The following is a 115,343-nucleotide window of genomic DNA, read 5'->3' on the forward strand; positions in this document are numbered from 1 at the left end:
TTGATATAGCTGCTGGGCCTGCCGGCAAGCGATAAAAGCATTTTCAAGCAGTAGTCCTTTGTTCCCTCGAGCGATCCCCGCCTTGAGCTGAATATATAGCATAGGTTCATTGAGAATTGGCCGAGAGAAGGGAAATTCTGAAATTAGGTTGTTTAAATAGTGCTCTCCGTTTGGTGTATCACACAGCAATACCAACTTTGAGGTCGCTAACCGGTATACCTTGAATGGTGAGGTCAAATTTTGAAAATACCGCATGACATTTTGAATGACTTTGTCGCCTACGCCAGCGCCATAAAAGCTGATGATTTCTTCAAGTTCACAAATTGAAATGATGGCGAGACTAAGGTGTGGTCGCTTTGCCCTAGTTAAGTCTTGTTCAAGTGCCAAACGGTTAGCAAATCCTGTTCTGGCGTCAGTGGTTAGGGTGCGTCGATACACCAGCATATAGGTGCCCGCTACTAGCAGTGCGATGCAGAAAAAAAAGCTTGCAGACAACGCTGCTTGTGTCACATTTTCCTGCAATTGAGATTCTATATGTGCAATTGGGATATCAGCACCTGTTAGGTATATTTGGCCCTCAGGCGTAATGTGAGGCACAAATATGGTTTTAAAGTGGCCCCATTTATCTATTGATGTTTCAAACACCTCTGTGGTTGAACGAAAAGCTCCTTTATTAGTAGTCGTGGCTTCTTCGTAGATATCACGATATTGAGTAATATTTCCTTGAGTGACATCTTCAACCGTATAGCTTGACGCTGTAAAGCGGACATGGGGAGAGTCGTAAATCATGGTATAGACATACTGTACTCCGACAGCCTGTGCTAGCTTAGTAAGACGCTCACTCTGAGCTTTAAATTCTTGAGTTGATAATTTGTCTAGGCGGTCATGGTAATCAGCCCCGACAAATAGGTTTGCACTGTGCGCCGCGATACGCAGCTTTTCGTCAATATCACGCATAATGGTTGTTTTACTACTTTGATAGGTGTAATAAACGTAACCAACGAGCGAGACTACAAAAGTTAAAAAACCGACGAGTACCCAGGTTAAAGAAAGTGTACGGTGAGCAAAGTTCCATTTATTCATTGCAATTCCGGTTGCGAGGTGAGTTAGAAAATATTACAAATTTTATATCTTTGATGCTGAGTTTACAAAATTTTTAGTAAATTGAGTATGTTTTTTGTCCCCAAAAACTTTTATTTCCTCTGTTTATGAAGAAAATAGCAACCGAGTTTATTTTTTTGCTCTGCATTTGCAGACTTTCCTACAACTTTAAAGTAGAGTTAGTCATTTCGTAATAAATTAGTAAGGTGGATGTGTCTGTCAGCCGCGATGTTAGCGCTTGCACAATCTACTCTTTATTTGTGATTGGGAATAACAATGGGTCCAAAGCGTTGTGCAGTCGCTTCTGAAGAAAGCTTGATGCGAATCTTTACCGTACCGGAAGCCCCTGGCTCTACACTCAGTAAAATTGAACAAGAGATCTCTCATAATCTAGCGGGTTTTTTGAACGAAAATATTGCTGCGGTTGAAAAGCCTCTGCATGAGATAGAGAAAGACTTTCAGTCTGCGGCTATCCCAGAAGAACCGACTTTTGTGTCAGATTACGCTCAAGATATTATGGAGCAATTAGTTGCACACTCGGTTCATACAGCGTCACCTAGCTTTATTGGTCATATGACCTCTGCTTTGCCTCACTTTTTACTACCACTTTCTAAATTGATGGTGGGTCTTAACCAAAACTTGGTAAAAATTGAGACATCAAAAGCATTTACGCCATTAGAACGTCAAGTTTTAGGCATGATGCACCACCTGACTTACGGGCAAGGTGAAGAGTTTTATCAACAGTGGATGCACAGCGCTAAAAACGCGCTTGGGGCGTTTTGTTCTGGTGGAACAATAGCCAATATCACGGCTTTATGGATCGCACGTAACCGATTGTTGAAACCTGATGGTGATTTTAAAGGTATCTCCTCGCAAGGTATGTTTGCGGCAATGATGCATTATGGTTACAAAGGATTAGCAGTACTTGTGTCAGAACGCGGGCATTATTCATTGGGTAAAGCCGCCGATGTGTTGGGAATTGGCCGAGAAAACTTCATTGCTGTATGCACCAATTACGATAACAAAGTGGATATGGTTGCCATGCGAGAAAAAGCCCGAGAGCTTGAAGCGCAAGGGATCAAAGTTATGGCGATAGTTGGCGTTGCAGGCACGACTGAAACGGGCAGCATTGACCCGTTAAATGAGATGGCTGAGCTATGTAAAGAGCTTAATTGTCATTTTCATGTGGATGCTGCATGGGGTGGTGCGACATTGCTTTCAAATACATATCGCCACCTTTTATCTGGTATTGAAAAAGCAGATTCAGTGACTATTGATGCACACAAACAAATGTACGTGCCAATGGGCGCTGGCATCGTTTTATTTAAAGACCCGACGGCAACTGACGTAATCGAACATCACGCTGAATACATTTTGCGAAAAGGCTCCAAAGATTTAGGTAGTCATACTCTTGAAGGTAGCCGCCCGGGTATGGCGATGTTGGTACATGCGTGTCTTCAAGTGATAGGTCGTAAAGGTTACGAGATGCTGATTGATCACAGCATTGAAAAGGCACACTATTTTGCCAATCTAATTTCAGAGCAAGATGACTTTGAGTTGATATCACAGCCAGAACTGTGCTTGTTGACTTATCGCTACGTACCTAAAGAAGTAAAAGCGGTATTACAAGCTGCTGACGAACAAGAAAAGCTCGATATTTATGCTGCGTTAAACCGCCTAACGGCCAGTATGCAAAAACGCCAGCGTGAGACGGGCCGTTCATTTGTATCAAGAACACGTTTAACACCACCACAATATAGTAATCAGCCGACCGTTGTTTTCCGTGTTGTACTGGCTAACCCTCTGACGTCTTATCAAATGCTCGCTGATATATTAGAAGAACAAAGAGACATGGCGAAGGACGATCCCATCTTCAAGAAATATCTAAGTAAGTACACCGCATAATAAAAGGAGCTGACCAGCTCCTTTTATTTTGGCGCAAATTTGATACGCAGCGCTTATTCTGGGCTTCTATCGGTTTTTATTCCTATACAGGGTGCAGTTGAAATAATTTATCTCTCGACAAGTTCCTTTTATGGGATAAATTGAGTGCTTTTTTATCTTATAGGCGTATTATTAATGTAACAAGTAGCCGATGGTTTTGCCTTAACGCGTTATACCTAGTTGAGCTGTAGACCTAGAATAGTTGAGAAAATGAAGGCTACAAGCTAGAACAAGTGATCAGCACTTAAGGTCACACTGTGTATTAACTAGATGTATTTGGGTGAAAGCATTGGCTGTAAATGTGAAAGAGTACGATGGGAATGTGTCCAACAATCGGCACAATGAACTAACGCATGTCACACAGAGACTCAGAAGAGTTTTGTCAAAAGAGGTTGACGTATCTGTTGGCCATCAACAATTTTTGTCAGACATTATTTTAGAAGCAAAGGCGTTGCTTAACGTTAGCCGTGTATCGGTGTGGCTATTTGATGATGTGACTAACCCCGAGAAGTTAGTTAACTTTGCCAATACGGATTGGGAAGGCGTGATCACGGGACCTTTGCCTGAACTGACAGTATTAGATTACCCCAATTATTTTCGCGCGATTGTAAATGGCGAGACCATTTCTGCATGCGACGCAATAACAGATCCTAGAACAAAAGAGTTCACGGAAGGTTATTTAATTCCGCAGCAAATCTGTGCACTGCTAGACACAGCTATTTTTCAAAATGGCTTGGCAATTGGTGTGGTGTGTTGTGAAGGGCGATTTGAGCCAAGAGACTGGTTGCAATGGGAAGTCGTGGCTGCGGAATTGATCGCGGATTGTTGTAGCCGACGACTCTTAGTTCACGAGCTGTGGCAAATGCAGCAGCGCTTAACAGAAATGGCATTTCAGGATGTTCTTACCGGTCTAAAAAACCGTCGCTACTTAATGGACTATGCGAGAAGTGAGATGAGCCGACATCAGCGCTCAGATAGACCGCTAAGTCTTTTGATGATTGATTTAGACAGGTTTAAATTGATTAATGATGAGTATGGTCACGATGGTGGAGATGAAGTCCTCAAACAATTCGCCCGCTGTTGCAATGAACTAGTTCGCACTGAAGATTGCGTATGTAGATTGGGTGGTGAAGAGTTCATCATTTTATTGCCCGAAACTGAAGTAGCCAAGGCTATGAATGTGGCGCAACGTTTGCGAGAAGAGGCCGCTGGACTCACGGTGCAATATGAAGGCAAGGCGATCCGCTTTACAGTGAGCATAGGCGTTGCCGATGTTAATTTGCACATGCCATTTAGCCAATCATTAAAAGCGGCAGATCAAGCTGTTTATCAAGCCAAAGCTGCCGGGCGGGATCAAATTAAACTGGCGCTATAGCTGGTCATTGGGAATGATTTAGCAGAGCCTTGAGTTTTGCTGGTTTCAATGGCTTTGTTAGATAATGGATCTGATGTGCTTTTACCTGAGTTTTGAGAGCTTGATCTCGCACTGCGGTGATGAGCACGGCTGGAATATCATGTTGCCAGACCTCTCTAAGTGTTTTGATTAAAGTGACGCCATCGCAGTGCGAACCGAGCTGGTAGTCGATCAAAAGTATATCAGGTGCTCTATTATTTTTTGCGTAGTTCAAGGCTTCGTCAACTTGAGAAAACAGTGTGTGTTGCAGTTGCCATTTAACCAGTAAGCTGGACATGGCTGCTAAATTATTTGGATCATCATCTACGGCCATCACCGTTAGCTTTCGTTTATTGTCACTGTGCCTAACTGCATCAACTGTTTGTACTTGTTGTTGCTCACCAAGTGGCACTTCAATGAAGAAGCGACTGCCTTTAGTAAGCTTAGAGTGCATTGTAAGTGGAATACTCATCAAATCACATAAGCGTTTTACGACCCCTAGACCCAAACCGACACCGCGATTGTCACCCGCCTCAATACGGTAAAAATCATTAAAGATCTTTTCTTGTTCGTAAGGGGAAATACCCGGGCCGGTATCCCAAACTTCAATACGCAAGCTATGGCCGCGTTTTCTACAAGCGATCAATACCGCACCTAAGTCAGTATATTTAACTGCGTTAGAGACTAAGTTTTGAATGACACGGCGCAAGTAGGTGATATCGCCGTGTACAACGTGGTTGATATTACGCACTTTGAGTGTCAGCCCTTTATCTTGGCAGATCAGGGCATATTCGTTTGCAAGTGGGTTAAGGATGTCACTCAAATTAAAATGTTTAGGTGTCGGTTGCATGGCACCTTGTTCAAGTTTGGCGATATCAAGGAGCGACGACATTAAATGTACAGTCGAGTCCAAGCTGTCCCCAAGCTTGCTCAAATTGCTTTGTTCTGTTTCGGGAAGTTGTTGCTCGTTGATGGCTCCAAGGTATAGTCGTGCGGCATTGAGGGGTTGCAAGATATCGTGACTTGCGAGGGCTAAAAAGCGCGTTTTACTATCATTAGCGCGTTCCGCTTCTTTTTTGGCAGCAACTAAGTCTTGCTCTATTTTTTCTCGAGTGGCTATTTGTGCTTTCAAGTCTTGGTTGATAGCGCGTATCTCCAGCATTCTAGCCTCGATGCGATTTTCCAAGTCCATGTTAATTTCTTCAAGCGCATTTTGTGTTGCCATATGCATGGTAATGTCTGAAAAGCTGGTTACAAACCCACCTCCAGGCAAGGGGTTACCTGTCATTTCGAAAACCTGCCCATTTTCCCGATGGCGAATATAATGATGAGGGGTCCCATTTCTCAAGTGTTGAACGCGCTTTTCAACCAGCTTTTCAAGTGCACCTGGGCCACATTCACCTCGCTGGGCGTTATAGCGTATGATTTCTTCAATATCTTGACCAACTTGGAGGTAGCCCTGTGGGTATTCAAACATTTCATTGTAGCGCTTGTTCCATGCAACCAATTTGAGGTCCCGGTCGACAACGGAAATACCATGGCTGAGATTCTCCAAAGAGGTAAACAATAAATTTTGATTAAACTGCAAAGCTTGTGTGGTTTCGTCGAAAAAGGTGACGACTTCTTCGAATGCCATTTGTTTTCCGGAAGAAACAGCATGGATCAGTGCCTGAGCTGAGGATGCACCGAGAACCCCGGTTAAAGCGCGTTCACAAAAATTAATAAAATCAGGGGTTGGCGAGGCATTGTTTTCATCTATGTCCTCATTGAGCGCGTAGTGCCCAAGCAGTTGTTGACTTCTTTGAATGCCCAAAAATGTCTGTAGTAGCACTTTGAAATCATAGACTGTTGCTTTGACTTCTTTGTTTAGCTTTTTGGCTAGCGCCGCTTGCTCTTTGGGCCTGACAAATGCGGTTGCTTGGAGCTTATCAATCAGTCGCTCATGGGCTCCTAAAGAAAAGCTAATGTAGCAGCTGATGTTTGCCAGTAAAGCGAGCAAAGTACCTCTTGTGACAATAGTTTGTTGGGTTTGATAGTCGAGTAATTCGGGTGACGATACGATGGGCAATAACATAAACAACGCCCAACAGATAAGTCCGGCAAGTAAGCCTGCATAGACGCCATAAGCATGGCCCTTGCGCCAGTATAAACCGCCGACAATGGCTGGGAGTAATTGAGTAACAAGAGAGAATGCGACCAGCCCCATACTCGCCAGCGCTGCACCATGGCCAATCCATTGCTGATACAGATAAGCGAGCAATAAGATAGCGCCAATAATAAAGCGTCTTACCAATAAGATCTGGGACTTGTAGTTATTAGTTAATAGACTCTTTTTAAACCGTCTTTTTAGGAGTAAAGGTAAGACAATGTCATTAGATAACATGGTACTGAGTGTCAAAGTCGCAACAATTATCATGGCGGTGGCTGCGGAGAGTCCACCGATAAAAACAAAAGTCGACATTACAGGATAATCAAAGCTCAGTGGCAGGCCTAAGACAAAGCTATCAGCTGCAATATTTTGGCCTATTTGTGGATGGATCGCTGCACTGGCAATGGGAATGATCATCAGGGCGATCAGCATCAAATATAGAGGGAAAGCCCACCTAGCTGTATTGAGGTGGTTGCTATTTTGGTTGTCGACCACAGTGACGTGAAACTGTCTGGGTAGGCATATAATTGCAGCGCCAGCCATGAGCGTTTGACCGATAAAATTGAAATCCGCAAAATTAAACTCTTGCCAATGATGCCAAATTGATTGGGTCTGGGCTTGCATAAACAATGCTTGCAATGAAATGTACGCCACCGCAACTAGGGCCAAGAGTTTAATCAAAGATTCGAATGCGATGGCTAACATCAACCCAGAGCGATATTCCGTGACATCTACCTTTCTAGCACCGAAAAATATGGCGAATAGTGCCATCATTAAGGTGCCGATGAGTGCTAAAGTGGCTCCAGAAACATCGTCATTTTGACGCAGTAATTCAAAGCTATTTGCAAGTGCTTTCAGCTGCAAAGCAATATAGGGAATAGTCGCAAGCAGTGCGATAAGCGTAACCATAATTGCAGTCATTTGCCGCTTGCCATAGCGTGCGCTTATAAAGTCTGAGATTGTTGTAATATTTTGTTTTTTACTTACCAATATCATTTTACGTAAAAAGCCATGGCCGAATATAAATAGCAACATGGGTCCAAGTAAAATTGGAAAGAAGTGCCAACTACTGGCTGCGGCTGTGCCAACTGAACCATAATAAGTCCATGAGGTGCAGTAGATCCCTAAAGCTAGCGCATAAACAAAGGGGTGATGGCTAATCTTTTGTGCCAACGGCGTATGTTTATCTCCCCAATTGGCGAGCCAAAATAGTAGGCCAATATAACTTAGAGCGACCAGAATAAGCGCAGCTGTCATCGTAAGTCCTAGTTGATGTTATTGATAATATTATTAAATTCGATGAACGGTTTGAGGGGTAATCTTATCTGGCTTAGCAGGAATAAGCCAGAGCGCCCTTGCTGGAAATATAATACGCCGCATCGGTCTTAAAGCGCATACTTTATTGTGCTAATTAGACTAATGTCTTATGCCGTATGAATTGTTAATTATTCTAAATGCTCAGAAATATAATTTTATCTAACTGGCTGATTTTAAAGACTATTAATTTTCCTCAAGTTTCTTTTATTTGCAGTTTACGTAAACGTCAAAACGAGTTTACGACTAAGGTCTCAATTCAATCGTGACAAGCCGTTGCTAAAGTCAAAGGGTCAATTCATACCAACGCATTCATACTGCATGCGTTAAACGGGGAGTTAATCATGGCCTTTAAAAGTGAAGAACAAGCAAAAGCATATTGGTCAGAAAATCTAGCCTTGATGTTTAAGCTATTAGCTATTTGGTTTGTGGTGTCATTTGGGTGTGGCATCTTGTTTGTAGACGTATTAAATGAAGTACGTTTTTTTGGGTTTAAGTTGGGTTTTTGGTTTTCACAACAAGGCGCAATTTATACATTTGTTGCTTTGATTTTTGTCTACGTATCGAAAATGGATGCGCTTGATAAAAAATACGGCGTAGATGAGTAAGGAGCAGCATAATGGATGTTCAAACGTTTACATTTTTAATTGTTGGGCTGAGTTTTGCCCTCTATATCGGTATCGCTATTTGGGCTCGAGCGGGATCAACCAATGAATTCTACGTCGCCGGCGGTGGCGTACCACCGCTAGCCAATGGTATGGCGACGGCTGCCGATTGGATGAGTGCAGCATCGTTCATTTCAATGGCAGGTATCATTTCCTTCGCTGGGTATGATGGTGGTGTATACCTGATGGGGTGGACTGGAGGCTACGTGCTACTTGCATTATGTCTGGCACCTTATTTACGCAAATTCGGCAAATTCACGGTACCTGACTTTATTGGCGATAGATATTATTCGCAGGTCGCGCGTGTGGTCGCTATTTTATGTGCCATCTTTATCTGCTTTACCTACATTGCTGGGCAAATGCGTGGCGTTGGAGTTGTATTCTCGCGCTTTTTAGAAGTCGATATTGAAACGGGTGTTTATATTGGCATGGTGATTGTTTTCTTCTATGCCGTTTTAGGTGGTATGAAAGGGATCACCTATACACAGGTTGCGCAATATTGTGTGTTAGTTTTTGCCTATCTAGTGCCCGCAATTTTTATTTCTATGATGATGACAGGGCATTTACTACCACAAACTGGGTTTGGTGCGACATTAGCTGACGGCTCAAATACCTACCTACTCGACAAACTCGACGGGCTCAGTACTGAACTCGGCTTTGCGCAGTATACCGAAGGCTCGAAGAGCATGATTGATGTGTTTGCAATCACTGCAGCCCTGATGGTCGGTACGGCTGGTTTACCACACGTAATCGTACGCTTTTTTACTGTACCTAAAGTAAAAGATACACGTATTTCAGCAGCGTGGACCTTAGTGTTTATAGCGATAGTCTATACCACAGCACCAGCGGTTGCATCGTTTGCTCGAGTAAACATGATCGACACCATTAATGGTAAAGATGGCAGTGGTACAGCGTACGCTGAAGCGCCGCAGTGGGTTAAAAATTGGGAAAGAACAGGGCTTATCACATTCAATGATAAAAATGGCGATGGCAAGATGTTCTATTCAGCTGGTAAAATCGATGATCCAGCCAGTGCCAATGAAGTAAAAATTGACCGCGATATTATGGTACTTGCCAACCCTGAAATTGCCGATTTGCCAGCTTGGGTTATTGCACTCGTTGCCGCGGGTGGCATTGCTGCGGCACTGTCAACGACGGCGGGATTATTATTGGTCATTTCGACGTCAGTGTCTCACGATTTGCTCAAACGCACACTTAAACCGGATATCAGCGATAAACAAGAGCTAATGGCCGCACGTCTTGCTGCGATGGTGGCAATTGGGATCTCGGCTTACTTTGGAATAAATCCACCTGGATTTGTTGCCTCGGTGGTCGCGTTTGCCTTTGGCTTAGCTGCGGCGAGCTTCTTCCCTGCAATTATCATGGGGATCTTCTCAAAACGCATGAATAAGGAAGGTGCGATTGCTGGTATGATTTCAGGTATAGGCTTCACAGCGGCGTATATTATTTACTTTAAGTTTGTCAGTCCAGAGCTGAACGCTCCAGCAAATTGGCTATTTGGTATTTCTCCAGAGGGGATAGGTATCATTGGTATGCTGGTTAATTTTGGTGTAGCAGCTGTTGTTATGAAGCTTACAGCAGAGACACCAGATGAAGTAAAACGTATGGTCGATGGGATCCGTAACCCTAAAGGTTCTAGTGCGGCACACGCACACTAAAGTAATGAGGACAAACTAGCCCAGCATTTCGCTGGGCTAGTGTCTTTTGAAGGAGCAAAAATGACACATTCTCAGAGTGTTTCGCCTGTTGTAGATGTTTTGGACTTTGTGACAAAGCAATTGCCCTTCAGTGAGCTGCCCCCTGCATGCGCACATTTTTATGTAAATCACGCCAAGGTGGTTTATATCACGTCATTGAATCAATCAGAGTTGCTGGTACCCACTGATAAATATTTATACCTAATTCGCTCAGGTGTGTTTGATTTGGTCAATACCGCAGGTGAGGTGGTAACTCGGCTTGGGGAGGGGGATTATTTTGGTTATCCCTCACTGTTAACAGGTGAAGAGATAAAAAACCACCTTGAGGTGCAAACCAGTGGGTTGGTGTTTTTGTTGCCACAACAAGACTTTGATTTTTTGCGGAGAGAATATCTGAAGTTTGAACAACATTTTGTTCGAGCACACAAAAAGCGCTTGTTATCGAGCCACTATCAAGAACGAGGACGCGCTTGGCCTGAGCACAAAATATCTGCTTTGATGGGCAAATCGGCTGTGACCATTGAGCCCAGCGCGCGCATAGTAGATGCTGCTAAATTAATGCAAAATGCGGGTGTATCCTCAGTAATTGTCACTGAAAAAGGCGAGCTGTCAGGGATTATAACCGATCGCGATTTACGCAATCGAGTATTGGCAGCAGAACTAGCTCCGAGCGCCCGTGTTGCGCAAATCATGACTCCAAACCCCAAGTTTATCTTTGAGAACAATCGCGCATTCTCAGCGCTACATTTGATGCTCAAGCATAATATTCATCACCTCCCTGTACTCAATGAAGAACGAGTGCCGTTGGGGATGGTGACCAGTACAGATCTGCTGCGACAACAAAAGCATGATCCCGTGCAATTGATTGGGCAAATTTACAAGGCCCACAGTCATCAGGAAGTGATCCGTTTAGCGATGGAAATCCCTGCATTGTTACGCGGCTTTTCAAATACGGTTGAAGACATTTATTTTATTGGGACTTTGCTCAGTGGTTTAACTGATGCGTTGACGAGCCGCTTGACTGAGTTATTCATTCAACAAGCGGGTGAACCGCCATGCAGTTTTTGCTGGATCTGCTTTGGTTCACAAGCGCGAGAAGAGCAGACATTACATTCAGATCAGGATAATGGATTAGTTTTTTCCAATGCCATTTTAGACCATCAACGCGACTATTTTGCTCGTTTGGGTGCATACGTATCGGGGCACCTGATCAGCTGTGGTATCAAAGCCTGCCCTGGTGGCATTATGGCGAGCAATGCACAGTGTCGAGGAACGGTTGACGAATGGTTATTACGCTACGAACAGTGGGTGCATACACCGACTCCGCAGGCCATGTTAAATAGTAAAATATTTTTTGATAGACGTTTTATATATGGTGATCAAGCGTTGTACCAAAGCCTCAATGCGGGACTGAGTACACTGCGACAGCAAGAACTGTTTTTTGCGGCCATGGCGACGGATATCAGTACTAATAGTGTGCCTATCGGTTTGTTTATGCAGTTTAAGTTGGAGCGGGATAAACACAAACACCGATATTTGGATTTAAAAATCCGGGGTGTAGCAATCGTGAACGATCTAGTGCGTCTGTATGCCCTCAAGTGTGGTATCAACAAAGCGAATACTCAAATGCGCTTAGCCGCCCTAAAAGAATGTGGCGTGCTCAGCAAAGAGGACATCTACAATTTACAAGACTGCTGGCGATTTCTCACTCAGCTACGTTTTAAAGTTCAAATAGAGGCCCCTGAGCTGCCTCCAAATTGCATTAACCCAGAACTCTTAAGCTCACTTGAACGCCATCAATTAAAAGAAGCATTTCATTTGATCAAGCAAGCTCAGCAGGCGTGTGTATTTAAATTTGCGCGAGGGAGTTTATAGCGCAATGAAGTGGCGACTACCCCGATTTTTTCAACGCACTGAAAGTGCGCTGTGGCTGAATAGCGAACTTTTAGTTGTGGACTTAGAGCTCACCGGGCTTGACCCCAACTCACATGAAATTGTATCGATTGCTTGGGTGTTGATTAAGAATGGTCGAATTGAACTTGAGCAAGCGCAGCATAAATTAAATTGTGATGTAAAACAGCTTGCTCAAAGCCCTGTGTATCATGGTATAGGCGAGCATCAGTTGGTACAAAGCGGTGAACATCTCGAACGAATTATCAAATCATTTGGTGAGGAATTGGCATCCAAATCACTGGTGTGTCACAACGCTTCACTTGATTGGGGATTTTTACAGAAATATATGAATAAATTTGACGTGGCTGTAACGCCTGCACATATCATTGATACACTTAAAATCGAAAAAAACAAGTTGTTGCGCAGTCAAACATATCTGGCTCAAGATCAACTTACTTTAGCTGCATGCAGAAGTCGCTACGGTTTGCCGACTTATCAAAACCACAATGCGCTCAGTGACGCGCTTGCTACAGCGGAATTGTTATTGGCACACGTCAGTCATCTAGATCGGCAGGAGTCAATAAAACTGCGCAATTTGGTATATTGAGTAAGTAACCCACATCTGTTTTTTGGCAATTTACCTCATATAAAGAAAAATTTTTGCTTATCACTTACACATTTGTTCAAGGTCGATTACAATAGCGCCATCTTTACAAAGGAGTCTTAGTCACTTCTTTTTGCATTTAAAAATGGGTCTTCTAGTTAATGACAATCAAACTGGCAATCAATGGTTTTGGTCGCATAGGTCGCAATATTGTCCGAGCCCTCTTTGAGTCTGGGCGCCACAACGAATTTCAAATCGTCGCTATCAATGAGTTGGCAGATCCAGAAGGGATCGCACATTTAATGAAATATGACACATCACATGGTCGTTTTTCTTATCCCGTTACTCTTAATAAGCCCTATCTAGAAGTTGCCGAACAACAAATTCAAATTTTTAATGAGCAAGATCCGAGTCATTTACCTTGGCATGCACTAGATATTGATGTTGTGTTGGAGTGCACTGGTGTGCATCATTCGAGGCAACATGCAGAAGCACATTTGACCGCAGGGGCAAAAAAAGTACTATTTTCGCATCCAGCAGATGCCGATGTAGATGAAACGATTGTCTACGGCATTAACGAAGATAATTTACGTGCTGAGCATACAATTGTGTCAAATGGCTCATGTACAACAAACTGTATTGTTCCTGTCATTAAAGTATTAGATGATGCTTTTGGTATTGAGTCTGGTGCAATTACCACTATTCATGCGTCAATGCATGACCAGCAAGTGATTGACGCATATCATAAAGATTTGCGACGAACGCGTGCAGCCAGCCAGTCTATTATACCTGTAGATACCAAGCTAGCGCGTGGTATCGAGCGAATATTACCTAAATTTCATGGTCGCTTTGAAGCAATCGCTGTCAGAGTACCTACAATTAATGTGACTGCAATGGACTTAAGTGTGTCGTTGCAAAGCGATGTCACATTAGAACAAGTTAATCAAGTATTGGAACAAGCTGCTTCAGGCAGACTACATGGAATTCTAGATTATACCGAAGAGCCATTAGTTTCGGTTGATTTTAATCATGATCCACACTCCAGTATTATTGATGGCACCCAGACCCGAGTGAGCCATAAACGCTTGGTTAAGGTGTTAGTTTGGTGTGATAACGAGTGGGGTTTCGCAAACCGCATGCTCGACACCGCAATGGCAATGATCAAAGCCTCTTAATTTTAGTATCGTTCTTTTAAGGAGATGTCCATGTCAGTCATCAAGATGGCGGATTTAGATTTAAACGGCAAACGCGTGCTTATTCGTGAAGATTTGAACGTGCCAGTGAAAGACGGAAAAGTAACGTCTGACGCACGTATCAGAGCATCGTTGCCAACCATTAAATTGGCACTGGAAAAAGGCGCCAAAGTAATGGTTATGTCTCATCTAGGTCGCCCAACGGAAGGGGAATACGATGCTCAGTATTCACTTCAGCCAGTTGTTGATCATCTAAATGAAGCACTTGAACAAAACGTCAGATTAGTAACAGATTACCTAGATGGTGTTGAAGTTGCTGATAACGAAGTGGTTGTTTTTGAAAATGTACGCTTTAATAAAGGTGAAAAGAAAAACGACGAAGCACTTTCTAAGCAGTTAGCTGCACTGTGTGATATTTATGTAATGGACGCTTTTGGTACAGCTCACCGTGCGCAAGCGTCAACCCATGGTGTTGGCTTATTTGCTGATGTAGCATGTGCTGGACCACTACTGGCTGCAGAACTTGATGCACTTGGCAAAGCGCTTGATAATCCTGCTCGTCCACTGGTGGCAATTGTGGGTGGTTCTAAAGTGTCAACTAAACTAACAGTATTAGATTCACTGTCAACGGTTGTCGATCAACTTGTTACTGGTGGTGGTATTGCAAATACATTTATCGCGGCATCAGGTAGCCCTGTGGGCAAATCTTTGTACGAAGAAGAGTTAATTCCTGAAGCGCAAAAGCTAAGTGCGGCAGCTGAAGCGAACAATGGCGCAATTCCAGTGCCAACCGATGTAGTTGTTGGTAAAGAGTTCTCAGAAACGGCAGTTGCAGTGATCAAAGATGCGTCTGAAGTTGAAAGTGATGACATGATTTTTGATATTGGTCCAAATACGGCAATTGAGCTAGCGAAAATTATTGAGCAGGCTGGCACTGTGGTTTGGAATGGCCCAGTTGGTGTATTTGAGTTTGATCAATTTGGCAATGGTACAGAAGCCATTGCTCATGCGATTGCTAAGTCAAAAGCATTTTCAATTGCTGGTGGCGGTGACACGTTAGCTGCGATTGATAAATATGGTGTTGGCGATGAAATATCGTACATCTCAACAGGTGGTGGTGCGTTCTTAGAGTTTTTAGAAGGCAAAAAATTACCAGCGGTTGATATGCTAGAGCAAAGAGCAAAAGCATAAAAATTTATGGAGGCCTTTGGCCTCCAACTATTAATTTAAACACTCTCTCACTCTTTGTTTAGATTAATAGAGGTTGTTAGCCAACCAAACTAAATCTACCCCGTTCAAATAGATAGCCAAGAGCTATCAAAAATTGGAGAAAAGCAATATGGCTTTAATCAGTATGCGTCAACTTCTCGATCATGCGGCTGAGAATGGATACGGCGTTCCTGCCTTTAACGTGAATAACCAAGAGCAAATGCGCGCAATTATGGAAGCGGCTGATAAAACAAACAGCCCAGTAATTGTACAAGGTTCTGCGGGTGCAAGAGCCTATGCTGGTGCACCATTTATTCGCCATATGATTTTAGCTGCTGTTGAAGAGTGGCCACATATCCCTGTTGTTATGCACCAAGATCACGGTACATCTCCAGCGGTTTGTCAACGCTCTATTCAATTAGGTTTCTCATCAGTAATGATGGATGGTTCATTACTGGATGATGGTAAAACACCGTCAACGTATGAGTACAATGTTGATGTTACACGCCGCACAGTTGAAATGGCCCATGCATGTGGTGTATCTGTTGAAGGTGAGCTAGGTGTTTTAGGCTCGCTAGAAACTGGCGAGGCGGGTGAAGAAGATGGCATTGGTGCCGTTGGTAAATTGACGCAAGATCAACTTCTTACCGATCCTGAGGAAGCGGCTGATTTCGTCAAGAAAACGGGTGTTGATGCATTAGCTATTGCTTGTGGTACGTCACACGGTGCATACAAATTTACTCGTCCACCAACGGGCGATATCCTTGCAATCAACCGTATCAAAGAGATCCACGCTCGCATTCCTGATACACACTTGGTAATGCACGGCTCTTCATCTGTACCTCAAGAGTGGCTTGCTGTGATCAATGAGTTTGGCGGTGAAATCCCAGAAACTTACGGAGTACCAGTAGAGCAGATCGTTGAAGGGATCAAGCATGGTGTTCGCAAAGTAAATATCGACACAGATCTACGTTTGGCTGCAACTGGTGCTATCCGTCGTCATTTAGCACATAACCCAGCTAACTTTGATCCTCGTAAATACCTAGCGGAAGCGACTAAAGCAATGACTGAGATCTGTATTGCACGTTACGAAGCATTTGGTACAGCTGGCCAAGCATCTAAGATCAAGCCAATTTCACTGGATGACATGCATGTGAAATACCTATCTGGTGAGCTTGCTCCAAAAGTAAAATAAGATACTAATTTTAAATAACTAAGCCCCAATAGGGGCTTTTTTTATGGGTGTTTGTTAGATGCCCGTGGCCTTATTGAGCGTACTGTAGTGTAGTGCTATCTGTGATAATTGATAGATCGTTCACAGGGATCAGTTTTCTACCAAGTTACAGGGTGTCGGATCACAAGTTTACTAACGTCAGTGTTCAGAGATCAGATTTTTACTAGCAAGTGTGTGTTTAGATCGTAGTTTAGTAGGCGGTGTGATCAGAATATGAGGTGTGTGGATGAAAAGATCAATGACTTACATGTCTTTTATCGGGGAACATGCGATCATAGTAGGTATAATTGTGATCCCAAAACGATCTACTAAGTAAGATAGTGATCTCGCATACCGTTACTTAGAAAAATAATGATCCGGGCTGGATTACATGATCTTAATAATTTTTTAATTGAAATCGAGATTGTAAAGAAACCCCTTTATTCGATGCTAAATCACGCTAATTGCAGATAAATTAGGAACAAATTAGTTCTAACTCATTGAAACTGTGTTCTAGAGAAATGAATTAAGGTGATATTATCAGGTAACCTTTCATAAAACTGTCATACTTAGTCATAATAATGAAACCGACTTCGGTAACGTAAGAGATAAATGGGAATGTCACGTAGAGTACTAGTAGTTGATGACGAAGCGCCAATAAGAGAAATGTTGGTGTTTGTGTTAGAACAGAATGGCTTTCAAGCAATTGAAGCTGAAGACTATGATTCAGCGATTGCAGCCATGGTAGAGCCATACCCAGATATGGTGCTCCTGGATTGGATGTTACCTGGTGGTAGCGGTATCCAAATTGCGAAAAAGTTTAAGCAAAGTGAGTATACTCGTCAGATCCCTATCATCATGCTAACAGCGCGTGGTGAAGAGGAAGACAAGGTTAAAGGATTAGAAGTAGGTGCAGATGACTACGTGACTAAGCCTTTTTCACCAAAAGAGCTCATGGCAAGAATAAAAGCAGTGATGCGTCGAGTGTCGCCAACTTCTTTAGAAGAGGCGATAGAAGTTCACGGCTTAAGACTTGATCCTATTTCGCATCGTGTTACATCTGCGGGGAATGAGCTAGAAATGGGTCCAACCGAGTTTAGGTTGCTGCATTTCTTTATGACTCACCCAGAGCGTGTATATAGCCGTGAACAACTGCTTGACCACGTATGGGGCACAAACGTGTATGTTGAAGATCGTACGGTAGACGTACATATTCGACGTCTTAGAAAAGCGATTGCACCTCTTGGACATGACAGGCTAGTGCAAACTGTGCGTGGCGCAGGCTATCGTTTTTCTAGTAAAGTATAAAGCATTAATAAATGCGCTGTGGTAGCGTTATCCTAGCGCTTAATCTTTAGGATCATTTTATATGTATAGAGTGATTGATAAACAGGCGTTGTTAAAACGCCTGTTTTTGTATTTTCTGCCTCTTACCCTCATCGGTATTTTACTTGGTGCACCATTTGTATTGTTATTTTTGGGCGCCTCAGTATTGCTTTTTTGGCATTTTAAACAACTGTATAAACTGAGCGACTGGTTGATCAACCAGCGTAGTTTTAACCCGCCAGAAGGATCCGGTGCGTGGGAACAAATTTTTGAAGGGATCTATCATCTTCAACATCGCAATCGTAAAAAGCGCAATGAACTTGCTGCATTGATCCGCCGTTTTCGTGAAGGTGCAGAAGCGGTTCCCGATGCCGTTATCGTGATGCAGCAGGATCTCAGTATTATTTGGTGTAACCAGTTGGCACTTAAGATCTTGGGTTTGCAATGGCCGACAGATCATGGCCAACGTTTAGACAACTTGATCCGCGATCCTAAATTCGTTAAATACATGCAAGATCATGACTTCACCGATCCATTAGAACTTGAAAGTGGTCATAACGCAGAGCGCGTATTAGAGTTTCGTGTTATGCCGTATGCAGAGCAGTTGATGATGGTAGTGCGAGATATATCACGATTGAAAAAGCTAGAGCAAATGCGCAAAGACTTTGTTGCCAATGTATCTCATGAATTGCGTACACCACTCACTGTGGTAACTGGTTACCTCGAAATGATGGAAGGGGATCAGGTGCCACCTCCGGCGATCTGGCAAAAAGCACAGTTGACAATGATCGAGCAGTGTAAGCGTATGGACAGCTTAGTCAATCAGCTGTTATCTTTATCGAGAATTGAAGGAGATAGAGACCAAGCTAACGATAAAGCGGTTAATGTGCCAGGAATGCTGCAATTGATCCACACAGAAGCACGCTCGCTAAATCAAGATAAGCACCACGAGATTGAATTTAATGTTGATGAAACATTGGATATTAAGGGGTGTATTGATGAGCTGCGCAGTGCGTTTTCTAATTTGGTCTTTAATGCTATTCACTATACCAAGCCCAATGGCAAAATTGTGGTCACATGGGGCTTAGACGGTGAGCGTCCGGCATTTTCTGTTACTGACAACGGTGACGGTATAGCGTCAGAGCATATTAATCGTTTGACCGAACGTTTTTACCGTGTTGATAAGGCGCGCAGTCGCAAAACAGGCGGGTCAGGTCTAGGGCTTGCGATCACTAAACATGTGCTGAGTCGACATGACTCGAATTTGGAGATCTCAAGTAAACTGGGTGAAGGGTCGTGCTTTTCTTTCTCTTTTCCAAAGGAAAAACGCATTTTTATGACATCTTCCGAAAGTCATAAAAGTGTCATTTAATGGTAATTTTATTGTAATTTGCTGAGCGCACAATGAGCCTCAGTAATCAAATGGGAAGAACAATTGGAGTGACCCAAATGAAATTTAAAAGCTTAGTTGCCGCAATGGGTGTGGCTGTAACAACATTGGTATCAACGCAAGTTACTGCACTTGACAAACAACTACCAGAGTACAACAAAACCAGCGGTATCTCGGGTAACTTTTCATCTGTGGGTTCAGATACACTAGCGAACATGATGACGTTTTGGGCTGAAGAGTACAAGCGTATTTACCCTAACGTAAATATTCAGATCCAAGCTGCTGGTTCTTCAACTGCGCCTCCAGCTTTAACTGAAGCGACAGCAAACTTTGGCCCAATGAGCCGTAAAATGAAGTCGAAAGAGATTGAAGCATTTGAAAAGCGTTATGGTTACAAACCGACTGAAGTACGCGTTGCAATCGATGCCTTAGCTGTATTCGTACATAAAGACAACCCAATTAAAGGTCTTCGTATTGACCAAGTTGACTCTATTTTCTCTTCTACACGTAAGTGTGGTGGCGATAAGCAAGTTAATCGTTGGAGTGATGTTGGCCTAAATGGCGACTGGGCGGCAAAAGATATTCAGCTTTATGGCCGTAACTCTGTGTCAGGTACATATGGTTATTTCAAGAAAAAAGCACTGTGTAAAGGTGACTTCAGAAACAACGTAAACGAGCAGCCAGGTTCTGCATCTGTTGTACAGTCTATCTCTTCATCTGTGAATGCAATCGGTTACTCAGGTATCGGTTATAAGACGTCAGGTGTACGTACTGTACCACTGACTAAGAAAGGTGAAAACTTTGTAGATGCAACATTAGAAAACGTAGCAGCAGGTAGATATCCTCTATCTCGTTTCCTATACGTTTACGTGAATAAGCACCCAAATAAACCACTTTCTCCAATCGAAGCGGAATTCTTGAAGATGGTACTATCTAAAGAAGGTCAAAAAATTGTAGAAAAAGACGGTTATGTACCATTGACGAACAGAATGGCAAGCCGTGAGCTTAAGAAGCTAGGTCTTCTATAACTCATTTATAAAAATAAAAAAGCCGCTCATATGAGCGGCTTTTTTATTTTTACATATCTACAACTCAGGGCTGAGTTTCATTTAATACATCAGTATTGTGCGGTGCGAATTTTCGTTAGCTCTTCAACTTGCGCTTTGCAGTTATTATAACGTTCAATGCATTCACCGCTGCATATCTGTCTCGTCATGGTTTGTTCGGTAGAGCTAAGTGAGCAGTTTTGTTCACACTGAAAGTTTTGTTGAGCACATTGAGTGAGCTCAGGTGAGTTTTGTTGATTACTACAAGCGACTAAAGTAACCAAAAACAATGGCAGCGCAAATCTCATAGTCATTCCTATTATTCTGCAGATAGAGAGTAAAATGTATGATTTTAATGTTTTAGTACAATGTTAAACTTAGCATATATTTATAATGGACTGTGGGGAAAGGGCGGTATTATTATGGCTTTTCTTGATACTACACTGATAAAAAATACCCTTTGGGTACAAAAAACGCCCTCAACGGGCGCTTCTTTTAGCTCTCAGGTTAATTAACAACTTGAATGTTGTCTATCAACCTGACACTTCCTAAAAATGCAGCTGCTAATACGACAAAGGCTTCGTCGCTTTGCTGTGCTGGCTTGAGTGTATCTCTATGTGCAATCGAAAAGTAGTCAGGTTTGAGGCCTGCTTGCGCTAACTCAGATTTAGCTTCACTTTCCAAACTATCAAATTGTCGCTCGCCTGATTTCAGTGCGGTAGCGGTTTGTGACAATACTTTGTAAAGCACTTTAGCGACGTCTTTTTCTTGTTCAGATAGGTAGCCGTTACGCGAACTCATAGCCAGACCTGTCACTTCCCTTTGTGTTGGCACGCCTATAATTTCAATCGGCATAGACAAGTCGTGCACCATGGTTTTAATAACTTGCAACTGTTGGTAATCTTTTTCGCCAAAACAAGCAAAGTCCGGTTGAACCAAGTTAAACAGCTTAGTTACCACCGTAGCAACACCTCTAAAATGTCCTTCACGCGCACCACCACAATAACCTTCAGAAACACCGGGTACATCGACAAAGCTTTGTGTTGCTAGTCCATTTGGGTAAATTGTTTCAACACTGGGTGTGAAAACAATATCAGTGCCAAGCTCTGCAAGCCCTTGTTTGTCTTGAACAAGCGTTCTTGGGTAGCTATCTAAATCTTCATTTTTCCCAAATTGCATTGGGTTAACAAAAATACTGACTACGACTTTATCCGCCAGCGTCTTGGCCTTTTCAACTAAAGAAAAATGACCTTGGTGCAGGTTGCCCATTGTGGGCACAAAGGCAATACTGTGCCCTTGTTGACGCCAAGCTTTAATTTGACTGCGTAATGACTTTATTTCAGTGATTGATTGCATTAGTTAAACTCGTGTTCTGTACCTGGGAATGCGCCTGATTTAACATCGTCACAGAACTTTTTAACAGCGTCTTGCATATTGCCTGTTTCTGCTAAAAAGTTTTTAGAAAATTTAGGAATATAGCCAGCTGAAATACCAACTAGATCGTGCATAACGAGGATTTGACCATCCACTTCTTTACCTGCGCCAATGCCAATAACAGGAATATTGACCGCTTCAGTTATGCGCTTAGCTAGGTTAGAAGGGATACATTCAATGACCAACATCTGTGCACCAGCAGATTCAAGGGCTTGTGCATCTGCAATCATTTGCAATGCTTGTTGCTCTTCGCGACCTTGGATCTTAAAGCCGCCAAAGACGTGTACCGATTGTGGTGTAAGGCCTAAGTGACCACACACAGGGATCCCTTGCTGTGTAAGTAGTTTAATTGATTCCGTTAACCAAGTACCGCCTTCTAGCTTGACCATATTGGCACCACTACGCATAAGTGTTGCAGCATTTTCGCAGGCTTGTGCTGGGTTTGAATAACTCATAAATGGCATATCGGCTACGACAAACAGATCTCTACTGCCAGCTCTTACACTGCGAGTGTGATAGGCAATTTCTTCTGTGGTTACGCTGAGTGTATCATCAGCACCTTGCAATACCATACCTAATGAGTCACCAACTAAAACCACATCAACGCCATTGTCATAAAAAAGCTTCGCAAAGCTGGCATCGTATGCCGTTAATGCTGTGATTTTTTCACCTTGTTGTTTTTTCTTTGCCAAGGTTGAAACCGAAACTTTTGCCATTAATGTGTCTCCTTTGTATCTGTGTTAGGCAGCGCTGTTAAGCCATTTTTTGGCAACTTATCAGCCACACTTTTAAGTGTTGTTCCATCGGGTAATTGAAGTTGAGGTGCTATTTCCATCAAGGGGAATACCACGAACTCTCTTTCACATAGGCCATAATGAGGTACTGTTAAACGCTGAGTGGCAATGCTTTCTTCATTAAACAAGAGGATATCTAAATCCAGAGTTCTGGGGCCCCACCGTTCGTCTTTGCGCACTCTACCTTGGCGTAATTCAATCTCTTGAAGCTGGTCTAAAAGTGCTTCGGGTTTAAGTGATGTTGAAAACCTTGCGACGGCGTTAACATAGTCTGGTTGGTCCTGAGGGCCCATTGGTTTTGAACTATAAAAACTCGATACAACCAGATCGTTGAAATCTGGATGTGTTTTCAAGGCATTTACAGCCTGAGTTAACTGCGCTTGGGGGTCGACTAAATTCGCCCCAAGCCCGATATACACTATATTCATGAATCTTGCTTTGGTTTTCTACGAGGCTTATTACGATAACGGCGTTTTGGACGATCTTTTTGGCCAAGGTTTTTGACCATTTCTTTTTGCCCGCCGACATCTTGTTTAAGGTATTCTGTCCACCAATCAGCTAGCGCCTGTTGGTCGGATTCGCCACTTTCAACACGCAACAGTAAAAAGTCATACGAGGCCTTAAACTTAGGTTGAAGGCTCAGACGGTAAGCTCGTTGACCACTGCGTCTATCTAAACGTTGCTGAATATGCCAAATATCACGAGCGCCCAATGTAAACCGTTTTGGAACGGCAACACGTTGTGCATTTTCGCTTAGTACCTGACTGATGGCTTGCATGAACGCGTCGTATTCTGAAATGCCTTGTTGTTCTAACAATGCCGCGCGTTTGCGCAATGGGAACCACAGTAAGGCAGCGTAAATAAACGCAGGAGTTACCTTTTTGTTGTTATTTATACGGGCATCTGTGTTAGCAAACATTTGCTGGATAAAACGTTTTTCAAACTCACTGTCCTCTTGTGCCAAAATTTCTTCGAGTGTTGGAAACAGCTGTTTAAAGAGGCCTAACTCTCTGAGCATTAAAAAGTTGGCTTCTGCTTTACCACCTAAAAACAGCTTGAGGGTTTCTTCAAACAATCTTGCTGGTGGAATATTCCCAAGCAGCGGTGATAATTCAGTGATTGGAGTGAGCGTAGCTGGCGCAATTTCCATATCTAATTTGGTAGCAAAGCGAACCGCACGCAGCATACGGACAGGATCTTCACGATAACGGGTTTCTGGATCACCGATTAGCTCAATCCGTCTTGCCTTTATGGCTTCAATGCCGCCGGCAAAATCGCGAACACCAAAATCATTGACTGAGTAATATAAAGCGTTGATAGAGAAGTCTCTGCGCTGAGCATCTTCTTCAATGGTGCCATAGACATTATCGCGCAGTAATTGCCCCTGTTCACTTGCCTTACTTGTCGGATCATCTTCACCATTTGATAGGTGATGGCCGCGCATTGTCGCAACTTCGATAACTTCACGCCCGAATACAATGTGGGCAAGTCTGAAGCGACGACCGATAAGTCGGCAATTTCTAAATAGGCGTTTAACTTCCTCAGGTGTTGCGTTTGTGACAACGTCAAAGTCTTTTGGCTCAATCCCTAACAAAATATCCCGAATACAACCACCGACAAGGTAAGCGTCATAGCCGCCATCTTTTAATCGATATAACACTTTGATTGCATTGGGGCTAAATTGTTTTCGTGAGATATTGTGCTCACTACGCGGGATGATTTGAGGTGTTAATTTTGCCTCAACTATCCCTTTAGTTTGCTTGGCGCCAACAATTTGCCTACACAACTTGAATATTTTAGAAATAATAACCACTCTCCTACTACTTTGAGTCCCCACCCGCAGCATCATTTGTACAGATTTTTTTTGCTCGCACTATGCTTTATTTTTTCTAAAGTGTAGGCGAGATCATAAGGCTCGCTATCATATACTCAAATGTACTGAAATTGAAGTTTCAGACGTGAATTAGCGATTAAATTTTCAACCAAATAACGCGCTAAGAGTTGTAACATTGTCACGTCGAGTTATTTTCATAACATCAACAACCAATCTCAAGACATCCTCGCGACACTGGGCACTTTATTCAGTGTTTTATATGCCTGTAGTTTTAACTGAATAGTTAGAGCTACAGCGGCGTGAATTGGTAGTCTGTTGAACTGAGTTGTATGACCTGAATTTCTTTATTTTTGGGTAACTTTACATCATGGTATACAGCTGTAGCCCATGTGAGTAATTCGGTAACATCATCGATTTGATGTAGTTCAATTTTATCGAAGCCCAAAAATCCAAGTGCTGCTTTAAGTGCAGGTAAGGGGGCATTGTTGTCAATGGCTGGGGCATAGTTTTGCTTGGATAACTTGAATCCAGGCTGTGCGACAGCGAGCGGAACATGCATGTAGTGTGGTGGCTTTTTTGCAAGTTGTTGAAACAGACTAAGTTGTCTGGCAGTCGGTTCTAGCAGATCAGCACCGCGCACAACATGGCTGATTTGTTGTTCTATATCATCCACAACCACTACAAGTTGATAGGCGTACAGGCCATCTCGTCGCTTTACGATGTAGTCTTCTTGCGCGACTTGGTCTGGTATGACTACATGTCCCTGTAAAGCATCTTCAAATTGATAGATAGGGAAATTTTGTTTTAGGCGTAACGCGTTGTTTTCAAAAACATGGCTGGCCGTGCGACAATGGTTATCATAAAAACCTCCACGCTGTTTGATTTGCTTACGGGTGCAGGCACACGCGTAGACATCACCAGTTGAAGCGAGGGAGTGGAGCACCTCGTGATATAACTTGTGCCTTTGGCTTTGATAAATTACCTCACCATCCCAGTGTAACCCATAAGCTTCAAGGGTGGTTAAAATGGCATCTGCCGCACCACTAACAACACGTGGTGTGTCAATGTCTTCCATTCGAACTAGCCATTGCCCCTGGTTGGCTTTGGCATCAAGGTAACTGGTAAGTGCCGCAATTAACGACCCAAAATGTAGAGGTCCTGACGGGGAGGGCGCAAAGCGCCCACGATAAACAGAAGACGCACCCAGAGCATGTAAGCTATCCTGCTCTGGGTCTTTTTTTTGTGGGGTCTGCATAACTGGTGAGCTTAACCTATCGTTTTTACAGGTTTATACTCGGTTTTAACCTCGACCCTGCTGTTTTTCTTTGATTTCAGCAAGTGTTTTACAATCCACGCACAAATCTGCGGTAGGACGTGCTTCTAAGCGACGAATGCCAATCTCAATGCCACATGAATTACAGAAACCAAAGTCATCTTCTTCAATCAGCTGTAGTGTCTTTTCAATTTTCTTGATCAGCTTACGCTCTCGGTCACGTGTACGCAGTTCAAGAGAAAACTCTTCTTCTTGCGCTGCACGGTCGACAGGATCAGGGAAATTTGCCGCTTCATCTTGCATGTGGTTCATGGTGCGATCAACTTCATTACGAAGATCGTTACGCCACGCTTCTAATATTTTTTTGAAATGAGCTAGCTGCGCCTCGCCCATGTATTCTTCGCCCGGCTTTTCTTGGTAAGGTTCTAAACCGGCCTGAGCCAATAACCCTAGTTTTTTCTGGTCTGGCATAGCATTCTCCTAAATCCTTAATAAACAACCCCAGCTAACGCCGGCGGCTATAAATAGCAAAATCTTCAACCCTTAGCAAACACTTTTTGCTTCGTCCCTGTTCTAAAACAAGCCGTTGGAGTGAAGTTTTAACGGCAGATATATGAGGGTGAAGTTTTTTTTTTCAAGTATCTAGTACAGATACTTGTTTAATAACCTTGACCTCACTTGGGGTAACTTGTGCTTTATATGCATATATTTCAACCCCTTCGCTTTTAGCCTCAGCCAGTAATTGGGCATATTTTTTATCTATGTGCTCAGCTGCTTTGACTGATTCAATGCCGTTGTGCATAACAATAAATAATAGCACGGCGCGTTGGTGATTATTTTTTATATGTATCAACTCTCTGAGGTGTTTCTGCCCTCTAGTTGTTTCGGTATCAGGAAAGTAGCCTTGGTCACCTTCTAACAGAGTGACGGATTTGACCTCAACATAACAATTGGGCTGTTGAGGTGAAGAGAGTAATATATCAATGCGGCTATTTTCATTGCCATACTTTACTTCGCTGGCGATATTGTCATAGCCATTCAACTGTGAAATATCCCCGGCTTGAATCGCTTCATAGGCTACTTTATTCGCTATACCAGTATTGACACAAATGAGGTTGCCTTGACCATCTTCGGTTAACTCAAGTGAATGTGCATACTTGCGCTTTTTATTGTCGCTGGTGGAGTAATAGGCTTTAAAGCCACTGTCGGCACAACCTGTCATCTTGCCAGTGTTTGCACAATGTACGGTAAACGTTTCACCATCTTCTTTGTGCAAGTCGACTAAAAATCGTTTATAGCGTTTGAGCAAAGTAGCGCTTTGAAGTTGGGATGAAAATTTCATAGTTTAGTCGCATTCGTTTTGGGGCTCGGTGATTGCTAGTGTACACTGACTAGAATCTACAAGCGTAAGAGTGAAAACCTATATGTCTGATAAATTTATTGTTCGCTTAAGTGAACAAGCTCCTGCTGCACATTGGGGCAACAATGCATCACTGTCTTTTGACGAGCAAGGTGCAACCATTCATTTAACTGAGCAAGAAACCCTAAAGCATATTCAAAAAGCGGCTCGTAGCCTAGCACAACAGGGGATCCCTGCGGTAGCGTTAAGTGGTGAAGCTTGGTGTACAGAATCACAATGGGCTTTTTATCAGGGCTTTGTTAGTCCTAAACAGCTTGATCCAGTTGCTTTTGTTGAAAATGCACAATCAGATTTAAATGAGTTACAGGCGTTGAAGCAATCAGCAACTTGGATGCGCCAAATGATCAATGGTACAGCTGAAGATATTTACCCAGAAAGTTTAGCGGGTAAGGCCGCTGAGTTTATTCAGTCTTTAGCACCAGAGCACGTCAGCTATCAAATAATCAAAGGCGATGCATTACTAGAACATCAATGGATTGGGATCCATGAAGTAGGCCGTGGTAGTGAAAGAGCACCAGTACTACTTGAGTTAGACTTTAACCCGACAGGTGACGAAGATGCGCCAGTTAGCGCAGCGCTTGTTGGTAAAGGCATTACTTTTGACTCGGGTGGTTATTCAATCAAGCCGAGCGAAGGGATGTTGACCATGAAATGCGACATGGGCGGTGCTGCAACAGTCACTGCTGGTCTTGCATTGGCAATCCAACGTGGTATTGATAAGCGTATTAAATTGTTCTTGTGTTGTGCGGAAAACCTTATTTCAGGTCATGCATATAAACTAGGCGATATTTTAACGTATAAAAATGGCACGACAGTTGAAATCGTGAATACGGATGCCGAAGGTCGCCTTGTACTTGCTGATGGTCTAATGGCGGCTGGTGAAACTGGTGCGCCTTTGATCATTGATGCTGCAACACTAACTGGTGCTGCATTAATGGCGGTAGGTCAAGAGTACAATGCTTTATTTGGTCTTGATAAAGAGCTAGTTGGTGAGGTTCAGCAGTTTGCAAGTGAAGAGTTCGAAGCTGCTTGGCCATTACCTCTTGAAAAATGGCACCAAAATAATTGTCCTTCTGCTTACGCAGACACTGCAAATAGCCGAGCTCAAAAGGGTGGTGGTTTTGGCGGTGCATCTAATGCCGCTGGTTTCTTATCGCGCTTTGTGCCAAATGAAGGACAAGGTTGGGTGCACATAGACCTAGCTGGTTGCTTCCAAAATAATGCGGGTGCTCAGTGGGCGTCAGGTGCGACGACAATGGGTATGCGAACAGTTGCTCGTACACTAATTGCAAAAGTGTAACCCATAAAGAAAAGCCTCTTTCGAGAGGCTTTTAACTCGTCTGCGGGTAATTTAAGAAAGCAAAGCTGCTGCGAGGCGAACAAAATCAGATGAGGTTAATATCCCCAGTAATTTATTGTTTTCGTCAACCACAGGCATGCAGCCATGACGGTTTTCGACAAAGTAAGTAACAACTTCATGTAAGCTCTGCTGCGGTGTTACGCTGGCAAAGTCCTGCGCCATGGCATCACTGACTTTTTCCTGCTTTTCTTTTCGCTCTAATGCCAAGTTACCGTAAGTAGATAAAATACTCATCACTTTGGCTATCATGATTTTTTGGGTCAACATGCCCACCAAATGACCTTCTTCATCGATCACGGGAATATGACGAATATTTTTTTCGCGCATTAAGTTGTGTGCATCGTGCAGGGTATGTGACGACTTAACAGCGAGTGGATCTGGGGTCATCAACTGTTCAACAGTATGCAGCATAATATTTTCCTGTAAGTGAACCTTACTAGTAGGTATAACTGAAAATGGCTTAATTTTCCTGTGGCTAGATCAACAAAATTTATATCAGAATGCGATTTTTATGGACTCAATGCTGATGTGTTTTGCAGTGCAGCTAGACGAATATATTTATTCTCTACTAGGGTAGAGAGCGGCACAAGTTCGAAGCCTTGATCTTGCAAATCTCGCAGGGCATCACGTAAAAACCGTTGAGTTTTTGGATAAGGATGAGCAATACCTATCGCATATCCCTGTTGTGTGGCAATCGTTTTGAGTTGATTGAGCTGTAATTCTAACTGCTTACTTTCAAGTTCGTTGTCCAAGAATACATGTCTGGCGATATTGTTGACTCCATAGATGTTCGCTACTGTTTGCGCCTGACTATAGGGTGTGGTGCGGCTGTCCAAAAAGTACAGAGACCGCTTTTTGAGAATTTCCATTGTCCATTTCATGGGCTCATCATGTTGTGTCAGCGCTGAACCCATATGATTATTTACACCTTTCACATGAGGCAAGCTAGAAAGAGCATGTCCAAGTGTTTTTTGTAATTGCCACTTTTGCATGTCCAAAGTCAGCCCGCCTGGTCCTAATGTTTTATTATCTAAAGACTGCATGGGAATATGTAGGATCAGCTCTTTGTTTTTTAATGCAGCTTGGTAAGCAAAATGCTGGGAGAATGGCGTATGGGGTAAAAGCGCATAAGTTAGCTCACCCGGTAAATTTAGAAATTCCAGATCTCGTTGGTGGTTGCCAATATCGTCTATCACAATCGCAATTTGTTTGGCATCACAAACAAATGCTACTAGACAAATAAATGTCGTAACTAATTGTATTAAGCGCACAAAATTAAATCACAGTTCTATTGTTATGTTTTATGTTGGTCGATACATTATGTTCGACGCTTTTATCATCTAACCTAGCATGTTTTTTATACCGATAAAAGCGTCTAATTTTTCATTAGTTTACTGTAGGTTGCTGTTTTGTCACTAGTTGACGGGCAGCATGCCAGTGTTGCTCAAGCCGCGAGTACAGGTCTCTGTTGGCTTTGTCATTGCTCATTATAGCCGTTTTATTTAGGCTCGATAGGGTGTTTTTACTGTATTCAATATCAGGTTTTATCCCTGTGCCTTCAATCGATTGTCCCGATGGCGTGTAGTAGCGAGCGGTGGTTAGTTTTAGGGCGCTGGTACCATTACCTATGGGGATCAAAGACTGCACCGAGCCCTTACCGAATGACCCCTGTCCTAATATCAAAGCGCGTTTATTGTCTTGTAAAGCGCCGGCTAAAATCTCAGCTGCCGAGGCGGACTGTTTGTTAATTAATACCAAGATGGGGGCACCGTTTAAAATATCGCCTTGCACAGCATAAAACTTTTGATTTGCATCGAAAAATCGCCCTTTGGTTGTGACAATTATACCGCTTTGTAAAAACAGATCAGATATCGCGACCGCGCTGTTGAGCGTGCCACCTGGGTTGTCACGTAGATCAATGATTAGACCTTTTAAAGAAAGGCCATTGTGCGCGAACAGCATGTTGATATGTCTGGCAACATCATGGTAGCTGTGATTATTAAATGAAGAGATAGAGATATAACCAATGTCTCCGTTGAGCAGTTTGCTGGTGACACTCTCCAAGGTTATCTCTTGACGCCGCAGCGCTAAGGTAACATGTGCTTCAGCGCGCTCGACCGTGATATGAATGATCGATAGTTTTGCTTCTCTTAGTAACTTTGAGACTTCTGAAATACTTTTATTGGTGACATCATGTGTGTTAACCGCAACTAATTTATCCCCCCCCTCAATGCCAGCTTGCTCCGCAGGCGAACCGGGTAACGTATCGACAATAACAATGCGGTTTTCAATCTCTTCTACTTCAATGCCTATCCCGGTATAGCGGCCATTGGTCGCACTAAAAAGAGTTTCTAGCTCGTGTTCATTTAAATATTTAGAATAGGGGTCTAGCTGCTCGAAAAGCTCGTTGAAGTTGTGTTGTTTAATGTGTGAAGTGGGAACTTCTTCAACGTAGTAAGTTTGAATATGGTATAAAATTTCTTCCATATGGGCATGGCTAATTTGCTTGGCCTGCACATTGGATAATAAAAAGGAAAGTAGTATCGCGCATAAAACTAAAAGCGCTCGTTTTTGAAAATCGGGCGGGGAAATAGAGACGAAGTATTTCATATGCTGCTCCTAGTGACGGGGCAGCATAGGTTATTCATTTAACTTGATCTGCACCACTTAACTGGATTCACAGCGCTTCCTTTATGCCGTATCTCGAAGTATAGTCCAGGATTTTGTTGTCCGCCGCTTTGTCCGACTAATGCGATAGGATCTCCCGGGTTGACGTGATCACCCACATCTCTTAGTAGGGTTTGGGCGTGCCCATATAGGCTCATAAATCCTTTGCCGTGATCAAGCACTATGACCCAGCCGAAGCCGTTGAGCCAGTCAGCATAGACCACATGCCCCGGCGCAACGCTGTTTACTTCAGTGCCTGTTTGGCCCGCAATTACGACGCCTTTCCAGTTCATTCCTACATGTTTTCGCTGGCCAAATCGTTTCTTGAGTTTGCCCGACAGTGGCCAAGCTAGCTTGCCTTTTAGGCGCTGCAAGCCATCTAGCTGGGCAATAAAAACTTCTTCTGACGGCGCTTGTACTTCAGCTAATGCTTCCAGCGTGGTTTTTAGTGTGGATTCATTTTCTTCTAAGTAGGCAATCGCAGACTGGGTTTTGGACAATTTGTCGTTGAGCTTGCGCAAGTGTGTTTGGCGCTGCTGTTGTGCAAGCTGTAAATCATTTTGTCTGATCTGTTGTTGCTCAAGCAGTGCGACCAACTGTTGTTGTGATTTGGTCAATGCCTGTTGGTTTTTTTCTAGTTCAATAAAGACAGTCTTAAGGTCTTCTAATTGGTTTATTCGCGCTTTATTGAAATAGTCGTAGTAGCTAATTGTACGTTCCAGTGCTGATGTTTTTTGCTGGTTGAGCAACATCTTGGAGTAATCATGGCTACCTGTAACATAAGCACTTTTAAGTTGGGCTGCTAGCAGTTTTTGCAGCTTATGCTTGCGACGATTTAACTGTGAGCCTTCTCGTTCGAGTGCATATTGCTGTTGTTTGTTCTCGCTGATCCCCTGTTGTGTTAAGGTCAGGGCTTTTGCGCTGCGTGCTATTTCAAGCTCAAAAGATTGCAAACGTTGTTTAAGCGCACTGAAGGACGCTTTTTGCTCTTGATAGGCCGCTTGACTTTTTTTTAGTTCAGCCTGAACGGCAGCCAAATCTGCTTTGGTTTGTGACTCATTGGCCTCGACATGTGTCGAAGCCAATGAAATCAACAGTGCAAAGCCGGTAAGTGCGCCTCGTACCATATTTACTTAAGACGCATAATTGGCGAGCCTGTCATCTCTGCTGGCTGCTCTAAACCCATTAGGTGTAGCATTGTTGGTGCTACGTCACTTAACGTTTTGTTTGCCTGAGGTTCTGCGTCACGACCAACATAAATAAACGGAACTGGCTCGCTAGTATGTGCTGTGTGTGCTTGGCCTGAGTTAGGGTCTTGCATTTGCTCTGCATTACCGTGGTCAGCTGTTATAAGCGCTTCACCGCCATGCTCTTTCAATGCTGCGACAACGCGACCAATACAATTATCAACAGCTTCACACGCTTTAACCGCTGCTTCAAAAACACCCGAGTGGCCAACCATATCGCCGTTTGGATAATTACAAATAATGGCGTCAAATTCACCGCTTTGAATGGCGTCAATTAGCTTGTCGGTAAGCATCTCTGAGTTCATTTCAGGCTGTAGATCGTATGTGGCAACTTGAGGTGAAGGAATAAGCTCTCGCTTTTCACCATCGAATAAGTCTTCGCGTCCGCCGCTGAAGAAAAAGGTAACGTGTGCGTATTTTTCGGTTTCAGAGATACGTAGTTGAGTTTTATTGTGTTTGGCAAGCCACTCACCTAAAACGTTATTTAGTTTTTCAGGTGCAAAAGCTATGGGTGCATCAATGTCAGCTGCGTACTCGGTCATCATTACAAAGCTGCTAAGCTCAGGAGCCTTCTTTTTCTCAAAGCCGTTAAATTCGGCATCAACAAACGCGCGGGTCATTTGTCTTGCTCGGTCGGCTCTGAAGTTTAAGAACAAAATCGCATCGCCGTCGTTGATTTGTGCTGCTTGTTGGCCCGTAGGTACAATCGTTGTGGCTTTGACAAACTCGTCATTTTCATCTCGCTGATAAGCGGCTTCAAGGGCTTCAACCCCATCAGCAAAGGTAAACTCTGCTTCACCACAGACCATTAGATTGTATGCCTGCTCGACACGTTCCCAACGGTTATCTCTGTCCATAGCGTAGTAGCGACCTACAATAGAGGCTAATCGGCCAGTACCGAGTGTTTTAAACAAATCTTGAATGCGCTCAATGGATGCTTGGGCACTGCGTGGCGGTGTATCACGGCCGTCCAAGAATGCGTGGAAATAAACCTCTTTGGCACCGCGTTGCGCAGCAAGTTCGATACTTGCGACAATGTGGTCTTCATGACTGTGTACACCACCTGGGCTCAATAAGCCCATTAAGTGCACTGCTTTATTGTGTGCTATAGCATCGTCAATGCTTTTTACCAGCGTGGGGTTATGTGCAAATTCACCATCGTCGATGGCTTTGGTAATACGTGTAAAGTCTTGATAGACGATACGACCAGCACCCAAATTAACATGTCCTACTTCAGAGTTCCCCATTTGACCATCAGGCAAACCGACATCTAATCCAGACCCAGAAATAAGCGTCTTTGGTTGTGATTGCCACAGCTCATCAAGTACAGGCGTATTAGCTGCGAGGATAGCGTTACTTTGTGTTTCTTCTCTATATCCCCAGCCATCTAAAATCATAAGTACCAGTGGTTTTTTCTTCGTAGTCATTTGGGCTCCTGAAAAATGCACGATAGATGGCGCATAGAATACCTTGTTTAGCGCGAAAATTCAGCCCTGTGCTGGTGATTTATGTTCAAGATTGATTAATCTAATGGTAACACCTTTCATATAAAGGCTTCATCAGTGCGCGTGCTCGGTCTCTGATTTGGGCATTGAGCGTGTAGTGGTGTGCACTGATAACAATAGGTTTGTACCAAGACCCGTAAAAAAGTATACTCGCTGCACTGTAAGTTTTATCTGCTAACTAAGTGGCAAGGTCCATGGAACAATATATTACTTTTTTCACCAATCACCCTGTATTAAGCATTATCTGGGTCGTCCTAGCAATCATGTTAGTACACAGCTGGTATAAAAGCCGTTTTTCGTCAATCCGCCCGATTAACCCACAACAACTGACTCTGTTGATCAATCGTGAAGATGCACAAGTACTCGATATGCGTGGCAAAAAAGAGTTTACGGCGGGTCGTATTGCCGGTGCAGAGATGATGAATGTCGACAAAGCCAAACAAAATGACTTTGGTGGACTTGAAAAGTACAAAACAAAGCCCATTATACTTGTGTGTAATACAGGTATGACGGCCAATAACATTGCTGAAAGAATGCACCAACAGGGCTACGAAAAGCTTTATGTGCTTTCAGGTGGCATGAGTTCGTGGCAAAGTGCTGGACTACCAACGACAACTGGAAAGTAATTGGAGTAATAAATGAGTAACGATGTAATTATTTACACTAAAGATTATTGTCCTTTTTGTCATCGTGCGAAGGCGCTATTGGATAGTAAAGGCGTCACATATACAGAATATGATATTGCTGTACAGCCTGAACTTCGTGAAGAGATGATCGAAAAAGCAAATGGCGGATATACCGTGCCACAAATTTTTATCAACGGTCAGCACATCGGTGGCTGCGATGATATGATGGCGCTTGAGGCTCAAGGTAAACTAACTCAATTATTGGCTTAGTCGAGCGAAATTAAACATTTCTAGCATTGTATTGATAAGACAAATGCTGTTTATATAAAAATTTATAGGAATAATAATGACTGAACAAAATCAAAATGTTGCAGCGGAGCAGCAAGAAGGCCCACAATTTAACATCCAACGTATCTATACTAAAGATGTATCTTTCGAGACGCCAAACTCACCAACAATTTTCCAAAAAGAGTGGACGCCTGAAGTTAAACTAGATATGGATACACGTTCAGCTAAATTGGATGAAGGCGTATTTGAAGTTGTTTTAGCATTAACTGTGACTGCGACAATCGGCGAAGAGACAGCTTTCCTATGTGAAATTCAGCAAGCTGGTATTTTCTCTGTAGGTGAGTTGGAAGAGCTACAACTTGCTCATATGCTTGGCGCATTCTGCCCGAACCTTCTTTTCCCATATGCTCGTGAAGCAGTAGCAAGCCTAGTAAACCGTGGTACTTTCCCACAGCTTAACCTGGCACCTGTAAACTTTGACGCACTATTTGCACAGTACATGCAGCAACGTGCAGGTCAAGAGCAAACAGCTGACGCATAATTTATGAATACATCACAGTCTGCTGTGACCGTATTAGGGGCGGGGTCGTATGGCACCGCCCTTGCTATTTGTTTTGCTCGCAACGGTCACCGAGTTACTTTATGGGGGCGCAACCAAGCTGATATCGAACAGCTTGCAGATGAGCGTCAAAACCAACGTTATCTTCCTGATATTAAGTTTCCAGATTCACTGACGCTGGAAGTTGATCTTGCGCGTGCCGTTAAGGCAAGTCAGATTATATTGGTGGTGGTTCCCAGCCATGCATTTGCACAAACACTTAAGCAAATTCAGCCCCATTTACAAGATGGTGCGCAAGTGGCGTGGGCGACTAAAGGGCTTGAGCCTAATACTGGGCGCTTGCTAGAAGAGGTTGCAAAAGAAGTACTGGGTGAATCGATTGCATTAGCCGTATTATCTGGACCTACTTTTGCTAAAGAAATGGCCGCGGGGTTACCTACTGCAATTTCTGTGTCAGCGAGAGATGAAGCACTGCGCACTGAGCTAGCCAGTTTATTGCACTGTAGTCGTTCATTTCGAGTATACAGTAATGATGACTTTATCGGTATTCAACTCGGTGGTGCGGTGAAAAATGTGATCGCCATCGGAGCGGGTATGTCTGATGGTTTTGGCTTTGGTGCCAATACACGCACAATGTTGATCACAAGAGGTCTTGCTGAACTGTGTCGGCTAGGCTGTGCACTGGGCGCTAAAACGGAAACTTTTATGGGTATGGCAGGACTTGGCGACTTGATCTTAACATGCACGGATAACCAATCTAGAAACAGACGCTTTGGATTGGCGCTGGGGCAGGGGAAAAGTGTTGACGATGCGATGAGTAGTATTGGTCAAGTTGTTGAAGGTTATCGCAATACCAAAGAAGTTTTTTTGCTGGCCAAGCGCAGCGGCATTGAAATGCCAATCACAGAACAAATTTATCAAGTTCTGTATGAGAAAAAAGATGTTAAAGAGGCTGCGATGGCGCTTTTAGGCAGAGAGCAAAAGTCAGAGTAAGATGTAAAAAAACCACCATAAGGTGGTTTTTTTATTTGGCCTTCTGGGAGAATTAGAAGGCGTATTTCACTGAAAGCTGCAGTCTATCTAAATCACCTTCTGCACCGCTTTGTACTTCTCTATTAGCGACTTTATATTCAGCCCCAAAGGTGAGCTTTTTAACAGGAGAATACAGAATATTGGCACTATAGCTGGTGGTCATGTCCGTAGGGTCCCCGGTGATATTTAGCAGGTTCGTATCGTTATCGGCGCTGAAATACGAATAGAGGAAAGTTGAACGCCACTGCGAATTCCAATAGTGTTGATAGGCTATGAATCCGGATGTTGAGTCAATTGCGTGGAGATCTTTCCCGTCATACACTGCGCCATGTGCCACATTTAACCCAACGTAACGGCCCAAACCTTGTCCATGAGTGAGCATAAATTTGATATTGTTTTTGCCAAAATTTACGCGACCAGAAGCACTTATGCCATACGAGCTTTCTGTTTCATCAGCTGCACCAAGTTTATAAGTCAACTGTCTAGCAAGCGCGGCTACAGTAAAGTGACCCCAATCGGCTTTGTAATTATAACGCGCCGTAAAATCAGGCATTTGCGCATCATCGGTGATTTTTCTCTCACCACCTTCCGTTGTTACTGTACTCTCTGGGTTTTCTGCTGAGAACGACCAGTTACCAATGGTATACTTTGCCATCGCTTGACGCACGAATACTGTGCCTTCAGCTGGGCCAACAAAATCTAAGGTTTCTGGCAGTGCGCTAACATTTTGGAAATTGGACCAAGCCTGCCCAAATAGCCACCCCTTATAGGTGACAAAAGCCTGTCTAATTCGTGGCGAATATGAATTGCTCACGCGCTCATTTCCGCCTGTTGAAGCGATAAAATCTAATTCAATTTTCGTTTTTATGGTGCTGCCATCATCCAGTTTTGAGGCGGTGCCAAAATTAAACCGAGATTGGCGGGCGTGCATATCGAAGACGGCATCCTCTCCTGTGCTCGGTACTACTGGAGTAGTGCCTGGAACATAAAAATCTCGTCCAATATGTTGTGACCCTAGTGTGCCATCCGAAAAGTCACTCCAGATAGCGTCGAGTTTGATATATCCCCCGTAACTTACTTCAGTATTCCCGATGTTAGCAGCGAGAGCTTGGCTGGAAAGTAAGCTAGACACTGCAACCGCAGTTAGTTTTTTATTTATATTAATTTTAGTTGTCATAATGGAGTTCCTATAATACTGCCTCTTAGTTGCAATGCAGAGAATTATTTCGTCATTCACTGTTGATGATGGGTGGTCTTAACTCAATTACCCATTGGTCTATGAGACTAAGGTTGAATAACGGAGGTCGGCTCTAAAATTGCCTTTGGCAATAATTAATTACACTTATACTTATGTTGTTGTCATGTGCTCTCTGGTTTTAGCTTGAGAGAGCCAGTATGCTGATGCTCGTTAATGTATAGTTAAATAATTCTGATTTGGATAAACTTAAAGCAACAATTACAACTAAGGTCTAATACTTAATCGAGTGGTTGTAAGTGATCCTTGAGTGAAGCCGTAAAAGGCAAGTAATTAATATGGAGATGAGTATGTCACAGAGCATTTATCCGGTACCTGAAGCGATCAAGCAGGCTGCACTTGTAGATAATGAACAATATCAAGCACTGTATCAGCAGTCTATTGACGACCCTGCGGGGTTTTGGGCTGAACATGGTAAACGCCTCGACTGGTTCACACCTTTTAATAAAGTAAAAAATACCTCGTTTGATAAAGGCCATATCAGCATCAAGTGGTTTGAAGATGGCGTACTTAATGCCTCTTACAACTGTATCGATCGCCACCTTGAAAAAAATGCCAACAAAGTAGCCATGATATGGGAAGGTGATAACCCTGAGCAAAGCGAAAATATCACGTTTCAGACACTACATGATGAAGTAGCGAAGCTGGCAAATGGCTTGAAAAAGTTAGGTGTCGAGAAGGGCGACCGTGTTGCTATTTATATGCCTATGACGCCCCAAGCAATTTATGCTATGCAGGCATGTGCGCGTATTGGTGCAATTCACTCGGTAGTTTTTGGTGGATTCTCACCATCAGCGATTGCGGATCGTATCAAGGATTCTGGTGCTAAAGTAGTGATCACGTCAGATGAAGGTCGTCGTGGTGGCAACTCTGTACCGCTTAAGGCTAATGTTGACGAAGCGGTTGCACAAGATTCAGTAACGACCATTGAACATGTTGTCGTACACCAACTTACAGGTGGTGAAGTTGAATGGAATGCCCATGATGTGTGGTGGCATGAGTTAGTTGCTGATGTACCTGCGCAATGTGAACCAGAGCCAATGAATGCGGAAGATCCACTATTCATTTTATATACCTCTGGTTCGACAGGTCAACCAAAGGGGGTAGTACACACCACAGGTGGATATTTGGTATACGCTTCAATGACACATGAGTATGTATTCGACCTTAAAGAAGATGATGTCTTTTGGTGTACAGCTGATGTGGGTTGGATCACAGGACACAGCTACATGGCATACGGCCCATTGGTAAATGGCTGTACCCAAGTGATTTTTGAAGGGGTTCCTACTTACCCGAGTTCTGGCCGTATTGGTGAAGTGGTTGATAAGCACCAAGTAACTATCCTTTATACAGCCCCGACAGCAATTCGTGCTCTAATGGCAAAAGGCGATGAGCCAACAGCCAGTTCTAAGCGTACAAGTCTACGTATTATGGGATCTGTTGGTGAGCCAATTAACCCTGAAGCTTGGGCATGGTACTACGAGCAAATTGGTAATAGTGAGTGCCCAATTGTCGATACTTGGTGGCAGACTGAAACTGGTGGCATTATGATCACGCCTTTACCTGGGGCTACAGATATGAAACCAGGCTCGGCGACTCGTCCATTCTTTGGCATTGCGCCAGCATTGTTTGATGCAGAAGGCAATACGCTAGAGGGGGCAACAGAGGGCAATTTGGTTATTCTTGATAGTTGGCCATCACAAGCTCGCACAGTTTACGGTGATCATGAGCGTTTTGAACAAACTTACTTCTCTGCTTATCCCGGTGTGTATTTCACTGGTGATGGTTGCCGTCGTGATGAAGATGACTACTACTGGATTACTGGTCGTGTTGATGACGTACTAAATGTATCTGGCCACAGATTGGGCACGGCTGAAATCGAAAGTGCATTGGTTGCTCATGAAGCAGTTGCGGAAGCTGCGGTTGTTGGTTACCCGCATGATATCAAAGGCCAAGGGATCTATGTGTACGTTACACCAAACGAGGGGGTTGTGGTTACGGATGACTTGACGAAAGAAGTCAGAAGCTGGGTACGTAAAGAGCTGAGTCCAATTGCATCACCAGATATGATCCAGTGGTCCCCGGGCTTGCCTAAAACTCGCTCGGGTAAAATTATGCGTCGTATCTTGCGTAAAATCGCGGCTAACGAGTATCAGCAACTCGGTGATACATCGACGCTTGCAGACCCAAGTGTAGTCGATGAATTAATTGAAAATCGTTTAAACCGTTAATTGAGCGTTAAAAACTTGAAATTTAGCGAATTCTAAACGTACTATATCGGCTGTCTTAATACCAAAGACAGCCGATTTTTTAGGAGCTATGCATGAATCAGTTTTTAATTGCGGATGATCACCCCCTGTTTAGAGAAGCATTAAAGGGGGCTTTGCAAAATCAGTTTGAAGGCCTTGAAGTTATTGAATCAGAAAACTTTGAGCAAACATTAGAGCGGTTGTCGCAGTATGATGACTTAGACTTGCTACTGTTAGATTTGCACATGCCGGGCAATGGCGACTTATACGGCCTGATCCGGATCCGCGAAGACCATCCATCATTACCTATTGTTGTGGTGTCTGGCAGTGAAGATCTCAATGTTATTTCTAAAGTAATGGGTTATGGTGCGATGGGGTTTATTCCAAAAGCATCTTCATCTCAGGATATTGTCAGTGCGCTACAACAGGTGCTAGATGGTGAAAACTGGCTACCGGCGGATATCAAGGAAAAAATAAATGATCTTGACGGCGAGGACCGGGAGCTTGCGCAGCAAATTGCTTCGTTGACACCGCAGCAGTATAAAGTACTGCAGTACCTACACGAAGGCTTGTTGAATAAACAAATCGCTTATGAGTTAAATATCTCCGAGGCAACGGTCAAAGCACACATTACGGCAATATTTCGTAAACTGGGTGTTTATAACCGCACACAGGCAGTTTTAATCGCTTCAAAACTACAATTAGAACCAATCGAGGCGGCAAAGTAGCACACTGCTACTTTTGCACCTTGCTAAAAACTGAGCACTTATTTAAATACCACCGTTTTTGTTCCATTGATAAAGAGCTTGTGCTCTGAAGCTAATTGCAGAGCTTTGCAAAAAACGGTTTTTTCTATATCTTTCCCTATTTTGGCCATCGCCTCTGCGTTATTTGCATGCGTAACCTGAGTCACATCCTGTACTATGATAGGTCCTTCATCGAGTTCATTGTTGACGAAGTGTGCAGTTGCACCAATTATTTTGACACCTCGTTCAAACGCTTGATGGTATGGCTTTGCACCGATGAACGCTGGTAAAAATGAATGGTGTATATTAATGATCTTATCTTTAAAACGGGCAACAAACTCGGGGCTTAAAATCCGCATATATTTTGCGAGCCCGACTAAATCAGGCTGATAGTTGGCGATTAGGTCACCGACTTGCTGATCATGTTCTGTACGACTCAGCCCCTCATGAGATACGCAGTGGAATGGGACATTGAATGCCTCAGCGAGTGGTTTTAAGTCTGGGTAATTGGCAATGACAGCTTGTATTTCAATATTGAGCGCATTTTCATATTGTTTGAGCAATACACCACCTAGACAGTGTGCTTCTTTCGTCGCGAGTAAAACGACTTTTACTTTGGTCGGACTGTGTAGTTTGACTTGTGCATCATCAGGCAAATTCGATTGTAGCTGAGAAAGAAATAGGCTTGTTGGTGAGCCCGTTACCTCAGTGCGCATAAAAAAGCGTTTACCTTCACGGTCTACAAATTCATTGTTGCGAACAATATTTAAATTATGCTCATGACATAAACTGGTGATTTTTGCTATTAATCCAATTTCATCACTACATTGCGTTGTTAGTATATAACTCATGGTCCTCATTCCATTTACTAAGCGGTTGTTCAGATTACCGTAGTGAAAAAAAATTGTAATGCTTTAGATGAATTATTTATTCAAAAATGAGTAAATTTCAATCGCAAAAAAATTACACTATTCTCAGCCATGTTTATTTTACCTGTTACATTGCCAACTTCCGACGAATACGGCTAAGGGCAATTGGCGTAATACCTATGTGTGATGCCACCATTTTTAATGGAACGCGTTCACTGAGTTCTGGGTTTTTGTCAATAAAATTCAAATACCGCTGTTCGGCACTGTGGTGTACAAATGCGTACTCGCGTTCTTCTTTTTTGATAAATAAGTTTTCAAGTAGACGAGTATAGGCTTCTAAAAAGCCGGGGTGCGTTTTCATGGTATTGAAAAAATTGTGCCATTCAAACTCAAGACAAAGTACATCATCAAGAGCTTCAATGCTAAACAGAGCCGGTGTGTTTTGTGTCATGGCACGTGTAGAGCCTGCAATACAGGGGGCACAGGCGAAAGCTTGGGTAAACTCTTTGCCTTCTGCGGACACATTAAAGTAGCGCACATCGCCTTGCGTGATAAAAAATAAATTTGGTGCTGGGCTGCCTTGAACCATCAACAAAGCATTTTTAGGGTAGTGTTTGAGTTTTCCCTGTAAACCAAAATTTTGAAAATCTTCTGCGCAAAGCGGTTTCTCGTCTGCACTGAAAAAAGAGACGAAGTCAGCGAGCTTGGGTTGTATGTTCAAACGGCATTCCTTGATAATCCGACTTTATAGGAACATGTTATGGTGCCCGAGATATCAAGTAAAGTGCAAAAGATGCAACTAATAGCGCAGGTATACTGAGTAAGAACTGAAATATTCCGCCCTGAAAAAATAATACAAAGGCAGGCACCAAATAAGTCATGGCTAAAAAGGTATTTGGGCTGACTTGCTTCAAAAGGTGTTGCTGTAAAAAGAAAGTGCCAAGAGTTGTAAACAAGGTTAAATAGATAAGCCATGTCCAAAATGTATAGCTTTGCCACACCAAATTGGTCAGATCACCATAGAGCAACATCACCGGTACTAGTAACACGCTACCAAGTGTCACAATATAAAATGTGCTGATCAGTGCAGGCAGTGCAGTCGCCCACTTTTTTATCAGTAACACATGCATTGCAAGGCAAAAGCAAGCGATTAAAAATATGCTGTCTCCATATTGCCAAGCGCTTAAAATCATTAGGTCTTTTTGGCCGTTTACTAACATCCAGATAGCGCTCGCAGTGCCAATTAAAAAGCCGAATAATTGACTTATTCGGGTTTTAATACCAATAAAAACAAAGCTCAATATCACACTCATTGGCGGCAATAAGGTATAAATGACCGCAGTTTTTTCTGCCGAGGTGGTTTTCAATGATTCAAACAAGCCGACAAAAAATGCCACTAAAAAGCTACTTATCAGCGTATATTGTACGACTTGTTTTGCCGTTAAGCGGGCGATCCCTGAACGCCATATTAGTGGCGCGAGGCATAAGCTTGTCAGTATAAATCGCAGGCATGTGGCTGTAATGGGACTTGCATAGGGCAATAACTTACCTGACACGACAAAAGAAGAAGATAGCAAGCCGACCCATACCAACATTAGTATGGGCTGAGTAACTGAGTGATTCATGATTTTCTCGCTTAGGTAATTTTGGTTAGCTTGCCTGTGTAGGTTGCGAAAACTTGCTAAATAAATAAGCGCAGACTGCTTCATCCAAATTTAACGAAAACTGAACTTGGAGTAATTGGTGTAACTGCTCAGCACTCACTATTTTTGTGATCTCTGTTTGTGAGGGAGTAATATGGTGATATTCGCCATTTCTCAAAGAGTGGGTTTCATCAAGGGTCTTTCGGCTGACAACTAGGTTATTCACAAACGCAGCATTGGGGTGCTTATGTGAATAAAAGTGGCTCAGTTCGCAGTCAGCTTCGCTGTAATAGTTGAGATCAAATGTATATAGTGTGAAAAACTCGCCGTTCTTCAATACCTGAAAACAGTAATCTTGCGCCTGATTTTGAGTGATTCGATAAGTCATATAACCTTGAGGTTGCGGCACATCCAACATCAACTTGAGAGGGTATATTGCCCCTTGGGGGCCAAATCCAACATCGAATAAATACTGTTCACCTTGATAGGTAACTAATGTGGCTCTGTGCGTTCTCGGCACCTCAACATCTCTGTTGTAAACAACCTTAGCGAGCAGTAGCTTGACGTCAAAGCCGAGGTGTTTTAAGACATGGAAGGCCAGCTTGTTATGTTCAAAGCAGTATCCACCAAATTGCTTTTTGGTGATCTTAGTGAGTAGGTGTGCAATATCTAAAGGCAAAGGCTGCTTTAACACCGCAGATACGCTGTTGAAGGTGTGCTTGGCAACATGCCTGCTTTGCAGTTGTGCTAAAAAAGACTCGTCAAGTGGGTGGTTAGAAAGCCCTAAATCGGTTAAATATTCGTTCACAATTTGCAGGTCAGTCATCGCTTTAATTCCTTGTCATTTAGATAAGTACCCAGCTTAATCGCGATTGGGCATGCTGTAATGAACCTAGGTTTATTTTGAGGTTCTTTTTATTTTTTTACGAAATTCTGGTTGCACTAAACCTGGGTTAATTTCTTAACTCTTACGAGAGGTTAAATTGAAAGTGTTGTTAACGCAAAATAACTTAAAGGAGAAGCAGATGCGTATCACAGTATTCGGTGCAACAGGTAATGTGGGTCAAGCGGTTGTGGCTGAGGCTATCCATCGTGGTCATCAAGTAACTGCGGTAACACGGGATCAACGTAAAGTCGCAGCGCTACCTACGCAGGCATATGCGCAAGTAGGTGACGTTAACGATATCAGCGATGTGATCCGCCTCAGTGAAGGACAAGATTTAGTGATCAGTGCAACACGCCCGACAGTAGGACATGAGAAGCAGCTTATCAATATTGCTGAAGCCTTATTAACCGGGCTAAGAGAAACTCATACACGGCTATTATTAGTCGGTGGGGCGGCCTGTTTAACGGTTCCTAACTCTGATGGTAAGCTGGTACTTGATGATGAATCCTTAGTCCCCGCTGGTTGGAAAGACATAGCACAAGCCTGTTTTGAGCAATATCAGCTTTGTGTCGCCCACCACAATCAAAATTGGAGCTACGCTAGCCCATCTGCTTTGATAGGAGTTGGTGAGCGCACAGGGCAATATAGAGTGAGTGAAGGCGAGTTGTTGGTGGACAAAACAGGTAAATCACATATTTCTTGGCAAGACTTTGCGTGTGCATTAATCGATGAGGCAGAGACAGCTCAATTTGTGGGTAAAGCGTTTACAGCCGGGTACTAGTAATACGGATTTATAGGTTTGAGGCAAGGGTCAGCTTGCGGTATTGATTAGGTGTTTGTTTAAATAGTTTTTTGAATGCACATATATAGGCTGAGTCAGATGTATAGCCTAATGTCAGTGCGATGTCATGTACACTGCGCTCACTTTGCAGCAGGCGCAGTGACAAAACGAGGCGGATATGTTGACGCCAAGCGCTAAATGATTGCTGAAATTCCTTTGCAATTAACCTGCTTAATGTTCGCTCTGATGCGCCGACTTGTTGAGCCCACTGTGCGAGGGTATAAGGTGTATCTGGTGCATCGATTAGCGTCGTGAAGATTGCATTCAAACGTCTATCCTTTGGCGTAAGCAGCGGGATAGTATACGCTTGTGCTGTGGCTAGCTGGTCGCCCAGTACTTGCAAAAGATGATGTATTATCTGCGCTGTTGCATTTTCAATCTGGCCGACTATTTCCAAAATAAGGGCTTTTAAAAAAGGGGTTACTAAACAAGTTTGAGCATGTGCTGGAAACCCGACTTCTATACTAGGATTGATATACACAGCTAAGAATTGGGTATCACAGATAGCCTCAGAGGCGTGCCAGGTGTTGGCGGGCACAAAAAGCAACGCGTTATGGGGCAGCACTACCTGGTTGCCATCGCTTTGTGATTGTATTAACCCCGAGCGCGGAAATATCACCTGATGCCATGGATGTCGGTGCCATTTATCTATGAAGCCAGCAGGCATAGCGAGGTGCTTTGAGAGTGCTGCTTGGTTTGAGTTTTGTGCTATGAGCTGATTGGCATCCATACTTTTGGCGGTTTTTCGATGTTTTATGTCTTTTAGTTTAAATTAAGCCATGGCAAATTGTTATAGGATAATCGCATCAAGCAATGACAGGAGCAAAGCGATGCGGATCCACTTTATTGTACACGAATATTTTGAAGCGCCGGGCGCATTTGAAGATTGGAGTAATTCAATCGGCGCGAAGAACAGTTACTCTCGCCTCTACGAAGGACAAGCACTGCCACAGTGTATTGATGATATAGATATGTTGGTGGTTATGGGTGGGCCGCAAAGCCCTGCTACCAGCGCCTTGGATTGCCCTCATTTTGATGCACAAGCAGAGCAGGCGGTTATCGCCCGTGCAATCAAAGAAAACAAAATGGTCATCGGTGTTTGCTTAGGTGCGCAATTGATTGGTGAAGCGCTAGGCGCAAAATTTGAATCTAGTCCAGAGCGAGAGGTTGGTAAGTTTCCTATCATTTTGAATGATGAAGGTTGCTGTCATCCCTTGTTCAGTCATTTTTCGCCACGTATTGAGGTTGGGCATTGGCACAATGATATGCCAGGCTTAACTGCATCCGCAAAGGTGCTAGCAAGTAGCAGTGGGTGCCCGAGGCAAATAGTTGAGTATCAACCATTGGTATATGGATTTCAGTGTCACTTGGAGTTCACCACTGAAGTGGTCGGTATGTTGATAGAGAATGAGGATTTCAGTCGCGCAGGTATTGACCGTTATGTCGAGCTACCTGAGCGCATTATCGCTCATGACTACACGCATATGAACAAGATACTAGCATTGTTCTTAGACAAACTAGTGGCGCGCTATCTAAGCGTTTCGTGAGTCAGAGTTTGCAGTGCTTAATTATTGTGGTTCAGCGGGTTTAATCGGATTATACTGCTGCTGTTGGTATTTATCGGTAGCGTTACTAAATGGAAAAGTACGAAGAACTATTAGTCTCAATAAGAAAGGTTATCCGTGCCATTGACTTGCACTCCAAACAGCTCAATAAGTCATCGGGGTTAACGGGGCCTCAACTACTTATTATGCAAGAAATAGCGCGTGTTAAAGGTGTGACGGCAAGCCAAATTGCCAAGAATGTTAACCTCAGTGCCGCGACAGTGACGAATATACTTGACCGCTTAGAGAGTCGAAATATCGTGGAGCGAGTGCGTAGCTCTTTGGATAAACGTCGTGTGAGTTTATTTTTATCCCAGCAGGGAAAAAGTTTATTAATTGATGCACCGCAACCATTGCAAGAGCATTTTATTCAAAATTTTTGTGAACTAGAAGAGTGGGAACAATCTTTGTTGTTGTCTTCCATGCAGCGCATCGCAACTATGATGGATGCCAATGAGCTTGACGCTGCACCGGTGCTTGAAATCGCACCGATGAGCCAAACCGAATCGGGTAAATAAATAGAAGTGCTACTCTCGTAGCACATTCAAAAAGTGAAGGTGCTTTTGGTACTGTGCTAGCACATCATTGATAATTGCACTTTCTGACCAGCCCATAATGTCATAGTTTTGGCCGCCTTCACTTAAATACACTTCAGCCCGATAGTATGAGTCGCTTTCAGTGATATCATTTTGGGTAAAGTCCGGTTGCAGTGCTTCACTTTTGTATACGCCATAGACAAAGTCATGTTCATCACCATGATGCACAGTCAGGATCACCGCGGCATTGTTCACCTTAACCTCGGCATCCACTTGGTTATTATCAAATTCATCACGGACTTTTTTCAGAGCAGGTTTTACGTCTTTTAAAATAAATTTGTCGACCTTGCCTTTAGCTGGTGTGGCGATGAGCAGGGCTAAACTTTCTTGCCACGTTTGTTCATCGTTTACTTGGTTGTCAAAAGTCATGGGCATAGTATGTGTACTGCGCTTGGCGTCATCAATACGCAGTGCGCGGATCAGTCCGTAACAAGCAACCAGTAATACCAGTGAAAAGGGGAGAGCGCTGACAATCGTCAACGTTTGTAGTGCATCTAGGCCACCTGCAAGGCTCAACGCAGCTGCAACAACACCAACGCCGATAGACCAGAACAAGCGTTGCCACAGCGGCGTATTGTTATTACCGTTTGAACACAGCATATCAATGACCATAGCCCCCGAATCACATGACGTAACAAAAAATACTACAATCATAATGATAGATAGACCGATCAAAAACTCCGACATTGGGAAGTTTTCTAAAAATACAAACAGCGCCACAGCGGAGTTGTTACTCACCATGTCAGAGATACTCGTTTTACTCTGCTCATAAATCATTGCCAGTGCCGAATTGCCAAAAATAGTCATCCACAACAAGGTAAACGCAGTTGGAATACAGGTTACACCAATGACAAACTCTCGAATGGTTCTGCCTTTGGAGATGCGTGCAATAAACAACCCGACAAAAGGTGCCCATGCTAGCCACCAACCCCAATAGAATATTGTCCAGCCGCCTATCCAATCTTTCTTTTCATAGGCATAAAGGTTAAAAGTGGTAGACACGATGTCGGATAAATACTCTCCTACGTTTTGTACGTAAGCTTGGAGTAAAAATACACTCGGGCCGATAAAGAAAATAAGTGCCAGCAATACCACGGCCAATATCATATTGGTTTGCGATAAAATTTTAATTCCTTTATCTAACCCAGTTGCAACAGACACGGATGCCAGTGCAGTGATGGTGATCATAATGATGACTTGATTCTGTACCGAGACATCAAATGAGAACAGGTAGGCGAGTCCCGCATTGACTTGTGCCGCGCCTAGACCCAGTGAAGTAGCAACCCCAAACACGGTACCAACCACCGCAAAAATATCCACAGTGTGACCAATTCCGCCATAGATCCTGTCTCCAATGATAGGGTACAGCGCTGAACGCAATGTCAGTGGTAATTTGTGACGATAGCTAAAGTAGGCCAAAATCATCGCCACGATGGCATAGATAGCCCAAGCGTGAAAACCCCAATGGAAAAAGGTTATTTTCATGGCTTCTTTGATGGCTTCGAGCGAACCACTATCTTGCGTTGGTGGTGAAACAAAGTGCATTACCGGTTCGGCGACACCAAAAAACATCAGACCTATCCCCATACCGGCGGCAAATAACATAGCTAACCAAGTTGAGAAACTGTAGTCGGGGTCTGAGTGATCCGGCCCGAGTTTAATCTCACCAAATCGAGACATACTTAAATACGCAACCAAGCCTAAAATGATGGCGACAGTCAACACGTAAAACCAACTGCCATTTTGGGTAATAGCTGACTGAGTAATGGAAAACAATGAGGAAGCCGCTGATGGGCTTAAAACGGCAAAAATCACCAGCGCTAGTACAACTGCTGAGGAGGTGTAAAAAACGGGGAGATTGAGTAAGGAGTTGTCTTTTTTCATAGTGAAACTCTATTAATTAGACTACAAATTATTTTGCTAGGTTAAAGGTGAAAATAACTATGTAAGCATTGGACTAAATGCGTTCAATTGGCCGCATTTAGATGTTTTGACCAAATATTCACAGATTGAAACTGGTCTTTGATAACAAGTTGATTTGCTAAGCGCCCACCAAAATTAAATTCGTGGCGAGCCATCACTTTATTCATGGCGTAATCTCCTGAAAGGCAGTGACAGTGTATTTTTGTGGTGTTTGTGTGGCGCAGTTGCATAAGCGCAAAGTCCACGAGTGTTGTGGCCATTCTTTGATTTTTTACAAAGTTTGCTACAACCAGTTCTTGAATGAAGGCACTGTGTGTCGATTTATCGAGCTTGATGTGAACGACTGCCACAATATTGTTTAAATACTCAATCACAAAGTAGATGTGTTTAGCACTGATGTTTGCCATCACAGCGGCTTCATCATGTTGTTTATTCGAATATGCAGCTCTATTGTTGGCGAATAACTTTGCGATGTTTCTAGCATCCGCGCTATTAGCTTGGCGTGCCAAAGAGATGTTTTGCTCTTCGTTGCTCCGCCTGTCAGTGCTGGCAATCACTTGATCCAATACGTCGTCATATACTTCCCCTTGAGGTTCAATTTGACGCTGGGTTTCTAAGAATTTCGCGACGTATATCGCGTCTTCTTTATTGTAATACTTGGGGATTGTCGCTTCTATTTGATAACCATTAGACAATAAAGGCAAAGAGTTGGACTCTTGTATTTTCAGTAGAATCTTAGTTGCGCCGTGCTCACTGGCTGTGTGATCTATGTGGCTGAGTGTTTTATCACAAATATGCTGGGCGAGTACCTCTAATGCCAACACTTTGTGTTGATTGTCATTTGGCAATAGTGGCGTTGCTTTGCAAGTATTCATATGACCCTCATTGCCTGTTTAGTAGGTAGAAACTCTTTTAATTAGAGTTCTAATAATTTGTATTGTAACTTTTTAGTGTTCACAATTAAAGGCGTATTAAATTGCATTGCGAGTGACAGGCTTGCAGTACCCTATCTTTCTGTATTTTTAATTATTCAAAGTAATATTTAATTTCGTTTAATCTCTCGTAAGTTAATTTGTTTATCTTTATAAAACGTGTTTTTTATTTTTAGCTGTAATTAATATGGGGCCAGTAAAATACGTACCAGACAGAGGGAGTAGGCTTGTAACCCGTGGCGAACTAGTGTGTTTAACTGTGGAAAAATCATTCTGATGTTCGGGCTACTTTTGTTCTCCTTGGATTGCTCAAAGGAAATACAAGTCAGTTATTTTTTTAGTTGTAGTTGTAGTTGTAGTTGTAGTTGTAGTTGTAGTTGTAGTTGTAGTTGTAGTTGTAGTTGTAGTTGTAGTTGTAGTTGTAGTTGTAGTTGTAGTTGTAGTTGTAGTTGTAGTTGTGGCTTTATAGAGACTAAACAGTGGTATAAGTAGGTCAGCCTTGAATTCAGGCTGACCATGAAGCAAAGCGAGAGCCCGTTTTATTTTATATAAAAGGCGCCTTGTACAGTCGGCGCGCTGGTAGAGCCTGCATCAATAGCATGTAGTGCTGGAAAACGCTCGCTTTCAAATGTGATCCCGTTGCCGCACTGGGTTACTTGATCACTTTTGCCAACATAAGTGAGGTTTGTGGTCCACGTTGTTAAACGTGTTGGGTATTGAACTAGGCCATCAATTGAATAATTGTGCCAATTTGATTGTGCGATATCTCGACAGGCAAATTTGTCGCCAACTTTTACTGTGGCAAATGGGTCTCCGCCATCCACTCTTTTGATCACTGTATCGTCAAAGGTGCTTTTTGCTCTAAACAGGGCGTCGCTTCTTCCATCTACGAGCGCAATAATGGCATTGTGATTTAACTTGGCACTTTGGGTTAGCCCTGCATGTGACATACCTTCAAGGTTACAGGCGTTAAAGTCTGGATAGCTACACTGACCGCCAATACCTGAATACTTTGAGATCAGGGTCCAACCGCCGCCTTCTGTGGCCATATCGCAGTACACATCAAAGTGTGCTTCACCATCACTGCCATCTGGATCTATGGTATAGGTGCCACTTTTGCTTGAAGGTTTATTTTGTTTTATCTCTAAACACGATTTTGGATACTGGCCGTTTTCTTCTCTGGTACTTACAAACTCTAATGCAATCCAGCTCTCACCTGGATTTGAGAGTGCTTCATTGAGGTTGTCTGACGAGGCCGTGTGGATAAGCTCAATGTAATCGCCAGCATTTAACTCAAGCAAAAAATTGCCTTGGTTAGTGGCGTTTTCAGCGTAGTTTTCAATTCGTGCGTACTCGTAAGACGTCGCGGAGATATCTGTACCATTGGTCAGTATGTAAGTTTTAACTTGGCGCCTTGCAGATGCGCCGACACCCGATGTACGCCAACTTAGCGAATAATTGACTCGATAAATCCCGGCGTCTTCGACATAGAACTTACTTCCTTGCTGAGTGATTTTGACGGAGTCAATATCTGTATGGTTGAACACATAAGGTGTCGCAGATGGTGTGTTGATATTGGTATTGCCTTGATTATCAATGAACTGTGCAATATTGGTAGTAGCGTAACTGCTATAGGAAACGATAGCGCAGGCGAGTGCCGCAACAAGCGGTTTTACATTCATAGTGTGTCCTTTGAGATTTCTGGGATTATGTAATTTTTATGAAGGATATAAAAATACTTCGTAATACAGTATCAGTAGATGGTTGGATATTCGAGATAGCAACGGATTTTATGAAAAAGATAATAATATTATATGGTTAATCTTTCGCTTGAGGGCCATGATAACGCGATTGTAAGCAATATTTGTCATGTAGTGCTTTCATGATTCAGGCCACAGTCTGTATGTGTCAGTACCGAAATAAGCAGTAATAGCTATTAGTCAAATGTGGGGTTTTGACATGCTTAATACGAGACAATAATTGTCGAAAGGTCGATAACCTATTACAGGCTGGTTATCGACCACTTTTCTAGCGCGTGCGGCATACACTTATCGCCGTACAAAAGTGGGTATAGCCCGTATCTCTTGGCTTACCACCTGCTACTTCTGGGGTAATTTCGGCAGGTACAAACTGGGCATCATTAGTTAGGCGCTTTAGATCTTTTTTGATTAATTGAATTTTCATTTTCATTTCCTTGTTTAATTAATGGCAGTAAAAAGTCACCCAAGTATGGGTGTTGCATTGACCTTTAGTATCGCAAAAATGGCTTGCTGGCGGCAGAGCACCACCGATCTGTGGTGTCACCTTGTCAGAAATAACCACATTGTTTTTTGTAAGGTCTTTGAGTTTGTTTTTCTTAATTGTGAGTTTCATTGTAGAACTTTCCTTATTTTATGTTTCACTGTGAAAAATTGAACCAAGTATGGTTCTGTTATGTGTCCTGTATAAAATTTGTACCTGATGATTTCGAATTAGTCAAATGTCAACTTTAAGGCAAGGTGCTAAGGCAATATGTCAAGGTGGTTTATTGCCAATTTAGGTATGACATTCAAGTTTTATCTTGGGCTCTGACTCAAAGCTAAATATCTCAAAACTATTATCAGAGCCCCGTTTTTAAGTTCATGGATACAACTTATCTGCACAACGCCAAATAGCGCAGTGGCAGCCTTATGAACATAGGCTAACAGTGGTGGACTTCTTTAAGTCTAGCGAGTAATCGCAAGCTTATAACATGGCTGTTAAAGCGCTAATCTATCTATTTACATCAAACAGGTAGACTCAGCGTTAGGCCAATCAGCCTAGGGCTATTGCTTGTCCTATTTGCTCGTTGGTCATCGCGGTACCATTGAAGTTCCATGATCCATCCACTGCGTGTACAACATTAATGTAGATGTTTTCTTTGGGCTGCTTATACCCAGAAAGTTGATGAATGACCTCGGTTACTTCTTTGCCAAAGCCGATTTGAACTGCCCGTTCGGTGAATGCAAATGAGGGCACTTTCCACTCGACCCATACGCCTAAAAACTCTTCTGCACCTGAAAACGTTGAGTTTTTAGGTAATGTTTGCACGATGGCTGTGATATTGGGCTTCATCACTTTGTTATCCGTGAGTTCATGCCATTTCAGCATTGAATCTGTAATTTTGGCGACAGCCAGCTTTAGTGTTCCTTCAGGCAAAGCGCCTTCTGTGAGTGTCAGTGTAAGTGGCATATATTTTCTCCAATTGATTAGGGTTAGTTTTAAATATAGTGATCACTATATAAAACCTTAATATAGCGATCGCTATATTGTCAAACAGTTTTATAGTGACCGTTATATTTCAATTGATATAATGATAATTACGCTAAGTAGAGGGTGATTACGTGATGAGTAAAAAAGAGCAAACGCACCAGCGCATTTTGGAATCAATGCATAAAACTTTTCGCCAATATGGCTACGATGGTGCCGGAGTCAACGGGCTTGCAAGCGGTGCAGGTGTGACATCTGGTGCTTTTTATGCGCACTTTGGTTCTAAGCCCAAGGCATTTCGCGAGGTGGTGATTGGTGGGGTTCGTCAAACAGAGCAGGCAATTCAACACTTTCAAGATATACATACACAGCAGTGGCTTGATGAATTTGTTGCATTTTATTTAGGGGAAAAAAGATGCAGTGAGCTTAGCGACAGCTGCGCACTACAAAGCCTGACCCCTGAAGTGGTGCGTTCGGGTGAAGAGACACGGGAAGTGTTTCAAAATGAATTAACAAAAGTTGTGGAGACCTTTAATCAAGGCAAAGATGTGCTGGATGGCGATAATGACACGAATGCTTGGGCAACACTTGCTATGTTGATAGGTGGTGTGACTTTGGCTAGAGCCGTTAAAGACCCCGCGCTTGCAGATGAAATTGCCAATGCAGTTCAGCAAGCTGTTAAAAAAGTATAATTAGACTCGCAGCTTGTTAGTTGAGTGCGTCGATCACGCACTCAAAATATTAGTTTCAATGAGTGAACGGCTTTTTACAGAGTCGCCGTAGGTCGCCGTTTAATTCCGTATCGACAATAGGTAGCATGTCAATTCAGCGCAGACTCCGATGATACTTTTAACCCTCTCCCGCAAATAAACATGGCTAAATTAGCTTGAGTAACCTATCCCGATTAATCACAGTTTAAAAATTGCGACATATTAATGTCACACATGCCCCATACACTGTCCCTAAAAATCTGGTCTAGACCAATAAATATTAAACTCACTTTCTCGGGGTAAACATGAACAAACTAACATCTATTGCAGCGGGTGTATTGGCGATGAGCAGTTTTTCTGCGCTAGCTGATGGTTCGATAACAGGTTTAGTGACTGATGCGTCAGGCATTTTATCAGGAGCAAAAATTTCAGTTGTCGGCACAAAATCGAAAACGTCGACAGATCATCAAGGGCAATTTAACTTATCGCGTTTGCCTGCTGGTAAGTACACATTGCGTGTTGAATATTTAGGTTATCCGTCGTCTGACTTTGATATTACAGTCGTTGATGGCGAAATTTTGGATTTAGGTAGTTTAAGTTTAAATATCAATGAAGCCACCATGGAGGAAGTGGTGGCAGTTGGTCACATGCGTCGTGGTGCCATGATGGCAACTAACATGCAAAAAGAGTCGGACAACATTAAAAATGTGATGTCTGCTGATGGCATCGGAAAATTACCAGACCGTAATGCCGCCGAAGCTGTACAGCGTATGCCTGGTGTGTCGATTGAGCGCGACCAAGGCGAGGGGCGTTTTGTTGCGATACGCGGTTTACCTTCACAGTGGAATTCGACCTCAATGAACGGCGACCGTCTACCTACCGCAGAAGAAGAAACCACAAGTCGTGCCGTGGCTTTTGATTTTTTCCCTACTGATATGATTGAGTTGGTTGAGGTCTCAAAAGCGATCACGCCCGATATGGAAGGGGACGCGATTGGCGGTAACATCAACTTCGTTACGCGCCGTGCACCAGATGAGCGCATGTTATCGGTGAACGTGGGGGTTGGTGGTGCTGAAAAAGCAGAAGGGGGCAGTTATTCATTTAACATGCTATATGGCGACCGCTCTGAGGACGATAAATTTGGCTTTTTGATCAACGCCACGGCGTGGGAGCGTGATTGGGCAACCGACAATTATGAACCTCGCAGAGCAATCGATGATGACGGCATTGCAGGTGTGCATCGTTTAGAGCTGCGCGACTACACTGGAACACGTAAAACCTACGGCTTAAATATGTCTGGTGAGTACCTACTGGACAATGGCTTAGTGTATGCGTCGGCCATGTATGGCACCTTGTCAGATGAAGAAACTCACTATAAACATCGTGTTCGCTACAACAAAAACCGCGTAGAGCTTCAGCATATTTACGATGAATTGATCACCGAAATGAAAGGGTTTGAGCTTGGTGGTGAATACGATATTGATTTCAACACCCGAGTAGAGTGGAAGTTAAGCACCTATGACAATCAGTTTGAATACGGTGATATTCCCAATGGTGAAGACAATGCTTACTACGTCGTAAAGTTTAAGCAAGGTGTTGAATTTGATAACCAAGTTGGTGTGCGAAATGGCCAAGATGTAGGTAGCAATTTAGTATACAACACCATTGATGGCGGTACTGATCCTGCCCGTGGTATTGGCATGCACTTGCCGAGTGACTGGGTGATGGACCCTGACAAAGCGGTGTTAGCAGATGTCGAGCTGTACGGTATTGATATTCAAGAAAGGGATAAAATCGTTGCTCAACTAGATCTTATTCATACATATTCAGATCAACTTGAGCTGAAAACGGGTTTTAAATATCGTGACAAAGAACGCAACGCCAATTTTTACGACAAGTTTTATGGCTGGAATGAAGAGCAGTTTGGCCCCACTCCGACACTCTCTCAAGTGGCCAAAGACTTAGGTGTGAGTTTGGTTGACCAGCCAGGTCGCGGTGAATTTCTGGATAACTTTTCCCATGATTATCAAAAGCACTTTTCACAAGTGATCCCGGTAAACGATTTAAAGCGCTGGTGGGGTGATAATAAACACAAGTTGAACTTCTTAGATGGTGACTCTGAAGTCGTGGCAAATGGTGGCGGCTTGAGTCGAAACTTTGACTTAGAAGAAAGCCATTTATCCCTATATGGTATGTCGACTTATAAGCCATCTGAATACTGGACTGTTGTAGGTGGGGTGCGCGCGACACAAACTAAAACCGATGTATATGGTTATGTCGCGGTCGAAAATGATCAAGGCACTAGCGTGGAACCTGAACAAGGTGGCAAAGATTATTGGTCTGTGTTGCCATCGGTTCACGTTACCTACCATCAAGATGATATGACCAATGTGCGATTCGCATTAACGCGTACCTTTGCTCGTCCTGACTTTGGTCAATTATCACCCGGTGCAACTTACTTGGAAATGGAAAACCAGTTACGCGCAGGTAACCCTGAGTTAGACCCAACCTATTCAAATAATGTCGACTTGATGTACGAGCACTACTTTGATGATGCCGGGGTTATTGCTGTTGGTTACTTCTACAAACAGATCATTGACCCGGTATTTTCGCAGAGTTATCAAGGCAGTTACCGCGGTAACTCGGTAACTGTAAAAAGCCCGTTAAATGGTGATGATGCTTGGCTACATGGCGTTGAGTTTACCGCCAACTCAAGCTTGGCATTTATCAATGAGTCACTCGATGACTTTGGCATGAGCTTTAACTTTACTTTGATGGACTCTGAGATGGAGATCCCAAACCGTAGCGATAAAGTGAAAATATCTCGTCAGGCCGATGAGTTATACAACGTTGCTTTGTATTACGATGATGGCAACTTTGCCGCTCGTATCGCAGTAAACCACAAAGGTGAGTACATTGAAGATCACGGTAGTAATACCATGTTAGATACTTACTATGGTGACTATACCAGTGTGGATGCCACCGCTTCTTACTACATCAATGACAATGCCATGATCTACATTGAGCTCAATAATCTCACCGATGAGCCACTGCAATACTTCACTGGCTCAGAACGTCGTCCAAACCAAATTGAATACTACGGGATCCGTGGTCAAGTTGGCTTCAAATACGACTTCTTTTAATCGCGCTGTCAACTGGGAAGGCTAACCTTCCCAGCTTCTCTCAATGTTAGGTAAGTGATCAATGTCTCTAATTAGTAACTTTCTTCAGCGCAGTAACACGGTTGTGTTTGTAATTTATGCTTCGTCAGCGGCATTTATGACTTACTTTTGCATGTATGCGTTTCGCAAGCCTTTTTCAGTCGGCAAGTTTGAGCAAGTTGATGCTTTTATGGGGGTACTCGATTTCAAAATTGCCTTGGTACTTGCGCAAGTGTTTGGCTATTTATTGTCAAAATTCATTGGTATCAAAGTAGTGTCTGAACTTACGGCCAATCGCAGAGCGGCGGCCCTAGTGTCGTTGGTGTTAGTGGCGCAATTCGCCTTGGTACTGTTTGCTTTGGTGCCTGAGCCGTTCAAACCGCTGATGATGTTTTTAAACGGTGTTCCGCTGGGTATGATTTGGGGCATAGTTTTTAGCTTTCTGGAAGGCAGAAAAACTTCTGAAATTCTCGGGGCTTTTTTAAGTGTCACGTTTATAGTTGCCTCTGGCTTAGTGCGTACCGTCGGACAGTGGCTGATCCTTGAACTCAATGTCACTGAATATTGGATGCCAGCAGCCACAGGTGCAATTTTCGCCGTTCCACTGTTTTTGTCTGTGTACTTTTTGGCGCAAACACCACCGCCTTCACCGAGCGATAAAGCAGCGCGTCAAGCGCGGGCGCCGATGAATGGACAGCAGCGTTTGGCATTTTTTTTACGTTATGCCCCCGGCATATTGCTCCTTATCACCAGTTTTTTACTGTTTACTGGCCTACGAGATTTCCGCGATAACTTTTCAGCGGAGATATGGCAAGCATTGGGACACGGTGAAGAGCCTGCGATATTTGCCTACGCTGGGATTCGTATTGCCGGGGTTGTGTTGTTTGTATTAGCTGCCATGGTGATGATCAAAAACAATACCAACGCCTTTTTAAGTAACCATGGCTTTATCTTACTGGGTTGTGCACTTTTAGGCGGTACAACCTACGCCTTTGAGCAACAGTGGATCGATGGCAAAACTTGGATGGTGTGGTTAGGCGCTGGCCTATATATAGCTTACATACCTTACAACTGCTTTTTATTTGACCGCATGATCTCAGCGGTTGGCTCTACTGCCAATGCGGGCTTTTTAATTTATCTCGCTGACTCCGCAGGCTACCTAGGTAGTGTCAGTATGCTGCTATACAGAACGTTTGCATCGCCGGATATCAGCTGGCTCGAATTCTTTATCCATCTTTGTTACTTGGTCGCAATCTTAGGGGGCGTGCTGGTGATGGCGTCAATGGGGTATTTTAGTATTCGATTACTGCGAAATAAGCCAGCCTCACAAACACCGTGCCCAGAAGGTAACACGAGACCTTTGGCTTCAAAACCCAAAGAAGAACTATCAACTAGTACTCGCCAACTTATTTATAAGGAAAACACATGAATCACATCGAAGCCGTTATTTTAGATTGGGCAGGCACAGTCGTTGACTATGGCTCTGTTGCCCCGACAACCATTTTTGTTGAAGCGTTTAAACAGGCCTATGATTTTGATATTTCCCTTGCCGAGGCGCGTGTGCCGATGGGAATGGGCAAATGGGATCACATCAAAACACTGGGTCAATTGCCATCAGTAGATAAACGCTGGCAAGCTAAGTTTGGTCAAGCAATGACAGACGGTATTGTCGATGAAATTTATCAAACGTTTATGCCGCTGCAAAAAGCCAAAGTTGCACAACACGCAACACCTATCAACGGAGCGTTAGACACCATCAGTTGGTTAAAGGCGCAGCAAATAAAAGTGGGTTCTTGTTCTGGTTATCCACGGGAAGTGATGGAAATCTTAGTGCCAGAAGCGGCCAAACAAGGGTATACGCCGGATTATTGGGTGGCCAGTGATGACACTATAGGTTCAAGGCCGGGCCCTTGGATGGCATTGGAAAACGTACAAAAGTTAGGGATCAATGACGTTGCAAACTGCATTAAGTTTGATGATTCAGCTCCAGGTATTACAGAGGGGCTGCGTGCAGGCATGTGGACAGTGGGCCTTGCAGTAACTGGCAATGCAATTGGTTTGACCGAGGCTGAGTGGCGAGACTTATCAGCACAGCAACAGAGCCTGTTAAGAGAAAAGGCATACAGTGAGCTGTTTCAAGCGGGTGCCCACTTTGTGGTTGATTCACTGGCTGACGCAATTCCTGTGATCCAACAGATTATGGCAAAAAGAGCGAGACACTTACGTCCATGAGTCACACGCCACCTTTTTGGTTTAAACAGGCATTAACACTGACTGATGATCAAGCAATGCCGCCATTAACCGCCAATATCAATACCGATGTGTGTATTGTTGGTGGCGGTTATACCGGTCTTTGGACTGCCATCAAGATAAAGAAGCAGTCACCCAACACCGATGTCACTGTGCTAGAAAAGGGGCATTGCGGGCAAGGCGCATCAGGGCGCAATGGTGGCTGTATGTTAACCTTTGCGACAAAACTCAACACCTTGATCAGATTGTTTGGTGTGAGTGAAGCTGTAGAGCTTGTTCAAGCATCAGAGCAAGCGGTATTTGCGATTCAGCAATTTTGCGAGCATTACAAAATAAATGCCGATGTGCGTGTTGACGGTGCAATTTATACTGCGACAAATGATGCGCAAGTGCGCAACTTGTACCAACCACTTTCCTTGTTGGCGCAGTACGGCATTAATCGCTGGGAGCAGTTAACGTCAAATGAAGCCGTTGAACTCTCTGGTAGCGCTCAAACTTTGGCTGCAATATCGACCGATGCAGCCGGGAGTTTACATCCGGGGAAGTTGGTACTTGGACTGAAAAAAGTGGCTTTGGCTTTGGGCGTAAATATTTACGAAAATACCCCTATGGAGCGCTTGCATGAAACCGTTACCCCGAGGGTGGAAAGCAAACGGGGCAGTGTGAAAGCCAAAAAAGTCGTCATGGCGATCAACGGCTGGATGGGACAGATGTTTCCGCGCTTTAATCGCCACTATGTGTTGGTGTCTTCGGACATGGTGATCACAAAGCCACAGCACGAGGCGTTGGCGGACATTGGTTTATCCCATGGAAAAGCAGTCGCGGACTCACGAATATTTGTTCACTACTACAGAACCAGCGCTGATGGCAGGTTGATGTTAGGTAAGGGCGGCAATTTGTTTGCTTATTCAAACAGAATGTTGCCTGCATTTGAGCAACAAAGTGCGTTTGAACCCATGCTGCGCAATAGCTTTCGACGTTTATTTCCTGCATTAGATGCTGACTTTGAAACCAGTTGGACGGGAGCTTCAGATCGCTCGGCGACGGGCTTACCGTTTTTTGGTCGGCTCAATGACAATCCAAATATATTTTATGGTTTGGGTTATTCGGGTAATGGCGTAGTGCAAAGTTATTTAGGCGGTGAGATATTGTCGTCATTAGTGCTGGGCGAAAGCAATTTTTGGTCTCAGTGTGGTTTGGCAAAAGGGCCTTTGGGGGCGTTTCCGCCTGAACCAATCCGGTATCTTGGCGCTCAGTTAGTCAAACGTTCTGTGCAGCGAAAAGAGCGTTTTGAAGATGCAAACAAAGCGCCGTGGTGGATTGATAGCCAAATGGCAAAGTTGGCAGCAGCGGCAGGAAAAGCAGACAAATGATCGACAGTGCCATTACAGACATCGTACACTTGTTTAAGCAATTTGGTGATAAAACCTACGGCGAAGCGTGCGACCAACTTACGCACGCCATCAGTAGTGCTTGGCATGCACAACAACAAAATGCGCCACAAACCATGGTATGTGCCGCTTTTTTACATGACATTGGGCATTTTATTGCGGATAAAAACCAGATAGCGGGGCTAGATCAGTGGGGCCATATCGACCACGACATCTTGGCAAGTGATTGGTTACAACAAAAGGGCTTTGCCGCTAGCGTTTATCTACCAATTCGCTATCATATCGAGGCAAAACGGTATGCCGCGCGGCGCAGCGGGACAGACGCATTGTCAAATGCGAGCCGGCAAACCTTGCAACAGCAAGGCGGACCAATGACAGACAGTGAAGCACGTGATTTTGAACAGCTCGCTTGCTTTTCACAGGCGATGGAACTGAGGCGCTACGATGATTTAGGCAAACCTCATCAGGCCATCGATACGTCACTTTCACCATGGTTAGCGATAACAAAACAAGTGTTAACAGGAAATTAGGGACCTATGCTGCTCTATCAAGAAATTCGGCAATATTTATTTGCACTGATTGCGGAACATCCCGAGCTTAAAAAGCTCCCCTCTGAACGCGAGTTGTTGGAAAAATTTAACTCGACACGTATTACGGTGAGAGAGGCACTCACTCGGCTCGAAGCAGAGGGCATTATCTATCGACAAAATCGCAAGGGCTGGTTTATTTGCCCGCCAAGATTAAAGTGGGATCCAGTTAAAAAGGTCAACTTTTATCAATTGGCCCAAGAGCAACACTTTACGCCGTTAACTCAGCTGGTTTCATTTGAAACTACGGCCGCAAGTGAGGTGATCAATGATGCTTTTGAACTTGGTCCACCGGGTGAGTTTCATAGGATAAGTCGTGTGCGTTCATTGGATGAGCGGCCCGTGATGGTAGAAGAAATATACTGCCTTGCATCCCAATTTGATGACTTACAACATAAGCCGCTAGAGGGCTCAATTACCACCATATTTGAGCAAGATTATGGGGTTAATGTGACCCATGAACGCAGTAGCTTGATTGTGACCGCAATACCGGATGACAAAGCTGAGCTCCTCAATGTCAATAAAGGGGCACTGTGTTTGAAGATCATTCGTCAGCGCTTTAATCAACTGGATAAACTAATAGATTATAATTTGGAATACTGGGTGCACAGTACGATAGAAATTGAAGTGGATAGTAAATAACAGTCAGTAAATTTTACCAAACACTAAGATTGAAAGAGGCCGCAACTGCGGCCTTTTTTGATGTGCTACCAATACTTTGCCTGCGCAATAGCCGACAACAATCGGGCAATATCTTCAGGGTATACTTCCCCGATATTGCCAATGCGAAAGCAATCTGCATCGGAGACTTTGCCAGGGTAGATCACAAACCCAAGCGCTTTGAGGGCCTGATAAAAGCGTTTAAAATCATACTCAGGCTCGGTCGGTGAATAAAATGATGTAATGATGGGCGAGTGCATGTCGGTCGGCAGTAAAGCTTTAAAGCCAAGTTCTTGCATGCCGTGGCACAAAAGCTGTTGGTTTTGTGTATAACGGGCTTGTCGAGCTGATACGCCACCTTCCTCTTCCAGTTCCATCAGCGCCTGCGCAAAGGCTCTTACAACGTGGGTTGGAGAAGTAAAACGCCATTTTCCATTGGCATGTTCCATGGTATGCCATTGATCGTATAAATCGAGACTGAGCGACTTTGCATTCCCTTTACAGCGCGTTATTGCAGCTTGTTTAGCAATCACAAAACCAAACCCTGGGACGCCTTGAATACACTTGTTGGCTGAGCTTATTAAAAACTCGATATTGAGCGCAGCTACGTCCATGTCAATCCCGCCAAAGCTCGACATGGCATCGAGAATAAAACGCACTTGATGTTGGTTACACAGCTTAGCAACCTGCTCAAGTGGGTTTAGCATGCCTGTGGTAGTTTCGCAGTGCACCATGGCTAAATGGCTAAACTGCCCATGCGCCAAAGTGTCAGCGATAAGTGCTAAGTCAGGTGCCTGTGTTTCTTTAAATGACAATACCTCATGGTTCAACCTGAGAACTTGGCAGATCTCTGCTATACGTTTGCCATAGGCACCGTTATTGATCACCAGTAGTTTGTCATCAGGCAATATCGCACTGCCTAATACAGACTCGACGGATGCTGTACCACTGCCTTGCATCAATACACTAGAGTAATCGTTTGAAGGTGTTGCCAGAGCAACTAAGGTCTGGCGAATTTTTTGTACAACATCAAGGTTGTAGTCATCATCCCAAGTACACCAATCTTTTAACATGGCTTTTTTTACTGATTCTGATGTAGTCAAAGGGCCCGGCGTTAACAATAAGTAGTGATTCATAATTTTAGCTTGCTTTGTTTTTGGTCTAGACCAGATTGTAGGGTGAGTAACTCATTTAGACAATATGCTGCTGTGACTTTTAATAGAAATGTCATATAGAGGAGTGGAGTTGCGAGGGGGGGGGGCGATGAGGTGATTGCAGAGAGGCGTGAGCTGTGACAGTTAACAATGTTTATGTTAAGTAGGTTGAATAGCGGTTGATAAAGTGTTTTAAAGCTGTGTCATTGAGTATCAAGCGCGGCACTTGGCGTCCGCGCTTTGTAGTTTGGCTGTGGGAGTTATCTCATAGTAACAAACTCTTCCGAGCCTGTTGGGTGGATAGCCACAACTGAATCAAAGTCGGCTTTGGTTGCGCCCATCTTCATGGCAACGCCAAAGCCTTGGATCATTTCATCAACGGCAAAGCCGATGCCGTGTAAGCCGATGATCTTTTCTTCAGGGCCCGCGCAAACTAACTTCATGCGGCATGGCTGGCGGTGCTGTGTAACCGCTGTATACATAGCTGCAAAGGTGGAGTTATAAACCTTGATGTTGTCTTCACCGTACTGAGCGATTGCCTCAGGCTCTGTTAGGCCAATGGTGCCAATCGGTGGGTGGCTGAATACAACGGTAGGTACTAGGTTGTAGTCCATTTTAGCATTTGGTAATTCTGGGTTGAACAGGCGCTCTGCCAGCATTCGACCAGCTTTAACCGCCACAGGCGTTAACTCAATACCACCTTCCATAATGTCACCCAGCGCATAAATGCCAGACACAGAGGTGTTTTGCCACTCATCGACTTTGACATACCCTTTTTCTGTGATTTCTACATCAGTCGCGCCAAGGTTAATGAGATCTGTCACAGGCTCTCGGCCAATTGCCCAAATAACTTGATCAACGGTGTGCGACTCGCCGTTTTCAAGTTGCAGTGTGACTGAGCCATCTGATTCTTTTACTAATGCTTTTGGTGTGGCGTTGGTGTGCAGTGTTGCGCCTTCTTTATCCATCACCTCGGTGAGGGTTTCAACGATCATGGGATCAAAGTTACGCAGTGGGGCATGTTTTCGGACAAATAAGTGGGTTTCAGTCCCCAAGCTATGCAACACACCAGCCAATTCAACTGCGATGTAACCTGCGCCTATGACGGCAACGCGGCGAGGTTGTTCATTGAGTTCAAAGAAGCCATTTGAGTCGATGCCGTGCTCTGCGCCCGGAATATTTGGAATGCTTGGACGACCGCCAACGGCAATACAAATATGATCGGCGGTATATTGTTCGCCGTTGACTTCAATGGTGTTGTTGTCGATAAACTTGGCAAAGCCGTTGATCACGGTTACGCCATTGCTGGCAAGGTACTTGTTGTAGCCTTGGTGAATACGACCAATATACGCTTCACGGCTTTCGACTAACTTGGCCCAATCAAAGTTTTTTAGCTCAACGTCAAAGCCATAATCTGGTGCATACAGTTTAATGGCTTCGGCAACTTGTGCGCCATGCCACATTACTTTTTTAGGGACGCAGCCGACATTCACACAGGTGCCACCCATGTGTTTTGCTTCGACAAGGGCGACCTTCGCGCCGCGCATTGCCGCTCGGTTTGCTGATGCAATACCACCGCTACCACCGCCAATAGCAATGTAGTCAAAATGTTGAGCCATAATCTTTCCTCTTCTGAATTCGCTGAACTAGTCTTGATATGACAGCTTATATACGTCATAACTTTCAACTAGATTAGTAAGTTTTACTTGTATTTGCGCTATTAGCCCTTATTTCAAGTTTATTCAGGAAATAAAAAATTAAGAGAGACACTATGAGCAACCCGTTAATTGGCCTTGAAGGATTACCGCCATTTTCAAAAATAAAGCCTGAGCACGTTGTACCAGCCCTAAAAGCGGCGATTGAGCACTGTCGTGAAACCATTGATAAGGTGCTTGAACAACCACAATGTACGTGGCAAAACTTTGTTCAGCCTCTTGAAGAAGCAGATGATAAGTTGTCTAAAATGTGGTCCCCTGTGTCTCACATGCACTCCGTTGTAAATAATGAAGAACTAAGAAAAGCATACGATGAGTGTTTGCCTCTAATCTCTGAGTACTCGACCTATGTCGGTCAGCACCAAGGTTTATACAAAGCTTATCTCTCGCTACAACAAAGCGATGATTTTGCAGACTTAAGCACTGCGCAGCAAAAAACCATTACCAACGCACTGCGTGATTTTAAATTGTCGGGTATTGCACTCGATGATGCGGGTCAAAAACGTTACGGTGAAATTAGTGCAAAGCTGTCTGAGCTAGGTGCTAAGTTTGGTAACAATGTTATGGATGCAACTCAAGCATGGCACCTGCATGTTACTGACGAAGCAGATCTAGGCGGCTTACCTGAGTCAGCATTGGCACTTGCCGCACACACCGCACAAGCCAAAGAGCTAGAAGGTTGGGTATTCACGTTGGATATTCCATCTTATTTACCAATTATGACTTATGCGGATAACCGCTCGCTGAGAGAGCAAATGTATCGCGCATTTGTGACACGTGCATCTGATCAAGGCCCTAACGCCAATGAGTTTGATAACTCTGAGATCATGAGTGAGGCGCTTGCACTGCGTCATGAGCTGGCGCAACTTCTCGGCTTTGAGAGCTATGCCAATAAATCACTGGCGACTAAAATGGCTGAAACACCAGCGCAAGTATTTGAGTTTTTAAATGATTTAGCTAAAAAGTCTAAACCTCAAGCACAGCAAGAAGTAGATGAGCTAAGAGCATTTGCGCAAAAAGAGCATCAAGTTGAGCAATTAGAAGCGTGGGATTATGGCTACTATGGCGAGAAATTAAAACAAGCTAAGTACGCAATTTCAGATGAGCTACTGCGCCCATACTTCCCTGCGGACCGTGTTTTAAGTGGCTTATTTGAAACCGTCAATCGTTTATTTGGCATTAAAGTTTCAGAAGTAAACAATTTTGATAGCTACCATGAGGATGTACGCTTTTTTGCTATTCATGATAAAACGGGTGAGCTGCGAGGCCACTTTTATTTAGACCTATATGCGCGCGAGCATAAACGTGGCGGTGCGTGGATGGATGACTGCATGGGGCGTCGTACATTGACTGACGGCACGTTGCAAACTCCTGTTGCTTACTTGGTCTGTAATTTCAACAAAGCGGTAGGTGATAAACCAGCATTATTCACCCACAATGAAGTCACCACTTTGTTCCACGAATTTGGTCATGGTATTCACCACATGCTTACGCAAATTGATGCTCCAGCGGTTGCAGGCATTAACGGTGTTGCGTGGGATGCTGTTGAATTGCCAAGTCAATTCCTCGAAAACTGGTGTTATGAAGAAGAGGCATTGAGCTTTATTTCTGGGCATTACGACACTGGTGAGCCGCTACCTAAAGAGCTACTAGATAAATTACTGGCGGCAAAAAATTATCAGTCAGCCATGCAAATGTTAAGACAAATTGAGTTTTCGCTATTTGATTTCCATATTCATGCTGATTACCAGCAGGGTGAAGCGTGTCAAATCCAAGCTAGACTGGATCAAGTAAGAGCGCAAATCGCTATCATTAAAGCGCCTGAGTTTAATCGTTTTCAGCACAGCTTTAGCCACATATTTGCTGGTGGTTACAGCGCGGGTTACTACTCGTATAAATGGGCTGAAGTATTGTCTGCGGATGCTTACTCACGTTTTGAAGAAGAGGGGATCTTTAACTCACAAACGGGCAGAGAGTTTATGGAAAACATCCTCGAAATGGGTGGCTCTGAAGAGCCAATGGTGTTGTTCCAACGTTTTAGAGGCCGAGCACCACAGGTAGATGCCTTGTTGCGCCACAGTGGTATAGGTCAAGCAGCCTAAGCCTTAGCATTTTAGTTAATCACAACAAAGCGCCTGATTGGGCGCTTTGTTATTTTTGCACTCGCAAAATAAGCAGTTCCGTCTATGCTTTGGTAAAGACCTGATCTTGTAGGGAAAGCCATATGACAAATTTAGTGCTTGCCATTGACGATGACAAGCTCATTCACCATGTTATCGAGCAGTCACTGTCGCAACACTGCAAATTGATCCACGCTAAAAATGGCGAGCAAGGCTTAAGGTTAGCAATAAAATATCAGCCAGATATTATTCTGCTTGATGTGGAAATGCCGGGAATGTCGGGATTTGAAGTGTGCGAACGCTTAAAAACGGGCGAGCACACCGCAGATATCCCCGTCATGTTCTTATCTTCCAAGTCTGATATCAGTGAGCGTATGCGAGGGTACAATGCGGGGGCTGCTGATTATATTGTGAAACCGTTTGAAGGCTCCGAGCTACTTGCGCGGATCAAAGTCCTTGATGATTACCGCCGGCAATCTGTGGCGTTAAAACAAGACATGCAGCGTGCGCAGATCACCGCAGAAATTGCCATGACTGACTCTGGTGATATGGGGCGTATTATGCGGTATGTCGGCCAGTCTTATCACGCTCACGACCTCAATACTTTATCCGAATATTTTCTAGAGTTTTTTACCCCTTTGCATTTAGAGGTGGCGCTGGCGTTTTGGTATCACAATCAAGCGGTGTTTTTCTCGCAAGAGGGGGCCATTCAGCCCATTGAGCAGGAATTATTAGAAACCAATAAAGATGGCAGTCGATTTGTTGATTTTGGCAGGCGTACCATTATCAATTACCCAAAGGTTTCTTTGTTAATTAAAAATATGCCCACCGACGACCCCGCACTTTATGGCCGGTTTAAAGATTTACTGCCACATATATTAGAGGCGACAAACGCCAAGATTAAAGATATGGAAGTCAGTGAAGTGGCCCTTAATAAAGTGGAGGAGATTGGTCTGGCATTTTCCCAGCTTAGTGAGCAACTCAGTGGGATAGGTGAGGTATACGGCGGCAAGATTACTGAGTTGGAAGCATTTGTAAAAGATGAAGCTGTAAAATCGGCATTGACCGAAGAGCACCGCAACTCCCTTGAGCGTTTATGTGAGCACTTTTTATTTGTGAATGATGAGTTTTCTATTATCCGTTATAAGCTTGGGGAGATCACGCAAGTGCGGCAAGAGTTGATCCAAAGCTTAAATCAAATGGCTAAACCCTGGGGCGAAGATGACGTGCCCGCACAAACCGATATTGAGTTGTTTTAAGTAGATAACAACACAGAGTATCTACCGCATTCTTTTTTACTTAATTAAACGATATAATCTGCAGGCTTAAACGACAGGAGCCTGCAGTTGCATATTCACACGCCATTTATCGAAAACCGTCCTTATTTAGATGATCTAACAAAACGCTTTGAGCTAGATAAACATAAAGCACTCGAAGAGGAGTTTCGATTGGTTTATGACGAAGAAGGCCTTGCGTTGTTTAAAAAAGACGAGCCCAAACTAGGCGCCATCCGAGTTGACTTTGTCACTGGGGCCAGTGCCCATAGGCGTAAATTCGGTGGTGGTAAAGGACAGGCGATTGCAAAAGCGGTAGGGCTTAATAAAGGGGTTACACCCAAAGTGCTAGATGCCACAGCCGGTCTTGGCCGAGATGCCTTTGTGTTGGCATCACTGGGCTGCAAAGTGTTGATGCATGAAAGGCACCCAGTGGTTGCTGCGCTGTTATATGATGGTTTACAGCGTGCGTATCAAGACTCCGAGATAGGCACTTGGATGCAGGAAAATATGCACATTGCATATGGTTCAAGTCATGAATTGCTAGAGCACGCAATGCAAAATGAAGAAAGTAAGCCGGATGTGGTGTATTTGGACCCGATGTTTCCACATCGTGAAAAGTCGGCGCAAGTAAAAAAGGAAATGCGCGTATTTCAGTCATTGGTTGGAGCTGATAACGATGCTGACGCGTTACTGCCTTTTGCGATGCAGCTAGCGACCAAGCGAGTGGTCGTCAAACGTCCTGATTATGCGCCGTTTTTAAATAAGCATACGCCTAGTATGCAAATTACCACCAAGAAAAACCGCTTTGATGTCTATGTAAATGCGGCTATGAAATAACCCCTTCCACTTAATTCAAAACTTAAGCATGAAATTTTGTACACAAAAAGCATACTAAAAAAGTATGCTTTTACGTTAGATTGAGTGATTAGTATACAAGTTACATCAAATTGTCATAAAAGGTTAATACTCTGAGCCCGAAATTCACTTTTTGGGGTTTGTAGTACATATGCGTGTTTCATCTTTTACCCGGCTGCTGGCGGTTTTGTTGGCTATTGCCAGTATTATTCTTGCGGCGACCTTATTTTGGGCGAGTCAGGTTTTTAGTAAGCTAGATCAGCAAGATAGCGCATATACTCAGCTTAAAAATACGGTTTTGATTGACTTGGCAGGCACCATTGAGGACTACCTGAGTTCAGGTGATAGCCTGTATTTAAACCAAGCCAGTGAACATATCAACACGATTAAAAACCAGCACTTGGCAACCATGTCCAGTGATGTGATGACGGATATGGAAGAGCAGCTCGATGCGCTTAACAGCGACATTCAGGGTAAATATCGTGCACTTGGTAAGCTATCAGGCAATGAACTGGCGCTATTAGATAATGCGCTGAGACAAATGGCAGGCTCTGCATCGTCATTGATGAATTATGTTGCACAGGCTCAAGGTCATTCGCTTGGTGAGCAATACTACTCGCTGGCGTCTGACTATTATTTTGAGACCACCAATTTAAGTATTTATACCTATCAGTTGGTTTTACATTACGACAAAGCCACCCAACAAAGTTTGCACCAATCTCTCAATCGATTACAAAGTTTAGCCGCTAAGATAGAGCGTTTAGATGATCTCGGCGTAATGGCTGAGGTGGACGAGGACGAATTATTTTTAGGGGAAGAGCCTGAGGACCTTGGTCAAGAGATTAAATCCGAGCTGACCAGTTGGCCGAACCGATTTAGCCGCGACTTAGAAAACACCTTACGCCAAGCGCAGCAGAGACAGCAGGGAATATCCGCTTTACGAGATGACATCAAACGACTGTCTACTTTAATGCTGGCGGCTGGTGAGCAGCTAAAACATCGCCAGACAGAGCTCAAATCACAAGTCTTTACCATCTTTGGTGCAGCGATAGGCTTGTTAGTGCTTCTAGCGGTAGGTGTTTACTGGGTACAGTTTAGCCAAGTGCTTACGCCACTGCGCAACTTAAGAGATGGGTTTGCGTTCTTGATTGAGAGCAATGAGCTTAAGCAGATCAAATGTAAGCGCGCCAATACCGAAGTAGGTGAAATTGCACAGTACTTTAATCAGTTGATTGAAAGACAGCGTATTGAGGCCCAAGAGCGTGAGCAAATGTTGCAAGTGATCAACGACTTTATGCAAGATATGAACAGCAACTTGGCCAGCATTAGTCAGCAATCAGAACATACTTATGAGCAGGTTGAGCACAACCAACTGCAACTTGATGAAATTAAATCGATAGGTTTTGAGGCCAGCAATATCAACCAGCAAGTTGCTGATAATGCCAGTGATACCTATAACGCAATGACTCAAAGTGTGGGTTTTGCTGAGTCGATGCTCAAAGCCAGCTCAAGTACGCAAGATCGTGTTGACCAAGGGTTGATCAGTCTAAATGAACTCTTAGTTGGAGTTGAAGATGTGGGTAAAGTTATCGAAATGATCCACACCATTGCGGAGCAAACAAACTTACTAGCGCTTAATGCCGCGATTGAGTCAGCACGTGCTGGTGAGCATGGTCGAGGGTTTGCAGTGGTTGCCGATGAAGTGAGAAAGCTTGCCAGACAAACACAAGATTCACTGACGGATATCAATGCGCAATTGAATATATTAAGTGATAACTCCAGCAAGGTATCTAACCAGATCAGCGCGCTGGCATCAGAGGCGCAGCAGCAAACCAATCATGCTCAAGAGCTAAAACGCAATTCTGAAGGGGTTGCTGAGCGTGCACAGGGGGCAAGCCAAGTTGCGGCAGATGCCATGGCATTGACTAATCAACAAACTGAACTGGTCGATAGTTTTAGCAGTTCAATGGCATCTATGAAACAGCAAGTAAGTGGCTCAAACCAACAAATAAGCCAAATACAACAAAGTTTGGAACAGCAAATGGCACAGATAAGAGCAAGCTTGGGCTTATAGTAAGATTAGTTTGACTATTAACGTGAGAGTAAGCAAAAAGCCAAACATATGTTTGGCTTTTTTATGGCAAGCTTTCGAGTCATAGTGCGGATATAAAAAGATGACGTGAAGTCCGGATTTGTGTTGTAAGTTAAGCACTAAGAATGATCTGTACAGTGTCTCTAGTGTAACTACAGAATAGGTAGGGTAAGTATGAATAAATGTGGTAGAGATAGCTTTAGTTGGTAAACAGTGTCAATAAAGCTGTATGTAAGTAAATTGGCAATTGTTTGGAACACACAAATGGGACAGGCTACAGCCTACGTAGTTTGATAACTTAACCGATCTAACTACTAAAGCAAAAAGCCAAACGGATGTTTGGCTTTTTTTATGCCTCAATACTGAGGCATAACGCGGATGTATAAAAAGCCGGTACGAGTCCGGCTTTGTGTTGTTACTTAAGTACTAGGGATTATTTGTACTGTGCGTCTAGTGTTACACCAGAGAAAGTACGGTAAGCGCGAATACCAAAGTGCCACTCACCAGCTGCTGGGTTTGTGATAGTACAAGTTTCTACGTTACCACTTTCGTAAGGGCGACACTGGTAAGTTGAAGTAGAAGGTGCGCTGCCTGGGTTTACATATAGGTCCGCATCACCAGAACCACCTGAGATTTTAACCGTTAGGCTTGTCATGCCAGCAGGAACAGTCACTTGGTGACGACTCCAGTTGCCAGTTGAAGCAGATAGGTTAGTCTCTGTGATACCGCCAGGTTGAGTACCTGAGCTTTCTGTATTAGCTACTAAGCTTACACCGTTGTATGCAGCATAACCGCGCATCATCACATGATATGTGCCAGATGGGTTGTCAATTGTACATACTTCGTTGTTACCACTTTCGTAAGGACGACAGTCATAAGTGCTTGTTGTAGGCTTTGAACCCGCTCTTACATATAGGTCAGCATCACCTGTGCCACCACTCATTGTGAAAGTCACTTTGCTTGCGCCTGCTGGTGTTTCGAAAGTAAAGAAAGCTTCAGCATTCTTTGCACCACTTAGGCCTGTTTTAGCTTCGCCGTCTACAAGTACGTTGTCACCTGGGTTTGTGTTGTCGTTACCAAGCGCTTTATCAACAGCTGCGTTTGCATCAACGATACCTGTACCACAGTTTGTACAAGTTGCAGGGAAGCTACGCGTTGTATCTTTTAGGATAGACTCGATTTCATCTGGTGTAGCAGTTGGTTTAGCTTGTTTGATTAGTGCCGCAATACCTGCAACGTGAGGTGCAGCCATTGAAGTACCTTGTGAGTAGCTGTAGCTATCGCTCACAGGTGTGTTGCTACCAGAGTTATAAGTTGAAAGGATACCTTCTGGGTCGTTTGCAAAACTTTGTGCGCCACCTGGTGCTGCAACGTCGATAGAAGTACCGTAGTTAGAGTAGTATGCACGACCACCGTTACGGCCAACAGATGCAACGTTTACTACGCCAGAACAGTTACCTGGGTTGTAGTTGTTTGCATTATCGTTGTCGTTACCTGCTGCGATAACAACCACTGTGCCGTTTGCACGAGCTTGGTTGATTGCACTTTGTGTTGTAGAGCTACATGCACCGCTGCCACCTAAACTCATGTTGATAACATCAGCAGGGTTTGCGTTTGCAGGTACGCCAGAAACTGAACCACCTGATGCCCAGATGATACCGTCAGCAATATCAGACGTTAAACCACCACACTTACCAAGTACACGAACAGGAACAACTTTTGAGTCATAAGCAACACCAGCAACGCCTTCGCCGTTGTTAGTCACTGCTGCAACAGTACCTGCAACGTGAGTACCGTGCCAGCTTGAATTACGTGCGCTGTGTGTGTAACCACATTCGTTTGCAGTAACCGCATCGCCCGGGTCACGAGCATCGCTATCACGACCGCCGCCATCGTTTGCAACTGACAGGTTAGAGATCATGTCATAACCTTGCAGGATATTTGGGTTTAAGTCAGCGTGTGGACGGTAACCAGTATCTAGTACTGCAACTACTACGCCGCTACCTGTTGCTTTATCCCAAGCCGCCGGAGCATTGATACCGCCCGCAGCTTCGAAGTAGTGCCATTGTGAGCTGTAGCTAGGATCGTTTGGAACAGCGAATGGCTGTAGCATTTGGTCAACTTCGATGTGCTCAACGTTACCAGATGCAATCATGTCCTGCATGAATTTTTGTGTTTCTGCTGCACTTAGCTTTTTGTCTGCACGCATTACGTGGTGGTTCGACAATGCCATAGGGCGAACGTATTGTGCTTTAGCAGCTGCACGCTTGCTGTTGAAGCCTGATACGAAACTGCGAGCGCGAGTGTTCATCATTGCTGGTGATGCATCAGCACTTGATAGTGACATGATGTCATTGTTGTTGTTTTTATATTTGATGATGAACTGCGTACCGAAACCGCTTTGTGATTCTAGTTTTTGTGCGATTTGAGCCTGACTTGGCACTACTGGTCCGAATGACTCAACTTGTGTGTTAACACCTTCTGGCATAGCCATTGCTGCGTTTGCTGAAAGTAATCCCGTCACAGCCATTGAAAGTGCTGCTAATTTAAAATTTCCTGTTGTCATTTTTTTACCCTTGTTTTACTTGTTGTTTTTCTTGGCAACCTCTCCATGCCAAGTGGTTAACAAACGTAAACTTGTTGTGATTTGTGTGAAAGTATTGTTTTGTTATTTACACTATTAATTTGGTTATAAGCGGATGGATAAAAGGCTTCTTTATTACAGTATCATTATGTTTTTATTAAAATTTTTCATAATATTCTTGGTTAAAGAATAATCTATTTTCCAATGTAAAAAAATGTAAATGATTTATCTCATATTCTAAAAAGTGATAAAAATATGTCTTTTTGGTTGTGTTTTGAACTATAAACTCCCATCTAAGCTTAAAAAAAGTTATAATTGCGACATAAGTTTTTCGTTTCAGAGTATACAATGTTGCAATTTGACGTGGTGATTATTGGTGCGGGCGCCGCAGGATTAATGTGTGCGGCACAATCTGGTTACAGAGGCCGCAAGGTCGCTATTGTTGATATGGGTAAAAAAGTGGGAAGAAAAATTCTCATAAGTGGTGGTGGACGTTGCAATTTTACCAATGAAAATGCCGCACCAGAAAACTACCTCTGTGCCAATCCTCACTTCGTAAAATCCAGTTTGAGCCGTTATAGCCAGCATGATTTTATTGAGCTGGTGGACCGTCATGGCTTAAATTATCACCATAAAACACTGGGCCAACTATTTTGCGATAACAGTGCACAAGACATTGTTGATATTTTGAAGACTGAGTGTGAATGGGCCGGCGTAGAAATCTTTTTGCGCAATGAAGTGCTTAATGTTGAGCGCGATGAACAAGGCCTATATATAGTAACAACATCAGAGCAAACATTTAGTTGTACATCTTTAGTGGTGGCATCGGGCGGGTTAACTATGCCTAAACTCGGCGCAACTCCCATTGGATATAAAATCGCAGAACAGTTTGGTTTAAAGCTTCTGCCAACAACTGCGGCTTTGGTGCCATTTACTTTACACGATCACGACAAAGCACGTTTTGAAGGTTTGTCTGGGATCAGTGTCGACAGCCTAGTAACCAGTGAAGATGGCACCCAATTCAGAGAAAATATCCTCTTTACTCATCGAGGGTTATCCGGCCCAGCAATTTTACAGATCTCGTCATTTTGGCAAGCAGGGCAGGCGGTCAGTATCAACTTATTACCAGATACAAATGTGACGGAGCTGCTCCATGATTGGCGTCAAAACCAAGGTCAAAAGTCGGTTAAAAACCTACTTGGGCAGCTTTTACCTAAACGTTTTGTTGAAGCGCTAATCAGTGAAAACAGCGTGCCAGATAAACCGGCAAATCAGCTAACTCACGGTGAGATTGATACGATTGCGAACACATTAAGTGCATGGCAAATCAAGCCCAATGGCACAGAAGGTTATCGCACTGCTGAGGTGACCTTAGGCGGTGTCGACAGTGATGAGCTAAGCTCTAAAACGTTTGAAGCGAAAAAAGCCAAAGGCCTGTACTTTATCGGCGAAGTGACCGAAGTCACCGGTTGGCTCGGCGGCTATAACTTCCAATACGCATGGTCAAGCGGCTGGGCGTGCGGGCAGGTGTGTTAGTTCATCGCTACTTTAACAACCAAACGGGACATGTTTACAATTAGTGCCCGTTTGGTTTTTCCTTAATATTCCTCTCTAAAGCCTTGTTTAAGTGTACTGGCTTACTTTTGTACTTCCTGACTTAGATAATGTCGATTTGTGCACATTGCAACTCATCATCATTGGGCTTGCCATAATAAATATTCGCTTTGATGGACAAGCTATTGTCTTTTTCCTCAATATCAACCACGAGGAAGTTGTTTTTCCCGGCCATTTCAAACACGTTTTCCACCTCTATATGGGTCGAACGGTACATACTTTTGCTGCCTTCAATGGCGACAGAGGCCATCGCAGGAGGTGGTTTGCGTGAGATAGCACTTGAGGTGATGTTCATCACTTTGGCGTTGGTATAGTTAGGCGACTTTAAATTAAATGCCGATGAGCAGTGTACGTCACCACTTAAGAAAGTAATGGGGATCTGATTGGCGTGTGAGGCTTTAAATACTTGCTCTAACAGGTTGTTTCGCTCAGTAATATTGGTTTCATTACCCCACTCATCAATGGCATCATCCATCGCGCCAAAAATTTTTAACAGTAAATCCATGTTGTTCATAACAGTGTCATTCCAATGCACAACTGGCACGGCGGTGACAATAAACAGGGCTTTTACGCCGCTCGCTGCGGTGGTGTTAAGCCATTGTAAAAAGCGCGTCATTTGCTCAGGCCCTAACAAACGTGCACCGTCGGCTTGGTGTTCAACATCATGATGAGAGCGTGTATCAAGCATATAAACGCCAATGGGGCCTTTGATAAAGCCATAATCCCACTGTTGCTGTTTGTCTACGATATCGTATTGCCTATTCGATACGTTGGTATCTGGGTTATGTAAATGTTGGTAGTCCAAATACGCTCTTTTTGCGGCTTGATAAGCCAATCTAGCGATTTTTGAATTAATGTGATCTTCATCGTCTTGCCAGAAGCTGCTTAATTTATCTATTCTCTGATCCCTTGTCAGCGACCCCCAGCCATCCATAATCTCATGGTCGTCCCACATCATGTATTGCGGATAAGAACAGTAAACGGTTCTGAGCGAATCGAAATTCCAATACACTCGATAATAAATACGATAGAGCTTTGCAAGATAGTCGATCACGCCTTCAGTGTTGAGTTCCTCACCTTCCATATAGGCATTGTATAAGTCATTTTTATGCTTGCTTAACCAAACCCAGAGATCTTCTATGATTGGCTTTTGCTTTTTGGCCTGCCGACGTGAGCGTTTACCATGGGTATCGCAATATACTTGGTCGCCCCCGCCAATGACAAAGCGGGTGTTTTTGTCTTCTAGTACTTCCCCAAAGTCTGGCCAAAGCCCATCTGATATAGAGCGGTGACCAAAAGGATCGTGACAGCTGTAAAAGCCAAAACTAAAGTTTTGCCAATTTGGGTTTGCTTCATCGGTGCAAAATGCGTGCTCGATGGCCATACCACGCTCTATTTTTCGCGGCAGTTGGTCATATGTATCCCCATAGGCGAACAGGTAATAATAGTAACGGGTATTTGGCGTTAGGTTTTCGATTGTTACACACTCACAGTTATCATACTTTTCATCTGTGTTTAATGTGGCTTTGACTATGCCTGATGCAGAAAAGCAAGCGTCATTTGGATGAGAAGTAAATGCATTCAGCGTGCCTTTAACTTGCTGAATATTTGCGTCATTCACCAGTACTAAGCACCACTGACCTGGTTGAAATGTCCTAACCCAAATTTTTGTGGTGGTGTCTGTTGTGTGCCCAACTATACACATTGACTTAAGTTTGGGCAGGGATGATTCATATTGATTGGGGGATGGTAGATGAGTCATAGTTATTCCTTTGTTGTTATGCAAAGTAACCTGATACTTTGCAAAAAACTACATTGCCGAGTGACTTAATTTGATAGCGCAGCTGTATCGTTGATGGCACTGTTTTGAAGTACAGAGTGTTGTTTTTGAGACAGCTCTATAGCGCTACGTATTACTTGCATAAAAATTATAGTCACTTTTTCTCATACATGGATGCAAACAGGTATTCAGACTGTGTCGTTGGCAAGCGTTAGCTCAATTGATTCACTTCGAGGTTCAAGCTTCTCCCCTGGAAAGCTAAGAGTTAAGTTAATGGCCGGGTAATCATCTGTAATACCTTTTCCACGCCAATTGTAGATATAGTCATAAGCCTATTCACAGGAGCCTTGATACACCGTTATCTACTTTGTGATGCAAATTGAACTTGGCAAAACTTAGTAAGTTAAGCTGAGTATAATTTGCTTTTTTGATAAAAAATGGACTTTCTGGGTCGTCCTAGGTTGTATATTTGCAACTTTTTAATCAATGATGGCGTGTTTCAGCTTCTTGTTTAAGTTTTTTGATCGAGAATATAGCAACCTAAGTTATTAAAGTATTCATAGTTAATTGTGGTTATATGAACTATATGGCATCCAATTGTAGGTATGTTATGATCCGCCAACGCAATAAAAATAGTTTGAGATACGATGTTTAGTAGTAGAGATGATCTGATTTTAGCCACTTTGAGTAATAGCCAAAAACTTCACAGTGAGAGTTTTGAGTATAAATCTCTATTTTTAAATTTAATCACCCCAGACGAAACCAATGCGCGGTTTTTACCCTGCGTATTTATCGAGAATGAGCACGCAAGGTTGTTCGTCGAAAGAAGGTTGTCTAAAAACCAATTGGTCGAAATTTACGAAGCAGATGGTAAGGTGATCATAGGGAAAGACTGCATTATTAACTGCCTAAAGTATGGAACGAGTGATTGGCGCAAAGCAAACCAATCTATTGAGTCGATTATAGAGCTAGGTGAAAACATTTCCGTATCTGAAATTATCCAAGTCCCTACCGTTTATCCTCTTGAAGACAACCAGTACCAAATTTTAACAGGACACAGGCGCTTCTTTGCTTTGATTTACACATACGGCCTTGACCATGCCGCACAGTTCAAAGTGTATGACTCCAAGCCTTTACTTTATAAAGTTAAACAATTTCAAGAAAACGCCAGTCGTGAAGATTTACCACAATACGGTAAGTTACAAGCTTTCTTGTCTGCAATGCTAGAAATTGAAGGCATTGATCAGGCAAGGTTAAAGATTGGCGAAAAGAAATTGACCGTCAGAGAAAAAGCGAAAAACCTGGGCGTTTCGATGGGCGCGTTTGACAACTACAATGTACTGACTCGCTACCCAGAAGTAATTCAGGCTTATGAGGACGGCTTAAGCGCTTCATTTGTCAAAGTTAAAAAAATTATTTTGGAGTGTGAGCAAGAATACAAAGCGCTGCACGATAAAAAAATGTTGGGTGCTGGTGACAAGCGAGAAATTGGAGAGCAAATAGCTGCTCGGTTACTTGGTAAAAAGCCTACTAGCGCAAAAGTGAAGTCATATAACGTTAAAAAGATCACACAAGTAGATGTGCTGAAAAAGCTGCTTTTTGTGGATGTATCTACACTCGATACCAACATTGATTGGGGGGTGTTGGACTGGGACGACCACGAGCAAGTGAATAAAGCACTTGAAGGTTTGCTGGAAAAGCTCAGCTGATTTCACTTTTTATCCAAAATGAAAAAGCGGCAGCCATCACCTGCTGCTTTTTTAATTGTAATTGTTTAGTTAGACATCTAGGTGAACCTTCTTCTCGCGGCTGTATATCAAACATAAACACTGTGTGGGACATTGAGGTTTCGATGCCTTTTGGGCTCCTGATCATCTGAGGGCCTCACTCATTGCATTGAAAACATATAACTAGAATTTTAAAGCGCTGGGTACTTTAGGTGTTATTTGATCTTCTATGAGCAAGGTGTCCCATCGTTAATAAAGTTGTATTGGCGGCTTTGCAACTTAATTGTTTACATTACTTTTTCTGTGTACTCGGTCTCATGCGTGAGTGCAAAAATACGATCTATTCGATGCTCTGGGCCAATCTAAATTCTTCCTTCGCGCTTTACATAAAATTTCCAGTTAAAATGGTGGTGACTGTCTATACTTTGATCAATGGTCTAACTGAATAGGGTGTTTATCAAGGATGCATTTATGAGTAGTAGGTATGTGGTTCTTGTAACTGTGTGTTTACTTGCCATAGTGCTGGTACTTGCCATGCAGTTAAAAGCATCCCAGCAGCAACACCAGTGGCAAAAAGAAGTCGAAATACTGTCAACTGGCGTCACTTATTTAGAGCGCAAAGTTGAGGCGCCGATCCAGCCGCTCCCTGTGGTCGAACAATACGATATTGCTTGGGCAAGATTGGGTAAGGCGTTGTTTAAAAGTCCACTATTATCAGCCGATAACACGGTATCTTGTGCATCTTGTCATGATTTATATAACGGCGGAGATGACGGTTTTTCAGTTTCTGTGGGAATAAAGCAGCAATTGGGCGAAAGAAATTCTCCAACAGTATTCAATTCGGTTTTGAATTTCCGCCAATTTTGGGATGGTCGCAGTCCCAACTTAGAAGCGCAAACGCCAGAACCTATCCACAATCCGATTGAGATGGGCAGCAATTGGCAAGAAATCATAGAAAAACTCAAAGCACAGCCTGGTTTTGTCAAAAGTTTTAACGCGGTATCAGAAGAGGGGGTAACGACCGAAAATATCATCAAAGCCATTGTGGCGTTTGAAGCCTCACTCATTTCACAAAATAGTCCTATTGATGCCTTTTTGCTTGGGAATGCCAGTGCCTTGACACCTCAGCAGCAGCGCGGTTACGAAAAATTTATAGGCTATGGCTGTGTGACTTGTCATCAAGGGCGAAATATTGGCGGCAATTTGTATCAAAAAGTTGGTCGGTTGGACCGGGTGCCTAATCACTTGTTAGATGATGTTGGCCGTTTTGCGCTGACTCAAAACCCACAGGACAAGTTTGTATTCAAGGTTCCAAGTCTGCGTAATGTTGCACTGACTGCACCCTATTTTCACAATGGCTCTGTGGATAATTTATCTGATGCCATCCGGATCATGGCAAAGGGTCAGTTGGGTTTGGATCTCAGTGACGAAGATGTGGCAGATATTGAAGCCTTATTACAGGCCTTTACTGGAGAATTGCCGAGGTCATTAGCGGAGTGAAATATTTAATTGAAGGGTGCCTTTTACTGTTAATTTGGTTTTTTGGCTCTCAAGCCATAGATGCTTATTTCCTATCAAAAAACCTGCAACAAGAACTGCTGCTCAAAAGACAGCTTCAGGGGATGGCGACAGAGCTGTCACTAGAGACTTTATCTGCGATGGACCGAAATGTATACCACTTTGATAGGCATGCCCAAAAGCAACTGGAGTTTGAACGTTTGATCAATGAGCTGGAGTTGAATACACGTTTAAACTCTGAGATTAAGCAGTCTTTAGATGAGTTCAAAAACACCATCGATACCTATATGCAGTTGGCATCTATGCTCAAAACTTCTTATCGCTATATAGCCAAATTAGAGTTGTCTAAGGCCGAATTTAATCAAGAGGCGCAAGTGTTGATCAGTCGCAGTATTGCACTTGTCTCCAATTTACATGTTACCAATTCAATTCCTGTTATTGAGACGGTTAATAACCAATTAGTTTTGTTGGTGCCTGAGCTCAAGCAGCTTGAATCACAAGCGCCCAGATTGAGAGTATTGCGCTTGCATATCGAATTTGTTTTGGACAATGCATTGAAAGCGTCGAATTTACTAGTGCCCATCCAAGAAAGTGAAGTGGTGAAAACGATTTTGCACACTGTTCACGATGTCTCAGAGTCAATTGAAGCGGCAAAATGGCTGATGGTGCGTGCTGTTTTTATGCTGATCTGCGCGATATTCTTATTGATTATTATCGCGCTATCTAGGTTGTTAGTGGACCTGAAAAAAGCCAATATACTGGCTAACCAAGCGGCTGAAACTAAATCTCTATTTGTTTCAAATATGTCCCATGAAATAAGAACCCCGATGAATGGAATCTTGGGGCTAACGGATATTTTACTCTCGACGGAATTAACGAGCGTTCAGCGTAACTACTTGGAAAAAGTGCGGTTTTCAGCCAATGCCTTGACCACCATCATCAATGATATTCTAGACTTCTCAAAGATCGAATCGAAGAAACTACATATTGAACATATTCCATTTCAGTTTGAAGATCTGCTTGATAATTTACGTTCTCTGATCACACCATTAGCCAATACTAAGGACGTTAAACTGATTTTTGACTTGGCCCCAAATATCAGCAAACAGTATATTGGCGATCCAGTCAGAATTAATCAAATTATGCTGAATTTTGCCTCAAATGCTGTCAAGTTTACAGAACATGGCTCGATTACTTTGAGTGTGAAGCAAGAGGAGTATGAAGATGACAAAGTATGGGTGGTAATTTCCATCGCTGATACAGGGATCGGTATTGCCCAGGAGAGTGTCGACCAGTTATTTGAGCGCTTTACTCAAGCAGAGTCATCGACAACGCGAAAGTATGGCGGAACCGGCTTAGGACTGACAATTTGTAAATTGCTTACTGAATTGATGAGTGGCGAAATACAGGTTGAAAGTGAGTTGGGCAAAGGGTCAAAATTCACTGTGCGGCTGCCTCTGGCGTTAGTCACAGAACAAGATGTGGTCGAGCCCACATCAATCTCAGGTTCAATGCTGATAGTGGAAGATGACCCCATCTATTTGGAGATCAGTCAAAATATATCTCGCTCTATCGGACTACAGGTCTCGGGTGTGACCAATGGCCGCGATGCGCAAACTACACTCGCTAATCAAACGTTTGACATTCTCTTGGTTGATTGGGTACTACCAGACTGCCAAGCAAATGAACTTCTTAAAATACTGCAAGCTCAAGGGAGTTTACCGCAACGCGTAGTCATATATACCGCTCACACACAAGAGAGTATCGACACCGAATCCGGTTTCCCTATTTTATACAAGCCGTTGTTGAAACGAGATTTAATAGACGCTTTAAGCTCAAAAAATCCGGTTCAGTTATCAGCTTCGGTAGCGCAAGGTGGGACAATCAATATACCCGTAGAGAGTAACGCCCCAGCGCAGCAAAGCGAAAATATCTTAGGAGGAATTGATTTACGCGTATTGCTGGTTGAAGACAATGATATCAATCGAATTGTCGCTTTGAAATTACTTGATCGGATCCCTGGGATAGATGTGCAAGTGGCTGAAAATGGAAAGATTGCAGTAGATAAAATTAATCAGGCGCAAGGGAAGTTTGACATTGTATTTATGGATATTCAAATGCCGGTGATGGATGGTGTTGAAGCCACGAAGTTGATCCGTGAAGCGTTTTCTCCAGAGCAGTTGAAAATAGTGGCACTTACAGCGAATGTTATGCAAAGTGAAGTAGACAAATACCTAGAGGTTGGTATGAATGGGCACTTAGGCAAACCTTTTAAAATGGATGAGCTCGAAGCGGTTTTCAAGCAACATATGGCTGAACTGAATTTAGAGTAATACCAAGCAACCCAAAGGTGGCTTGGTATACTTCCGCTTTTGTTATTGTTTAAGTGTAAGAAGGTGCTCCATATCATATAATGCGTAAATATGTTGCATAGCCGCTTCTGTTGCGCGGTTAACGGTTTCTATGGTCTGGTTTAATCCTGTGCCATCTACTGTGGTCCTAAATGGACGCTGGGTTGCAGGGGTTTGTAAAAGAGTCAGTATAGCGTCCGCCACCATTTGTGGATCAGGCGCATTGTCAGCATCGTGGCCAGCCTCTGTTCCAGCCCACATCGTTTCAGGGGCAGTGGCAAACTCACCATAACTTTCTGTGACGCTTGAATCACTTGAGCGCAGCAGGTTGGCGCCAAAATCAGTACCAAACCCACCTGGCTGAACGATCAGAGACTGTATACCAAATTGAGACAGTTCTACGCGATAATTCTCCGCCAAGCCCTCTACGGCGTGTTTGGTTGCATTGTAAGAGCCTAAAAATGGCAGTACAAACTGACCAAGAATACTAGAAATTTGGATCAGTGTGCCACTTCCTCGTTGCTTCATATGCGGTAAAATCGCGCGGGTTATACGCTGAACACCAAACACGTTGATATCGAATACCTTTTGGAAATCATCAATGTTGAAGCTTTCCTGCCAACCAAGTGTCCCAACGCCTGCGTTATTAATTACTACGTCTATGTCACCTACGCTTTCAATTGCTAAGGCGATACCATTGGCAACACTGCTGTCATCAGTGACATCAATATCGATGACGATAATACCATTTGCCTTCATCTCATTTGCTATCGAAGCGTTACGGCCTTGTGGGTCGCGCATTGTACCTATAACTTTGTAACCTTGACGTACTAATGTATTTGCAATTAGGTAGCCAAAGCCGCTATTTGAACCAGTTACTAAAACAGATTGTGTCATGTATATTCTCCAAATTCGGGTATCTGTTGAGTTACACATAGCTTATTCTGCGCTTGGCTATTAATGAAATTAATTGCTTTCATTTTACTATTAGCAAAATTAATTTAGTTTATTGTTAATCTTGATTGGTACTGGCGTGATTACAAAAATTAAAGAGTGAAATAGCTGTTGGCGGCGCCAGAACCTGGCATAGATAAAGGTAGGGTACAAACGAGTATTTAAGGGGTTGAGAACGAGAGGGTTTTGGCGGTTATATACGGCAGGTGCGATCAAAAAAAGCGTGCAATCGCACGCTGATAAAAGAATGTGAGAATAGCTTATTTGTTAAGCTTATCTAAAAGCGCCTGAGCAACGCCAACAGAGGACTTATTGTTCTGTCCTGTTATCAGTTCGCGGTCGACAACAATATGAGGTTGCCAGTCTTGCTCACTTCGGTCGTACTTGCCGCCAGCTTCAGTTAACGCATCCTGTGGCCAGTAAAATAGCTCATCCCCACCAAGATAGTACTGTGTCGCAACAGCTTCTTCTGAGTTACTGAAAGTGGTCATTTTATACCCTTCATATATCCAGCCCTTTGTAGATGTCGGTTCTTTGCCTAGCTTCATTTGTGTCTCAAACGCTTTTGCATCAGGCAACGCAGATAAAAGTGCAACAGGACCGTGGCAGACTAACCCTGTCGGTTTTTGTGTTGCATTGAAGTGTTTTAAAAAAGCACCTAATTTAGGGTTGGCGACTAAATCCCCGAGAGGAGCATGACCCCCTGGAACAAATACGGCGTCAAATTTGTCGATACCTATTTGTTCGATACGTGAAAAACTGACTACAGGGCTATGCGTTTTATCATCAATCATAAGTTGATTAAACAGCGCCTTATGCGAGTTATAATAGGCTTTGCTGGTATCTAAAAAGTGGTCTGGTGTATCTGACACTGGATCTAACCTAGGGGCCATGCCTTTTGGTGACGCAAAGGTAAGGGTGTGACCAGCTTCTAAAAATAGCTTTACGGGCTCCATCAACTCATTGAGATACACGCCGGTTTTATATTCTGTGCCATTTTTTAAAGTCATTTTATGCGTATCAGACATAACCACTAATATTTCGTCTGCAAGAGCTAGTGGACTTAATGTCAAAGCGCCCAGCGCGATTAAGGTATTTAATTTCATCGTATTTCCTATGCTTTATCTGTAGGTGATTGCGATATAAAACAGCATATAAACTCCCCCTTCATTATTGAAATTAATTGATTTAATATAATCATGAATATGATTAATGGTTGAGGTGGCCAGATGGCAAATATCTCGGATATTGAACTAAACCAACTTAGGTTGTTGCAGATTATCTTTGAAACAAAAAACTTAACACGGGCAGGAGAACGCGCAGGGTTAACGCAATCTGCGGTCAGTCATACGCTAAAAAAACTCCGCCACAGCTTCAACGATTCACTGGTAATTCGACAGGGCAACCAGTTGGTCATGACACCGCGTGCCGAGACATTAAAGCCGCAGTTAAATAGGTGGCTGAACGACTTTGAAAAAAACATTCTTTTCCAAGAGCAGTTTGAACCAAAAACGTCTACTCGAACATTTTTTATTGCTACCAGTGATTTAGTTGAGCAGGCGTTATCAGCGCCGCTAATCACACATCTAGCCGATATTGCGCCACAGATCAGAGTGGTGTTTTGTAAGCTGGATAAGCGAGGGTTGGCTAGTCAAATTGAAAGTGGTGAAGTTGATTTTTCTATCAGTGTTATGGAGTCGAGTCACCCAAGCTTAATGGTAACAACCCTATACAAAGATGACTTTGTTTCAATTGCCAGAAATGGGCACCCAGTCTTGGAGAGCCCTCAAGACATGAAAGCATTTTGTCATTATCCACATGTATTAGCTGGAACGGGTAAGGATACGCGAGGTATGGTGGATGATGCGTTAAATGCTCTGGGGTTATCTCGGACAGTTCAGTACAAGGTCGCAAACTTTTCCAGCGCGCCCTATATCGTAGAGCAAACGGATGCGATTTTTACTGCACCGAGGAAGTTCATCAAAGCGATTGGTCATCAGTTCCAAGTATCAAAATTTGAGACCCCTATTGCTGTAGATGCGTATGCAATGAAGTTGTATTGGCACATAAAGAACAATGATGAACAAGCCATCAAGTGGTTTCGTGAGCAGCTAATTATTGTCGCGCGAGGTGAGCTCTGAGTGCATTTGATCGAGTCCATATCGTGACTAAACGCAATTGCCTGTTAAAACGAAGCGGTTGAATTATCATCATCGCAGAGAATGAATAAGGAGAGCTGAATGCGTGTAGTTTCTTTTTTAAGTGGGTTGTTGTTAGTTGGGTGCACAAGTACGCAGTCCCCAGTAAAATTTAATGAGGATCACTGGCGATATGCGACCGACCCGCACGGTAGCCAAGTGTTACTCGATGAACCTCTGGTGCAAAATAACCGCGTTAAAATAGGCTTTGATCGTGTACCTAGGGTAGATAAGCAAAATAACTCTTGGGTAGAATTAATTTATGATATTCCCAGTGGAAACTTGAATGGCTTAGATAGTATCGAATTGACCTATCAAAGTGATCAACCGCTTGTGATTAAATTATCACAGCAAGAATATGGCGGTCAGGGAGATAAAAGTTATGCGCACTATCAAGTGGTGTTACCACGAGCGCTCACACCTCAAACTCAGCGAGTAACCTTACAGCAATTTACTCGACCTGACTGGACACCTGTGTGGTCTAAGGATAGAGGGATCATCAAATCTTCGGTTTCTGCGTTATATTTTGTTCCTGACTTAACAGACAAAACGGGTGGTCGAGCATCCATGACAATTCATCAATTAAGCTTGCAATAACGTCAGAGCAAAGACGACTGTCTAAAAGCACACTTCTGGGTGTGCTGTCGTTCACACGATTGCGTTCATACGACTAACCATTACCCCAATCCGCATCGTCGCGCACAATGCGTTTGATCACTGCACTGTACAATTTTTAGATGTCATCAATTTCCTCCACTCATAGCGATGCAAAGAGGGAGTTGCAGGATTAATTTGAAAAATTAGCGTTTTTGACAATGATTAAGTAAATGCATAAGTGGTTAGATGAAATATGAGTTCTAGTCAATTACAACGTGCCGAATTATTGGGTTGGGTATCACAAGAGTGCGTATGGGCGTAAAGTATCGTACAACCCCGTGGTTTGTCCCTGCAATTTCGGCAATACTGGTGTTGTCAGTATTGCTTTATTTCAGCATGTTAGAACAGTCAAAATTGATCAACAAAGAACTTGATGAAATCAAAGAGCAGCGGGCTTGGCAAGCGGGGTTTATCGCCGAGCAGATTGAGCAAAGGTTGCAGTATGCGTCTGAGTCATCTGGGCGCTTAGCAAGAGCTTTGCAATTACGCTTAGAGCAAGGTTATCCAACTTTAGGTAAGCAACTGTCGGAGCTTATCCAACCGTATCCTGATGGTTCACAGCGGACGCGCAAAAGTGGGTTTGATGGTTTTCACCAAGCTGGTATTTATTTACCACCAGGTAGCGAGTTGTCAGCAAAACAATCTCAAAGGTTATTAACGGCAAAACAAATTGTTGAAACCTTTGGTCAAGGAGCTTTGTCGAATCAATTTTCAGATACTTGGTTTATGAATCGAACCGGAGGCATTGTCATTTATTGGCCCGAGGTGCCTGAATTCGTATTCAAAGCGCAAGCTGGATTTAGCTATAAGGGGACGCCATGGTTGGTGCCAAACGCTGCTCCTGGTACTTATTGGACCCCCTTGGTGGAAGATCCAATTCCTCAATTATTGATGTTGTCTGCTGTAACGCCAGTTTATATCGAAGATAAATGGTACGGCACAGTTGGGCATGACATTACCTTACAGAGCCTGCTAGATAACGCAAAGTTGCTAAAAGGGGAGCAATATAGTGCTTTTATTTTACTAAACGAAAAAAGCGAAATCGTTGCATCTGATATTGAAAGCTTGATGCAAGCCGGGGGCGCGGAAGACTTTAAAACATTTGAGCACGGCGTGTGGTATGAGGCGTATCAAAAACTATGGGCGCACAGTGAGTCATATCTAGCCTATAAATCGCGACTGTTTACAATGTCAGTTATTGATTCTCAAGGGTGGGTTTTACTCACCTCAATGCCGCTTAAACCCGCCACAGATAAAATTGAACAAGCTTTTACCGCGCTGCAAACAATGGCGTTCATTAGTATTGCAGTTGAGGTCATTATATTGACTGTGTTGTTTGCGTTTTTCCACCGCCGCAATAGAGCTTACGTCAGGCACCTCAAAGACATTTCGCAAACCCTTGCGCAGGAAAAGCAACGCTATCAAGCACTGGTAGATAAAATCCCGTCAATCGTTTATCGCTGCAAGAATGATAAATATTGGACGATGTTGTACTTAAATGGAGCCATAGAAGCCGTTACTGGCTACCTCGCCGAAGACTTTATCGACAATAAAGCGCTGGCGTTTGCCGATATTATTTATCCAGATGATCAAGGTATGGTGTGGCAAGTGATCCAAGATGAGCTAGAGACAACAGGTAAGTTTAAGGTGATCTACAGAGTAATTCATCGCGCCGGAGGGATTAGATGGATGATAGAACGAGGAGGTTATAGTGATAATCGGCAGAACATTGAGGGCGTGATCACCGATATTACAGAACTCAAAGAAACAGAGCAAAAGCTGAAAATATCAAATATGACTTTAGATGAAAAGGTGGCATTAAAAACAGCAGAATTGCAAGTTGCTAATCAAGAGCTGACCGATCAAACAACTAAATTGCAGGCCTCTCTAATAGCGCTGCAACAAACTCAGAATGAGCTGGTGGAAGCGGAAAAAATGGCTTCAATGACCAATATGGTGGTAGGTATGGCTCATGAGATCAATACGCCGATTGGCAATATTGCAATTGCAGAGTCGGTTATGAAATCGAAAATTGAGGCTTTACTGTCTGCTATTGATCATGATCAGCTGAAAAAGGCTAGCCTGCTAGAAACACTCGATGTGATTCAAATGAGTTTGCAGTCAAATAGTGCGAGCGTAGACAAGTTGGTGGCATTAAGTGAGAAGTTTCAAGGTCTAGGTTATCGGCATGAAACAGACGCGCCGCACAATGCTTTTTCATTGTCTCAACTTGGCACACAAGTAATTGAAAAATTTGCGGTACGCTTTGCAGACAACAGAGTGACTTATGCATTGAATATCGATCCAAATATATCTTTACATGGCTCTGCGGAAGCGATGGATGAAGTGCTGAGTAAATTGATAGACAACTCGATTAAGCATGGCTTTACCGTGGCGCAAACAGGACATATTGAAATAAGTGCAAATATCATAGATGCGGGGCGTATGGTTCAGCTTATTTATTGTGATAATGGCTGTGGGATTGAGCAAACAATGGCGAAGAACATTTTTGTTCCTTTTGCAGCACATGCATTAGGCAAGGGCAGTGGCGGCTTAGGGCTTGGCCGTTTATACAATATCATCAAAAATGAATTCAATGGCAAAATTGAATTGCAGTCGCAAAACGGGCGCTCAGGCACATGCTTTATTATATTGTGCCCATTGACCAATAGCTTATAAGTGCTGCGACGGGCGGCACAGTGTTGCGCCACTTCAACCCTCCATCCATGAATAAATAAAAATTGTCACAGTTTATTTATCCACCGGGACTTTATCTATAGCAACCATTCAAAAGGAAAACATATGTTAAAGTCGGTAAATCAATATGCTGTTTCACCGTGGCTAGCGAGGAGGTAAGGGAATGAACGTAGATACACAACTGGAAAAATTAGTTGAGGCTGCAAAGTCAGGGGATCAAAAAGCGTTTTCCACACTGATTGATCAGCTCTCGAACGTGGTCAGTAGCATTGCATTGGCGATCACTAAAGATGTGAATCACAGTGAGGACGTCAGCCAAAAAGTATTTATTAAGGTTTGGCAAAAGCTAGGGGAGCTCAAGAATAATGCCAGTATACTGCCTTGGATCAGGCAGCTTACACGCTATACGGCGATAAACCACCTAAGAGATTTGGGGGCTGTAGAGCAGCACCAAGTGAGTTCAGCTTGTGCAGAGCAACAATTAAATCAGCTCTTTGATGGCAGTATGCCCCTAGACTCATTACTTGCTCAGCAACAACAAAACCAAGTCCTTTATCACTTTGTAGATTCGTTGCCTGATGAAAGTCGGGAAGTGGTTTTGCTGTACTATCGAGAAGAGCAAAGCACGCATGCTGTCAGCGTATTACTTGGGCTTAATGAAGCGGTTGTAAGAAAGCGCCTTGAGCGGGTACGTCGGCAGCTTAAAAGTCAAATTTTGGCAAAATATGGCAAAGTGATTTTGACAACGGCACCTGTGGGGTTGTCATCCATGGTAATGTCCCTAGCGGTGACAGCACCACCGGCAGCTGCAATGACGGTAAGTACAGTGGTGTCAGGTTATCAAACGTCGTGGTTTTGGCAGCTGATTAGTCTATTCGGAGGCGCCGTCACCGGGGGGATATTGGCATTACTGGCCAATGACCTAAGTGCAAAACGTGCTCTCAAACATTTTGATGATATAGCGGTCGTCGCGCAATTACATCGCGCGAGAAAGATCACCAACCTGTGGATCATCGCAAGTGTTATTATCATGATGGTGTGCTATGAAATTAGTTCGGGCTGGCTGTTGCCCTTGTTGAGTTTTGTATTTCTGTTGATAGGCGTGACGCGCTTCACTTTATTGATGGCCGTCGCCAATAAGCGTCGTTTGTTACAGCAAGCAGAGCTTGATCAGAGCGCTTATCAGCGCCTCGCAAGACAACAAAAATATGGCATGTTTGGTTGGTGTTTAGGCGTAATAGGTGGCTCAGCAGGGTTAATTGGTGGATTTGTGCAAACAGGGCGGTTGGCGCAAATACTTTAGTTCGTGCGCCAGTCTCAGTGATGAAGAGAGGCATAGTCTGCTATTTTCTATGTACAAAGATAGCAGGCTAACATATGCTGCTTTATTTCTTTGAGGCAATTGGGATGATATTAAATTTCAAGGAACTATCACCAAATCGTGTTTATCATACTCTGACCCAAACTGTGGTCCCTAGGCCCATTGCTTGGGTATTATCGAAAAACACACAAGGGGTATTAAATTTAGCGCCTTTTTCTTACTTCACAGCGATCAGTTCTGATCCTGCTATTTTAATGTATGCAGTGGGACAGAAACCCACAGGAGAGTACAAAGATTCTGTGGTGAATGTTGAAGCGACAGAAGAGTTGGTTATCCACATCGCTGACAGTGCTTTAGCTCATGAGGTTACCCAGTCGGCGGCATCACTACCAAATGATGAGTCAGAGTTAGATCTACTTGATTTGGATTTGGTTGATTTTCCTGATTCACCTCTGCCCAGATTAGAAAAAGCAAAAGTAGCGTTCGCATGTAAACTACATAAAGTGGTTGAAATGGGAGAACTGCCCATGAAGTTAGTGTTTGTTGAAGTGACACAGGCCTATATTGATGATGAAATAGTTCAACTCGATGAAAAAGCGCGCAGTAAAGTTGATGCATTGAAATTAGATCCACTAGCGAGGCTGGGGGGCGCTGAATTCGCCAGTTTAGGTGAGGTATTTAAGTCTGCACGGCCACAATAGCCGTGCAGATAACGAGCGCTAGTTTCCTAGCGTTCACTCGCTTATGTTATTGAAAGTTAACAGTCACTTCCGGAGAGCAAATGTCACCATCTTGACACAGCTTGTAGGTGTAACTTGTTGCGGCTGCATTGCGAGAGAAGTCACGGAATTTACCTGTGTTATTGACTGTGCGGATCAATTGTCCGTCACGGTAAATTGAAACCTGCTCGGCAGTAGAGCCGCTCCATTTTAATTCAACTCGGATTGAGCCCAAACGTGTTTTATTCGCACGGACGATTTCAAGTTGTGGATTGTCAGAGCTTACTATCACAGATTGTGTGCTTGTATGGGTATTTCCCTTACTGTCAGTTACAGTCAAGGCAACGTCATATGTACCAGAGGCAGCGAAAGTATGTACAGGGTTTTGCAGATCACTGACATTTCCGTCGCCAAAGTCCCATGCTCGACTGACAATGTCATCGTTGACATCTGTACTGGTGTCAGTAAAGGTGACGTTTAGTCCTTCACGAACAAAATTGAAGCCAGAGACTGGTGGTTGATCAGAGATCTCGCCAATACCTGTAAGAGTCACAGACCAGTTATTCAAAGTACCAGTGTCTAAAGTCGCATTGTCCACGACTTTCAATGTCCACTCACCTGTTGCCACTTCTCCGTTAAACGCATCTGAAGCAAAGCTACCGACGATGTCATCAGCGCCACCACCGGTGCGATTGTGCAGGGTTGCCACAGTGCCCGCTGGTGATGTAAGCGTTACCAATAGATCACTAATATATGTATGACTGATGTTTAATGCCACACTAGAGCCAAAAATAGTGATTGGGTCCACGATGTTGATCTTTGACTCTACACCAGCTTGATTGTTATCAGGTATGTCTACACTGGTTGTGTTGTCATAGGTAAAATCACGCAACCCTTGAGGTAGTACAGTCAGAGATACTTGTTTTTGTTGACTGAGCTGACCAGACGTCGCATCAACTGTGAAGCTATAATCGCCCCATGCAGTTTCAGCTGTGGTTGGCACACTCAGCACTGCGGTATCACCAGGCTTTACTGTTGTCTTTGACAGTGTGACACCATTTAAGTCGCCGCTTGCTGTCAATGCGATGTCACCATCCCAGTTTGCAATTGAACTAAACGTCAACTGGTAATCAGCATTTTCCCCAGCTGTTACTTCTTGTGCTACTGGTGTAGCTATCACTCTAAAGCCAGGCTCCGGATCTGCGTCTATCAGTGCTTGGTGCGCGTCAAGTCGTTTCCCTGACACTGTTTTACCCTCTAATGCGGCAATTGGTTTACCAGATTCCATCAAGAGGTTTTTTAGTTCAAGAGTTGTCAGGCTTGGATTCACTGCCAGTGCCAATGCAGCTGCACCAGCTACATGAGGCGTCGCCATTGAAGTACCAGAAAAAGATGAATAGCCACCACCAGGTACTGTTGATAATACATTGCTACCCGGCGCACCTAAATCGACAGATGTAAGTCCCCATTGTGAGAATGAAGACATGCTATCAGTGTGGGTTGTTGATGCGACAGCAAGGACACTATCGTGATCATAGCTAGACGGGTAGCCAGGTGAAACATCATTGTCCCTAGCACTGTTACCAGCTGCTGCAACAAATAAAATACCAGCTTGCTCGCTCGCTGTAATTGAGTCATAAAGCGCTTGGTTGAAACCGCCTCCGCCCCAGCTGTTATTTAGCACACTGACATTATGACCCGCATTTTTTAGTCCTACCATATAGTCAATACACTTAATAGCGTCGCCAGTAGATCCACTACCTGAAGAGTTTAAGAACTTACAACCGACGATGGATACCTCGTGGTTAACGCCGACAACGCCTAGCGCATTATTTCCGGTAGCACCAATGGTACCTGAAACGTGAGTACCATGGCCTTGGTCATCCATTGGGTCACCGCTATCGGTAATTGCATTGATACCATATACATCATCGACATAGCCGTTGCCGTCATTGTCAACACCATCGCCTGCAATTTCACCAGGGTTGAGCCACATGTTTGCGGCAAGATCAGGGTGATTATAATCTACACCGGTATCGATAACACCGACAATGACGTCGCGAGAACCGATACTGATGTCCCATGCTTCTGGGGCATTAATGTCAGCATCATTAGTACCGCCTGTTTGTCCGGTATTATGCAAACCCCAAAGTTCATCAAAGCGGCTATCGTCAGGAATAGCTAGAGCCGTAACGATATAGTTTGGTTCAACATATGAAACAGCAGGGTGTTTTTCTAGTAGCTTGATAGCTTGCTTGGGCGTCATGCCATCTAAGTCAAACTTGGCTAATCGGCCGTTCAAAACATTCTTATAGTTGTCATCTTTTTCATCAGCATTGCTATCGGAAATACGAGCTTTGACGAGTTGTCTAGCTTGAGCACGCATGGCAACACTCGCATTGTCTTTAAATACAACGAGTACACTGTCATCAATTGTTTGTGTTGTAGATTGAATTTGCACTGCTGCGTGTGAATTAAAGGCAAGCAATGGCGTGAGTGCCAGAGTTAAAGCTGTAAGTTTAGTTTTCATCATTCTTCCAATATTAGTTGTTCTAAGTGGTTAGAAGTTGTGCATGTGAGCACGACTACTTTTTGTGACTTCTTCTAAGAACTGATGACGACATCATTTTGGGCAACGTCTTAAAACCTAATATAGAGAATTAGCGGACATCAAATTGAAATTAGTTCAATAGTTAAATTTCATGTTTTTTTGTGACTTTTATGTATGCTTTTTAGCTATGGCTCATGCTTTTTTGGTATTTGCAGTCACTTAATGCTCAATTTTTTTATCCTTTTTCTACTCATACTTTTTTGGTATCCGGAGGGGGGATTACTTACATAAAATTGATAATTTACTATAAGTTTATGATTATAATGGAGTAATTTATTCAATAAAATTTCTCATTTATCTTCATCAAATAGCAAATTAGAGTGAATACGTGACTTGCTTTCTAGTCTACTCAGTTTCCACAGAATAAATACTGAATTAGATCAAAAAGTGACAAACCAATAATTAAAGAACTTCTAAATAAGAACAGGACGCATCATGATTTATTCTCAAGTTTTTATGAACTGGAATAGATCAACTTTAATTAGCAGTACTTTGTATAGCGAATGCACTTTATTTTAGTTTGAGTTTTTTTGTCCCGGCAACGACGAATTTTCGCGCAGTTAATTTCAATAAATGTGAAGCATATCAGGTACTAAAATCAAAATTAAAACGCAAAAACACTAAGGAGAAAAGTGTGAAGTTTTCTAAATCATTAATTAGCTGCGCATTGGCCGTTGCATTTACTCAATCAGTTGCGGCTCAAACGGTACAAGAAACAGGCAAAACACAATCTATTTCTAACTTGAGCCAAATCGAAAGAGGCCTTACAACAGGAAATTCGCTTACGCTCACGCAAAACTCATCTTTGGGTGGTAATTCACAGGTGAGTTTCCAAGAGGGAACAAGCAATCAGGCGAGCGTGACTACAACTGGTAACTTCAATGAAACCACGACGAACCAAACGGGCACAAGCCACGCAATACTTGTAACAACAACTGGTGATAGCAATATTCAAAGCTATACCCAAGACGGTGACTCTCACGGCGTTGAAACAACGTTGACAGGTAACAGCAACCAACTTGCGGTGGCACAAACCGGTGAAGGTTACTTTGGTATCAACAATGAAGTTATCAATGTCATCAATGGTGATGAAAATGATGTACGCGTGTCGCAAAGCACTGGCGGCCACTGGATGTATAACAAAAACATGCAAGGCAACCAAAATACAGTCACAAGTACTCAATCAGGTAGTTGGCATGAAGTGCATCTGAATAATGTTACAGGTGACCAAAACGCCTTCACAATTGATCAAAATGGCGTATTCAATAAGGTAGAGATTGAAACTCTCGTTGGTGACGACAATGATATTGAAGTGTCGCAAATTGGTGAGGATCACCGCATTGAAATAGGTCAAGTAACTGGCAATGACAATGACATTGAATTTGAGCAAAGTGAAGGTAATGACAACACCATCAATGTTGCTGGCATTGTAGGTAGCGACAACAACTTACAGGTAGATCAAGAAGGCAACAAAATTAAGTTTGAAAGTGGCCTGTTCGAAGGGAATGACAATGATGTTACTGTGACTCAACGAGGCGATGACTCTTCTGTCGGTGTTGATATTCAAGGCGATAACAACACAGTTACGAGTGCGCAGCAAGCGCTTAATCAAGATGCGGGTTTGAACACGCTTTATGTCGGTCTAGCGGGTGACAATAACGAGATCACAACCATGCAAATTGGTGAGCAAAATGATGCCCACATTGCGCTCTTTAATGGTGATGACAACGACGTAGACCTTGTTCAAAACGGCAGTCAAAATGAGTTTTTACTACAATCCTCAGAGCCTGATCCGAGTATTGAAGCTAACAACAATGATGTAACTGTTGTACAAAATGACATTGGTAATAGCACTGCAATTACCATGGGATACGCGGTAGCTAGTTCGAATAACCAAATTGATATCGCACAAGCTGGTGAGCTCAACGTGATCGATTTATTACTTGAAGGTGGTAGTAACTCAATTGACCTAGCGCAAGATGGCAGCAATAACTTTATTGCAGGCATTGAGTCAGGCGGTTTTGTAGTAGCTGGCAATGACAATATAGTGTCTATCAGTCAAACAGGTAATGGTAACTTGGTTGAAGGTGGTGTTACTGGTAATGCGCAAACTTTGCGTATTACACAAATTGGTGACAATAACGTCGCAACAGTGACACAGCAGTAATAATGTAAGAGGGGGCTTTGCCCCCTGACTATTATGAAACACATATTATGCATGTTGATACTGTTTGGCCTGTGCAGCACCTCAATTGCAAAAACATCCAAACAGACTGAAGAAGTTGAATTAGGTGGTCTGGTAATGGACCAAAGCATTAGTCGCTTTGGTTATCAATTTTATTATGACTTCTCACAACTTTGGCGAGAACTGCCTAATACTTCTGGTGTAAATATCACGATAAAAGAAACTGTATTACCCCGTGCAGGTACTCGACTAGATGTGCGTATGAATCGTCGTTTAGTTTACAGTACGGCAATGGGGCGTCGCGGAGGCCCTATGGATGAGCGAGTTGAAGCTGCGCTATTTGCGGTTATGGATGCCATGGCCAGTGATCGTTACCAACAAGGTTCTCCCGATTTAGCTGAAAGTGGATGGTAGTAATGAAAACAACAATATTGGTCTATTTATCTTTTTTCACTCTGAGTGCATCAGCAACGGAGATTGTTTACAAACCCATTAACCCTTCATTTGGTGGTAATCCACTAAATGCAAATATGCTACTCAATAAAGCCAATGCCCAAAATAAACATCGTGCGCCAATTATCGAAAAGTCTTACGGAGAACGATTTCAAGAATCATTGGAGCGGACATACCTCAACCGTATGGTGCGAGAGATCTCAGACATGGCATTTGGTGACGATGTAGAGGACAGCATTTTTAATGAAGACTCTACATTTACAAGTGGTGACTATGAAATACAAGTGATCACGAGTACACCAGATTCAATAACGGTACAGATCAAACATATCGACAATGGAGATACCACAATCATTGAAGTGCCGAGGTTTGGCTAATGTATAAAGTAGTTGCAGTATGTTGTTTAGTGTTTCTTGTGGGGTGCAGCAGTATTGGGGCTGTGTTACCACCGGATCAAAGTTTGCCTGAGGCATTAGAGAAAAGTCATGAATTTCAGTCTCTTAAAAAGCTGCCTAAGCCGCGAGGCAGGATCCCTGTCGCAGTGTATTCATTTCGAGATCAAACTGGTCAATACAAACCAAAGGATAATGTCAGTTCATTCTCAACGGCAGTAACTCAAGGCGCCAACTCTATTCTGATGCAAGCATTACATGAAACAGAGTGGTTTATTCCGGTAGAGCGTGAAGGATTGCAAAATTTACTAACAGAGCGAAAAATTACTCGCGCAGCAATGACCGATGAGCAAAAAAAATCAGCGCAGTTACCCCCATTAACGATGGCAAAAATCATTTTTGAAGGCGGGATCATTAGCTATGACTCAAATGTAAAAACGGGCGGCTTAGGTATGGAGTATTTTGGTATTGGTGCTTCGGAGTTATACCGTGAAGACGTGATCTCAATTTATTTACGAGCTGTGGATGTGCGGACCGGTCAAGTATTATTGTCGGTTGCGACAACGAAAAAGGTGCTCTCAATGGAGGTGCGTGCTGGTTTTTTCCGCTATGTGAGTTACAAGCGATTGGCTGAAGCTGAAGCGGGTTTTAGTGAAAATGAACCGATGCATATTTGTGTTACTCAAGCTATTGAAAAGGCGTTAACAATGCTGGTGGAGCAAGGAATTGATAGGGGTGTTTGGGCAGCAAAAGAGCAGGCTGTTGCTGCCTTACCGAAAGAAGTTAATGGCGCTGTATTGAGACCGGGGCAGAGTTAAAGGGAATATGTTTTTGTGCCCAGTTTGCCAACTCTATACGATTGCGTGAGTTGGTTTTTTTAAAGGCGCTATAAATATGTGTTTTGACGGTGTGACTACTGATGTTGAGCGAATCTGCTATATCGTCATTTTTTGCACCGCTGGCCAATAATTTGATCACTGACTTTTCTCGAGCAGTCAGCAGCTCAAGCTCTGAGTCTTGAATATCCAATGATTGCGGGCGAGGAATATTGGGTATTTGTTGGATAAGCTCGTTAAAGGCTTGAGAGATAGAGGTACGGCAAAACCACAACTCGCCATTAAGTACACGTTGGATCCCTTTGAAAATATTTTCTGCTGATGTGTTTTGGTAAATTACACCTTTAATTCGTGCAAGAAGGGCTGTTTGCTCATTGACTAAGTTTGGCTGAGCGTTAAATAACAATACGTTTTGTTGTGACGCCAAGGCACTGACTTCTGCGCTGAGCAAATCTTGGCATTCACGGTGGCTAATATCAACCAAGTATAAATGATGTTGAGCCCGTAGGGGTGTATCAGGTAGGCGAGTATCTATTTTAATTTGATTACTGGTTGCTTCCAGTATTTTCACGAAACGGATAAATTCAAAGTCTTGAGTATCCGTTTTGTTGTGGGTTAAAACAAATAGACTAACTTCCTTGTTGCTAGTTTGAATCGCTTTCATGTTTTTAGACGACCTTTTATTGTTCCTATTACTTTAAATATACATATTTTTCACAATAAGTTTAGCTTTAATTTTCAATTTACTGTGGCTGTATCATTATTTAGTTATAAAGTATGATTAAATGCTCAGAGGGAATTGGAAGGCTTGTCAGTTCAATTGGACGGTCTGTAATAAATGTTAGGCCGTTTTGGGAAGGCGACCTAACATACAACTTAAGGCTTGTTTATCCTAGTGATAAAGTCTTGACCAAGCACATGTTTTGTAACCGTTTTTCTCAAAATAAAAACGGTAACAGTTACCGTCATAGTTATAATTACCTACATCGATACGGTAGCCGCTAATATAGGCGTTGTGTAAGGAGATAAAACGACCATTGTAAAGGAGTGAAAAGTGGACATGGGGTCCGCTCGATTGTCCCCCTTGGCAAAGAGCCATATTGCGATTGTTTGCGTATCTGCCTAACCAATCGCCCGCAGAGATATAGTCTCCGGTACTATATTGTAAGTTGTCCATGTGGTAATACTGAGTCGAGTATCCGCTTGAGTGTGTGACTCTGATATTGCAAGCTGAATAACGAGTTACTTTTCCTCCATGGGCCGCTTGCACCCACGGAGTGTTCGATCCCCAACCACCAGAACCATTGTTAAAATCAAGAGAAGAGTATGGGTAACCAGAACCTGTATTGGAATGGGCACCGCCGCTATACCATGCGTAACCTGAGGGCCAAGGTAAGTTCATTGAAAAGTTTACTTGCGGCGCAACAGATTTAGCTTCAAATCGCACTTGTTGAGGTGACAATAAATGTGTTGCAAAGGTGGTGTTATAAAGCTGTGCTAAGGGGGCCAATGCATTTGCGCTTCCCAACAGGCTTGATAGTGCCGCCGTCGCAGAGTTACTCGTTACAGATTTATGTTTAGTTGCATACAATTCAAATGCGTAAAAACGTTGGTTTAATTTCAGTGCAACGTCTTCAAGTTGCGCTTCAAACCCGGTTTTATCGGACCAATTGGCGAAAGGTTTTGTCATGGCTACCTTGCTTGGTTGGCTAATAACCTGACTTGCGTGCTCCATTAGCACGAGAAGCAGCTTAGGGTTGATACTGGTGTACCCAGCCCAATGCAGCAGGGCCTCTTGATGGTCGATGAGGTGTGGCGCTGTGCTATATAACAGAGATTGCCAATCTTCATTGAGTAGTTCATCCGTAAAGATAAATTGTGACTCATCCACTTGGAGCAAAGGGTTGAAGGCCAGTTGTTGGATCTGAGATTTTTCAAACTGAAAATCGGGAATATCGAGATGCTGGCCTTCAGCCCTAGTTTCTGAGGCCGTGAGTAAGAGTACCCCAAAGGCCGTAGCCAAGGTGTTTATGTATAGTTTCATGTTGTATCCTCTTGATTGTTTTTTGTACTGCCTTAACTTGTATATCGAGAAGTAATAAAATTGTAAAATAAGAGCTTTGACACTAAATGGGGTAAGCTGTAAAAAAATGAGTACAAATTGAACGGATAATCAATGAGGCTGCAATAATAGCGCGGTAAAGGCACACACCCCCATATTGAAGGCGCTTGCCTCGTACTTTAAGTGTCTAGTTGCCCTGTCAAGCGTAAGTACTTTTCAGCCAGAGTATCGAGGTTTTCTCGGTGGTTAGGATCTGGCTTTATGCAGTCAATAGGACAGACACTGACACAGGTGGGTTGGTCATAGTGACCAACGCATTCAGTGCACTTATGGGGATCAATTTCGTATACTTTATTGCCCATATAAATGGCCTGGTTTGGACATTCAGGGTCACACATATCACAATTGATGCATTTATTTGTGATGAGTAAGGCCATCATTTAAGCCTTTTTAAATGGGTTTCTGGTATCCTCCTGGGCGCCCAGATTTCGCATTAAAATTGCGTAGTCTAAATCAATGTTTTCTGGCAATGGTATTTGCACTATATGCCCAGAGCCTTTGGCGTCATTGATGGCTTCACCTTTTTTATTCTCCATATGTTCAAGATTAAAGGCGACATTCCCTTGAGGTGTCATCAGCTCTAAGCTGTGGCCTGTGCAAAATTTATTCTTTACATCTATTTCGACCAGCCCATTTTGATTGCGACCGAGCACTTCGCCAACAAATTGTTGTTTGTCTGACACCGAGTGGCCGTACTCATAATTTTGATAGTCTTGATGGGCATGGCGTTTTAAAAAGCCTTCCGTATAACCTCGGTGGGCGAGGTTTTCCAATGTCCTCATTAAGTTAGGATCAAAAGGTTTTCCAGCTACGGCATCATCTATGGCTTTGCGATAAACCTGAGCCGTGCGTGCAACATAATAAAAAGACTTGGTTCGACCTTCTATTTTTAGGCTGTGTACGCCCATTTTGGTCAACTGATCGACATACTGCACAGCACGCAAATCTTTTGAGTTCATAATATAGGTGCCGTGTTCATCTTCAAAAGCAGGCATGAATTCACCGGGTCTGCCTTGCTCTTCTAACATAAAGACTTGCTCAGTTGGCTGTCCATCGCCCAGCGTCGGGATCACATCTTGAGGGTTTACTTTGTGGACAACATCGCCAAGTTCGGTTTCTTGACCTGGCTTAACGTCATAACTCCAACGGCAAGCATTTGTACAGGTGCCCTGATTAGGATCACGTTTATTGATGTATCCAGACAGTAAGCAGCGTCCAGAATACGCCATGCATAGTGCACCATGCACAAATACTTCAAGCTCAGTATTTGGACAAAGCGTGCGGATCTCGGCGATTTCTTCCAGTGACAACTCCCGAGACAAAATAACCCGTTCAATGCCCTGACTTGCCCAAAATTTCACAGAGGCATAATTGACAGCGTTAGCTTGGACAGATAAATGAATAGGCATGTCAGGCCATTTATCTCTCACTAACATAATCAAACCAGGATCGGACATGATCAGTGCATCCGGTTTCATTGCGATAACAGGCTCTATATCCCTTAAGTATGTTTTAACCTTGCTATTGTGGGGAGCTATATTAGAAACCACATAGAGTTTTTTGTTTTGCTGGCGAGCCTCATTTATACCTATCTCTAGGTTTGCCAAATCAAATTCATTGTTGCGAACACGCAAACTATATCTGGGTTGTCCGGCATACACGGCATCGGCGCCATACGCAAAAGCGTAACGCATATTCTTTAAACTGCCTGCGGGTGATAGTAGCTCTGGTACAAACATATCTAAACCTCATACATTGAACTGGGTACAAACCAGCTGCTGGGGATGTTAAAAAGCGGCGCAGTATAAGTGAGTTTTGCGCGGCGGATTTTGACGTAGATCAGGTTTATCTCAGGGCTATAAACACGGTATTTCAACAAGGGTGTGGGCTTTTACGTATAAAGCGCGTATAATTCGCGCCCGTAAATATCAACAATTATTATTGGAGCTAAAAAGATGGCTTTAGAGCGTACTTTTTCAATCGTTAAGCCTGATGCGGTAGCTAAAAACCACATCGGTGCAATCTACAACCGTTTTGAGTCTGCTGGTCTTAAGATCGTTGCTTCTAAAATGGTTCACCTTTCTCAAGAGAAAGCTGAAGGTTTCTACGCAGAGCACAAAGAGCGTCCTTTCTTTGGTGCACTAGTTGAGTTCATGACTTCTGGTCCAGTAATGGTTCAGGTTCTTGAAGGTGAAGACGCAGTTCGTAAAAACCGTGAAATCATGGGTGCTACTAACCCTGCTGAAGCACTAGCTGGTACTCTACGTGCTGACTACGCTGATAGCATCGACGAGAACGCAGTACACGGTTCAGATGCAACTGAGTCTGCAGCTCGCGAAATCGCTTACTTCTTCAGCGACGAAGAAATCTGCCCACGTACTCGTTAATATCGAGTTGAGCAGATAAAAAAGGGCTCTAGGGCCCTTTTTTAATCCCTTTAATACACGTTGATCGTTTTGAAAAGCAATTGGGGTGTTTTTGAAAGCGATTACATCATTGCGATGTTTGATTGATTTTTGTACAATTGCGCGCTTTTATTTATGTTGTTCAATCCGTCACCTGAACTGAGGTTGTTTCATGGCCACGACTGAGAAAAAAATTAACCTATTAGATTTAAACCGCGAGGGGATGCGCGAGTTGTTTGCTTCATTTGGCGAAAAGCCATTCCGCGCCGATCAGGTGATGAAGTGGATGTATCACTTTGGTATCGCCAACTTTGATGATATGAGCAATATCAACAAAAAGTTGCGTGCAAAGTTACAAAGCCAATGTGAGATCAAGGCTCCTGAAATCTCAGTTAAACAAGTGGCCAGTGATGGCACGATTAAATATGCAATGATTTTGGAAGGGGGTCAGGAAGTTGAAACGGTCTGGATCCCTGAAAAAGACCGCGCAACTTTATGTGTATCATCTCAGGTTGGGTGTGCACTCGAATGTACTTTTTGCTCAACCGCGCAGCAAGGCTTTAACCGTAATTTAAAGGTATCTGAAATCATCGGTCAGGTATGGCGTGTAGCAACAGACATCGGTTTGCACAATGGCGATAGCACCAAACGACCAATTACCAATGTTGTAATGATGGGTATGGGTGAGCCATTGCTAAACATTAACAACGTTGTACCTGCGATGGAATTGATGATGGATGACTGGGCATTTGGCTTGTCTAAGCGTCGCGTTACATTGAGTACATCAGGTGTTGTTCCTGCACTGGACATTTTAAAAGAGAAAATTGATGTTGCTTTGGCAATATCATTACATGCGCCAAACAACCCGTTGCGCGATGAACTTGTGCCGATCAATAAAAAATATCCAATTGAAGAGTTTTTAGCAGCTTGTCGTCGATATATCGATGGCTCAAAAGCAAACAAAGATGTCACCATTGAGTATGTTATGCTTCAAGGCGTCAATGATAGTACCGATCATGCACATGAATTAGTACAAGTGCTCAAAGGCACACCGTCTAAAATTAACTTAATTCCATTTAACCCATTCCCGGGTAATGACTATGGCCGTTCAAGTAATAGCCGTATTGATCGCTTCTCGAAAGTACTACAAGCTGCTGGTCTGACATGTATTGTACGTCGTACACGCGGAGATGACATTGATGCTGCTTGTGGGCAGTTAGTAGGGGATGTTGTTGACAGAACCAAACGCGTGGTCAGAAAGCAACAAAATCAAGATAATGCAATAGCAGTAAAAGTAGGCTAAAAAATAGATGAAACACAGTGGCTTTCAGGTAAGATAGAGTCACTGTGTCTTAGCAAAAAGGTGGTCAATGCCTGCTTTAACGGATGGTTTACTCACTCAATTCGCGTGTAGTGTGCGTCGGCGTTTGCTGCTCGGCGCAAGCTGTGCTGTCATTTTGACCAGCTTGAGTGGCTGTGTAACCGAAACACGATATGCCAACAGTAACAAACCCGTAGTGCAAAAAAAGACCAATGGCCAAGATGCGGCAAAAACCCGTATTGCACTGGCACTTCAATATCTTAATGCGGGTAATAACACACAGGCAAAGTATAACCTTGACCGGGCTTTAAATCTTGCGCCCAAACTACCAGAAAGTCATTATGCGCTAGCTTACTACTTTGAACAAGTTGGCGAAAATGAGAAAGCGCAAAAAGCATACATTACGGCGTTGGAGTACGGGCCAAATGATCCAAATACACGTAACAACTATGGTGCATTTTTGTGTCGTATTGGAGAGTTTGATGCTGCGACTGAACAATTCTTCAAAGCGATAGATATCCCTAGTTACTTGCGGGTCGCGGAAAGTTACGAAAACTTAGCATTGTGTGCGCTGCGCCAAGACAACTTTGAGTTAGCGCTTGAGTATTTAAAACGGGCCCTCGATCACAATTCTCAGCGCCAGTCAGTATTAATTTTGATGGCGAGTGTTTTTTATGCCAAAAGTGAACTACACCGAGCTGAAGATGTTTTAAAAGTTTATGCTGATAAAGGGTTTGTGTCACCAAGAGGCATGTTATTGGAGCATCTACTGTCTGCCCGAATGGGACGTTTGCAGTATGCGCAAGAGTTAGAAACGCTGTTATTACAGACCTACCCGAACTCTCTTGAGGCGAGGCTTGTCTTAAATAACACCTTGCAATTGAGTGAATTTGAGCAGCTCAAAGAACAGTACAGAACAGCCCAGTTAGATAAAATAACTCAAGCAGACGACAACAGAGTTGTTGCAAATCCGCAAATTAAGATCAAGCGCAAAGTTTCTAGTCAGAATAAAATAGCAAACACGACAAAAGAGAACGCCAATCGGGTAGAGCGCAGCCATTCATTGCTACGCGATGTACAAAGTAAGAGCTTACATACTATAAAGGCTGAGGGTTTTGAATCTAAAGGTAATGCGCAACGAGAGATACAACAGAAAGCGTTCACGAGTGGTTCACCTGTAGTGCGTACATTACCCACACTTGATGAATCAACGTTAGAAGAGGTTGTTGCTACCAATCAGACAGAAGAACCCAAAGTACGCTTTACAACCAGTCAGAAGCCAGATACCCCAGAGCAAGTTGTGTTTCATCGCGTTGACCCAAGTGAGATAAGGTTTACTGAGCAAGCTCCTAGCATTGATTTAGGGAACGATGAAAACTTGGGTAAAATGCTGAATGAAGAAGTGTTGATTCCTCAAGTGCCTACCCATCGTATGGAAATGGGGGAAAACCTATTCAGCCTGTCGGTTAAATATAATATTAAGCTAGAAAAGTTGCTAAAATGGAATGCGTTGAAAAAGTCAGATCGACTGGCGATTGGACAAGTTGTGTTTTTAAATAATCCCAATACGACTCATGCCATTGCTAAAGGGGAGTCATTATTTGATATTGCTATGAAGCATAAGTTATTAATTGATGATTTGATGCGCTGGAACAGATTAACGCCTGATGTTGCCCTGACGCCAGGGCGACATATTTTAATAGTAGATCCCAATAACTATATTTTATGAATCAAGAAGAGAATGAAACAACGACTGAGTCATTATCACTCGGTCAGACCCTTGCACATGCCAGAGCTGAGCAAAATCTCAGCTTTGATGATATTGCTGCACGGCTAAAATTAAACCACAGTCAAATCACTAAACTTGAAAACGATGAGTACCAGAGTTTAGGGCCTGAAACATTTGTACGGGGTTATGTTAAAAGTTACAGCGCACTACTTGGTTTAGATAGTGAGCAAGTACTTGCTTTATATGAAACCCCAGAAGTTCCAGAGCAAAAGCGAAATATGAAAAGCTTTTCGAGGCGCACTGAAAAAGAGGCAAACGATAACCGTTTAATGGTAGTGAGTTACTTAGTGCTGATAGTGTTTGTTGGCCTGTCAGCATTTTGGTGGTGGCAAACAGCAAGTACCTCTGAAGGCCCCGAAGAGATCAGCGGATTAAATGAAGCGATTACTACACCAGAAACGACTTCCTCATCTCTGGTAACTAGTGGCGAAGCGTCTCAAGCAATAGAATCAAATATAGCGACAGCAGATGTTTCGGAACAAGCGGCCAGTGCTGAACCTCTTGAGCAGCCTAGAGAGCAATCCATATTGGCTCAAGACGTAGCAGTTGCATCTGATGAACTCGCAGTGGAGCCCGCAACAAACGACGTTAGCGAAGCCGCTGAAACAATACCAGCAGCATCAGCTCAACAAAGTGAGCCAGTCGCAGAGCAACCCGAGCCCGAAATATCTACCGAAGTGGTGGAGTCAAGCACTGTTGTGATGTATTTCGAGCAAGATAGCTGGGTAGAAATTTTTGATGCAACGCAGGAACGTGTTGCATTTGGTGTAAAAAAAGCAGGGTATACCATGACAGTAACAGGTATCGCGCCGTTTTCTGTCGTTTTGGGTAAGCATCAAGTGGTTAGTATTGAATTGGATGGTCAACCAATCGATATCTCGGGGTTGCCTCGAAACCGCTTAGCAAAGTTTAAATTACCGTTAGCAGAGTAGTCGTCATGTTTTCAGAATCTCCTATAAAACGCAGAAAATCCACACGTATTAACGTTGGTAATGTCCCGATTGGTGATGGCGCTCCAATTGCTGTTCAGTCAATGACAAATACCGATACATTAGATGTAGATGCAACCGTTGCACAAATTCAGGCTATTCAAGATGCAGGTGCCGACATTGTACGTGTATCTGTTCCGACAATGGATGCAGCTGAAGCATTTAAGAGTATTAAGCAGCAAGTTGATATTCCGTTGGTTGCGGATATCCATTTTGATTACCGTATCGCCTTAAAGGTGGCGCAATATGGTGTTGATTGTCTGCGCATAAACCCGGGTAATATCGGCAGTGAAGACAGGATCAGAGCTGTTGTTGATGCAGCTCAGGAGCGTGATATCCCGATCCGAATTGGTGTAAATGGTGGCTCATTAGAGCGTGATTTACAAGAAAAGTATGGTGAACCGACACCGGAAGCATTACTTGAATCAGCCATGCGTCACGTAGAGATTTTGCAAAGATTAAACTTTGATAAGTTTAAAGTATCTGTAAAAGCATCAGATGTGTTTTTAGCGGTAGGTGCGTACCGTTTACTTGCAAAAGAAATTGACCAGCCACTGCATCTAGGCATCACGGAGGCCGGCGGTTTTAGAGCTGGCTCTGTTAAATCAGCGGTTGGCTTGGGCATGTTACTTGCTGAAGGTATCGGCGATACATTGCGTGTGTCACTGGCGGCTGACCCTGTTCAGGAAATTAAAGTCGGTTTTGATATCTTGAAGTCGTTACGGATCCGCTCTCGTGGCATTAATTTCATTGCTTGTCCAAGCTGTTCAAGACAAGAGTTTGACGTAGTCAACACCATGAACCAGCTAGAAGAAAGACTGGAAGACATCATTTCACCGATCACGGTATCGGTGATAGGCTGTGTGGTTAATGGCCCGGGTGAAGCTCTAGTGAGTGACCTCGGTTTAGCTGGGGCAAACCGCCGTTCAGGCCTGTATATTAATGGTGAGCGTCAAAAGACCCGAATAGATAATGACAACATTGTTGAGCAGTTAGAAGAGCAAGTACGCGATTATGTTGCTAAAAAAGAAGCTCAGCCGAGTATTGATGTCAAAATTATCGAAGAGTAAGCCTTTTAGAGGCTGAATTTATTTCGTTTACGTTTTAATCGAGCAGGGTATAATAGACGCATTTTATCGTACCGTATTCAGGGTTTTGTTGTATCCTGCACTCGTAATTTAATGAAAAGAATAGTTAAAAGTTAGGAATTTCAGTGGCAAAGCAAATTAAGGCAATTCGTGGCATGAAAGATTGCCTGCCGGGCACGACTCAAATCTGGCAAAAAATTGAAGGGACTTTAAGAGACACAATGGGTGCATTCGGCTATCAGGAAATTCGTTTTCCGGTTGTTGAATCAACAGATCTGTTTAAGCGCTCAATCGGTGAAGTGACCGATATTGTTGAAAAAGAAATGTACACTTTCGAAGATCGTAATAGTGATTCTTTGACTCTGCGTCCGGAAGGGACTGCAGTATGCGTCAGAGCTGGTGTTGAAGGTGGTTTGCTTTACAACCAAGAGCAAAGACTTTGGTATATGGGCCCTATGTTTCGTCGTGAACGCCCGCAAAAAGGCCGTTACCGTCAATTTCACCAATTTGGCGTAGAGACTTTTGGTATCGCGAGTGCTGATATTGACGCTGAAGTGATCATTTTGACTGCACGTCTTTGGAAGTCGTTTGGTATTTCAGACCACGTGCGACTAGAACTAAACTCGTTAGGCTCCAATGAAGCGCGGGCTGCTTACAAAGAAGTGTTGGTTGCGTATTTAGAGCAGCATAAAGATAAATTAGACGAAGACTCCTTACGCCGCATGTATACGAACCCACTGCGTGTTTTAGATAGCAAAAACCCAGATGTGCAGGCTGTTGTTGCGGATGCGCCAAAGCTTTCAGAGCACTTGGATGAAGAATCTGTACAACATTTTGCAAATTTATGTGAACGTTTGGACGCGGCTGGCGTCGAATATCAGGTAAATGAGAACTTGGTACGTGGTTTAGATTATTATAACCGCACTGTATTTGAATGGGTTACCGAGAGTCTAGGTGCTCAAGGGACTGTATGTGCAGGTGGGCGCTACGATGGGTTGGTAGAGCAACTCGGTGGCAAAGGCACACCTGCGGTCGGCTTTGCAATGGGTATGGAGCGTTTAGTATTACTACTAGAAGAGCTCAATAGTGTTGGTGACATTCGCCGCAATGTAGACGTATATGTTGCAGCGATGGGTGATGTTGCTAGCATCAAAGCGCCGGCGATTGCTGAAGAGTTGCGCGATGCGGTACCTGGGCTACGTGTTCAAGTACATGCAGGTGGCGGCAACTTTAAAAAACAACTGAAACGTGCTGATAACAGCGGTGCGGTTGTTGCGCTGATTTTTGGTGAAGATGAAATCGCGAATAATGCTGTGACAATTAAGTATTTACGTGAACAAAAAGAACAATTGACCTTACCTATGGCTGAAGCACACACTACTTTGGCCGAGTTGGTAGGGTAAGAGGTTAGAATGGAAATTTATTCAACAGAAGAACAACAAGCTGAAGCAATAAAGAATTTTTTTAGAGAAAACGGGACTTCATTAATTATTGGTGCTGTTTTAGGTCTAGGTGGTTTATATGGCTGGAAAGCGTATAACCAGAATCAAATTTCAACTGCTGAAGCAAGCTCAGAAGCATACAATTCATTGATTGAAAGCGGTGAAGTTCTGTCAAAAAGCGATGCGTTTTTGGCGGAAAATGCGGACTCTAATTACTCGGTATTGGCAGCATTCGTTGCGGCTAGAGAAGCAGTTGAAGCCGGTGAACTAGACCAAGCTGCAACTAAGTTAACCTTTGTGACCGATACAGTTAAAAGCCCAGAGCTAAAAGCAACTGCACAGCTACGTTTAGCGCGTGTACAGGCTGCTCAGGCCAATTATGAACAAGCTTTGAGCACTTTGTCGCAACCAATGCCAGCAGGGTTTACTGCACAAGTAGCTGAAGTGAAAGGTGATATCTATTTATCTCAAGGCGAAAAAAGTAAAGCTCGCGAGCAATATCAAGCTGCAATTGATGCAGATGGCGCAAAAAATAATGCGTTGCTGCAGATTAAATTGGATGACTTGGCAATCGCATCGAATTAAGGAGTAGCCATGAAGAAGTTGGCAATGGCCTCACTGGCATTGTGTATGGCGTCATTAATGGGTTGTTCATCAAGTGACGATGAAGAGGAGTTAGTGCTCCCTGAAATCGTCAATCAATTTGAACCGCAAACAGTTTGGCAAGAGTCGCTAGGAGATGGCGTAGAGCACTATTTCTCGCGATTGACCCCAACTGCACACGATAATCGAATTTTTGCAGCTGAGCGAAAAGGCTTGGTTGCTGCGTACAGTGCAGAAGATGGCGAGCAGCTGTGGGAAATTGACACCCGAAAAGATACCTCAATTTGGCCGTGGGCAGACGATGACTCGGCAAAGTTATCCGGAGGTATTTTGCAGGCGTACGGCAAGATATATATCGGTTCTGAACATGGTGAAGTTATCGCACTAGATCGCGAAAGCGGTGAAGTTGTATGGCGTAAGTCTGTACCTGGTGAAGCTTTATCTTCTCCCAGCGCTGGTGACGGTTTAGTTTATGTCAACTTAGGTTCTGGCAAATTACTTGCGTTGCACCCAGATACAGGTGAAGAACGCTGGAGCTATGAGCAAGAAGTTCCGGCTCTCACGCTTCGAGGGCTAAGCTCACCAACGTCTGCAAATGGCGGTGTTTTGATCGGCGAAGAAAGTGGCAAGCTGAGTGTACTTATCGCTGAAAGTGGGTTTACAGCTTGGAGTGCCGATGTCGCACTTGCGGAAGGCGCCTCTGAATTTGAGCGTTTGGTCGATGTCGATACAAAACCCGTGGTATCCGGTGCGTACGTTTACACGATAGCGTATAATGGCAAACTTGCAGCCATTGATGTGCGTAATGGTAGCGTTGTATGGGATCGTGAATATAGCAGTTATCGCGATTTGGTCATTGAACTAAATACGATTTACTTGGTAGATAGTGATGGCGTGCTCTATGCTCTAGATAAAGACTCTGGAACAGAGCGCTGGAGCCAAACTGGCCTAAGGGGTTGGTATTTAACGGCACCAGCTGTTGCTGGTAATTATGTTGTTGTTGGTGATCAGGAAGGTAACCTGCACTGGCTTGATAAACAAACTGGTGATTTAGTTTCTCGTCAAGAGTTTGATAGTTCGGGCTTTTTTGTTGAACCCATCGTAGTCGATGATAAGTTGATCGTATACACCCGAGATGGTGAGATCAGTGCGATAAGAATCCCTTAATCATCACTGACGTAAAGGTTTTAGTAAGGCTTCGCACTGCGAAGCCTTTTGTTGTTTAAAGAAGAGGTAGTCTATGCTTCCTGTGATCGCTCTGGTAGGGCGACCAAATGTGGGGAAATCCACATTATTTAATCGTTTAACGCGTACACGAGACGCACTTGTCGCCGATTTCCCTGGCCTAACTCGCGACCGTAAATATGGTCAAGCTGATTATGATGGCTATGAGTTCATTGTAGTAGATACAGGTGGTATCGACGGCAGTGAAGAGGGTATCGAAACGGAAATGGCTGAGCAGTCGCTTCTGGCGATTGAAGAGGCGGACATTGTTTTGTTCTTGGTGGATGCGCGCGCAGGTATGACAGCTGCGGATCAAGCCATTGCGCAACACTTAAGGAAGCAAGAAAAGAAGAGTTTCATCGTTGCAAATAAGACTGACGGCATAGACGCTGATTCAAGCTGTGCGGAGTTTTACCAATTAGCACTGGGTGATATTCATCAAATCGCAGCAGCGCATGGCCGTGGTGTGACTCAATTACTTGATGCAACACTGAGCCCCATCATTTCTGAACTTGCTCAGCAAGATGACGAAATTGCACAAGATGATGACAGTATTGCCGAGCTTTACCTTGAAGGTGAGGAAGCACCTGAAGAAGGAAAAACAGGATTTGAAGACAAGCCTGTTAAGCTGGCAATTATTGGTCGCCCTAATGTTGGAAAATCAACGCTGACAAACCGAATTTTAGGCGAAGAGCGCGTGATTGTTTACGATATGCCAGGCACGACGCGTGATTCAATTTATATTCCAATGACTCGTAATGATCGAGAGTACGTTTTAATTGACACAGCAGGTGTACGTAAGCGTAAAAAAGTCAGTGATGTGGTTGAGAAATTCTCGGTTATTAAGACCTTAAAAGCAATTGAAGATGCAAACGTTATCTTATTGGTTGTTGATGCGCGTGAGGGTATTTCTGATCAAGATTTAAGCCTGTTGGGCTTTGCTTTGAACTCAGGTCGTTCACTGGTTATTGCAGTGAATAAGTGGGATGGGTTAGACAATTACGTGAAAGAGAGGATTAAATCTGAGCTGGATCGTCGTTTAGGCTTTATTGACTTTGCCCGTTTACACTTTATTTCTGCTCTGCATGGCACAGGTGTTGGTCATTTGTTTGAGTCAGTTGATGAAGCTTATGAATCAGCAACGAAACGTGTCAGCACAGCAATGCTGAGACGTATCATGGATATGGCACAAGCCGATCACCAGCCGCCGTTAGTACGTGGTAGACGTGTGAAATTAAAATATGCCCACGCAGGTGGTTACAACCCTCCAAGGATTGTTATTCATGGCAACCAAGTACATGACTTACCGGATAGCTACAAACGCTATCTGATGAACTATTATCGTAAGGCGCTCAATATTATGGGCACGCCGATAAAAATTGAGTTCAGAGAAGGGGATAACCCGTACTCAGGTCGAACAAATAAAATGACGTTGTCACAAAAGCGCAAACTCAGAGCGTTTACTAAAGAGCAACGGAACAAAACATAAAATATGGCGCGTAAAGCGCCATTTTTTTTGCTATTTGCCTTAATAGATTCGGTAAAATTTATTTTTTATGTGTAACAGACGATAGGTATTGATTTGTGAGCTAGCCTTTACGCTGCTCATTAATTATGCTTTATTAGTATAAATTTGTTTAACTTATTGTTGTGATGCATTTTCTTAAAACAGTCATTTATGTAGATGATGTCGAAGAAGTCTTAGATTTTTATTTTCAAGCTTTTGGCTTGGGCGCTCACTCAGTAACAGAGAATGGTGATTATGGTGAGTTAGACACCGGAACAGTTTTGCTGGCTTTTGCGACACACCCTGTTGCCCAATCCCAATTTAAACAAAATTATATTCGCTCTCAGCCAAAGCAGCCAGCTTTGGGTTTTGAATTGACACTTGGTTGTGAAAATGTGTCTAGCAGTTACGATAAAGCCGTTGCAGCAGGGGCTGAGCCTTTGTGTGCTCCATGCCAAAAAGGCGTACATATACAGGCATATGTACGCGCTATAGAGGGGACGCTAATCGCGTTAGTCAGCGAGAGCGCGAGCTAGGCTGACTGGCTCGATTTCAATACATACGTTATCGTTATTCCAGTTGATACCAACCAGTGCACTGTCATCCCTTAAGTCTTCTACCCACTCATCTAGGAAAGTATCTAGACCAATTTCAATGGGTTTAAACTCTTCCCACTCGTCTTTGCACTGCTCTTGCGCTGCGGATTCGTCGCTCCAGAGTAGTAACACGTCTGATTCTTCAAACTGATTGGATTCCACAATCACAAAGCCGCCATCTTCCGCACCCAGTGCCCATAACTGTTCACTCTGTTTAACAACGGTGACAAAGTTGACTACTTCTGACTCTAATTCAAGATCATTCATATTATTTACCAGTATAAAATTAACTGCGCGGATCCGTTGCTTGAGCATATTTGTTGTCTTGCCAGCTCTCTAGATGATTTAACAGTCCTTCGTGATTGTTAAGATCGGCTAGATTTCTGAATCGGATCCAGTCTAACAGGCAGTATAAACTGATCTGCAAATACTCGCAGTTCAAAAATACATCTGTTGTGCATTGTCTATCTAAATGGGTCAATGTTTCAGTTATACGTTCGCGTTGTAAATTAAAAAACAACACATCCGCCTTTGTATCTAACCCTGAGCGTTCGCCTAGCAGTATCTCGACCAGTGAATCGTTGCAGGCATTGATAGTTGTTAGTAAGTTTTCCTGCTCCCAGTTTAAATGGGGTAATGAGTACTTCGTTTGCAAGTATCTGGCTATTACATTGGAATCACATATGGTGTTTTCACCACAAATTAAAAAGGGAATTTTACGTGCAGGGTTGTGCCTGATAAGGGTTTCCCGTTCTTCAGCGTTAAATATATCAATGGCCTTATAATCCACTGTGAGATTATGCATTGCGCAGTATATTCTTAATCTTCTGACGTAAGGTGATGTATTGGAGCCATATAAAATCAAAGTGTGTTCCCTCATTAGTTTTAGTGACTATGAGTGTAGCATGTCATCAGCTGAATTTAAGAACGTTATATTTGGAAAGGCTAACAACGAATGAAACTGGTGAGGGCTGTAAGTTAGGGTAGTAGACAATGTAACTCCTACCCTAGATGATGTTAATCTTGTCGACTCGTGACTTCTAATAGGTGATAGCCAAATTGTGTTTGTACAGGCCCTTGAACTTCGTTTAGCGGTGCAGAAAATACAACCTTATCGAATTCAGGTACCATCATGCCAGGTCCAAATTCTCCAAGTGCACCGCCGTCTTGTCCAGAGGGACAATTAGAAAACTCTTTGGCTAGATCCGCAAAGTCTTCCCCACTTGCGATACGTTGTTTAAGCTCCAAGCATTGCGCCTCGCTGTCTACTAAAATATGTCTTGCACTTGCTAATGTCATCTTCTCTCCATGCCTTGCCTGATTTTTATTCATACCTTATTCTAATGCAAAAGTGGTAAAAGCGCATGCTTTTACCTGATTTGCTTTTCAATTGCCGTAGAGAGCTCTGCTGATAATGGTTTTGTGCGGCTGCCAAAGCGCTGTATTTCTTTTCTATCCGCAGAAACAAGATATTTGTAAAAATTCCATTTTGGAGAGCCAACTTGTTCGCCCAAATGTTTAAAAACTGGATTGGCATCACTGCCTCTTACAGGGCTTGTTGCAAGCATAGTAAAGGTAACGCCGTAATTTACAAAGCATACTTTGGCCGTATCTGCTTCATCATTTTCTTCTTGGAAAAAATCATCAGATGGAAACCCGAGTACCACAAGACCTTGATCTTTATATTTTTGATGTAGAGCTTCAAGATCTTTAAATTGCCCGGTGAAGCCACAGTTACTAGCAGTGTTTACTATGAGTAATGGTTTATTTTTAAACTGACATAAATCGACAGTGTCTTTTGAGCGCAACTTTCTCAGTTCGACAGCGGTAAAGTCGTCGCATTGAGCAAAGGCAAGTGGACTGCTTAGTGCAAATATAAGGCTTAAAATTGTCTTTTTTAACATGGCTAATTCCGTTGTTTATTTTTTTTACGTGCGTCGAAAGAAATAGTTCATCTTTTGTTAGCAATTTAACGACTGTTAAATAAGCGTGTTTCACTGTGCCAACAATTGTGGCGCAATCCAGTGGAGCTACACGCCTTTTTATACAACAGAGGTTATCACAAAACTTGATAAAGAGTGATTGCTCTATAGTTTGCGACGGACAAATAGGTAGTGCCTGATTGATACCAAAATACAGCGCTCGCGCGACTGCTTTTTTTTGCGTAAACATCCCTTCTTTTTGATTAGTGTAATGATTGTTATAAATTGAACTACACTAAGCTGTACCATGGACAAAGGGTATAGCTATGACAAATAAAGTATTGATCATAGACAGCAATAGTGTTCTAGCAATGCGTATTAAAGTACTGTTCGAGCTACTGGGGAGTGAAGTGGAGCACATACATTATGAAAACCTGGACAATCAGACTTGTTTCGCTCACTTTGATGTTATTGCTATTGCTCACGGGATCCCGCCTGAGTATTTTGAAATTTTAGATGTGCTGAGTCAGCATGAAAAAATTATCCTTTTGGCCCCAAAGCCAGAAAATTCTGAACACCTGAGTGCTTTTAGTCAGTTAAACCGCGTATTGTCAAATGCAATTGTGATTTACCCATTTTTTGGCAATAAAGAGATTACAGGCTTGCTAGAGCGGGTAATGGAAATTGGTGAGCAGGCGCAATTACTGCTGCCCAAAGTACTATTGGTTGATCATGTCCCTACGCGGCTCAAGCAATTGTCGGTGAGCCTCACCGGCGCTCAATTGGATGTGAAAACT

The 115,343-nt window shown here is 43.3% G+C and carries 99 protein-coding genes (2 of these 99 cut by a window edge); 57 read left to right on the forward strand and 42 right to left on the reverse strand.

Going from position 1 to position 115,343, the window contains the following annotated elements:
* Window positions 1-1,083 carry the 5' portion of an EAL domain-containing protein gene (locus QNM18_RS12665; RefSeq protein WP_211011167.1) on the reverse strand. The gene continues 807 nt to the left of window position 1, outside the view, so 1,083 of the gene's 1,890 nt are visible here — the first part of the coding sequence; it begins with the start codon at window positions 1,081-1,083; the stop codon falls past the left edge of the window.
* A gap of 294 nt (window positions 1,084-1,377) precedes the next feature.
* Between QNM18_RS12665 and panP the strand changes: the two genes are divergently transcribed.
* Entirely contained in the window at window positions 1,378-3,006 is a 1,629-nt protein-coding gene (gene panP / locus QNM18_RS12670) for a pyridoxal-dependent aspartate 1-decarboxylase PanP (RefSeq protein ID WP_284137423.1), read from the forward strand.
* 340 nt (window positions 3,007-3,346) lie between these two features.
* Window positions 3,347-4,420 (forward strand): sensor domain-containing diguanylate cyclase, encoded by a 1,074-nt coding sequence (locus tag QNM18_RS12675; RefSeq protein ID WP_284137424.1) that lies wholly within the window; start codon window positions 3,347-3,349, stop codon window positions 4,418-4,420.
* A 4-nt stretch (window positions 4,421-4,424) separates the two neighbouring features.
* On the opposite strand, the gene QNM18_RS12680 is transcribed toward QNM18_RS12675, so the two are convergent.
* Window positions 4,425-7,844, reverse strand: a complete 3,420-nt coding sequence (locus QNM18_RS12680; RefSeq protein WP_284137425.1) for a hybrid sensor histidine kinase/response regulator — start codon at window positions 7,842-7,844, stop codon at window positions 4,425-4,427.
* A 401-nt stretch (window positions 7,845-8,245) separates the two neighbouring features.
* Between QNM18_RS12680 and QNM18_RS12685 the strand changes: the two genes are divergently transcribed.
* The 10 genes from QNM18_RS12685 to QNM18_RS12730 all read left to right on the forward strand — a co-directional run bounded on the left by QNM18_RS12685 (window position 8,246) and on the right by QNM18_RS12730 (window position 20,140).
* Window positions 8,246-8,509, forward strand: a complete 264-nt coding sequence (locus tag QNM18_RS12685) for a DUF4212 domain-containing protein (RefSeq protein ID WP_211011149.1) — start codon at window positions 8,246-8,248, stop codon at window positions 8,507-8,509.
* Window positions 8,510-8,520: 11 nt separating this feature from the next.
* The gene (locus QNM18_RS12690) at window positions 8,521-10,245 is read left to right on the forward strand and encodes a sodium:solute symporter family protein (RefSeq protein ID WP_211011147.1); all 1,725 of its coding nucleotides are present in this window, start codon (window positions 8,521-8,523) and stop codon (window positions 10,243-10,245) included.
* Window positions 10,246-10,305: 60 nt separating this feature from the next.
* A complete protein-coding gene (locus QNM18_RS12695) occupies window positions 10,306-12,159 on the forward strand; it encodes a DUF294 nucleotidyltransferase-like domain-containing protein (RefSeq protein WP_284137426.1) in 1,854 nt (617 codons plus the stop codon).
* Between the two features lie 4 nt (window positions 12,160-12,163).
* Entirely contained in the window at window positions 12,164-12,784 is a 621-nt protein-coding gene (locus QNM18_RS12700; RefSeq protein WP_284137427.1) for a 3'-5' exonuclease, read from the forward strand.
* Between the two features lie 158 nt (window positions 12,785-12,942).
* On the forward strand, window positions 12,943-13,956 hold the full coding sequence (gene epd, locus QNM18_RS12705; RefSeq protein ID WP_211011141.1) for an erythrose-4-phosphate dehydrogenase: 1,014 nt from the start codon (window positions 12,943-12,945) through the stop codon (window positions 13,954-13,956).
* Between the two features lie 30 nt (window positions 13,957-13,986).
* Complete coding sequence (locus QNM18_RS12710; RefSeq protein WP_211011139.1) at window positions 13,987-15,165, forward strand: phosphoglycerate kinase; 1,179 nt, start codon at window positions 13,987-13,989, stop codon at window positions 15,163-15,165.
* 148 nt (window positions 15,166-15,313) lie between these two features.
* Window positions 15,314-16,378 carry a class II fructose-bisphosphate aldolase gene (gene fba / locus QNM18_RS12715; RefSeq protein WP_023399795.1) on the forward strand — a complete coding sequence of 355 codons (1,065 nt, stop codon included), beginning with the start codon at window positions 15,314-15,316 and terminating at the stop codon, window positions 16,376-16,378.
* A gap of 636 nt (window positions 16,379-17,014) precedes the next feature.
* A complete protein-coding gene (phoB, locus tag QNM18_RS12720; protein WP_023399796.1) occupies window positions 17,015-17,704 on the forward strand; it encodes a phosphate regulon transcriptional regulator PhoB in 690 nt (229 codons plus the stop codon).
* Between the two features lie 61 nt (window positions 17,705-17,765).
* Window positions 17,766-19,094 (forward strand): phosphate regulon sensor histidine kinase PhoR, encoded by a 1,329-nt coding sequence (phoR, locus tag QNM18_RS12725; RefSeq protein ID WP_211011137.1) that lies wholly within the window; start codon window positions 17,766-17,768, stop codon window positions 19,092-19,094.
* 77 nt (window positions 19,095-19,171) lie between these two features.
* On the forward strand, window positions 19,172-20,140 hold the full coding sequence (locus QNM18_RS12730) for a PstS family phosphate ABC transporter substrate-binding protein (RefSeq protein ID WP_211011135.1): 969 nt from the start codon (window positions 19,172-19,174) through the stop codon (window positions 20,138-20,140).
* 89 nt (window positions 20,141-20,229) lie between these two features.
* On the opposite strand, the gene QNM18_RS12735 is transcribed toward QNM18_RS12730, so the two are convergent.
* From QNM18_RS12735 to sfsA, 8 genes are all read right to left on the reverse strand, one after another.
* Window positions 20,230-20,466, reverse strand: a complete 237-nt coding sequence (locus tag QNM18_RS12735) for a hypothetical protein (protein WP_348772555.1) — start codon at window positions 20,464-20,466, stop codon at window positions 20,230-20,232.
* A gap of 199 nt (window positions 20,467-20,665) precedes the next feature.
* A complete protein-coding gene (gene panC, locus QNM18_RS12740) occupies window positions 20,666-21,514 on the reverse strand; it encodes a pantoate--beta-alanine ligase (protein ID WP_211011131.1) in 849 nt (282 codons plus the stop codon).
* The gene (gene panB / locus QNM18_RS12745) at window positions 21,514-22,308 is read right to left on the reverse strand and encodes a 3-methyl-2-oxobutanoate hydroxymethyltransferase (RefSeq protein ID WP_211011129.1); all 795 of its coding nucleotides are present in this window, start codon (window positions 22,306-22,308) and stop codon (window positions 21,514-21,516) included. Before panB ends, panC begins: the two co-directional genes overlap by 1 nt.
* Window positions 22,308-22,814: a 2-amino-4-hydroxy-6-hydroxymethyldihydropteridine diphosphokinase gene (folK, locus tag QNM18_RS12750; protein ID WP_284137428.1), complete on the reverse strand. Its 507-nt coding sequence runs from the start codon at window positions 22,812-22,814 to the stop codon at window positions 22,308-22,310. The genes panB and folK overlap by 1 nt, the downstream gene beginning before the upstream one ends.
* Entirely contained in the window at window positions 22,811-24,232 is a 1,422-nt protein-coding gene (pcnB, locus tag QNM18_RS12755; protein ID WP_211011458.1) for a polynucleotide adenylyltransferase PcnB, read from the reverse strand. Before pcnB ends, folK begins: the two co-directional genes overlap by 4 nt.
* A gap of 277 nt (window positions 24,233-24,509) precedes the next feature.
* Window positions 24,510-25,475: a tRNA glutamyl-Q(34) synthetase GluQRS gene (gene gluQRS, locus QNM18_RS12760; RefSeq protein ID WP_284137429.1), complete on the reverse strand. Its 966-nt coding sequence runs from the start codon at window positions 25,473-25,475 to the stop codon at window positions 24,510-24,512.
* Window positions 25,476-25,520: 45 nt separating this feature from the next.
* Window positions 25,521-25,964, reverse strand: coding sequence for an RNA polymerase-binding protein DksA (gene dksA / locus QNM18_RS12765; RefSeq protein WP_023399805.1), 444 nt, complete (start codon window positions 25,962-25,964; stop codon window positions 25,521-25,523).
* Window positions 25,965-26,127: 163 nt separating this feature from the next.
* Window positions 26,128-26,835: a DNA/RNA nuclease SfsA gene (sfsA, locus tag QNM18_RS12770; protein WP_211011124.1), complete on the reverse strand. Its 708-nt coding sequence runs from the start codon at window positions 26,833-26,835 to the stop codon at window positions 26,128-26,130.
* An 82-nt stretch (window positions 26,836-26,917) separates the two neighbouring features.
* Between sfsA and pepB the strand changes: the two genes are divergently transcribed.
* Entirely contained in the window at window positions 26,918-28,213 is a 1,296-nt protein-coding gene (gene pepB / locus QNM18_RS12775; protein WP_211011122.1) for an aminopeptidase PepB, read from the forward strand.
* Between the two features lie 51 nt (window positions 28,214-28,264).
* Here pepB and QNM18_RS12780 read toward each other — a convergent pair whose 3' ends face one another.
* The 5 genes from QNM18_RS12780 to gpmM all read right to left on the reverse strand — a co-directional run bounded on the left by QNM18_RS12780 (window position 28,265) and on the right by gpmM (window position 33,614).
* Complete coding sequence (locus QNM18_RS12780) at window positions 28,265-28,684, reverse strand: CBS domain-containing protein (RefSeq protein WP_023399808.1); 420 nt, start codon at window positions 28,682-28,684, stop codon at window positions 28,265-28,267.
* A gap of 98 nt (window positions 28,685-28,782) precedes the next feature.
* On the reverse strand, window positions 28,783-29,544 hold the full coding sequence (locus tag QNM18_RS12785) for a divergent polysaccharide deacetylase family protein (protein WP_284137430.1): 762 nt from the start codon (window positions 29,542-29,544) through the stop codon (window positions 28,783-28,785).
* A 115-nt stretch (window positions 29,545-29,659) separates the two neighbouring features.
* Entirely contained in the window at window positions 29,660-30,883 is a 1,224-nt protein-coding gene (locus QNM18_RS12790) for a S41 family peptidase (protein ID WP_211011118.1), read from the reverse strand.
* A 38-nt stretch (window positions 30,884-30,921) separates the two neighbouring features.
* Window positions 30,922-32,067 (reverse strand): murein hydrolase activator EnvC family protein, encoded by a 1,146-nt coding sequence (locus QNM18_RS12795; protein WP_211011116.1) that lies wholly within the window; start codon window positions 32,065-32,067, stop codon window positions 30,922-30,924.
* A 2-nt stretch (window positions 32,068-32,069) separates the two neighbouring features.
* The gene (gpmM, locus tag QNM18_RS12800) at window positions 32,070-33,614 is read right to left on the reverse strand and encodes a 2,3-bisphosphoglycerate-independent phosphoglycerate mutase (RefSeq protein ID WP_284137431.1); all 1,545 of its coding nucleotides are present in this window, start codon (window positions 33,612-33,614) and stop codon (window positions 32,070-32,072) included.
* Window positions 33,615-33,886: 272 nt separating this feature from the next.
* Here gpmM and QNM18_RS12805 point away from each other — a divergent pair, with 272 nt between their 5' ends.
* The 4 genes from QNM18_RS12805 to gpsA all read left to right on the forward strand — a co-directional run bounded on the left by QNM18_RS12805 (window position 33,887) and on the right by gpsA (window position 36,158).
* Window positions 33,887-34,318: a rhodanese-like domain-containing protein gene (locus QNM18_RS12805; RefSeq protein WP_211011114.1), complete on the forward strand. Its 432-nt coding sequence runs from the start codon at window positions 33,887-33,889 to the stop codon at window positions 34,316-34,318.
* A 12-nt stretch (window positions 34,319-34,330) separates the two neighbouring features.
* The gene (grxC, locus tag QNM18_RS12810; RefSeq protein WP_023399814.1) at window positions 34,331-34,588 is read left to right on the forward strand and encodes a glutaredoxin 3; all 258 of its coding nucleotides are present in this window, start codon (window positions 34,331-34,333) and stop codon (window positions 34,586-34,588) included.
* A gap of 76 nt (window positions 34,589-34,664) precedes the next feature.
* Window positions 34,665-35,147: a protein-export chaperone SecB gene (gene secB, locus QNM18_RS12815; protein ID WP_211011113.1), complete on the forward strand. Its 483-nt coding sequence runs from the start codon at window positions 34,665-34,667 to the stop codon at window positions 35,145-35,147.
* Window positions 35,148-35,150: 3 nt separating this feature from the next.
* Window positions 35,151-36,158 carry an NAD(P)H-dependent glycerol-3-phosphate dehydrogenase gene (gene gpsA / locus QNM18_RS12820; RefSeq protein ID WP_211011112.1) on the forward strand — a complete coding sequence of 336 codons (1,008 nt, stop codon included), beginning with the start codon at window positions 35,151-35,153 and terminating at the stop codon, window positions 36,156-36,158.
* Window positions 36,159-36,210: 52 nt separating this feature from the next.
* On the opposite strand, the gene QNM18_RS12825 is transcribed toward gpsA, so the two are convergent.
* Window positions 36,211-37,374: a DcaP family trimeric outer membrane transporter gene (locus QNM18_RS12825; RefSeq protein ID WP_284137432.1), complete on the reverse strand. Its 1,164-nt coding sequence runs from the start codon at window positions 37,372-37,374 to the stop codon at window positions 36,211-36,213.
* A 368-nt stretch (window positions 37,375-37,742) separates the two neighbouring features.
* Here QNM18_RS12825 and acs point away from each other — a divergent pair, with 368 nt between their 5' ends.
* Together acs and QNM18_RS12835 are read left to right on the forward strand one after the other, a co-directional pair.
* On the forward strand, window positions 37,743-39,683 hold the full coding sequence (gene acs, locus QNM18_RS12830) for an acetate--CoA ligase (protein WP_284137433.1): 1,941 nt from the start codon (window positions 37,743-37,745) through the stop codon (window positions 39,681-39,683).
* A gap of 92 nt (window positions 39,684-39,775) precedes the next feature.
* Window positions 39,776-40,429, forward strand: coding sequence for a response regulator transcription factor (locus tag QNM18_RS12835; RefSeq protein ID WP_023399819.1), 654 nt, complete (start codon window positions 39,776-39,778; stop codon window positions 40,427-40,429).
* 38 nt (window positions 40,430-40,467) lie between these two features.
* On the opposite strand, the gene purU is transcribed toward QNM18_RS12835, so the two are convergent.
* The 4 genes from purU to QNM18_RS12855 form a co-directional block, all read right to left on the reverse strand.
* Window positions 40,468-41,298 carry a formyltetrahydrofolate deformylase gene (purU, locus tag QNM18_RS12840; protein WP_284137434.1) on the reverse strand — a complete coding sequence of 277 codons (831 nt, stop codon included), beginning with the start codon at window positions 41,296-41,298 and terminating at the stop codon, window positions 40,468-40,470.
* A 145-nt stretch (window positions 41,299-41,443) separates the two neighbouring features.
* Window positions 41,444-42,037: a Crp/Fnr family transcriptional regulator gene (locus QNM18_RS12845; protein ID WP_284137435.1), complete on the reverse strand. Its 594-nt coding sequence runs from the start codon at window positions 42,035-42,037 to the stop codon at window positions 41,444-41,446.
* A gap of 37 nt (window positions 42,038-42,074) precedes the next feature.
* A complete protein-coding gene (locus QNM18_RS12850) occupies window positions 42,075-42,941 on the reverse strand; it encodes a DMT family transporter (RefSeq protein WP_284137436.1) in 867 nt (288 codons plus the stop codon).
* Between the two features lie 25 nt (window positions 42,942-42,966).
* Window positions 42,967-43,785 carry an arylamine N-acetyltransferase family protein gene (locus QNM18_RS12855; RefSeq protein WP_284137437.1) on the reverse strand — a complete coding sequence of 273 codons (819 nt, stop codon included), beginning with the start codon at window positions 43,783-43,785 and terminating at the stop codon, window positions 42,967-42,969.
* 199 nt (window positions 43,786-43,984) lie between these two features.
* Between QNM18_RS12855 and QNM18_RS12860 the strand changes: the two genes are divergently transcribed.
* Entirely contained in the window at window positions 43,985-44,626 is a 642-nt protein-coding gene (locus tag QNM18_RS12860) for an NAD(P)-dependent oxidoreductase (protein ID WP_211011106.1), read from the forward strand.
* Window positions 44,627-44,636: 10 nt separating this feature from the next.
* On the opposite strand, the gene QNM18_RS12865 is transcribed toward QNM18_RS12860, so the two are convergent.
* Window positions 44,637-45,416: a helix-turn-helix transcriptional regulator gene (locus QNM18_RS12865; protein ID WP_284137438.1), complete on the reverse strand. Its 780-nt coding sequence runs from the start codon at window positions 45,414-45,416 to the stop codon at window positions 44,637-44,639.
* Window positions 45,417-45,516: 100 nt separating this feature from the next.
* Here QNM18_RS12865 and QNM18_RS12870 point away from each other — a divergent pair, with 100 nt between their 5' ends.
* Window positions 45,517-46,233 (forward strand): glutamine amidotransferase-related protein, encoded by a 717-nt coding sequence (locus QNM18_RS12870; RefSeq protein ID WP_284137439.1) that lies wholly within the window; start codon window positions 45,517-45,519, stop codon window positions 46,231-46,233.
* 89 nt (window positions 46,234-46,322) lie between these two features.
* Window positions 46,323-46,808: a MarR family winged helix-turn-helix transcriptional regulator gene (locus tag QNM18_RS12875; RefSeq protein ID WP_023399827.1), complete on the forward strand. Its 486-nt coding sequence runs from the start codon at window positions 46,323-46,325 to the stop codon at window positions 46,806-46,808.
* A gap of 9 nt (window positions 46,809-46,817) precedes the next feature.
* Here the strand turns inward: QNM18_RS12875 and QNM18_RS12880 are convergent, their stop codons facing one another.
* From QNM18_RS12880 to QNM18_RS12905, 6 genes are all read right to left on the reverse strand, one after another.
* Window positions 46,818-48,770, reverse strand: a complete 1,953-nt coding sequence (locus tag QNM18_RS12880; protein ID WP_284137440.1) for a BCCT family transporter — start codon at window positions 48,768-48,770, stop codon at window positions 46,818-46,820.
* Window positions 48,771-48,853: 83 nt separating this feature from the next.
* Complete coding sequence (locus tag QNM18_RS12885; RefSeq protein ID WP_284137441.1) at window positions 48,854-49,684, reverse strand: GNAT family N-acetyltransferase; 831 nt, start codon at window positions 49,682-49,684, stop codon at window positions 48,854-48,856.
* A 596-nt stretch (window positions 49,685-50,280) separates the two neighbouring features.
* Complete coding sequence (locus tag QNM18_RS12890; protein ID WP_284137442.1) at window positions 50,281-51,423, reverse strand: fibrinogen-like YCDxxxxGGGW domain-containing protein; 1,143 nt, start codon at window positions 51,421-51,423, stop codon at window positions 50,281-50,283.
* Window positions 51,424-51,769: 346 nt separating this feature from the next.
* A complete protein-coding gene (locus tag QNM18_RS12895; RefSeq protein ID WP_211011099.1) occupies window positions 51,770-51,925 on the reverse strand; it encodes a hypothetical protein in 156 nt (51 codons plus the stop codon).
* Window positions 51,926-51,943: 18 nt separating this feature from the next.
* A complete protein-coding gene (locus QNM18_RS12900) occupies window positions 51,944-52,114 on the reverse strand; it encodes a hypothetical protein (RefSeq protein ID WP_211011097.1) in 171 nt (56 codons plus the stop codon).
* A 420-nt stretch (window positions 52,115-52,534) separates the two neighbouring features.
* The gene (locus QNM18_RS12905; RefSeq protein ID WP_284137443.1) at window positions 52,535-52,951 is read right to left on the reverse strand and encodes a 4-oxalocrotonate tautomerase; all 417 of its coding nucleotides are present in this window, start codon (window positions 52,949-52,951) and stop codon (window positions 52,535-52,537) included.
* 155 nt (window positions 52,952-53,106) lie between these two features.
* Between QNM18_RS12905 and QNM18_RS12910 the strand changes: the two genes are divergently transcribed.
* The 7 genes from QNM18_RS12910 to QNM18_RS12940 all read left to right on the forward strand — a co-directional run bounded on the left by QNM18_RS12910 (window position 53,107) and on the right by QNM18_RS12940 (window position 61,710).
* On the forward strand, window positions 53,107-53,661 hold the full coding sequence (locus tag QNM18_RS12910; protein ID WP_284137444.1) for a TetR/AcrR family transcriptional regulator: 555 nt from the start codon (window positions 53,107-53,109) through the stop codon (window positions 53,659-53,661).
* Between the two features lie 323 nt (window positions 53,662-53,984).
* Window positions 53,985-56,822 (forward strand): TonB-dependent receptor, encoded by a 2,838-nt coding sequence (locus QNM18_RS12915; protein WP_211011092.1) that lies wholly within the window; start codon window positions 53,985-53,987, stop codon window positions 56,820-56,822.
* 61 nt (window positions 56,823-56,883) lie between these two features.
* The gene (locus tag QNM18_RS12920; RefSeq protein WP_284137445.1) at window positions 56,884-58,269 is read left to right on the forward strand and encodes a DUF5690 family protein; all 1,386 of its coding nucleotides are present in this window, start codon (window positions 56,884-56,886) and stop codon (window positions 58,267-58,269) included.
* A complete protein-coding gene (gene phnX / locus QNM18_RS12925) occupies window positions 58,266-59,072 on the forward strand; it encodes a phosphonoacetaldehyde hydrolase (RefSeq protein ID WP_284137446.1) in 807 nt (268 codons plus the stop codon). The genes QNM18_RS12920 and phnX overlap by 4 nt, the downstream gene beginning before the upstream one ends.
* The gene (locus tag QNM18_RS12930; RefSeq protein ID WP_284137447.1) at window positions 59,069-60,463 is read left to right on the forward strand and encodes an FAD-dependent oxidoreductase; all 1,395 of its coding nucleotides are present in this window, start codon (window positions 59,069-59,071) and stop codon (window positions 60,461-60,463) included. Before phnX ends, QNM18_RS12930 begins: the two co-directional genes overlap by 4 nt.
* A complete protein-coding gene (locus QNM18_RS12935) occupies window positions 60,460-61,011 on the forward strand; it encodes an HD domain-containing protein (RefSeq protein ID WP_284137448.1) in 552 nt (183 codons plus the stop codon). Before QNM18_RS12930 ends, QNM18_RS12935 begins: the two co-directional genes overlap by 4 nt.
* Window positions 61,012-61,017: 6 nt before the next feature.
* Entirely contained in the window at window positions 61,018-61,710 is a 693-nt protein-coding gene (locus QNM18_RS12940; protein ID WP_284137449.1) for a UTRA domain-containing protein, read from the forward strand.
* A 65-nt stretch (window positions 61,711-61,775) separates the two neighbouring features.
* On the opposite strand, the gene phnW is transcribed toward QNM18_RS12940, so the two are convergent.
* Window positions 61,776-62,867 carry a 2-aminoethylphosphonate--pyruvate transaminase gene (gene phnW / locus QNM18_RS12945; protein ID WP_284137485.1) on the reverse strand — a complete coding sequence of 364 codons (1,092 nt, stop codon included), beginning with the start codon at window positions 62,865-62,867 and terminating at the stop codon, window positions 61,776-61,778.
* A 275-nt stretch (window positions 62,868-63,142) separates the two neighbouring features.
* Window positions 63,143-64,501: a glutathione-disulfide reductase gene (gorA, locus tag QNM18_RS12950; protein ID WP_284137450.1), complete on the reverse strand. Its 1,359-nt coding sequence runs from the start codon at window positions 64,499-64,501 to the stop codon at window positions 63,143-63,145.
* Between the two features lie 152 nt (window positions 64,502-64,653).
* Here gorA and prlC point away from each other — a divergent pair, with 152 nt between their 5' ends.
* The 4 genes from prlC (at window position 64,654) to QNM18_RS12970 (ending at window position 70,923) form a co-directional block, all read left to right on the forward strand.
* Window positions 64,654-66,699 carry an oligopeptidase A gene (gene prlC, locus QNM18_RS12955; RefSeq protein ID WP_284137451.1) on the forward strand — a complete coding sequence of 682 codons (2,046 nt, stop codon included), beginning with the start codon at window positions 64,654-64,656 and terminating at the stop codon, window positions 66,697-66,699.
* A gap of 122 nt (window positions 66,700-66,821) precedes the next feature.
* Window positions 66,822-67,976 carry a response regulator gene (locus QNM18_RS12960; RefSeq protein WP_211011084.1) on the forward strand — a complete coding sequence of 385 codons (1,155 nt, stop codon included), beginning with the start codon at window positions 66,822-66,824 and terminating at the stop codon, window positions 67,974-67,976.
* Between the two features lie 87 nt (window positions 67,977-68,063).
* On the forward strand, window positions 68,064-68,831 hold the full coding sequence (locus tag QNM18_RS12965) for a class I SAM-dependent methyltransferase (protein ID WP_211011083.1): 768 nt from the start codon (window positions 68,064-68,066) through the stop codon (window positions 68,829-68,831).
* Between the two features lie 169 nt (window positions 68,832-69,000).
* Window positions 69,001-70,923, forward strand: a complete 1,923-nt coding sequence (locus QNM18_RS12970; RefSeq protein ID WP_284137452.1) for a methyl-accepting chemotaxis protein — start codon at window positions 69,001-69,003, stop codon at window positions 70,921-70,923.
* A 451-nt stretch (window positions 70,924-71,374) separates the two neighbouring features.
* Here the strand turns inward: QNM18_RS12970 and QNM18_RS12975 are convergent, their stop codons facing one another.
* Complete coding sequence (locus QNM18_RS12975; protein ID WP_284137453.1) at window positions 71,375-73,507, reverse strand: S8 family peptidase; 2,133 nt, start codon at window positions 73,505-73,507, stop codon at window positions 71,375-71,377.
* Window positions 73,508-73,873: 366 nt separating this feature from the next.
* Here QNM18_RS12975 and QNM18_RS12980 point away from each other — a divergent pair, with 366 nt between their 5' ends.
* A complete protein-coding gene (locus tag QNM18_RS12980; protein ID WP_284137454.1) occupies window positions 73,874-75,061 on the forward strand; it encodes a BaiN/RdsA family NAD(P)/FAD-dependent oxidoreductase in 1,188 nt (395 codons plus the stop codon).
* 121 nt (window positions 75,062-75,182) lie between these two features.
* On the opposite strand, the gene QNM18_RS12985 is transcribed toward QNM18_RS12980, so the two are convergent.
* The gene (locus tag QNM18_RS12985; protein ID WP_284137455.1) at window positions 75,183-76,901 is read right to left on the reverse strand and encodes an alkaline phosphatase D family protein; all 1,719 of its coding nucleotides are present in this window, start codon (window positions 76,899-76,901) and stop codon (window positions 75,183-75,185) included.
* A gap of 665 nt (window positions 76,902-77,566) precedes the next feature.
* On the opposite strand from QNM18_RS12985, the gene QNM18_RS12990 reads away from it, so the two are divergent.
* The 3 genes from QNM18_RS12990 to QNM18_RS13000 all read left to right on the forward strand — a co-directional run bounded on the left by QNM18_RS12990 (window position 77,567) and on the right by QNM18_RS13000 (window position 82,497).
* The gene (locus QNM18_RS12990) at window positions 77,567-78,628 is read left to right on the forward strand and encodes a hypothetical protein (protein ID WP_284137456.1); all 1,062 of its coding nucleotides are present in this window, start codon (window positions 77,567-77,569) and stop codon (window positions 78,626-78,628) included.
* A gap of 489 nt (window positions 78,629-79,117) precedes the next feature.
* Window positions 79,118-80,146, forward strand: a complete 1,029-nt coding sequence (locus QNM18_RS12995; protein ID WP_211011071.1) for a cytochrome-c peroxidase — start codon at window positions 79,118-79,120, stop codon at window positions 80,144-80,146.
* A complete protein-coding gene (locus QNM18_RS13000; RefSeq protein WP_284137457.1) occupies window positions 80,143-82,497 on the forward strand; it encodes a hybrid sensor histidine kinase/response regulator in 2,355 nt (784 codons plus the stop codon). The genes QNM18_RS12995 and QNM18_RS13000 overlap by 4 nt, the downstream gene beginning before the upstream one ends.
* Before the next feature lie 42 nt (window positions 82,498-82,539).
* Here the strand turns inward: QNM18_RS13000 and QNM18_RS13005 are convergent, their stop codons facing one another.
* Window positions 82,540-83,412, reverse strand: coding sequence for an SDR family oxidoreductase (locus QNM18_RS13005; protein WP_284137458.1), 873 nt, complete (start codon window positions 83,410-83,412; stop codon window positions 82,540-82,542).
* Between the two features lie 317 nt (window positions 83,413-83,729).
* Window positions 83,730-84,575, reverse strand: a complete 846-nt coding sequence (locus tag QNM18_RS13010; RefSeq protein WP_284137459.1) for a type 1 glutamine amidotransferase domain-containing protein — start codon at window positions 84,573-84,575, stop codon at window positions 83,730-83,732.
* A gap of 123 nt (window positions 84,576-84,698) precedes the next feature.
* Between QNM18_RS13010 and QNM18_RS13015 the strand changes: the two genes are divergently transcribed.
* From QNM18_RS13015 to QNM18_RS13035, 5 genes are all read left to right on the forward strand, one after another.
* Window positions 84,699-85,610, forward strand: coding sequence for a LysR family transcriptional regulator (locus tag QNM18_RS13015; protein WP_284137460.1), 912 nt, complete (start codon window positions 84,699-84,701; stop codon window positions 85,608-85,610).
* Between the two features lie 99 nt (window positions 85,611-85,709).
* A complete protein-coding gene (locus tag QNM18_RS13020) occupies window positions 85,710-86,264 on the forward strand; it encodes a hypothetical protein (protein ID WP_284137461.1) in 555 nt (184 codons plus the stop codon).
* Between the two features lie 312 nt (window positions 86,265-86,576).
* The gene (locus QNM18_RS13025) at window positions 86,577-89,003 is read left to right on the forward strand and encodes an ATP-binding protein (RefSeq protein ID WP_284137462.1); all 2,427 of its coding nucleotides are present in this window, start codon (window positions 86,577-86,579) and stop codon (window positions 89,001-89,003) included.
* Between the two features lie 181 nt (window positions 89,004-89,184).
* The gene (locus QNM18_RS13030; protein WP_284137463.1) at window positions 89,185-90,324 is read left to right on the forward strand and encodes an RNA polymerase sigma factor; all 1,140 of its coding nucleotides are present in this window, start codon (window positions 89,185-89,187) and stop codon (window positions 90,322-90,324) included.
* Window positions 90,325-90,428: 104 nt separating this feature from the next.
* The gene (locus QNM18_RS13035; RefSeq protein WP_211011044.1) at window positions 90,429-91,043 is read left to right on the forward strand and encodes a flavin reductase family protein; all 615 of its coding nucleotides are present in this window, start codon (window positions 90,429-90,431) and stop codon (window positions 91,041-91,043) included.
* Window positions 91,044-91,089: 46 nt separating this feature from the next.
* On the opposite strand, the gene QNM18_RS13040 is transcribed toward QNM18_RS13035, so the two are convergent.
* Window positions 91,090-93,591, reverse strand: coding sequence for a S8 family serine peptidase (locus QNM18_RS13040; protein ID WP_284137464.1), 2,502 nt, complete (start codon window positions 93,589-93,591; stop codon window positions 91,090-91,092).
* A 715-nt stretch (window positions 93,592-94,306) separates the two neighbouring features.
* On the opposite strand from QNM18_RS13040, the gene QNM18_RS13045 reads away from it, so the two are divergent.
* The 4 genes from QNM18_RS13045 to QNM18_RS13060 are packed head-to-tail and all read left to right on the forward strand — an operon-like array spanning window position 94,307 to window position 97,520.
* A complete protein-coding gene (locus tag QNM18_RS13045) occupies window positions 94,307-95,839 on the forward strand; it encodes a curlin (RefSeq protein ID WP_211011042.1) in 1,533 nt (510 codons plus the stop codon).
* A gap of 51 nt (window positions 95,840-95,890) precedes the next feature.
* A complete protein-coding gene (locus tag QNM18_RS13050) occupies window positions 95,891-96,271 on the forward strand; it encodes a CsgE family curli-type amyloid fiber assembly protein (protein WP_211011041.1) in 381 nt (126 codons plus the stop codon).
* Complete coding sequence (locus QNM18_RS13055) at window positions 96,265-96,687, forward strand: curli assembly protein CsgF (protein WP_036976433.1); 423 nt, start codon at window positions 96,265-96,267, stop codon at window positions 96,685-96,687. Before QNM18_RS13050 ends, QNM18_RS13055 begins: the two co-directional genes overlap by 7 nt.
* Window positions 96,687-97,520 (forward strand): CsgG/HfaB family protein, encoded by an 834-nt coding sequence (locus QNM18_RS13060; protein ID WP_284137465.1) that lies wholly within the window; start codon window positions 96,687-96,689, stop codon window positions 97,518-97,520. Before QNM18_RS13055 ends, QNM18_RS13060 begins: the two co-directional genes overlap by 1 nt.
* Here QNM18_RS13060 and QNM18_RS13065 read toward each other — a convergent pair.
* The 4 genes from QNM18_RS13065 to trhP all read right to left on the reverse strand — a co-directional run bounded on the left by QNM18_RS13065 (window position 97,486) and on the right by trhP (window position 101,399).
* Window positions 97,486-98,202: a helix-turn-helix transcriptional regulator gene (locus QNM18_RS13065; RefSeq protein WP_284137466.1), complete on the reverse strand. Its 717-nt coding sequence runs from the start codon at window positions 98,200-98,202 to the stop codon at window positions 97,486-97,488. The two genes, QNM18_RS13060 and QNM18_RS13065, sit on opposite strands and share 35 nt — an antisense overlap.
* 228 nt (window positions 98,203-98,430) lie before the next feature.
* Window positions 98,431-99,582, reverse strand: a complete 1,152-nt coding sequence (locus QNM18_RS13070; protein ID WP_284137467.1) for a M23 family metallopeptidase — start codon at window positions 99,580-99,582, stop codon at window positions 98,431-98,433.
* A gap of 197 nt (window positions 99,583-99,779) precedes the next feature.
* Window positions 99,780-100,037, reverse strand: a complete 258-nt coding sequence (locus tag QNM18_RS13075) for a YfhL family 4Fe-4S dicluster ferredoxin (RefSeq protein WP_211011035.1) — start codon at window positions 100,035-100,037, stop codon at window positions 99,780-99,782.
* A 3-nt stretch (window positions 100,038-100,040) separates the two neighbouring features.
* Window positions 100,041-101,399: a prephenate-dependent tRNA uridine(34) hydroxylase TrhP gene (gene trhP / locus QNM18_RS13080; RefSeq protein ID WP_284137468.1), complete on the reverse strand. Its 1,359-nt coding sequence runs from the start codon at window positions 101,397-101,399 to the stop codon at window positions 100,041-100,043.
* A gap of 216 nt (window positions 101,400-101,615) precedes the next feature.
* On the opposite strand from trhP, the gene ndk reads away from it, so the two are divergent.
* The 10 genes from ndk (at window position 101,616) to QNM18_RS13130 (ending at window position 112,564) form a co-directional block, all read left to right on the forward strand.
* Window positions 101,616-102,047: a nucleoside-diphosphate kinase gene (ndk, locus tag QNM18_RS13085; protein WP_023399882.1), complete on the forward strand. Its 432-nt coding sequence runs from the start codon at window positions 101,616-101,618 to the stop codon at window positions 102,045-102,047.
* Between the two features lie 190 nt (window positions 102,048-102,237).
* The gene (gene rlmN / locus QNM18_RS13090) at window positions 102,238-103,368 is read left to right on the forward strand and encodes a dual-specificity RNA methyltransferase RlmN (protein ID WP_284137469.1); all 1,131 of its coding nucleotides are present in this window, start codon (window positions 102,238-102,240) and stop codon (window positions 103,366-103,368) included.
* Between the two features lie 67 nt (window positions 103,369-103,435).
* Window positions 103,436-105,115, forward strand: coding sequence for a type IV pilus biogenesis/stability protein PilW (gene pilW, locus QNM18_RS13095; RefSeq protein WP_284137470.1), 1,680 nt, complete (start codon window positions 103,436-103,438; stop codon window positions 105,113-105,115).
* Window positions 105,112-106,107 carry a RodZ domain-containing protein gene (locus QNM18_RS13100; protein WP_284137471.1) on the forward strand — a complete coding sequence of 332 codons (996 nt, stop codon included), beginning with the start codon at window positions 105,112-105,114 and terminating at the stop codon, window positions 106,105-106,107. Before pilW ends, QNM18_RS13100 begins: the two co-directional genes overlap by 4 nt.
* Before the next feature lie 5 nt (window positions 106,108-106,112).
* Window positions 106,113-107,234, forward strand: coding sequence for a flavodoxin-dependent (E)-4-hydroxy-3-methylbut-2-enyl-diphosphate synthase (gene ispG / locus QNM18_RS13105; RefSeq protein ID WP_211011026.1), 1,122 nt, complete (start codon window positions 106,113-106,115; stop codon window positions 107,232-107,234).
* A gap of 143 nt (window positions 107,235-107,377) precedes the next feature.
* Window positions 107,378-108,655 carry a histidine--tRNA ligase gene (gene hisS, locus QNM18_RS13110; RefSeq protein ID WP_284137472.1) on the forward strand — a complete coding sequence of 426 codons (1,278 nt, stop codon included), beginning with the start codon at window positions 107,378-107,380 and terminating at the stop codon, window positions 108,653-108,655.
* A gap of 9 nt (window positions 108,656-108,664) precedes the next feature.
* Window positions 108,665-109,279 (forward strand): YfgM family protein, encoded by a 615-nt coding sequence (locus tag QNM18_RS13115; protein WP_284137473.1) that lies wholly within the window; start codon window positions 108,665-108,667, stop codon window positions 109,277-109,279.
* Window positions 109,280-109,288: 9 nt separating this feature from the next.
* Window positions 109,289-110,464, forward strand: a complete 1,176-nt coding sequence (gene bamB / locus QNM18_RS13120; protein ID WP_284137474.1) for an outer membrane protein assembly factor BamB — start codon at window positions 109,289-109,291, stop codon at window positions 110,462-110,464.
* Between the two features lie 73 nt (window positions 110,465-110,537).
* A complete protein-coding gene (gene der, locus QNM18_RS13125; protein ID WP_211011018.1) occupies window positions 110,538-112,010 on the forward strand; it encodes a ribosome biogenesis GTPase Der in 1,473 nt (490 codons plus the stop codon).
* Between the two features lie 164 nt (window positions 112,011-112,174).
* A complete protein-coding gene (locus QNM18_RS13130) occupies window positions 112,175-112,564 on the forward strand; it encodes a VOC family protein (RefSeq protein WP_211011016.1) in 390 nt (129 codons plus the stop codon).
* Here the strand turns inward: QNM18_RS13130 and QNM18_RS13135 are convergent.
* From QNM18_RS13135 to QNM18_RS13150, 4 genes are all read right to left on the reverse strand, one after another.
* The gene (locus QNM18_RS13135; protein WP_036976436.1) at window positions 112,541-112,891 is read right to left on the reverse strand and encodes a DUF2750 domain-containing protein; all 351 of its coding nucleotides are present in this window, start codon (window positions 112,889-112,891) and stop codon (window positions 112,541-112,543) included. The two genes, QNM18_RS13130 and QNM18_RS13135, sit on opposite strands and share 24 nt — an antisense overlap.
* Before the next feature lie 19 nt (window positions 112,892-112,910).
* The gene (locus QNM18_RS13140; protein WP_211011014.1) at window positions 112,911-113,489 is read right to left on the reverse strand and encodes a glutathione S-transferase family protein; all 579 of its coding nucleotides are present in this window, start codon (window positions 113,487-113,489) and stop codon (window positions 112,911-112,913) included.
* A gap of 152 nt (window positions 113,490-113,641) precedes the next feature.
* A complete protein-coding gene (locus QNM18_RS13145) occupies window positions 113,642-113,923 on the reverse strand; it encodes a peptidylprolyl isomerase (RefSeq protein WP_023399894.1) in 282 nt (93 codons plus the stop codon).
* Between the two features lie 71 nt (window positions 113,924-113,994).
* On the reverse strand, window positions 113,995-114,528 hold the full coding sequence (locus QNM18_RS13150) for a glutathione peroxidase (protein ID WP_284137475.1): 534 nt from the start codon (window positions 114,526-114,528) through the stop codon (window positions 113,995-113,997).
* A gap of 344 nt (window positions 114,529-114,872) precedes the next feature.
* Here QNM18_RS13150 and QNM18_RS13155 point away from each other — a divergent pair, with 344 nt between their 5' ends.
* Window positions 114,873-115,343, forward strand: the start of a protein-coding gene (locus QNM18_RS13155) for an ATP-binding protein (RefSeq protein ID WP_211011010.1). 1,482 nt of this gene lie beyond the right edge of the window; 471 of the gene's 1,953 nt are visible here — the first part of the coding sequence; it begins with the start codon at window positions 114,873-114,875; its stop codon lies off the right edge, out of view.

This window comes from Pseudoalteromonas obscura, assembly GCF_030135505.1.
GTDB classification, from domain to species: Bacteria; Pseudomonadota; Gammaproteobacteria; order Enterobacterales; family Alteromonadaceae; genus Pseudoalteromonas; species Pseudoalteromonas obscura.

Coding starts and splice junctions, on each gene's coding strand:
- trhP (WP_284137468.1), bottom strand. CDS start 101,399: ATGTTTGTACCAGAGCTACTATCACCCGCAGGCAGTTTAAAGAATATG.
- gpsA (WP_211011112.1), top strand. CDS start 35,151: ATGAATACATCACAGTCTGCTGTGACCGTATTAGGGGCGGGGTCGTAT.
- QNM18_RS13040 (WP_284137464.1), bottom strand. CDS start 93,591: ATGAAAACTAAACTTACAGCTTTAACTCTGGCACTCACGCCATTGCTT.
- panP (WP_284137423.1), top strand. CDS start 1,378: ATGGGTCCAAAGCGTTGTGCAGTCGCTTCTGAAGAAAGCTTGATGCGA.
- QNM18_RS13020 (WP_284137461.1), top strand. CDS start 85,710: ATGCGTGTAGTTTCTTTTTTAAGTGGGTTGTTGTTAGTTGGGTGCACA.
- QNM18_RS12690 (WP_211011147.1), top strand. CDS start 8,521: ATGGATGTTCAAACGTTTACATTTTTAATTGTTGGGCTGAGTTTTGCC.
- QNM18_RS13065 (WP_284137466.1), bottom strand. CDS start 98,202: ATGAAAGCGATTCAAACTAGCAACAAGGAAGTTAGTCTATTTGTTTTA.
- QNM18_RS13100 (WP_284137471.1), top strand. CDS start 105,112: ATGAATCAAGAAGAGAATGAAACAACGACTGAGTCATTATCACTCGGT.
- QNM18_RS13030 (WP_284137463.1), top strand. CDS start 89,185: ATGAACGTAGATACACAACTGGAAAAATTAGTTGAGGCTGCAAAGTCA.
- secB (WP_211011113.1), top strand. CDS start 34,665: ATGACTGAACAAAATCAAAATGTTGCAGCGGAGCAGCAAGAAGGCCCA.
- QNM18_RS13060 (WP_284137465.1), top strand. CDS start 96,687: ATGTATAAAGTAGTTGCAGTATGTTGTTTAGTGTTTCTTGTGGGGTGC.
- QNM18_RS12910 (WP_284137444.1), top strand. CDS start 53,107: ATGAGTAAAAAAGAGCAAACGCACCAGCGCATTTTGGAATCAATGCAT.
- QNM18_RS12835 (WP_023399819.1), top strand. CDS start 39,776: ATGAATCAGTTTTTAATTGCGGATGATCACCCCCTGTTTAGAGAAGCA.
- QNM18_RS12850 (WP_284137436.1), bottom strand. CDS start 42,941: ATGAATCACTCAGTTACTCAGCCCATACTAATGTTGGTATGGGTCGGC.
- QNM18_RS12935 (WP_284137448.1), top strand. CDS start 60,460: ATGATCGACAGTGCCATTACAGACATCGTACACTTGTTTAAGCAATTT.
- QNM18_RS12885 (WP_284137441.1), bottom strand. CDS start 49,684: ATGAATACTTGCAAAGCAACGCCACTATTGCCAAATGACAATCAACAC.
- QNM18_RS12985 (WP_284137455.1), bottom strand. CDS start 76,901: ATGACTCATCTACCATCCCCCAATCAATATGAATCATCCCTGCCCAAA.
- QNM18_RS12900 (WP_211011097.1), bottom strand. CDS start 52,114: ATGAAACTCACAATTAAGAAAAACAAACTCAAAGACCTTACAAAAAAC.
- grxC (WP_023399814.1), top strand. CDS start 34,331: ATGAGTAACGATGTAATTATTTACACTAAAGATTATTGTCCTTTTTGT.
- fba (WP_023399795.1), top strand. CDS start 15,314: ATGGCTTTAATCAGTATGCGTCAACTTCTCGATCATGCGGCTGAGAAT.
- QNM18_RS13145 (WP_023399894.1), bottom strand. CDS start 113,923: ATGACATTAGCAAGTGCAAGACATATTTTAGTAGACAGCGAGGCGCAA.
- QNM18_RS13050 (WP_211011041.1), top strand. CDS start 95,891: ATGTTGATACTGTTTGGCCTGTGCAGCACCTCAATTGCAAAAACATCC.
- QNM18_RS12700 (WP_284137427.1), top strand. CDS start 12,164: ATGAAGTGGCGACTACCCCGATTTTTTCAACGCACTGAAAGTGCGCTG.
- QNM18_RS13005 (WP_284137458.1), bottom strand. CDS start 83,412: ATGACACAATCTGTTTTAGTAACTGGTTCAAATAGCGGCTTTGGCTAC.
- acs (WP_284137433.1), top strand. CDS start 37,743: ATGTCACAGAGCATTTATCCGGTACCTGAAGCGATCAAGCAGGCTGCA.
- QNM18_RS12960 (WP_211011084.1), top strand. CDS start 66,822: ATGACAAATTTAGTGCTTGCCATTGACGATGACAAGCTCATTCACCAT.
- bamB (WP_284137474.1), top strand. CDS start 109,289: ATGAAGAAGTTGGCAATGGCCTCACTGGCATTGTGTATGGCGTCATTA.
- QNM18_RS12990 (WP_284137456.1), top strand. CDS start 77,567: ATGTTTAGTAGTAGAGATGATCTGATTTTAGCCACTTTGAGTAATAGC.
- QNM18_RS12825 (WP_284137432.1), bottom strand. CDS start 37,374: ATGACAACTAAAATTAATATAAATAAAAAACTAACTGCGGTTGCAGTG.
- QNM18_RS13130 (WP_211011016.1), top strand. CDS start 112,175: ATGCATTTTCTTAAAACAGTCATTTATGTAGATGATGTCGAAGAAGTC.
- QNM18_RS13115 (WP_284137473.1), top strand. CDS start 108,665: ATGGAAATTTATTCAACAGAAGAACAACAAGCTGAAGCAATAAAGAAT.
- sfsA (WP_211011124.1), bottom strand. CDS start 26,835: ATGAAATTTTCATCCCAACTTCAAAGCGCTACTTTGCTCAAACGCTAT.
- QNM18_RS12735 (WP_348772555.1), bottom strand. CDS start 20,466: ATGAGATTTGCGCTGCCATTGTTTTTGGTTACTTTAGTCGCTTGTAGT.
- gluQRS (WP_284137429.1), bottom strand. CDS start 25,475: ATGCAGACCCCACAAAAAAAAGACCCAGAGCAGGATAGCTTACATGCT.
- der (WP_211011018.1), top strand. CDS start 110,538: ATGCTTCCTGTGATCGCTCTGGTAGGGCGACCAAATGTGGGGAAATCC.
- QNM18_RS12915 (WP_211011092.1), top strand. CDS start 53,985: ATGAACAAACTAACATCTATTGCAGCGGGTGTATTGGCGATGAGCAGT.
- pcnB (WP_211011458.1), bottom strand. CDS start 24,232: ATGCTGCGGGTGGGGACTCAAAGTAGTAGGAGAGTGGTTATTATTTCT.
- ndk (WP_023399882.1), top strand. CDS start 101,616: ATGGCTTTAGAGCGTACTTTTTCAATCGTTAAGCCTGATGCGGTAGCT.
- QNM18_RS13150 (WP_284137475.1), bottom strand. CDS start 114,528: ATGTTAAAAAAGACAATTTTAAGCCTTATATTTGCACTAAGCAGTCCA.
- QNM18_RS13025 (WP_284137462.1), top strand. CDS start 86,577: ATGGGCGTAAAGTATCGTACAACCCCGTGGTTTGTCCCTGCAATTTCG.
- purU (WP_284137434.1), bottom strand. CDS start 41,298: ATGAGTTATATACTAACAACGCAATGTAGTGATGAAATTGGATTAATA.
- prlC (WP_284137451.1), top strand. CDS start 64,654: ATGAGCAACCCGTTAATTGGCCTTGAAGGATTACCGCCATTTTCAAAA.
- QNM18_RS12980 (WP_284137454.1), top strand. CDS start 73,874: ATGTTGCAATTTGACGTGGTGATTATTGGTGCGGGCGCCGCAGGATTA.
- QNM18_RS12805 (WP_211011114.1), top strand. CDS start 33,887: ATGGAACAATATATTACTTTTTTCACCAATCACCCTGTATTAAGCATT.
- QNM18_RS13015 (WP_284137460.1), top strand. CDS start 84,699: ATGGCAAATATCTCGGATATTGAACTAAACCAACTTAGGTTGTTGCAG.
- QNM18_RS12710 (WP_211011139.1), top strand. CDS start 13,987: ATGTCAGTCATCAAGATGGCGGATTTAGATTTAAACGGCAAACGCGTG.
- panC (WP_211011131.1), bottom strand. CDS start 21,514: ATGCAATCAATCACTGAAATAAAGTCATTACGCAGTCAAATTAAAGCT.
- ispG (WP_211011026.1), top strand. CDS start 106,113: ATGTTTTCAGAATCTCCTATAAAACGCAGAAAATCCACACGTATTAAC.
- QNM18_RS12860 (WP_211011106.1), top strand. CDS start 43,985: ATGCGTATCACAGTATTCGGTGCAACAGGTAATGTGGGTCAAGCGGTT.
- QNM18_RS12685 (WP_211011149.1), top strand. CDS start 8,246: ATGGCCTTTAAAAGTGAAGAACAAGCAAAAGCATATTGGTCAGAAAAT.
- QNM18_RS12730 (WP_211011135.1), top strand. CDS start 19,172: ATGAAATTTAAAAGCTTAGTTGCCGCAATGGGTGTGGCTGTAACAACA.
- phoB (WP_023399796.1), top strand. CDS start 17,015: ATGTCACGTAGAGTACTAGTAGTTGATGACGAAGCGCCAATAAGAGAA.
- QNM18_RS12975 (WP_284137453.1), bottom strand. CDS start 73,507: ATGACAACAGGAAATTTTAAATTAGCAGCACTTTCAATGGCTGTGACG.
- QNM18_RS13135 (WP_036976436.1), bottom strand. CDS start 112,891: ATGAATGATCTTGAATTAGAGTCAGAAGTAGTCAACTTTGTCACCGTT.
- QNM18_RS12895 (WP_211011099.1), bottom strand. CDS start 51,925: ATGAAAATTCAATTAATCAAAAAAGATCTAAAGCGCCTAACTAATGAT.
- QNM18_RS12930 (WP_284137447.1), top strand. CDS start 59,069: ATGAGTCACACGCCACCTTTTTGGTTTAAACAGGCATTAACACTGACT.
- QNM18_RS13070 (WP_284137467.1), bottom strand. CDS start 99,582: ATGAAACTATACATAAACACCTTGGCTACGGCCTTTGGGGTACTCTTA.
- QNM18_RS12790 (WP_211011118.1), bottom strand. CDS start 30,883: ATGAAATACTTCGTCTCTATTTCCCCGCCCGATTTTCAAAAACGAGCG.
- QNM18_RS12995 (WP_211011071.1), top strand. CDS start 79,118: ATGAGTAGTAGGTATGTGGTTCTTGTAACTGTGTGTTTACTTGCCATA.
- pepB (WP_211011122.1), top strand. CDS start 26,918: ATGTCTGATAAATTTATTGTTCGCTTAAGTGAACAAGCTCCTGCTGCA.
- QNM18_RS13010 (WP_284137459.1), bottom strand. CDS start 84,575: ATGAAATTAAATACCTTAATCGCGCTGGGCGCTTTGACATTAAGTCCA.
- QNM18_RS12795 (WP_211011116.1), bottom strand. CDS start 32,067: ATGGTACGAGGCGCACTTACCGGCTTTGCACTGTTGATTTCATTGGCT.
- QNM18_RS12680 (WP_284137425.1), bottom strand. CDS start 7,844: ATGACAGCTGCGCTTATTCTGGTCGCTCTAAGTTATATTGGCCTACTA.
- QNM18_RS12870 (WP_284137439.1), top strand. CDS start 45,517: ATGCGGATCCACTTTATTGTACACGAATATTTTGAAGCGCCGGGCGCA.
- QNM18_RS12855 (WP_284137437.1), bottom strand. CDS start 43,785: ATGACTGACCTGCAAATTGTGAACGAATATTTAACCGATTTAGGGCTT.
- gpmM (WP_284137431.1), bottom strand. CDS start 33,614: ATGACTACGAAGAAAAAACCACTGGTACTTATGATTTTAGATGGCTGG.
- folK (WP_284137428.1), bottom strand. CDS start 22,814: ATGAATATAGTGTATATCGGGCTTGGGGCGAATTTAGTCGACCCCCAA.
- QNM18_RS12970 (WP_284137452.1), top strand. CDS start 69,001: ATGCGTGTTTCATCTTTTACCCGGCTGCTGGCGGTTTTGTTGGCTATT.
- QNM18_RS12940 (WP_284137449.1), top strand. CDS start 61,018: ATGCTGCTCTATCAAGAAATTCGGCAATATTTATTTGCACTGATTGCG.
- QNM18_RS12865 (WP_284137438.1), bottom strand. CDS start 45,416: ATGGATGCCAATCAGCTCATAGCACAAAACTCAAACCAAGCAGCACTC.
- QNM18_RS12780 (WP_023399808.1), bottom strand. CDS start 28,684: ATGCTGCATACTGTTGAACAGTTGATGACCCCAGATCCACTCGCTGTT.
- pilW (WP_284137470.1), top strand. CDS start 103,436: ATGCCTGCTTTAACGGATGGTTTACTCACTCAATTCGCGTGTAGTGTG.
- QNM18_RS12905 (WP_284137443.1), bottom strand. CDS start 52,951: ATGCCACTTACACTGACACTCACAGAAGGCGCTTTGCCTGAAGGAACA.
- dksA (WP_023399805.1), bottom strand. CDS start 25,964: ATGCCAGACCAGAAAAAACTAGGGTTATTGGCTCAGGCCGGTTTAGAA.
- QNM18_RS13075 (WP_211011035.1), bottom strand. CDS start 100,037: ATGGCCTTACTCATCACAAATAAATGCATCAATTGTGATATGTGTGAC.
- panB (WP_211011129.1), bottom strand. CDS start 22,308: ATGGCAAAAGTTTCGGTTTCAACCTTGGCAAAGAAAAAACAACAAGGT.
- rlmN (WP_284137469.1), top strand. CDS start 102,238: ATGGCCACGACTGAGAAAAAAATTAACCTATTAGATTTAAACCGCGAG.
- QNM18_RS12695 (WP_284137426.1), top strand. CDS start 10,306: ATGACACATTCTCAGAGTGTTTCGCCTGTTGTAGATGTTTTGGACTTT.
- QNM18_RS13055 (WP_036976433.1), top strand. CDS start 96,265: ATGGTAGTAATGAAAACAACAATATTGGTCTATTTATCTTTTTTCACT.
- QNM18_RS12920 (WP_284137445.1), top strand. CDS start 56,884: ATGTCTCTAATTAGTAACTTTCTTCAGCGCAGTAACACGGTTGTGTTT.
- phoR (WP_211011137.1), top strand. CDS start 17,766: ATGTATAGAGTGATTGATAAACAGGCGTTGTTAAAACGCCTGTTTTTG.
- QNM18_RS12890 (WP_284137442.1), bottom strand. CDS start 51,423: ATGAATGTAAAACCGCTTGTTGCGGCACTCGCCTGCGCTATCGTTTCC.
- gorA (WP_284137450.1), bottom strand. CDS start 64,501: ATGGCTCAACATTTTGACTACATTGCTATTGGCGGTGGTAGCGGTGGT.
- QNM18_RS12875 (WP_023399827.1), top strand. CDS start 46,323: ATGGAAAAGTACGAAGAACTATTAGTCTCAATAAGAAAGGTTATCCGT.
- epd (WP_211011141.1), top strand. CDS start 12,943: ATGACAATCAAACTGGCAATCAATGGTTTTGGTCGCATAGGTCGCAAT.
- phnX (WP_284137446.1), top strand. CDS start 58,266: ATGAATCACATCGAAGCCGTTATTTTAGATTGGGCAGGCACAGTCGTT.
- QNM18_RS12880 (WP_284137440.1), bottom strand. CDS start 48,770: ATGAAAAAAGACAACTCCTTACTCAATCTCCCCGTTTTTTACACCTCC.
- QNM18_RS13035 (WP_211011044.1), top strand. CDS start 90,429: ATGATATTAAATTTCAAGGAACTATCACCAAATCGTGTTTATCATACT.